General features: G+C 43.1%; 98 protein-coding genes and 2 pseudogenes (1 of these 100 running past the window's edge). 61 read left to right on the top strand and 39 right to left on the bottom strand.

Annotation, left to right across the window (positions count from 1 at the left end):
• From CEX98_RS02660 to CEX98_RS02580, 17 genes are all read right to left on the bottom strand, one after another.
• Positions 1-878 (bottom strand): aminoglycoside phosphotransferase family protein (locus tag CEX98_RS02660; RefSeq protein WP_143484310.1); only part of this gene is annotated, 878 nt, incomplete at its 3' end.
• Positions 866-1459 (bottom strand): class I SAM-dependent methyltransferase, encoded by a 594-nt coding sequence (locus CEX98_RS02655; RefSeq protein WP_197707192.1) that lies wholly within the window; start codon positions 1457-1459, stop codon positions 866-868. The genes CEX98_RS02660 and CEX98_RS02655, both read right to left, overlap by 13 nt.
• An 82-nt stretch (positions 1460-1541) precedes the next feature.
• Positions 1542-2702: a sulfotransferase gene (locus CEX98_RS02650; protein ID WP_099640584.1), complete on the bottom strand. Its 1161-nt coding sequence runs from the start codon at positions 2700-2702 to the stop codon at positions 1542-1544.
• A 1-nt stretch (position 2703) separates the two neighbouring features.
• On the bottom strand, positions 2704-3987 hold the full coding sequence (locus CEX98_RS02645; RefSeq protein WP_099640583.1) for a hypothetical protein: 1284 nt from the start codon (positions 3985-3987) through the stop codon (positions 2704-2706).
• A 2-nt stretch (positions 3988-3989) separates the two neighbouring features.
• Positions 3990-4748, bottom strand: a complete 759-nt coding sequence (locus CEX98_RS02640) for a phosphocholine cytidylyltransferase family protein (protein WP_099640582.1) — start codon at positions 4746-4748, stop codon at positions 3990-3992.
• A complete protein-coding gene (locus tag CEX98_RS02635) occupies positions 4745-5344 on the bottom strand; it encodes a gamma-glutamyl-gamma-aminobutyrate hydrolase family protein (protein WP_099640581.1) in 600 nt (199 codons plus the stop codon). Before CEX98_RS02635 ends, CEX98_RS02640 begins: the two co-directional genes overlap by 4 nt.
• Positions 5341-7662, bottom strand: a complete 2322-nt coding sequence (locus CEX98_RS02630; RefSeq protein ID WP_099640580.1) for a PEP/pyruvate-binding domain-containing protein — start codon at positions 7660-7662, stop codon at positions 5341-5343. Before CEX98_RS02630 ends, CEX98_RS02635 begins: the two co-directional genes overlap by 4 nt.
• Positions 7663-7664: 2 nt before the next feature.
• A complete protein-coding gene (locus CEX98_RS02625) occupies positions 7665-8438 on the bottom strand; it encodes a class I SAM-dependent methyltransferase (protein ID WP_099640579.1) in 774 nt (257 codons plus the stop codon).
• Positions 8435-8935, bottom strand: coding sequence for an adenylyl-sulfate kinase (locus CEX98_RS02620; protein WP_099640578.1), 501 nt, complete (start codon positions 8933-8935; stop codon positions 8435-8437). Before CEX98_RS02620 ends, CEX98_RS02625 begins: the two co-directional genes overlap by 4 nt.
• The gene (locus CEX98_RS02615) at positions 8935-9552 is read right to left on the bottom strand and encodes a hypothetical protein (RefSeq protein ID WP_099640577.1); all 618 of its coding nucleotides are present in this window, start codon (positions 9550-9552) and stop codon (positions 8935-8937) included. The genes CEX98_RS02620 and CEX98_RS02615 overlap by 1 nt, the downstream gene beginning before the upstream one ends.
• The gene (locus tag CEX98_RS02610; RefSeq protein WP_099640576.1) at positions 9549-10472 is read right to left on the bottom strand and encodes a transketolase family protein; all 924 of its coding nucleotides are present in this window, start codon (positions 10470-10472) and stop codon (positions 9549-9551) included. Before CEX98_RS02610 ends, CEX98_RS02615 begins: the two co-directional genes overlap by 4 nt.
• On the bottom strand, positions 10469-11272 hold the full coding sequence (locus tag CEX98_RS02605; RefSeq protein WP_099640575.1) for a transketolase: 804 nt from the start codon (positions 11270-11272) through the stop codon (positions 10469-10471). The genes CEX98_RS02610 and CEX98_RS02605 overlap by 4 nt, the downstream gene beginning before the upstream one ends.
• 7 nt (positions 11273-11279) lie before the next feature.
• Positions 11280-11942, bottom strand: coding sequence for a class I SAM-dependent methyltransferase (locus CEX98_RS02600; RefSeq protein ID WP_099640574.1), 663 nt, complete (start codon positions 11940-11942; stop codon positions 11280-11282).
• A gap of 7 nt (positions 11943-11949) precedes the next feature.
• A complete protein-coding gene (locus CEX98_RS02595; protein ID WP_099640573.1) occupies positions 11950-12939 on the bottom strand; it encodes a GDP-mannose 4,6-dehydratase in 990 nt (329 codons plus the stop codon).
• Positions 12932-13543, bottom strand: a complete 612-nt coding sequence (locus CEX98_RS02590) for an SIS domain-containing protein (RefSeq protein ID WP_099640572.1) — start codon at positions 13541-13543, stop codon at positions 12932-12934. The genes CEX98_RS02595 and CEX98_RS02590 overlap by 8 nt, the downstream gene beginning before the upstream one ends.
• Positions 13540-14487, bottom strand: a complete 948-nt coding sequence (locus CEX98_RS02585) for an NAD-dependent epimerase/dehydratase family protein (protein ID WP_099640571.1) — start codon at positions 14485-14487, stop codon at positions 13540-13542. Before CEX98_RS02585 ends, CEX98_RS02590 begins: the two co-directional genes overlap by 4 nt.
• 84 nt (positions 14488-14571) lie before the next feature.
• Positions 14572-15297, bottom strand: coding sequence for a cytidylyltransferase domain-containing protein (locus tag CEX98_RS02580; protein ID WP_099640570.1), 726 nt, complete (start codon positions 15295-15297; stop codon positions 14572-14574).
• A 182-nt stretch (positions 15298-15479) separates the two neighbouring features.
• Here CEX98_RS02580 and pseI point away from each other — a divergent pair, with 182 nt between their 5' ends.
• From pseI to CEX98_RS02560, 4 genes are read left to right on the top strand one after another with little or no spacing between them, the layout of a single operon-like run.
• Positions 15480-16520 (top strand): pseudaminic acid synthase, encoded by a 1041-nt coding sequence (gene pseI, locus CEX98_RS02575; RefSeq protein WP_099640569.1) that lies wholly within the window; start codon positions 15480-15482, stop codon positions 16518-16520.
• Positions 16517-16786, top strand: a complete 270-nt coding sequence (locus CEX98_RS02570; RefSeq protein ID WP_099640568.1) for a hypothetical protein — start codon at positions 16517-16519, stop codon at positions 16784-16786. Before pseI ends, CEX98_RS02570 begins: the two co-directional genes overlap by 4 nt.
• The gene (pseG, locus tag CEX98_RS02565) at positions 16767-18329 is read left to right on the top strand and encodes a UDP-2,4-diacetamido-2,4,6-trideoxy-beta-L-altropyranose hydrolase (RefSeq protein ID WP_099640567.1); all 1563 of its coding nucleotides are present in this window, start codon (positions 16767-16769) and stop codon (positions 18327-18329) included. Before CEX98_RS02570 ends, pseG begins: the two co-directional genes overlap by 20 nt.
• Positions 18326-19831 carry a class I adenylate-forming enzyme family protein gene (locus CEX98_RS02560; RefSeq protein WP_099640566.1) on the top strand — a complete coding sequence of 502 codons (1506 nt, stop codon included), beginning with the start codon at positions 18326-18328 and terminating at the stop codon, positions 19829-19831. Before pseG ends, CEX98_RS02560 begins: the two co-directional genes overlap by 4 nt.
• 31 nt (positions 19832-19862) lie before the next feature.
• Here CEX98_RS02560 and CEX98_RS02555 read toward each other — a convergent pair whose 3' ends face one another.
• The 3 genes from CEX98_RS02555 to pseB are packed head-to-tail and all read right to left on the bottom strand — an operon-like array spanning position 19863 to position 23186.
• Positions 19863-20996, bottom strand: a complete 1134-nt coding sequence (locus CEX98_RS02555) for a Gfo/Idh/MocA family protein (RefSeq protein ID WP_099640565.1) — start codon at positions 20994-20996, stop codon at positions 19863-19865.
• Positions 20989-22188, bottom strand: coding sequence for a UDP-4-amino-4,6-dideoxy-N-acetyl-beta-L-altrosamine transaminase (gene pseC, locus CEX98_RS02550; RefSeq protein WP_099640564.1), 1200 nt, complete (start codon positions 22186-22188; stop codon positions 20989-20991). Before pseC ends, CEX98_RS02555 begins: the two co-directional genes overlap by 8 nt.
• Positions 22185-23186, bottom strand: coding sequence for a UDP-N-acetylglucosamine 4,6-dehydratase (inverting) (gene pseB / locus CEX98_RS02545; RefSeq protein ID WP_099640563.1), 1002 nt, complete (start codon positions 23184-23186; stop codon positions 22185-22187). The genes pseC and pseB overlap by 4 nt, the downstream gene beginning before the upstream one ends.
• Before the next feature lie 223 nt (positions 23187-23409).
• On the opposite strand from pseB, the gene CEX98_RS02540 reads away from it, so the two are divergent.
• Both CEX98_RS02540 and CEX98_RS02535 read left to right on the top strand, forming a co-directional pair.
• The gene (locus CEX98_RS02540) at positions 23410-24195 is read left to right on the top strand and encodes a flagellin (protein WP_099640562.1); all 786 of its coding nucleotides are present in this window, start codon (positions 23410-23412) and stop codon (positions 24193-24195) included.
• A gap of 145 nt (positions 24196-24340) precedes the next feature.
• Positions 24341-25780 carry a sigma-54 dependent transcriptional regulator gene (locus tag CEX98_RS02535; RefSeq protein ID WP_099640561.1) on the top strand — a complete coding sequence of 480 codons (1440 nt, stop codon included), beginning with the start codon at positions 24341-24343 and terminating at the stop codon, positions 25778-25780.
• A 79-nt stretch (positions 25781-25859) separates the two neighbouring features.
• On the opposite strand, the gene CEX98_RS02530 is transcribed toward CEX98_RS02535, so the two are convergent.
• Complete coding sequence (locus CEX98_RS02530) at positions 25860-26459, bottom strand: DNA-3-methyladenine glycosylase I (protein WP_099640560.1); 600 nt, start codon at positions 26457-26459, stop codon at positions 25860-25862.
• A gap of 195 nt (positions 26460-26654) precedes the next feature.
• On the opposite strand from CEX98_RS02530, the gene CEX98_RS02525 reads away from it, so the two are divergent.
• The 31 genes and pseudogenes from CEX98_RS02525 to CEX98_RS02385 all read left to right on the top strand — a co-directional run bounded on the left by CEX98_RS02525 (position 26655) and on the right by CEX98_RS02385 (position 55540).
• Entirely contained in the window at positions 26655-27755 is a 1101-nt protein-coding gene (locus CEX98_RS02525; RefSeq protein WP_099640559.1) for a sensor histidine kinase, read from the top strand.
• Entirely contained in the window at positions 27752-29122 is a 1371-nt protein-coding gene (locus tag CEX98_RS02520) for a sigma-54-dependent transcriptional regulator (protein WP_099640558.1), read from the top strand. Before CEX98_RS02525 ends, CEX98_RS02520 begins: the two co-directional genes overlap by 4 nt.
• Positions 29123-29310: 188 nt before the next feature.
• The gene (gene fliE / locus CEX98_RS02515; RefSeq protein ID WP_099640557.1) at positions 29311-29643 is read left to right on the top strand and encodes a flagellar hook-basal body complex protein FliE; all 333 of its coding nucleotides are present in this window, start codon (positions 29311-29313) and stop codon (positions 29641-29643) included.
• A 20-nt stretch (positions 29644-29663) separates the two neighbouring features.
• Positions 29664-31382 carry a flagellar basal-body MS-ring/collar protein FliF gene (gene fliF, locus CEX98_RS02510; RefSeq protein ID WP_099640556.1) on the top strand — a complete coding sequence of 573 codons (1719 nt, stop codon included), beginning with the start codon at positions 29664-29666 and terminating at the stop codon, positions 31380-31382.
• On the top strand, positions 31375-32415 hold the full coding sequence (gene fliG, locus CEX98_RS02505; RefSeq protein ID WP_099640555.1) for a flagellar motor switch protein FliG: 1041 nt from the start codon (positions 31375-31377) through the stop codon (positions 32413-32415). The genes fliF and fliG overlap by 8 nt, the downstream gene beginning before the upstream one ends.
• 3 nt (positions 32416-32418) lie before the next feature.
• Entirely contained in the window at positions 32419-33234 is an 816-nt protein-coding gene (fliH, locus tag CEX98_RS02500; protein WP_099640554.1) for a flagellar assembly protein FliH, read from the top strand.
• A gap of 73 nt (positions 33235-33307) precedes the next feature.
• On the top strand, positions 33308-34639 hold the full coding sequence (fliI, locus tag CEX98_RS02495; RefSeq protein WP_099640553.1) for a flagellar protein export ATPase FliI: 1332 nt from the start codon (positions 33308-33310) through the stop codon (positions 34637-34639).
• On the top strand, positions 34639-35085 hold the full coding sequence (gene fliJ / locus CEX98_RS02490; protein ID WP_099640552.1) for a flagellar export protein FliJ: 447 nt from the start codon (positions 34639-34641) through the stop codon (positions 35083-35085). Before fliI ends, fliJ begins: the two co-directional genes overlap by 1 nt.
• 142 nt (positions 35086-35227) lie before the next feature.
• On the top strand, positions 35228-35656 hold the full coding sequence (locus CEX98_RS23175) for a hypothetical protein (protein WP_242441596.1): 429 nt from the start codon (positions 35228-35230) through the stop codon (positions 35654-35656).
• Positions 35653-37419 carry a flagellar hook-length control protein FliK gene (locus CEX98_RS02485; RefSeq protein ID WP_242441595.1) on the top strand — a complete coding sequence of 589 codons (1767 nt, stop codon included), beginning with the start codon at positions 35653-35655 and terminating at the stop codon, positions 37417-37419. Before CEX98_RS23175 ends, CEX98_RS02485 begins: the two co-directional genes overlap by 4 nt.
• Before the next feature lie 43 nt (positions 37420-37462).
• Entirely contained in the window at positions 37463-37987 is a 525-nt protein-coding gene (gene fliL, locus CEX98_RS02480) for a flagellar basal body-associated protein FliL (protein WP_099640551.1), read from the top strand.
• Positions 37988-37997: 10 nt separating this feature from the next.
• On the top strand, positions 37998-39092 hold the full coding sequence (gene fliM, locus CEX98_RS02475; protein ID WP_099640550.1) for a flagellar motor switch protein FliM: 1095 nt from the start codon (positions 37998-38000) through the stop codon (positions 39090-39092).
• Between the two features lie 74 nt (positions 39093-39166).
• Positions 39167-39565 (top strand): flagellar motor switch protein FliN, encoded by a 399-nt coding sequence (fliN, locus tag CEX98_RS02470; protein ID WP_099640549.1) that lies wholly within the window; start codon positions 39167-39169, stop codon positions 39563-39565.
• 23 nt (positions 39566-39588) lie between these two features.
• Positions 39589-40020, top strand: a complete 432-nt coding sequence (gene fliO / locus CEX98_RS02465) for a flagellar biosynthetic protein FliO (RefSeq protein WP_431520151.1) — start codon at positions 39589-39591, stop codon at positions 40018-40020.
• On the top strand, positions 40017-40754 hold the full coding sequence (gene fliP / locus CEX98_RS02460) for a flagellar type III secretion system pore protein FliP (protein WP_099640547.1): 738 nt from the start codon (positions 40017-40019) through the stop codon (positions 40752-40754). The genes fliO and fliP overlap by 4 nt, the downstream gene beginning before the upstream one ends.
• 1 nt (position 40755) lies before the next feature.
• Positions 40756-41025, top strand: coding sequence for a flagellar biosynthesis protein FliQ (fliQ, locus tag CEX98_RS02455; RefSeq protein WP_099640546.1), 270 nt, complete (start codon positions 40756-40758; stop codon positions 41023-41025).
• 2 nt (positions 41026-41027) lie between these two features.
• Positions 41028-41807: a flagellar biosynthetic protein FliR gene (gene fliR / locus CEX98_RS02450; protein WP_099640545.1), complete on the top strand. Its 780-nt coding sequence runs from the start codon at positions 41028-41030 to the stop codon at positions 41805-41807.
• A gap of 10 nt (positions 41808-41817) precedes the next feature.
• Positions 41818-42948, top strand: a complete 1131-nt coding sequence (gene flhB, locus CEX98_RS02445; protein WP_099640544.1) for a flagellar biosynthesis protein FlhB — start codon at positions 41818-41820, stop codon at positions 42946-42948.
• Between the two features lie 119 nt (positions 42949-43067).
• Positions 43068-45170 carry a flagellar biosynthesis protein FlhA gene (gene flhA / locus CEX98_RS02440; RefSeq protein ID WP_099640543.1) on the top strand — a complete coding sequence of 701 codons (2103 nt, stop codon included), beginning with the start codon at positions 43068-43070 and terminating at the stop codon, positions 45168-45170.
• Positions 45171-45189: 19 nt separating this feature from the next.
• The gene (flhF, locus tag CEX98_RS02435; RefSeq protein WP_099640542.1) at positions 45190-46671 is read left to right on the top strand and encodes a flagellar biosynthesis protein FlhF; all 1482 of its coding nucleotides are present in this window, start codon (positions 45190-45192) and stop codon (positions 46669-46671) included.
• Positions 46664-47524: a MinD/ParA family protein gene (locus tag CEX98_RS02430; RefSeq protein WP_099640541.1), complete on the top strand. Its 861-nt coding sequence runs from the start codon at positions 46664-46666 to the stop codon at positions 47522-47524. Before flhF ends, CEX98_RS02430 begins: the two co-directional genes overlap by 8 nt.
• A 2-nt stretch (positions 47525-47526) precedes the next feature.
• Positions 47527-48261 carry an RNA polymerase sigma factor FliA gene (locus tag CEX98_RS02425; protein ID WP_099640540.1) on the top strand — a complete coding sequence of 245 codons (735 nt, stop codon included), beginning with the start codon at positions 47527-47529 and terminating at the stop codon, positions 48259-48261.
• A 41-nt stretch (positions 48262-48302) separates the two neighbouring features.
• Positions 48303-48686 (top strand): chemotaxis response regulator CheY, encoded by a 384-nt coding sequence (gene cheY, locus CEX98_RS02420; RefSeq protein ID WP_010369104.1) that lies wholly within the window; start codon positions 48303-48305, stop codon positions 48684-48686.
• A gap of 19 nt (positions 48687-48705) precedes the next feature.
• The gene (locus CEX98_RS02415) at positions 48706-49479 is read left to right on the top strand and encodes a protein phosphatase CheZ (RefSeq protein WP_099640539.1); all 774 of its coding nucleotides are present in this window, start codon (positions 48706-48708) and stop codon (positions 49477-49479) included.
• A 13-nt stretch (positions 49480-49492) separates the two neighbouring features.
• Complete coding sequence (locus CEX98_RS02410) at positions 49493-51271, top strand: Hpt domain-containing protein (protein ID WP_431520150.1); 1779 nt, start codon at positions 49493-49495, stop codon at positions 51269-51271.
• A 41-nt stretch (positions 51272-51312) separates the two neighbouring features.
• Positions 51313-51705, top strand: coding sequence for a chemotaxis protein CheW (locus CEX98_RS23575; RefSeq protein WP_431520149.1), 393 nt, complete (start codon positions 51313-51315; stop codon positions 51703-51705).
• A gap of 74 nt (positions 51706-51779) precedes the next feature.
• Positions 51780-52924, top strand: a pseudogene (locus CEX98_RS02405) (protein-glutamate methylesterase/protein-glutamine glutaminase).
• Positions 52925-53046: 122 nt separating this feature from the next.
• Positions 53047-53816, top strand: a pseudogene (locus CEX98_RS02400) (ParA family protein).
• Positions 53817-53824: 8 nt separating this feature from the next.
• The gene (locus tag CEX98_RS02395; RefSeq protein ID WP_099640538.1) at positions 53825-54586 is read left to right on the top strand and encodes a chemotaxis protein CheW; all 762 of its coding nucleotides are present in this window, start codon (positions 53825-53827) and stop codon (positions 54584-54586) included.
• Positions 54587-54610: 24 nt separating this feature from the next.
• The gene (locus CEX98_RS02390; RefSeq protein WP_010369098.1) at positions 54611-55108 is read left to right on the top strand and encodes a chemotaxis protein CheW; all 498 of its coding nucleotides are present in this window, start codon (positions 54611-54613) and stop codon (positions 55106-55108) included.
• Complete coding sequence (locus tag CEX98_RS02385; protein WP_099640537.1) at positions 55109-55540, top strand: DUF2802 domain-containing protein; 432 nt, start codon at positions 55109-55111, stop codon at positions 55538-55540. It abuts the gene before it with no gap.
• Between the two features lie 28 nt (positions 55541-55568).
• Here CEX98_RS02385 and CEX98_RS02380 read toward each other — a convergent pair whose 3' ends face one another.
• Positions 55569-55865, bottom strand: coding sequence for an EscU/YscU/HrcU family type III secretion system export apparatus switch protein (locus tag CEX98_RS02380; RefSeq protein ID WP_088531003.1), 297 nt, complete (start codon positions 55863-55865; stop codon positions 55569-55571).
• A gap of 6 nt (positions 55866-55871) precedes the next feature.
• Positions 55872-58424, bottom strand: coding sequence for a flagellar hook-length control protein FliK (locus CEX98_RS02375; RefSeq protein ID WP_099640536.1), 2553 nt, complete (start codon positions 58422-58424; stop codon positions 55872-55874).
• A gap of 103 nt (positions 58425-58527) precedes the next feature.
• Here CEX98_RS02375 and ccmA point away from each other — a divergent pair, with 103 nt between their 5' ends.
• From ccmA to CEX98_RS02325, 10 genes are read left to right on the top strand one after another with little or no spacing between them, the layout of a single operon-like run.
• Entirely contained in the window at positions 58528-59151 is a 624-nt protein-coding gene (ccmA, locus tag CEX98_RS02370; RefSeq protein ID WP_099640535.1) for a cytochrome c biogenesis heme-transporting ATPase CcmA, read from the top strand.
• On the top strand, positions 59151-59837 hold the full coding sequence (ccmB, locus tag CEX98_RS02365; RefSeq protein ID WP_099640534.1) for a heme exporter protein CcmB: 687 nt from the start codon (positions 59151-59153) through the stop codon (positions 59835-59837). Before ccmA ends, ccmB begins: the two co-directional genes overlap by 1 nt.
• A gap of 1 nt (position 59838) precedes the next feature.
• Positions 59839-60576, top strand: coding sequence for a heme ABC transporter permease (locus CEX98_RS02360; protein WP_099640533.1), 738 nt, complete (start codon positions 59839-59841; stop codon positions 60574-60576).
• A gap of 2 nt (positions 60577-60578) precedes the next feature.
• Positions 60579-60782 (top strand): heme exporter protein CcmD, encoded by a 204-nt coding sequence (gene ccmD, locus CEX98_RS02355; RefSeq protein ID WP_099640532.1) that lies wholly within the window; start codon positions 60579-60581, stop codon positions 60780-60782.
• A complete protein-coding gene (gene ccmE, locus CEX98_RS02350; protein ID WP_099640531.1) occupies positions 60779-61258 on the top strand; it encodes a cytochrome c maturation protein CcmE in 480 nt (159 codons plus the stop codon). The genes ccmD and ccmE overlap by 4 nt, the downstream gene beginning before the upstream one ends.
• A gap of 1 nt (position 61259) precedes the next feature.
• Positions 61260-63218, top strand: coding sequence for a heme lyase CcmF/NrfE family subunit (locus tag CEX98_RS02345; RefSeq protein ID WP_099640530.1), 1959 nt, complete (start codon positions 61260-61262; stop codon positions 63216-63218).
• A 1-nt stretch (position 63219) separates the two neighbouring features.
• Positions 63220-63792, top strand: a complete 573-nt coding sequence (locus CEX98_RS02340) for a DsbE family thiol:disulfide interchange protein (protein WP_099640529.1) — start codon at positions 63220-63222, stop codon at positions 63790-63792.
• Positions 63789-64253 (top strand): cytochrome c-type biogenesis protein, encoded by a 465-nt coding sequence (locus CEX98_RS02335; protein WP_099640528.1) that lies wholly within the window; start codon positions 63789-63791, stop codon positions 64251-64253. Before CEX98_RS02340 ends, CEX98_RS02335 begins: the two co-directional genes overlap by 4 nt.
• A 26-nt stretch (positions 64254-64279) precedes the next feature.
• Complete coding sequence (ccmI, locus tag CEX98_RS02330; RefSeq protein WP_172439711.1) at positions 64280-65533, top strand: c-type cytochrome biogenesis protein CcmI; 1254 nt, start codon at positions 64280-64282, stop codon at positions 65531-65533.
• On the top strand, positions 65534-66265 hold the full coding sequence (locus CEX98_RS02325; protein ID WP_099640526.1) for an MlaA family lipoprotein: 732 nt from the start codon (positions 65534-65536) through the stop codon (positions 66263-66265). It abuts the gene before it with no gap.
• A 120-nt stretch (positions 66266-66385) separates the two neighbouring features.
• On the opposite strand, the gene CEX98_RS02320 is transcribed toward CEX98_RS02325, so the two are convergent.
• Both CEX98_RS02320 and CEX98_RS02315 read right to left on the bottom strand, forming a co-directional pair.
• Positions 66386-68404, bottom strand: a complete 2019-nt coding sequence (locus CEX98_RS02320; RefSeq protein WP_099640525.1) for a TonB-dependent copper receptor — start codon at positions 68402-68404, stop codon at positions 66386-66388.
• A gap of 87 nt (positions 68405-68491) precedes the next feature.
• Complete coding sequence (locus CEX98_RS02315; protein ID WP_099640524.1) at positions 68492-69712, bottom strand: EAL and HDOD domain-containing protein; 1221 nt, start codon at positions 69710-69712, stop codon at positions 68492-68494.
• 307 nt (positions 69713-70019) lie between these two features.
• Here CEX98_RS02315 and putP point away from each other — a divergent pair, with 307 nt between their 5' ends.
• On the top strand, positions 70020-71501 hold the full coding sequence (putP, locus tag CEX98_RS02310; protein ID WP_099640523.1) for a sodium/proline symporter PutP: 1482 nt from the start codon (positions 70020-70022) through the stop codon (positions 71499-71501).
• Between the two features lie 92 nt (positions 71502-71593).
• On the opposite strand, the gene mnmC is transcribed toward putP, so the two are convergent.
• On the bottom strand, positions 71594-73579 hold the full coding sequence (gene mnmC, locus CEX98_RS02305; RefSeq protein WP_099640522.1) for a bifunctional tRNA (5-methylaminomethyl-2-thiouridine)(34)-methyltransferase MnmD/FAD-dependent 5-carboxymethylaminomethyl-2-thiouridine(34) oxidoreductase MnmC: 1986 nt from the start codon (positions 73577-73579) through the stop codon (positions 71594-71596).
• 176 nt (positions 73580-73755) lie between these two features.
• On the opposite strand from mnmC, the gene fabB reads away from it, so the two are divergent.
• Complete coding sequence (gene fabB / locus CEX98_RS02300) at positions 73756-74970, top strand: beta-ketoacyl-ACP synthase I (RefSeq protein WP_099640521.1); 1215 nt, start codon at positions 73756-73758, stop codon at positions 74968-74970.
• Positions 74971-75041: 71 nt separating this feature from the next.
• On the opposite strand, the gene smpB is transcribed toward fabB, so the two are convergent.
• Complete coding sequence (smpB, locus tag CEX98_RS02295) at positions 75042-75524, bottom strand: SsrA-binding protein SmpB (protein WP_099640520.1); 483 nt, start codon at positions 75522-75524, stop codon at positions 75042-75044.
• Positions 75525-75665: 141 nt separating this feature from the next.
• Between smpB and CEX98_RS02290 the strand changes: the two genes are divergently transcribed.
• Positions 75666-76100 (top strand): type II toxin-antitoxin system RatA family toxin, encoded by a 435-nt coding sequence (locus tag CEX98_RS02290; RefSeq protein ID WP_099640519.1) that lies wholly within the window; start codon positions 75666-75668, stop codon positions 76098-76100.
• Positions 76100-76438 (top strand): RnfH family protein, encoded by a 339-nt coding sequence (locus CEX98_RS02285; RefSeq protein WP_099640518.1) that lies wholly within the window; start codon positions 76100-76102, stop codon positions 76436-76438. Before CEX98_RS02290 ends, CEX98_RS02285 begins: the two co-directional genes overlap by 1 nt.
• A gap of 70 nt (positions 76439-76508) precedes the next feature.
• Here CEX98_RS02285 and CEX98_RS02280 read toward each other — a convergent pair whose 3' ends face one another.
• Positions 76509-76868: an outer membrane protein assembly factor BamE gene (locus CEX98_RS02280; RefSeq protein ID WP_099640517.1), complete on the bottom strand. Its 360-nt coding sequence runs from the start codon at positions 76866-76868 to the stop codon at positions 76509-76511.
• A gap of 163 nt (positions 76869-77031) precedes the next feature.
• Here CEX98_RS02280 and CEX98_RS02275 point away from each other — a divergent pair, with 163 nt between their 5' ends.
• Entirely contained in the window at positions 77032-77376 is a 345-nt protein-coding gene (locus CEX98_RS02275; protein WP_099640516.1) for a GIY-YIG nuclease family protein, read from the top strand.
• Here CEX98_RS02275 and CEX98_RS02270 read toward each other — a convergent pair.
• The 4 genes from CEX98_RS02270 to ilvC all read right to left on the bottom strand — a co-directional run bounded on the left by CEX98_RS02270 (position 77304) and on the right by ilvC (position 83254).
• Entirely contained in the window at positions 77304-78227 is a 924-nt protein-coding gene (locus CEX98_RS02270; RefSeq protein WP_099640515.1) for a M20/M25/M40 family metallo-hydrolase, read from the bottom strand. The genes CEX98_RS02275 and CEX98_RS02270 overlap by 73 nt on opposite strands.
• Before the next feature lie 8 nt (positions 78228-78235).
• The gene (locus CEX98_RS02265) at positions 78236-79426 is read right to left on the bottom strand and encodes a tetratricopeptide repeat protein (RefSeq protein ID WP_099640514.1); all 1191 of its coding nucleotides are present in this window, start codon (positions 79424-79426) and stop codon (positions 78236-78238) included.
• Positions 79427-79610: 184 nt separating this feature from the next.
• Positions 79611-81512 carry a methyl-accepting chemotaxis protein gene (locus tag CEX98_RS02260; RefSeq protein WP_099640513.1) on the bottom strand — a complete coding sequence of 634 codons (1902 nt, stop codon included), beginning with the start codon at positions 81510-81512 and terminating at the stop codon, positions 79611-79613.
• 269 nt (positions 81513-81781) lie between these two features.
• A complete protein-coding gene (gene ilvC / locus CEX98_RS02255) occupies positions 81782-83254 on the bottom strand; it encodes a ketol-acid reductoisomerase (RefSeq protein ID WP_099640512.1) in 1473 nt (490 codons plus the stop codon).
• Positions 83255-83368: 114 nt separating this feature from the next.
• On the opposite strand from ilvC, the gene ilvY reads away from it, so the two are divergent.
• The 6 genes from ilvY to CEX98_RS02225 all read left to right on the top strand — a co-directional run bounded on the left by ilvY (position 83369) and on the right by CEX98_RS02225 (position 91756).
• The gene (ilvY, locus tag CEX98_RS02250; protein ID WP_099640587.1) at positions 83369-84262 is read left to right on the top strand and encodes an HTH-type transcriptional activator IlvY; all 894 of its coding nucleotides are present in this window, start codon (positions 83369-83371) and stop codon (positions 84260-84262) included.
• Between the two features lie 63 nt (positions 84263-84325).
• Positions 84326-85021: a response regulator transcription factor gene (locus CEX98_RS02245; protein ID WP_099640511.1), complete on the top strand. Its 696-nt coding sequence runs from the start codon at positions 84326-84328 to the stop codon at positions 85019-85021.
• Between the two features lie 310 nt (positions 85022-85331).
• Complete coding sequence (locus CEX98_RS02240; protein ID WP_099640510.1) at positions 85332-87149, top strand: DUF4856 domain-containing protein; 1818 nt, start codon at positions 85332-85334, stop codon at positions 87147-87149.
• Between the two features lie 82 nt (positions 87150-87231).
• On the top strand, positions 87232-88503 hold the full coding sequence (locus CEX98_RS02235) for an imelysin family protein (protein WP_099640509.1): 1272 nt from the start codon (positions 87232-87234) through the stop codon (positions 88501-88503).
• Entirely contained in the window at positions 88496-90700 is a 2205-nt protein-coding gene (locus tag CEX98_RS02230; RefSeq protein WP_099640508.1) for a TonB-dependent receptor family protein, read from the top strand. Before CEX98_RS02235 ends, CEX98_RS02230 begins: the two co-directional genes overlap by 8 nt.
• 75 nt (positions 90701-90775) lie before the next feature.
• A complete protein-coding gene (locus CEX98_RS02225) occupies positions 90776-91756 on the top strand; it encodes a sterol desaturase family protein (RefSeq protein WP_099640507.1) in 981 nt (326 codons plus the stop codon).
• A gap of 187 nt (positions 91757-91943) precedes the next feature.
• On the opposite strand, the gene CEX98_RS02220 is transcribed toward CEX98_RS02225, so the two are convergent.
• A complete protein-coding gene (locus tag CEX98_RS02220; protein ID WP_099640506.1) occupies positions 91944-92234 on the bottom strand; it encodes a hypothetical protein in 291 nt (96 codons plus the stop codon).
• A gap of 277 nt (positions 92235-92511) precedes the next feature.
• Entirely contained in the window at positions 92512-94083 is a 1572-nt protein-coding gene (locus tag CEX98_RS02215) for a cation:proton antiporter family protein (RefSeq protein WP_099640505.1), read from the bottom strand.
• A gap of 131 nt (positions 94084-94214) precedes the next feature.
• Between CEX98_RS02215 and CEX98_RS02210 the strand changes: the two genes are divergently transcribed.
• Both CEX98_RS02210 and CEX98_RS02205 read left to right on the top strand, forming a co-directional pair.
• Positions 94215-94958 carry a sporulation protein gene (locus CEX98_RS02210; protein WP_099640504.1) on the top strand — a complete coding sequence of 248 codons (744 nt, stop codon included), beginning with the start codon at positions 94215-94217 and terminating at the stop codon, positions 94956-94958.
• A 93-nt stretch (positions 94959-95051) separates the two neighbouring features.
• Positions 95052-95519: a GNAT family N-acetyltransferase gene (locus tag CEX98_RS02205; protein WP_099640503.1), complete on the top strand. Its 468-nt coding sequence runs from the start codon at positions 95052-95054 to the stop codon at positions 95517-95519.
• Between the two features lie 51 nt (positions 95520-95570).
• On the opposite strand, the gene CEX98_RS02200 is transcribed toward CEX98_RS02205, so the two are convergent.
• The 4 genes from CEX98_RS02200 to CEX98_RS02185 all read right to left on the bottom strand — a co-directional run bounded on the left by CEX98_RS02200 (position 95571) and on the right by CEX98_RS02185 (position 100059).
• Positions 95571-96917, bottom strand: a complete 1347-nt coding sequence (locus CEX98_RS02200; protein ID WP_099640502.1) for a sodium-dependent transporter — start codon at positions 96915-96917, stop codon at positions 95571-95573.
• A 223-nt stretch (positions 96918-97140) separates the two neighbouring features.
• Positions 97141-98427 (bottom strand): sensor histidine kinase, encoded by a 1287-nt coding sequence (locus CEX98_RS02195; RefSeq protein WP_099640501.1) that lies wholly within the window; start codon positions 98425-98427, stop codon positions 97141-97143.
• Positions 98428-98445: 18 nt separating this feature from the next.
• Complete coding sequence (locus tag CEX98_RS02190; RefSeq protein ID WP_099640500.1) at positions 98446-99153, bottom strand: response regulator; 708 nt, start codon at positions 99151-99153, stop codon at positions 98446-98448.
• A gap of 102 nt (positions 99154-99255) precedes the next feature.
• Positions 99256-100059, bottom strand: a complete 804-nt coding sequence (locus tag CEX98_RS02185; protein WP_099640499.1) for a hypothetical protein — start codon at positions 100057-100059, stop codon at positions 99256-99258.
• A 98-nt stretch (positions 100060-100157) separates the two neighbouring features.
• Here CEX98_RS02185 and CEX98_RS02180 point away from each other — a divergent pair, with 98 nt between their 5' ends.
• The gene (locus CEX98_RS02180; RefSeq protein ID WP_099640498.1) at positions 100158-101405 is read left to right on the top strand and encodes a serine hydrolase domain-containing protein; all 1248 of its coding nucleotides are present in this window, start codon (positions 100158-100160) and stop codon (positions 101403-101405) included.
• On the opposite strand, the gene yhbY is transcribed toward CEX98_RS02180, so the two are convergent.
• On the bottom strand, positions 101402-101446 hold the final stretch of the coding sequence (gene yhbY / locus CEX98_RS02175; protein ID WP_099640497.1) for a ribosome assembly RNA-binding protein YhbY. It continues 252 nt past the right edge of the window; the window shows 45 of its 297 coding nt (coding positions 253-297); its start codon lies beyond the right edge, outside the window; its stop codon occupies positions 101402-101404. The two genes, CEX98_RS02180 and yhbY, sit on opposite strands and share 4 nt — an antisense overlap.

The raw sequence follows: 101446 nt of genomic DNA, 5'->3' as shown, positions 1-101446 counted from the left end.
GAGTTTGCAAACTCTTTACGCTTACGAACTTGATGTAGGAAGTTTCCACCGATAATAAAGCACCACTTCAATCGAGTTAAGTTAAAAGCAATATTGAACTCATTGGGGTTTTCAATTATTGAGCTGCAGATGGGCATATCGATAAGTATCGAAAAGTGCTCAATTGGTACTTCTATTTGTGGCTGTGAAAAGAAATCTGCCACTAATTTCCATACAGAGTCGTAACCCGCATATTCAAAATCATAGAAAAAGATCTTTTTATCAGTAAGAAGCATATTATGAAAACCAAAGTCTGATGGAGATATGACTTTAGATCCCAATGGGGTATTCCAGTTAATTTCTTTATTTTCATTTAGTAGGCGTTTAAACTCAACTTCTACTCGATCTTGTATAAATTTTTTATAGTTGGGATAAAGCTGTTCTTCGTTCGCCAACATAATTAAACGTTGATTAACTAGATTAGCGAAATCAGAGAGTGTACTAACTGCATCTTTAGCAGGCCCTAAATGAACCTCCTGTGTGGCCTTATTTATGTTCTCGATAAACATAAAAGCATCTCTAGTATCTTTTGATTTCGGTTGAATAACATGTTCTCCCGGAATATAAGTCATAAGAAGAAGTTTGCTTTTTAAACAGTGGGCCATATGACTAGGTACTTGTGTGCACCCTATACTGGATAAGTACAATAGAAATGACAGCTCTCGCTTAAGTTTATGATCTGAGTCGATAGAAGTAGGTAAATAGTGCTTTAGGACATAGCAAGCGTTCGATGTAGTAATAAGAAAAACTTGGCTGTTTGCTCCATGAGTAATCTCAGAGGTACTATAGTCCTCTGAGATATGTTTATCTAGAAATGATTTGAAACTTATTTTACACATAATGCAAGTAAGTAATGTGCCATTGGATAATACCCAGTGTGAACGACTTCATCATTCATCGAAAATAGAAAAACATGACTAAAATGTCGTTCACATGCAGATTTCAAATCAGCACCAGTTTTACAGTTAATGTGTCCTGCTTTGCTCGCTGGTGAGGCATAGCGTTGTGACTCAAGTGATGGCATACCGATTATCACTACGCCTTTCTCTTTGACTGTGTCTTTAATGTTGGTAAGAAAAGTATCTTCTTCTGAAACGTCTATATGCTCCAAGACATCTAGAGAATAGGCCGAATCAAACTCAACATCAGATCTAACAGGGCCTTCGAGTATATTATGCAAAACTGCATTCAAAGGCCATCGTGTAGAATTTCTGTTATCAATATCCGCTATAAATTTCGGTTCAATATCTACGACAGTTAGATTTGGTACTTCTTGTTGTACAATTCGACTAGCGAATGCATCACCACAACCAATTTCTATAGTATTTTGATGGCCAGAAAGCATCTTAGATACGAATTTGTATCGTGATAACATGATGGCCAAGCGTCTTGGATCTAGCTCCCAGGTACCTTTACTCATCAGGCCCAAGGTTGTGGCGGGAACCGTGTCTAGAAAGTTATAATAATCAGCTAGGTATTGTTCTTCAGTTTTTTTCATAGGTTCACTTAATATCAGCTATCGGTGAATAAGGAGCACTTTGTTCTGGCATGTAATTTATGGTTTTGAGTATTGCACGATGTAAGTCTCCACGGTTACCCTTTATTTTAGCATCATAGGCGCTTTTTATATTTTGCTTAATTGTATCGTTATCAATATATGGGAGAAGCTCGAAATCATAAGGCGCTTCGAAGTCTAGTGCACTTTTAACATGTTCGAAATACAATGGATATTGCCACTTAATTAATCTCTGTCTTGCTATCTTTTCAAGTCGAATTAAATCGAACTCAGATATGCTATTTCGATATTTTGCATTATTAGCTAAGGTTTTCTCGAGATCAAACCCGGTAGTATCTCCAATGATCCCCTCCCAATTTTGACCATGATTTACTGTTTCAATTAATAATATATCGTCCCAATCAACTTCTAGAAATTGACATACTGCACTTAAACTGCCTTTTGGGTTTTCATGGAGCTGCTCAAGCTTAATTGCCAAGCTATCGGAATTAGTGTCATCAATTAGATCACAACCAGCGTACAGAAAATGTCGGAAGCACGACTCCATTTGGTTCCTAATCTGATCAACTTGGTAGTTTTCTGTGCTTTTAGCATCGTTATTATGTGCGACACACATTCTTACAAATGTTGCGATTGGATCTCTAACAGAGTGGCATACCCATAAGTGTCCCATTTCTTCACGAAGCAAACGCATTAACACATAATTAGGAGTGTGAAGCTGAAAGAATATTACCTCCTTGTTAGCCGTAGGAATGCCCAATAATTCGTATACTGCTAAGTGAACTCCAATAAATCGTGACTTAAAACTGTGGTTACTATCGGCAAGAAAGTGAAGTAACTTCTCTTTAAAGCTATCTACATTAAGGCGAAGTAAGCCAGTTTGAGTTCTAGCCATATTATTGTTTACATTTACATATTTATTACTAGCACAATCTTCAAGGTTTCTCGCAAATAGGTTTTTAAAGTCGTTAACAAACTGTTCTAAGAAAGCCTCATTCGTCATTTCAAGCGTATCTGAAATTTGCTGGGCTAAATTCATCATATATGGCGGCAAACTCATTATTTGTGGATGACCATCAAGTAATGAATGGAGAAAAAAAGACCCACTTCTTCCATAACATACTCCAATAGCGATTTTTAAATCCATACTAGTCTCCTTTGAGAGCTTCTATTTTAGCTACAAGCGCGTTGAATGTTTTTAATAACCATGGAGCATTATCTTTTTCCCAGATAGTCATTTGTAAATCACTATCGTTAAAAAAGAAATCTTTCCCAATCTCTAATCCTGAACGAATGGCGGTTAATGAGGAGTTTGCTGGGTTATCCTCATCTGTCATTTGAAAGATTATTGACTTCGCTCCCTTAATAAAGCTGATACCGTAATTTGGACCACATGAAACGCCCATATTAATGTAGGCCTGCTCATAAAGCGCAAGTCTTATCGTAAAGTCGATAGATGCATGAGGGAAGTGAATAAAGTTTTTTAGTCGTTCATCAGGTTGTTGTGAACTAAGATAGGTATCTCTTACGATAATCGGACAGTACTTATTATGGTCGATATTATTTAAAAATTGTGCCCATTGAGCTATATCGCTATTTCGCTTAGGTTGCGAATCGTACTCTCTTAACGTAATGACAACAGGTTTTAAACTGGGCTCTATGCTCTGCAAAAACTGATTGACTATTTTTTTAGCATTTATTGGGGCCTGTAATACACTGAGATCAACATTCTCAGCTACATTCTTCAAAGACCTTGTGTTAATTGCTGGTGAAAAGCCATTGGTTTTGATCTCTGAAGGGAAAATGTTTTCTTTATTCTTCAGGTATTCAATTGCATCATCACGAAATGGAAACTCGGAGATAGCTATATGGCTTGGTATACAACTTAAAACAGCTTTGACGACTTTATCTATACGCCAAGCAAAATCATGCGGCTCGTGGAACAACATTGGACTTTGGCTTATGGTGTCTTTCGATTCACGGTTATGCAAAATAATAAAGTGGATATGCTGCATTGATAATCTTTGCCGTTCGATTTCTGCAAGTACTGCAAAGTTGAAGACATCAAAGCATGGTAAATGGGTCGAAAGATCATAGACTGCGTATAAGATGTTTTCGTACCGGACCTCAGAACTAATGACTTGATCGTACGATAGGAGGCGACTGCGGGTGTGGTCGAAAAAAAATACTTTCTCTAGAGGTATATTATGTTCATCAAATGACTTACAGATCTCAGAAAAAAAATTGGAGCAGATTACAATTCTTTCTATCTGGTTATCTGGTATCTGGGCTAAATCAATTAAGCTTATGGACTGCTGCCCTTCAAATTGCTCTTGTCCAGATGTGCAAGCAAATACGTTATTTCCTGAGTTGTGCTTTGAATTTATAAATGCCTTGGCGGGGGAGTTTAACCCATACACTACAGTTAACATGTTTAATCCAGTCCAAAGTGCTGAGCTGTATGCTTGTTATATAGGTTGTAGTCATCAATAGTATCTAGCTCTATCCATTGACCTCTTGCGAGTTCTACACTGACATTCTCTTCTATGCACATAGCTTGAAGCAAATCGGTCATATAAAGGTTAGGGTCCGACTTTCCTGCTTGAAGGTCTAAGCTATACTGCTTTAGTTGCTCAACTAGAAAATTAGCCCGCATTTTCAACATGCCCATAAATTGACCTTCCAGTTCGGATAGACTTTTTGGGGGTTGACCAATCTCTTCTAGCAACATCGCATCGTTAAACTTAAAAGTTTCAACGTCTTCGATAGGGTTGTTCATACGCTGTTTCCACAGTTCTAACCACTTTGTATTTCCTAGTACTACAGCGTTATTTGATACGGCGCTATTTTTAAGTGAATTAAGCACGTTGGTACTAAATGCAATATCTCCATATAAAATCAATACTTGTTCGTTTTCTAGTCCATTGAGCCAATTTAAAGTTAGGCTCAAGCTGTACACCATATTAGAGTTATTGAAATTTTTATTTACAATAGTAGTATTCCAAAGCTCAGAAATTTTATTAGCACAATGACCAGAGACAACGACAACGTCTGTAATGCCTATGCTTTCCAGTTGCCTAAGTTGTCTGTGTAAAAGGCTCTCTCCCCAAAGCTCAATTAAGCACTTTGGTTGATGTTTTGTTAAATTTCCGAGCCTAGATCCCATACCTGCAGCTAGAATTATTGCTTTCACGATAAAAATAAACCTCTAAAAAAATTTAAGTCACAAGAGCTAAAAGGCTGTGTTCTCTCCGGATGCCACATAATTCCATATAGAGGGTATTTTTCATGGCGGATAGCCTTTATAACTCCATCATCACTGCAAGCCTCGACTGACCATGGAGGATTACATACATACGTTCCTAAGGTATGGAAGGAGTTTGTTTCATAAGGTACCCCTTTAAGCGTTATTATTTGAGAGGAAGTGATGTGCCCATCAATTTTTACAAGTTTCTCACCGTTTATCATCTGTAACATTTGCATCCCTCTACAGACTCCAACTAAAGGGATCTTTTTGGTAATTGAATGTTCAACTAGAAACAGCTCTAACTCATCCCTTTCTGGAGCATTACCTCCATAAGCTACGGGTGAGTTACCACCAGTTAAAATTATTCCTTTAAGATCAAGCGATGAAAGTAGTGCTTTACACACATTGATATCGTTAGGTAATAGTACTGGAGTGACTCCGCATGCTTGGCAAAACGAATACCATTTTTGATCTATAGCATCACGTCGCTCTCCATGAGGGACCGATATATCTACCCGCTGAGTTAACCCAACCAAATTCATTTGATCACCGTAACTTTTTTATTGCAAGCATCAATTTCAAGGACAGTGCCTTTCAACCATTTGTTGTAAAGCACTTCTCCTGCTCCGATAACTGAGGGGATATTTAGCTCTCCTGCGCGGATTGCCATATGACTATTGCACCCGCCATATTTCGTGATTAGGCCTGCTATCTGGTGAGAAAATAGCCAATCAAACCCTGGGTCTGCGGAAGGGACAAAGATTATCTTTCCACTCAGGTCGATAGAGTCACTAGGGTTTATCAATATATGAGCTGATACCTTTTGCTGTGTAATGAAATTGGGTTCACCTTCTGGCATCGTGAAAGAAAAAACATCCTCGGGTTTAGAAATTAGAGGAGGAAGGCTGATTTGCAAAGTATTTTGATAAGCCGTCTTTCCAGAAAGTATACTAGTTTCTAATCTTGGCTTAAGCTCCTCTGTGCTTGAGTATGCATCTAGTATTGTAGAGATGTCCGTATATGACATGTCTTCGGCAGAGAAATTATATTCCTCACCTAACTCTCTCAATAACTCTAAAATATCACTAAGGCTTTGTGTAAAAATGAACTTTGCAAATTCTCTTCCTTCAATTGCTCCTTTAATGAAAGAAAATATTGAAATTACATCATGCTCAATTCCATTACTTTCTAATAATGACTTTAACTTAGTTAATTGTTCGAGACTGAGAGAAAAAGAAGCTACATCATTCTCAATTGTTAAGTTTTGCTGTGAGCTATCAAAATATTTCTCAGGAGCTCTGTCGTATCTTGGCGACAAAATATCATATGTGCCAGGTCTTAAATGACCATATTTTTTTAAAAAGCCAGTAAGTGAGAGGGTGGCAAAGTCATCTTTCAAGTTTGAACTTACAGTTGCGATTGAAGAGAGGAATGTATGGTAGTCCTTCTCACTAATTATGTCAGTCGATACCATTGAACGCAAAAGTTGTACAGCAATAAACCCAGCTCTCGCTAATCCAGCGAATGGAAGCGTCCCATATCTTTTGCAGTCTTCTAAAAGCCAGTAAATTTTGTCCTTTATTAATAAATCACTTTCTAGTATTTTCTTGCGTCGATGAGGTAAAGCCGAAACTTTGTCTATGTCTTTTGACCATAAACCATCTGATTTAATGATGTTATTTGTTAAAGTGCCAAGAGAGTCCAGAAGGTTATCTACTTCTGCTCTCGTGAAGCCTTGTTTGACTAATCTTTTGGCCCTTTCTTTAATATCGAGGGTATAACACGAGAAAATAATATCAAACTCGACTTTGTCGTGTTTTTCTGGTGCTTGCTCCAACTCGTCAATATAATAATCTACTAACTTTTCGGCTAATTGGTTTGGAATATCTTTAGGGATAAAAGAATTAAAGCTTACACGGACATCAATATATGGAAGTCCATGTAACGAGAGTAATAATGGAAAGCTTCGTAATTGCTTGTAACCGTAATTATTGCGCTGATAAGCCCAAGTGGAATCTGTAATTAGCTCCTTGTATAGAGACAGTGCCAACGGTCGCGGGCGCACTCCAATTATTTCCGCAGGATTCCAATCTGGCATGATTCCGAGAATCGACCGCTTGCCGTTTAGGTAGGGGTGGGGCCTTAGAAAACGCTCTACACTGACGCTGAGTTTTTTTAGTATTTTTAGGTGCGACTCAGATGAAAGGCCTGTATATCCATAATTTAGGATCAAAGGGCGTACTTGAAGTAAATAGAGCTTGTCATCTGAATCGATAGCAAATTCAATGTCTAGGGCTTCATGTTCAAAGAGAGCTTCTAACTCTTGAGATAGAGAAACTAGCCGCTTTTTCCACGGCTCAGTGACGTGATTAAACGTTTTCGCAATATAACAAACTTGATCGTTAGAACAACCACTTGTGATTGCATCAGTCATATTGGAATGACTAAAGTTAATGACGTAGTAAGGCGCGTTATTAGAGGGGTCTTTACTAAACAGTACACCACTCATTTTAACTTTTTCGAGCATCGGTTGAATAAAAAGCTCGCTACTATCGTCTAATTCAGAATAAGAGTTAAAGACGGCATCTATGGCATCAAGTAGTTTACGTTTTCCGTTGACATTTAGAACAGATAAAAAATGCCCCGCCAGAGAGTGTTTGGATGAATCTTCATTGCAAGAGCTACTTCTAACAATCAAGTTCCCGCTGCTCCAATCAGCAAAGCTGTAGATATAGTTTATGACACTCTCTGGATTTGTACGCCAACTTCGATACGTAATCCGGCATTGAGGTAAAATAATCGCGTTAGTTAGCTTTCCCTCCAATGCTAGCAGATTGTTTGATTTAGTTGAAAACATCATTGCTACTTAACTCTGGCTGCCCAAGCTTTTGTTTTATATGTTGTCTCTATAAAATCTAATCCCTTAACTCGCTGTTCTACATAATCCATAAATTGATTAAACTTTTCTTCACCAGCCTGAGCGCGGATATCATTCACAGACCACCAGACGCCGATATATTCTTCTGGCGATTGCTTTATTGTATGTGTTCCTTCTAGATATATAACATCGCTAAAGGCATCTGTTTTTATCAATCTATCCATTAATGTTTGTGTAAACTCTGAATTGCCTGATGAGACTCGTTTGATATTCGGCGCTATTTGGTTCAACATTGCTTCGATCTCTACAAGGAGAGGATTACTCTCAATATGGCGTGGATTCCATAATGCCGAGAAGATCCCACCAGACCGTAAAACGCGCGTAAATTCTTGGATACCACGTTCAAAGTCGACCCAATGGAATGATGAGGCCATTGTCAGAATGTCAGCACTATTACTAGGTAACTTTGTGTCTTCTCCATTTCCCGCTGCCCATGCAATACCGGTACCTGCAGAATCTTTGATCCCATGTTCTCTCATATCGTTATTTGGTTCTATAGCAGTAACTGAATTCACACCTAGATCGCATATGATCCGCGTCCAAATTCCCGTTCCAGCTCCAACATCGACGAAATCAATTTCAGACCTTCTCTTTTCTACTAGACCCAACAGCGCTTGCCCGACCATTGATGCATACCCAGGCCTGAATTGTGAGTAATTTTTTGCTAACCCAGTGAAGTCACCTAGTTTTTTTTTCATAAATTTAGTTCCGATATGATTAGTTCTACTAAAGAATCCGGCTCTTCCACTCCATTATTATCGATAATTATAGAGGGGGCCGTAGGTTCCTCGATTTTAATATCAAAGCCATGTACGTACTTGGCATTCCCCGATGATGCTTTTGAATACAACTCTTTTTGGTTTCTTTGACGCAGGACCTTCTCTGAAGCTCTAATGTACACTTCTACATACGAAGAATTATTATCGGCATTCCATTCTCTAACCTTGTGAAACATAGATACCGTCGCACAAATAACGATAAACCCCTGTTGAGAAAGCATGTGAGAGAGCCTCGCATAGGTCATGCCCAGCTCAAGCCTTGACTTATGATCGTAATTGAAGTTACTAAATACAGTCCTTAAAACATCACCATCAAGCAAGATAATATTATTCAGTTTATCCTTTAGTTTTTTATGCAAAGTATGAGCCAAGGTTGTTTTCCCTGCGCCCGGTAACCCAGTAATCCAAATTACCATCACATAATTCCTTCTGATACATTTCGATTGATTAGGTCGATGATGCTGGTCCAATTGTTTACTTGTCCAAATGTTTGGAGTTGTGCTTGTGGATTGAATAAAACTTTTTGAGTGGTTTCTGGGAAGCGTTCATGGTTTAGGACCCGCTCCAAATCATCGATAAAAACATCACATTTTTGTGCGGAAATAGTCATTACCTTTTGGTCAAGTGTTTGATTGAAAAATACATTACGCTCAGCTATCGGTCCAAGTTTGGAGCTTATGAATTGATTTTCCATAAGCCACCTTGTTGCCGCATGATGGATATCTACTTTCTCACCTATTATCGGATATTTGGTCTTGTGAGATATGAGCTTTATTTCATGACCATCGTCATGAAGTGCTTGCAATGTTGCTAAACAACCATCATAAGGATTGGCTCGCATTATTTCTTTACCGTAAACGATACCCTGTAGTTCAGTCCACTTTGGTTCTTTACCGTGATTGATAAAGTAGGATTTCACTGCTTCTTTTGTAACACCTACTGAACTGGGTATCCAACCTAAATTCAAGGCGATATCATAAAAAACGCCAGTATAATCAGCTATGGTATTATCGAAATCAACGCCTATAATCACACCACACCTCGCTTTGATAGGGTACTCAGCATGTCCTCAACAGTAAGACCTGCTTTAGTTCTGGCATCAGCAGTAGAGTGCACCTGATCGATAAACCGGTCTGGGATCCCAAAGCGATGAACGCGAGTACTGTCACCTCCTTGTTCGCTAAAATACTCCAAAACGGCACTGCCAAAACCACCATTAACATTGTGCTCTTCGAGTGTAATGACATGAGCAAAGCGGGTCATTGCATCGTTTAAGTAGTTTGTATCGAGTGGTTTTATGGTATGAAAACTCACCAGTTCCGGTGATAACCCACGCTCGCTTAATACGCTCACTAATTGCTGTGCAAGAGGCAAAATAGTGCCAGTGCTGAGTACGGCAATACGTTCACCTGGACGCATAACATGCACTTTACCGTAAGTAAGAGTTGGTTTGCCCTCATGGACTGCTGGCTCATTCTTTTTACCAATTCTAAAGTAACAAGGTGCGTTAAGTTCTATCAGTTGCGGCATTAGTTGTTCTAACTCATAAGCGTCGGCTGGGCAAACGATATGCATGTTTGGTAGCGCACGCATCAGAGCAAGATCTTCGAATGAATGATGGGTTGGGCCTAAGTTCGCATATGATAATCCAGAACCGGTTCCTACGATGATAACTGGTTGATTCTGATAGGCAATATCAATCTTTATTTGCTCAAAGTTTCGCGCGGTAGTAAACGGGGTGATAGTGTAGATGAAAGGCTTGTGTCCCATCATTGCACTGCCAGCCGCCATGGATGCCATGTTTGCCTCGGCGATCCCAGCATTGATTGTACGGTCTTCGGCAAACTCTTTTAGCGGGTTGAATAATCGATTGCCGATATCAGCATAAAATAGTAAGAGAGACTCATCGTGCTTGGCAAGTTCAGTCAATACTCGTGCAAAAGCGTTTCTCATGATATTCCCAGTTCCTCTTTCGCAGCGGCTACTTCTTCTTCAGTTGGAATACGGTAATGCCAGTTGTTGTCATTTTCCATAAAGGAGATCCCTTTACCTTTTACGGTATCAGCGATGATACATAGCGGCTTATCAACAGTACCTGCAAGTGCGAGTGCATTATTAAGAGCGTCTAGGTCATGACCATTGACTCTAACAGTATGCCAGCCAAAAGACTGCCACTTTGCTTCTAGCGGCTCTAAATGCATGATATTGCAGCTTTCTCCAGTGCCTTGCAGCTTGTTGAAATCGACAATAGTGGTTAAGTTGGAGAGCTTTTTACCTGCAGCAAACATGGCTGCTTCCCACACAGTACCTTCATTTATCTCGCCATCACCCATCAGTACGTAAAACCGATTAGTTCTATTTTGTAATCTGCAGCTCACGGCCATTCCTGTAGCCAGTGATAAGGCGTGGCCAAGCGACCCTGATACAGTTTCAACGCCGTTTGGCGCGTTTACCCCTGGGTGCTCTTCAAACTGACTTCCAGTTTGACCGTGCTGATAGAGTGATTCAACTGAAAAGTACCCTCGGTAGGCCAAGGTAGTGTAAAGCGCGCTTGCGGCATGGCCTTTACCTAACAAAAAGTAGTCACGTTCAGATTTTTTTGGTTCCGAAGGATCTATATTCATCACGCCAAAGTAAAGTGCCGTAAGAATATCAACACAAGACAAGCAGCTACCTAAGTGAGGGGTTTTTGTTTGGCTTGAAATGTCACAAAGCGTGTATCGGATATGTGCGGCTGTGGTTCTTTGATTCATAAATTACCTATGGAATAAACCAATAAAAATCGCCAGTGTAACCGTTATCTTTGAAGAATTGTTTCCAATCATCCACATGCATAATGGTTTTGGCTGTTAATGCCCACTCCATCATGCGCTCTTTTTCTTCTTCGTTGCGGTAGGCATCCACGGTGATAAAAGCTTTTCCTCGGCTGACGCGTTCAATTTCGCCTAGCGCCATTGCGCACTCACCTTCCTCAAGGTTGTGGATAGTATTAATAGACATCACAACATCAAAGGAATTATCTTCAAACGGTAAGGATTTAGCGTCACCTAATGTCAGTAAATCTTTCACTTCTTCTTTTGCATGTTCAAGTGCGTACTCTGATACATCCAAGCCACGTAATTTAATTCCAGGTATCAACTGTTGTAGGTCATAAAGCATAAAGCCTTTTGCACAGCCAACATCCAATAGACTAGAAGCTTTTGTGAGGCCAAAGTGTGATTGTAAATCAGGCACTACAGGCTGCCAAAAGCGAGGGAAATAATGAAAACCACCGTAACCATAGGTTCTATCACCATCAAAAAAGTCCTTGCCGTACTGCCTTGCGATCTCTCTGTCGGCATCCGTAATAACTTGTGCTCTACCTTTGGTGTCGCGCTTTGATTTAGGGTAGTTTCTAAGTAAATCTATTTCTTGTCCTAACATGGGGTTCTCACGCCTTATGAATATAGTCATGGGGGAGGGTACTTAAAATGTCTTTGTAGTTTTTCACCCAAGCAATGGTTCGCTCTAGTCCGTTTTCAAGTGTTACTTGGTCTTGCCAAGAGAGCTCTGAGCGGATCTTTTGCGTATCTAAGAGATAAGCCGCATCTTTGCCAAGTCTATCTTCTGTGACTTCGCAGACTTGCTCAAAAGGAACATGCAACATATCGCAAATTAACTCAACTAATGCTCTGATAGTGATCATTCTTTCGGTTGATATATGATAAATTTCCCCGAGTTTTCCATTGTCACCAATAAGCTGTGTCGCGCTAGAAACATCATCAATGTGAATAAATGAGCGAGTAGAATGACCACCGCCGTGCAGTGGTAACACTTTACCAAGCAATGCAAAGAGTATCGTACGTGGTATGATCCGATATAGCTGTTGACCTTCACCATACACATTTGCTGCACGTGTAAACACCACAGGAAACTGATATACATCGGCAAAAGTATGTAAACTCATATCTGCAGCTGCACGTGACACCGCGTAAGGGGTGCTTGGGTGATAGTTTTTATTTTCAGGCACTAAGCCTTCGCAGCTACCGTACACTTCGGGCGTTGAAATATGAATATAACGGTCTAATGAGTCGAGTTTGTTAAGCTCGTTGTGAAGTTTAATCGTTGAAACCGCATTAGTCATAAACCAATGCTCGGGATATTGCCAACTTTGTCCAACCATGCTTTGCGCCGCAAAGTTGTAGACTTGTTTTATATTGTGCTTTTTGATCAGTGCAATAATTTCATCAAGGTGATGATTTAAATCTAGTTGGTGAAACACAGGTTGATTGGGTTGCCAGCGATAGGGCAACAAAGCGTCATTCGGTTCCTCTGAGCGGCTGACAGCGATTACCTGCTGGTCTTGATTAAGCATGTGCGCGCAGAATGATGCACCAGAAAATGAATTACTGCCAAGTACTAAAATAGGGGAGCTAGTCATCTTTTAACTCCTGATATAAAGCTTTCATAAGAATGTGCCCAATAACAACTTGGGTGTCTTCGGAAATTTGCATATCTTGAATATCAAAGTGAAACACTTGATCAAGCAAAGGTTTCGCCTTGCCGCCATCAAATCCTAAGATCCCAACAGTCGTCATACCGAGGCTCTGGGCTTGCTCAATTGCATTGATTATATTTCCGGAGTTTCCGCTGCCAGAAAGTACTAACAAAATGTCGAGATGATTGGCTTTTACCTTCAGCTGATGAGCAAAAATATTGTCGTAACCAATATCATTGCCTAAACAGGTCAATACTGAGCTATTTGCAGCCAATGCTTCTACCTTAAGTGCATTGCCTTGCGGACTGATGCCAAAGGTAAAGTCATTTGCGAGGTGGATAGCATTTGCGGCTGAGCCGCCATTTCCACACAGATACAAAGTACCTCCGTTGTTTTTCATCGTGATTAAGGTATTGACTAAGCACTTCACTTTAACCCCGTCAAGCTTGCTCAATACTCTGTGCAAAGTCTCGACGTAGCTTTCAGTTAACGACACGATGGGGTCAATTGATGGTAACGGAGTGATGATACTTTGTTGCTTAGTCATAATACTTCTCGCTGCATCCACTTAAGGTTGTAGAAGCGATCTTCATTTTTTAACTGGCCCGCACGATAGGCGGTAATCAGTTCTTCAATCGCAGTGGCCACATTTTTAGTGGGTTTAAATCCAGTCGCCAATAGTTTGTCTGAATTGATGCGGTAACATCTTGGATCGTTTGATGGCGTCACTTCTATTTCACAATCGATCTGAGCTTTTACCATGTTGGCAATGTCCATAATGGAGATATTTTCAAACCCGGCATTGAACACACCACTGGTTTTTTCGGGATGTTCCAACATATAAATATACAGGTCAGTAATATCATCGATATGAATATTTGGCCGTACTTGTGCCCCGCCAAACACCGTAATTTTTCCATTCTCAAGTGCTTGCATCGTCAACATATTGACGGATACGTCCAAACGCTGGCGAGGAGATAAGCCACAAACCGTGGCGGGTCGGACAATTTGAACTGTCATCTCATCTGCGTAGCTAAGTAATACCCGTTCTGCGACCATTTTTGTCTTGTTGTATTCGGAAATAGGTTCTAACGTTAACTCTTCAGTAACTTGATCTTCGTCTTTCACGCCATAAACACTTCCAGAAGAAGCATAGATAAACTGTTTGATACCGGCACGTTTCGCTTTGTCAGCGAGCTGCATTGTAGCAAGCGCACTGACTTCCCAAGTTAACTTAGGGTTTAAATCGCCACACGGATCGTTAGCAATAGAAGCCAGATGAATGATGCTGTCAACAATAGAGAGATCGATATCTTCAGTTTGTCTAACATCGCCTTTAATTACAGTGAGGTTTTCATGTGGAGCCAAGAAATTTCCAAACCATTGGGTGTCAAGAGCAATAACTCGGTATCCTTTAGCCAGCAACTTAGGAACAAGCACAGTTCCTTTATAGCCGGTAGCACCAGTAACTAATACGGTTTTTTTATTCATTTTTATCTCTACTATCTATTGTCAATTCGTGCACTTATTTTAATTTCAGCAAAAATTAAGCCAGAGCGGCACGTAGTGGACGAATTAAACGGTTTTTTGTTCTACATGTTTGTTAATATCGGCAAGGTGGGGGAACTTCTTTAATGTCAGTAATAACTCAGCGAAACTAAAGATTATTTGACCATGCATTTTTTCATAAATCGCTATAATTGCAGTGTAGTCATCCGGCTCATCAAGCGTTAGCCGGTAATGGCTAAGATCTTCCATAGCACTGATTACATAGCTAGAATAAGAACTGAACTTTGACATGCCCAAAGTGACGTGTTCACGATCTGGCGTTGAAGTTGCTTTTTCATGCGTGGTTTGCAGCAGCTTATATGAAAATACCGCGGTGTCTAAGCCTCGAGGAAAGCCGCTGTGTGGACCCAAACTCACTGCATCAAAATCATTATTGAGATATGTGTTTATTGCCTGACTTACTAAATCACAATCAATTAGTGGGCAGTCACTCGTTAGACGCACAATTGCAGTATCTTCTTTAGCACCAAACTTTGTAGCCGCAAGGTAATAGCGGCCAAGTACATCTTCAGTACTACCTTGAAAATAAGCAATGCCTAGAGATTTACAGAGGTCAACGATAGGGGCTTCCGAGCCGTCATTGGTGGTGGCGACGATAACGTTGCTGTGCCAACGCTCCAGTCGCTCAAGCATGACTTGTAGTACAGGTTTACCGCAAAGTGGCAACATCACTTTTCCAGGTAACCGAGTTGAGGTCATTCTCGCTTGAATGATTATTTGAACCTTGTCCATTGGCACCGTTGTTCTCATTTAATTTGAGTTCAATATAGCAAAGGATTACACTCAAAGACAAAGGCTAACATCGATAAGCTCAAATAACTGGCTTGATTTTATTCAATATTTACCAGAAAAGGTAAAATAGGTGTTATTTTTGCTTCATCCAAATCATATTTATCTTATTTTTCGGGGACAACATGGGTTTCAAAAAGGTGTTGAATATCGCTGGTCGTTCTGTAGGTCACGAACACCCTTGTTACATTATTGCTGAAATGTCAGCAAATCATGGGCAGTGTATCAACAAAGCAAGGGAGTTAGTACATGCAGCATATGAATCTGGTGCTGATGCTATTAAATTGCAAACCTATACTGCAGACACGTTAACAATGGACTGCAAGTTGCCGCATTTTGAAGCTACAGGACCTTGGAAAGGTCAGTATCTTCATGATTTATACAAAACAGCTTACATGCCGTGGGACTTTCATTTTGAGTTATTTGAGTTGGCCGCTAAGCTTGGCTTAACATGTTTCTCGTCGCCATTCGATAAAACGGCGGTGGACTTATTAAGTCAGCTAGATGCGCCAGCCTATAAAATTGCTTCGCCAGAATTGATCGATCACCAGCTTATCCGAGATGTTGCCGCAACAGGCAAGCCTATGATTATGTCTACCGGAGGCGCGACGCTACCAGAAATAGCTGAGGCTGTGAGAGTAGCTGAAGAGGCGGGTGTAACTGAGCTTGGGCTGATGAAGTGTACGAGTACCTATCCAGCCCCTGCTGAGACGATAAACTTGCGCACAATTCCACATATGAGAGAAGCGTTTAAGTGCCCTGTAGGGCTATCCGATCATACACTTGGTAATGATGTACCTCTGGCATCAGTTGCGGTAGGGGCATGCATGATTGAAAAGCACTTTGTGCTGGATAAGAGTGATGACACTGCTGATAGTTTTTTCTCCATGACTCCGGATGAATTAAAGGCGCTAGTCCATGGTGTCAGACAGATTGAAAAAGCGATGGGAGAGGTTAACTACCCTACTGAAGCGTCAAAAGCTCGTCGCTGTGTCTATATTATAAAAGATATTAAATCAGGCGAGCGCTTGACTACCGAGCATCTAAGGCAGATGCGACCTGGTGGTGGCGAAATCATGCCAAAAGAGTTACCAAGACTAGTTGGCCGTACTGTGAACAGAGATCTGCGCTGTGGTGAGCAGTTAGCATGGAGTGATTTATCGTGAACGCAAACAAAGAAATGCTAACCCAAACTATTCAGCAGTTTTTGCTAGAAAGAGGCGTAATAGTCGCCGACAATAACATTGATAGCTATAACTTTGTCAAGGAAGGGACACTAGATTCGTTTGAAATACTAACGTTAATTATGCAGTTAGAAAGTGATTATCGTGTTTCGGTACCGCCAGAATTACTACTGGATCCAGAAAACGCAAATGTAGGCACTTTGGTAAATTCACTGGCTAAGCTTGTCAATGATCGCGATAAGAGTTGATACCTTATGTGGCCTTGGCCACTTCATGCGTTGTAAGTGGTTAGCGTTAGCGCTTCACGAGTATGGCAAAGAAGTGGTGTTTCTAGTCGATAAGGCCGTTCCTGAGCATTTATCACTTGAATGCATGAACGAAATAAAAATTTTACCTTACGCGCAAACTCATAAAGAAGATGCTCATAATACCTTGAAGGCGCTTTCTGAGATACAAAAGCAGGTTGAAAGCGTTATCGTAGACAGCTACCGTTTTGATTCAGAGTGGGAAGTAGAAGTTGCGAAACAGATCCCTTCCATCATCGTAGTGGACGATTTAGAAAGAGCGCATAGTGCTAAGTTACTTATTGATAGTAAGTGGTGTGGTGACAAAACTGGTGAGCGCTACGCAAGCTTGGACAACAAACTTTTAGGCCCCGACTTTGCTATGTTGTCGCCAGAATACCACGACTGCTCACGTAGAAAAAGAGAGCAAAATCGTGTGATGTTCTCTCTTGGCGGCGGAGGGGATTGGTGTATAGCTGCTGATCTGATAGCACTGTTGCTAAGCACAGCACCAGAAGTTGAAGTTGACGTGATTATAGGACCAATGGCTGAAGGAGTAGAATCGCTAACTCAGCTAGCTAATACAACTTGTAGATTGCAGCTAGTTCAGCAACCAGCTACTCTTGCGCCTTATTATCAAAGTTGTAGTCTATTTGTGGGAGCGCTTGGCACTTCCCTTTACGAGTTGGCCGCAACAAATACGCCGGCATTAACGTTTTCGATTGCCCCAAATCAAGCCAATCAACAAGGTGCGCTAGATGACTTAGGCCATTATTTTCATGTGCCAGATCTTCTGACGCGAAAGGCTAGTGAGGTTGTCGCGTTAATATTGACGCTAGTGAAACAGTCCAAACGAATAATAAAAGCGCGAGAAACTGCACCGATTAAGGTAGATGGCCGAGGTGCAATTCGAGTTGCAGAGATGATTTTAGCGAACGATATTAAATCTTCTGTGACACAAAGAACTCTACATAGCCAACAGACAAATATTTGGCAGTTAACCGAATCGGTGCAGATCCGTCAATGTAACGACTCAGACATAAATAGATATCTTGCAGCGCGGAATTTACCAAATAACACTTGGCGTATGACAATTACTTCAGACATTGACGTGCTGGCGCATTATCAGTGGTGGTTTTCCAATAGCAGAGAGTCATTTGTAATGGAAGCTAATGGCAAACCATTGTTATACGTTTGGCATCAGATTTATAACATTGAATCGCAAGACTATCTGATTGGTGGGTGGTTTGCTGCATCTGGTGAGGTGAACTTTGCCCACGCACAAATGGTTTTGGAGTGGCAGCTAGGTGAAACCGCGGCTAAATACCCTAAAGCCATTTGGCTTGCGGTAATAAATAAAGAAAATAAGTTTGTGAATCTACTTAACCAACGTGCGGGCTTTGTTTCCATTGAGCAAGACGAAAAGAAAATGCGTGCAACGCAACAGTTGTTTCCAAAAGCATCGCTTACCGAGTTTAATTATGTTGGCAAAGAGGTAAATACATGAGGCCGAGTATTTACAAGTTATTCGAAAAAAACGTACAGAAAACCCCTAAAAAAGCAGCTGTTATCTACCTAGAACAGCAGGTGAGCTATGAGGAGTTGAACCGACAAGTATTAAAGTTAAGTACACACTTTGTAAGATCTGGCCTTACCCCTGGTCAGCGGGTAGGGGTTTTTGCCCCCAACGGTATCGAATTTGTCGTAACACTACTTGCTATTGCCAAGCTTGGAATTGCGGCTGTCCCGTTACCTATCAGCCTCAAAGGCAATGCATTAATAACAGCGTTGAAGAAAACGCCTGTTGCTATGGTTGTTGCGTGGCCGACGATAGGCAAAGTGCTACTTGATGCCAACTTAATAGAGCCTGATAATCTGGTGACACTTGGAAAACCTGTGGGTGAAGAGCCAAGTTGGGAAGCTGTTCAATCCGGCGAGGTAATAGATGACTTACAACATGATGTTGACCTTGATGCCCCTTTTATTTTGACAATGACTTCAGGGTCAACGGGGCAACCAAAGCCTATAGTGTTGAGTCAGGCTTGTAAAATAAACCGCGCCACGGATGCGACGATCCATTATTACGGTTTGTCAGAGCAGGATGTGGTGTTGGTAGCAACGCCCATGTATCACTCACTTGCTCAAAGAGGCGTATTGATGCCACTTATTCTTGGTGCCACTACGGTGGTCCTGCCTAAGTTTAACCTTACGCAATGGTTGAGCGCGATAGAAACACATAAGGTGAGCTTTTTGTTCGCTGTAGCGGCTCAATTAGAGAGTTTGGTAGTGAAAGGAGCTGCTGGAAGTGACTTAAGTTCTCTCAGGTGTCTTGTATCGTCATCAGCAGTATTGGAAGGGGCAACTAAAAAACGCCTGCTCGATATGCTTAGTTGTCGCTTTCATGAGTGTTACGGCGCTTCAGAAGTGGGAGTGGTCACTGATTTTGCGGTTTCAGAGAATCCTGAGCAAAGTGGCAGTGTGGGCAAAGCGTTGCCATTTGTGTCTTTGAAAATCACAGATGATCAAGGGTGTGAAGTTGCTACGGGCCAAGTAGGGGAAATATGCTGTAATACCTCTACCATTTTTGGTGGTTACTTAAAAATGCCTGAACAAACCCGAGCAGCTTTTTATGTGGGGGATTTTTTTAAAACGGGAGACCTTGGTTATGTGGATGAACAAGGATATCTTTACTATGTCGGCCGCAAAAAAGAGGTAATTTCTAGTGGTGGGATCAATGTGTTCCCTCAAGATATAGAAACCATTGTTAAATCAGTTGATGGAGTGGAAGATTGCGTGGCATTTGGCGTTAAGGATGCCTTACTCGGAGAAGTAATCAAATTAGTGGTGGAGCAAAACCAAGATAAGGAGCTAACCGCTGCGATTCGAAAAGTTTGTTTACAGGAGCTGACTGACTATCAGCAGCCGAGATTTATAGAGTTGGTGGATGCTTTACCACGCAATCAAATGGGCAAAGTACTTCGCAATGATGTTAAAACACAGTTCAGCTGAGAGTACCACCTACCTAAGCAGGTGAAATAAGTTATTCCACCTGCTGCCATATCCCACTCTCTGCAGAACGCTTTGCGGCTTCGAATAGTGCTAATCCGTGTTTGGCTTGCTCGAACCCAAAGACATACTCAGAGCTGCTAGATTGTTTGTTTAAATGATATTGCAGTGCTTCAGCAATATCAGTATATAAGTTGGCAAATGCTTCGACAAAGCCGGTGGGGTGACCTGGCTTCATGCGGTTATAGCGAAACTGGTTGGCATACTGGCACTGTCCAGCTCTATCTAGCACCTCTCGGCGACCATCATTGTAGTTAAGCTCCAATTCGTCGGGATTTAATTGAAACCAACGAGCACTCCCTTTTGTGCCATAAACCCGGACTGATAGTCCATTTCTATGGCCGATAGCTGTTTTAGACATCCACATTGAGCCAGTGATACCGTTTGGATATTTTAGTAGCATATTGACGTCATCAACCAAGCCTCTGAAGTCAGAGTGATTAGCAAATTGTGCGCAGGTTGATTCTGGTTCTATCTCTAGTAAATAGCTTGATAAGTGGTGTAAATGGACACCGAGATCAAGACAAATCGTCGGCACATCGTAGTCCTTTAAGCGCCAAGATTGAGGTTGACTGGGTTTGCCTGCAATATCCGGTGGGCGTTTAAACCCTTCCTGTGGCATTTCAAGGTGTATTTTTTGTATCTCACCCAGTGTTTTATTCGCAATAATATGTTTCAGCTCTCTTACCATGGCATAGCCACTGTAGTTGAAAGTCACTGCTAAAAAGTGTTTGCTGGGGTCGTAGTATGATTCGATATCTTTTGTTTCAGCTAATCCGCAGGTCAGTGACTTTTCACAGATAATAGGCAAGTCTTGTTTTAGCAGCGCTTTGAGCACTTCAGTGTGATGAGGGGTAGGGGTTAAAATAACAAAGGCGTCGACATTATCTTGCTCTGCCTTTATCATTTTTTTCCAACAATCGTAGGTACGTTCAGCGCTAATGTTCCATTGTGTCGCCGTGCTGTGATTGACAGCGGAGTCTCTACTAAAAGCCCCAGCGACTACCTGAAATTTGTTATCCAAATGTGCCGCAGAAAAGTGTACGTATCCGACCGCTGAGTTGCTCCCGCCACCGATAAAAGCTAGCTGTAATGGCTTATTATTCATAATTTTTTCCGTTGCTTTCATAAGTGTCTACACTCTCGCTATAGAGATTACTTAAAGTCCTTACAATGTACTCTTGTTGAGCTAGAGTGAGCTCAGGGTACAATGGTAGAGTAACTGCACCGTGATAGTATGCTTCAGCGTTTTTGCAGCTGCCCACTTTGAACCCTATGTTTTGATAGTAAGGCTGTAGGTAAATTGGAATATAATGGACATGTGCATAAATGCCTTTTTCTCTAAGTGCATTGACGACAAATTGGTGCTGTTCAGCGGTACACTTCTCAAGCCGAACAACATACAAGTGGTAAGCTGATATTACTTTATTGCTGCAGGTTAACGGTGTTATTAATGGATAGTCTGAAAATAACTTATCATAAACCTTGGCGAGGTCATTCCGCACTTTAACGAAGGTATCTACTTTGGCTAGCTGGGCGACGCCTAGACTAGCGTGAAGATCTGTCATCCGGTAGTTAAAACCCAACGCTTGTTGTTGATAGTACCAAACGCCATGGCTTGGCTCAGTAAACTCGTCGGTATTGCCAGTGATACCATGGCTACGGAGTTTTGCCATTCTGTTGGCCAACTCTGGGTTATTTGTAAGTGCAGCACCTCCCTCAGCCGAAGTAATTATTTTGACAGGGTGAAAACTAAATACACAGATGTCAGAGTATTCACAGGAGCCTATCTTTTTTTCGTCAAAGGAACCGCCGATGGCATGAGAGGCATCCTCAATGATTGTAAAGCCATATTGCTGAGAGAGCTGGTGAATCGCTTTCATGTCGCACGACTGCCCTGCAAAATGTACCGGTATTACTACTTTAGGAAGCTGGTTTTGTTGTTCGGCTTGCATTAGTTTGCAAGTGAGCGCTTGAATACTCATATTGCCGGTATCGAGATCAATATCGACAAAGTCGACGCTCGCTCCACAGTACAAGGCGCAATTAGATGAAGCAACAAATGAATTTGGTGATGTCCAAACTATATCACCCTGACCAACATCTAGGGCGAGGCAAGCAATATGCAGTGCAGACGTCGCACTGTTTACCGCAACGGCACGATCTGCGCCGGTATACTCACAAAGTTTTTGCTCAAATTCTGGCACCTTGGGGCCTTGAGTTAACCAGTCAGATTGCAGTACATCGATCACTGCGTCAATATCCGCTTGGTCTATTGATTGCTTTCCGTATGGGATCATAATAGTGCTTGTATGTTAAATGCTTTGATTTCTTCAACGCTCATATAAACAGGGTTGGTTAAAGAGTTGTATTCAAACCCAGGTTGAACGGCTGCGCCTTGTTCACCTAGTGCATTAAGATCAAATGAATTGCTCCTACTGCTGAACTTAATTCCTGGGGCAATAACAAAGTGGTCTGCAAATTCAAAGGTATCAAAACTTAAATCCTGAGGACACATGACTTCATGCAGCTTTTCACCCGGACGAATACCTATGACTTTTTGTGGTAAGTTTGGAGCCATCGCTGTCGCTAAATCAACGATACGAATTGAAGGAATTTTTGGCACAAAGATTTCACCGCCAAGCATACGTTCAAAGTTTTTGAGTACAAAGTCAACGCCCTGTTGCAGGCTTATCCAAAACCGTGTCATATCTTCATGGGTAATAGGAATGTGCCCTTTGTTTTCATCAATAAAACGTTGAAATACGGGGACGACGGAGCCACGAGAGCAGACCACATTGCCATACCTTACAACAGAAAACTTGGTTTTATGGCCACCAGCCATATTATTTGCAGCAACAAAAAGTTTATCAGAGGCTAATTTTGTCGCACCGTAAAGATTAATAGGATTTGCCGCTTTATCGGTAGAAAGCGCAATCACCTTTTCTACATCATTATCTAGAGCTGCTTCAATCACATTTTCAGCACCATTGATGTTAGTTTTGATGCACTCCATCGGGTTATATTCAGCAGCAGGGACCTGCTTTAATGCTGCTGCATGGATCACGTAATCGACGCCTTGCATGGCTCTACGCAGCCTGTCTTTATCTCGAACGTCTCCGATGAAGTAGCGCATGCATCGCTGGTTAAACTCTTGTTGCATCTCGAACTGCTTTAGCTCATCGCGAGAAAAGATAATGATTTTCTTTGGTTTGTATCTTTCTAGCAGGGTTTTAACATACTTTTTGCCAAAAGAGCCTGTGCCACCGGTTATTAAAATGGTTTTATTATTAAACATAGGATGCCCACCTACAGGTGCAATCAAAACTTTACAGTATCGAGTATTGAAACTGACCTAGATTTTATACTCATACTATAAATTATCTACTACTCAATACTTTATATCACTTCTCTGTAATTTGCAGTATTTATGCCAGTCATTGCGAGAAATTTCACAGCTATGGTGACTTTTTATCCAAAATAGAGTAGTTTTAAACTAATGATAGTGAATGGGGGTATATATGAAAATCCAGTCACAAAGTACTGCTTTTTTTAATCGAACAGAGCAGACGGCAAACAAGTTAAACGAACAGTTGTCCTCGGGTAAGCGTGTTAATTCAGCTGCTGACGATGCTGCTGCGTTGCAAATCATCAATCGGTTAACCTCTCAGCAAGATGGCTACAGTCAATCGATCCGCAATGCTTACGATGGTATCTCTTATTCGCAAACGGCTGATTCTGCGTTGTCTGGTGTGAATGATGCAGTATCGAGGATTAGAGAGCTGTCTATTCAAGCTGGGAATGGTGCACTGACAGACAGTGACCGCCAAGCTTTGCAGGAAGAAGTGTCGCAGCTGCAAACACAAATTAGCGAAACATTTGAGAATACCTCTTTTGGTGGTGCTCAATTATTTGACGGCGAATCACGCAGCTTTCAAGTTGGTCCTGATGCCAATACCACGCAATCGCTAGAGCAAACGGATGGCAGCTTTGCAAGTGCTATCTTAAGTGTGGATATTTCTACTCAAGCAGGTGCTCAATCGGCAATTGACGCGGCAGACACCGTATCGGAAGAATTAAATAGTCAGCGAGCACAGCTAGGTGCTTTTGAAAATGCAGTGTCGAGTACGATACGTTCAGCGAGCAACCAACGAGAAAATATCGCAGCAAGCCAAAGCCGAATTCAAGATACTGACTATGCACAGGCTGTCAGTGACCAAGTGTCTAATGATATTTTGTCGCGGGCTTCCATCGCGTTAAGAGGTCAAGCTAATCAGTCGGCATCATCGGTACTAGGTTTACTATAAATTAATACCAAAGTATTGATATAGAACAGTGCGAGTGGCGATTTTTTGGCGTTTATGTCAAAAAGTTGCCACTTAGGTATTGCATCCCCTTTATTCTCTCTTACAATCTAACTATTGGAAATTTTAGTAGATTGGTTCTCAAGCAATGGTCTTGATCTTAGATAACAACAATAAAAGAGCGATCGGATTAGGCGCAGCACTTAGCTTTGTCGGTCAGGCAAATGATGTGCTAGCCGAAGAGCAGTACGATCCAAGTATTATTGATAAAAACCAAGAACCGATCTTTGTGTTGGGCGCACTGCAAACTCTTTCCCATGAAGTGTTGATAAAGTCTCACCCTGCTGTACCTTTTTTATTGATTGGGGAAACCCTCAGACCCTTACTTTCACTCCCCAATGTTATCGGGCTTATCACTGAGCCTTTTAGCCAAGAAGTAACTATGCAGTTGCTGCATGACTGCCAACAGTACTTACGGATGCTTCCGAATAAAGAAAATAAGCTGCAAAATAAAAGCTTTGACGGTTTAGTCGGTGAAACTGAGGCGGTTAAAAATGTACGCTTTTTAATTTCTCAAGTGGCAAAAACAGATGCAAACGTACTGATTTTAGGTGAGTCTGGCACAGGTAAAGAAGTGGTTGCACGAAATGTACACTTATTATCCAAACGTGCCCAAGGTCCGTTTGTGCCAGTAAACTGTGGTGCAATTCCAGGAGAATTGTTGGAAAGTGAGCTCTTTGGTCATGAAAAGGGCGCGTTTACTGGTGCAATATCGGCTCGAAAAGGGCGCTTTGAACTTGCACAAGGCGGCACGCTTTTTCTTGATGAAATAGGCGACATGCCACTGCAAATGCAAGTGAAGCTACTGCGAGTGCTTCAAGAGCGAACTTATGAGCGTGTAGGGGGAACAAAGCCAATTCAAGCAGATGTTCGTGTGATTGCCGCAACTCACCGCAATCTAGAAACCATGATTGAAGAAGGTAAGTTTCGAGAAGATTTATTTTACCGACTCAATGTTTTTCCAATTGAGAACCCGTCACTTAATGAGCGAGCAGAAGATATCGCATTGCTACTGAAAGAGCTAACGCGTCGAGTGAACGAGCAAACGGGGAATTCGGTTAAGTTTACCGATAGAGCCGTGGAAAGTCTTAAAGCGCATGCATGGCCTGGAAATATTCGAGAGCTTGCTAATCTTGTTGAGCGCATGGTGATCATGTTCCCCGATAAAGTGGTCGATGTTACCGATTTACCGCAAAAATATCGCTATATAGAAGTCGAGGCATTTGAGCCTGAATATCCAGAAGAATTGTTAGAAAAAGATGCTTTCAATGAACTGTTTAGTGAAGGTTTTAGTGACGATGAAGATGATTTGATAGCGGACGATTTTGCGCCGCAAACGGCCAATGTTGGTTTGCTACCAGATGAAGGCATTGAGCTCAAAGAATACTTGGCTGAGCTTGAGATAGACCTGATCACGCAAGCGCTTGAGCGTTATGACTATGTCGTTGCCCGTGCTGCAGAAATCCTAGGTGTTCGACGCACTACACTGGTAGAAAAAATGAAGAAATATAACCTTAATAGAGATTAATTTAGGATATCGAAGTTAGCGAGTTTTGCGCTTAACTTCGATAGTTTCTTCAGGTTTTAGGCTTTGTAACCGAGCGCTACTATATGCTCGAAAAATCCAAATTTGTATAGCCATCAATAATGGCTTGTTTGCAAAAGCAATCGTCTGCATGGTCATTGACCATACCACAGGCTTGCATGTGCGCATATACCGTTGTCGAGCCAAGAAACTTAAACCCTCGCTTTTTTAAGTCTTTAGCAAACTTGTCGCTAATTTCGCTGGTGGCAACGGCGTCCTGTTTATCACGCATTTGATTCACAATAGGTTGATAATCAACAAACTGCCACTGATAACGGGCAAAACTGCCAAAGGCTTGTTGGATCTCAATAAAACGCTTTGCGTTATTGATTGTAGCAGTGATTTTTGCTCGATTTCTAATAATACCGTCAAATGTTAACAGCCTTTCAATATCTTGCTCTGTCATCTGACTGACATTTTGCACATCAAAATGATGAAAGGCTTGTCGGTAACCCTCACGTTTTTTAAGTATGGTGTACCAGCTCAAACCGGCCTGCGCAGATTCTAACGTGATAAACTCGAACAAGCTTTGGTCATCAAGGACCGGTTTTCCCCATTCTTTATCATGGTACTCAATATAATCGGGTTTGCTTTCATCAACCCAGCTGCATCTTCTATTCATTGAAGTGTTCTCCAACTTACTTGTTGTTTATTTGTCGTTCGATTTTTTAAAGACTCTAGCATGGAGCTGTACATAAATACAGTGTCAATAAATTGTTCTTGAAATCTTAGTTATAACCTTATGTTTTTAAAGAAATATAAAGTTGGTTCGTTTTTTGCTTTTATCAATTGAGTTTATTTTTTAGAGAGCGGAAAAATGGCATTAGCACATGTTATTAATCCTCAGTTTGTGCCAGCGACTAATCGCTATAATCCATGTCTACTTCAAGAGGCATATGTGGGTGAGCTAAGCGATCTGAGACAGCAAGCAAGTTGGTTGAGCCATTTGGTAGATACGATGCCCGCAGGGGTGGTGGTACTCGATGGTCAAGGTATGATTGCCAAAGCGAATCAAATTGCGATGGATATGTTAGGCGAGCCTCTCGAAGGAGAGAAGTGGTTTAGCGTTATTCAGCGTTCATTCCGACCACAGCAAGATGATGGTCATGAAGTCTCTCTAAAAGATGGTAGACGTATTAAGTTGGATATTACAGCGCTCACGCCAGAGCCGGGTCAGCTTATTTTAATGACAGATCTCACCGAAACTCGTAGATTACAAAGCCGAGTTGCACATATGCAAAGGTTGAGTGCATTAGGAAAAATGGTGGCTTCTTTGGCGCACCAAGTTCGCACACCTTTGTCTGCTGCAATGTTATATGGCGCAAATTTGGGTGCAGCAAACTTACCAGCCGCTTCTCGAGAGAAGTTCCACGATAAGTTAATGTCAAGATTAAAAGACTTGGAAAATCAGGTGAATGACATGCTGCTTTTTGCGAAAAGTGGTGAGCAACAAGTGGTAGAACGAGTTTCTATGCAACAATTATTAAGCGAAGTTAAAGCGGGTGCTGACGCTATGGTTGAGCTTAATCAGGCAAGTTTGGAAGCCTGCTTGCCCGAGCCAGATATTGAAATCTTAGGGAACCGAACTGCATTAGCAAGCGCTATTCAAAACTTAATTCACAACAGTATTCAAATAATTGGCAGTGCAGCCCATATCGAGCTCAAAGCTGAACGTGAGCCATGTGGCGAATACGTTCGCATTTCGGTTACTGACAATGGTCCAGGTATTGATGAAAACTTGGTTGAAAAGTTGTTTGAACCTTTCTTCACCACTAAATCACAGGGTACTGGATTAGGTCTCGCCGTTGTTAACTCGGTTGCAAATGCGCATAAAGGGTTCGCTCAGGCTGAGAATGTAGCTGATAAAGGCGCTAGGTTCAGCCTAGTACTACCACTAATTGAAGCGGAGGAGCTATGAGTAATAAAGTATTAGTTGTCGAAGACGATGCCGGCCTAAGAGAAGCACTCATTGACACATTACAGCTTTCAAATATTGAGTGCGTAGAAGCGAATAGCGCAGAACAGGCTGTGGTATTACTGAAACAAGAGTCCTTTTCGCTAGTGGTCAGTGATGTACAGATGGGCACAATGAGTGGGTTAGACTTGCTTAAAACAATTAAGCTCAACTACCCAGACTTGCCCGTTTTGATGATGACCGCTTACGCCACCATTGATGATGCGGTTGAAGCTATGCGATTGGGCGCCATTGACTATATGGCTAAGCCCTTTGCGCCAGAAGTATTGCTGAACATGGTGGGCCGTTATTTACCTGAGAAGGAAAAAGAAACAGAAGGTCCAATTGTAGCCGATCCTAAGAGTATAAAATTACTAGAATTGGCCGCAAAAGTAGCGAAGTCCGATGCAAGCGTGATGGTGCTTGGGCCAAGTGGCTCGGGTAAAGAAGTGTTAGCACGCTACATTCACGATAAGTCAGACAGAGCCGAAGAGCCATTTATTGCGATAAATTGTGCTGCAATTCCTGAAAATATGCTGGAGGCGACGCTCTTTGGCTATGAAAAAGGAGCATTTACAGGGGCAATCCAAGCATGTCCAGGTAAGTTTGAGCAGGCTCAAAAAGGCACGATTCTACTTGATGAAATCACTGAGATGGATCTAGGACTACAGGCTAAACTACTTCGCGTATTGCAAGAGCGAGAAGTTGAGCGCTTGGGTAGCAGGAAAACCATCGCGTTAGATGTCAGAGTTTTGGCGACCAGTAACCGAGATCTTAAAGAAGCGGTGGAGGATGGTGTATTTAGAGAAGATTTATACTATCGACTCAACGTGTTTCCGCTGGAATGGCTACCGCTTAAAGATAGAGCGGGAGATATAACGGTATTGGCTGAACACTTGTTATCAAGACATATGCAAAAAGCAGGTAAATCAACACCAACACTGAGCAACAGCGCTAAGCAAAAGTTAAACTCTCACAGTTGGCCGGGTAACGTGCGTGAGCTTGATAATGTTATCCAACGTGCCTTGATATTATTTCAGGGGAATGAGATCCAAGAAGATGATATCTTCATTGAGAACTTTTCACCGATGTCACTAGTGGAGCCTTCAGCGCCAATAGCGCCTACTATGTTTGAGACAGCGCCAAATGAAAGTGAAATCATAAGTTACAAAGATGAATTACAGGACAAAGAGCACCAAATCATCTTGGATACGCTCGCTAAATTCAACGGTAAGCGTAAAGAAGTCGCTGAGGTATTGGGCATGAGCCCAAGAACGTTACGCTATAAGCTAGCAAAAATGCGAGACTTAGGGATTGCATTACCCGCTTAAGTTAGCAGTATCATATTAACCTACCAGTCATTTAGGTGCCTTAAATTGGCACCTAAATTTCGTTTATTATAAACTGCCAATTTTTCGACGCCCAAAAATACAGATTAACCTATTGTATTTAAAGGGTTTTAAGTTGGCACACTTTCTGCTTTACTACTATCAACAAGAACTATTTTGAGTAAAGCATCATGAAAGTACAATCATCAGCGTTATTCCAAGAAATGCAGGCAATGGCCGCTGAGGCGACCAGAAATACGCAGCCTACAATACAACCAGTAAAAACAGCTGCGTCTTCGTCAGCTCAATTTGGCGATTTACTCTCAGACGCAATCAATTCCGTTCACGGTCTTCAACAAGATGCAAAGAAAAAAGTCACCGCAGTAGAGATGGGTGATCGCAGTGTTTCTCTTGCTGAGGCGATGATCGCTAAACAAAAATCTTCGGTAGCTTTTGAGGCAACAGTGCAAGTGCGTAATAAGCTTGTTGAATCCTATAAAGAAATTATGAGCATGCCAGTTTAATAGAATGACTGTGGAGAGTAATCGTGGCTACTAATCAATCAACAGATCTTACACTTTCCGATGCTGCGCTGAATAACGACAGCGGCTCGGATGAGCAACAAGAGCAAAAGTCTGGCTACTTCAGTGCGCTAAGCGGTGTCGATATGTTGCGCCAGGTTACTCTGGTCATTGCCCTTGCTATTTGTTTAGCAATTGCAATCTTCATCATTATTTGGGCACGTCAACCAGATATGCGTCCATTGGGTAAATATCCAACGGAAGAGCTGGTTGAAACGCTAGATTTTCTAGATCAACAAAAAATTGAGTATCAATTAGACGGTAATACGATTTTAGTTGCTGAGTCAGATTATCAAGATATTAAATTGAGCATGGCGCGCGATGGGTTTAGCCAATCACCTAGCTCAGGTACTGATATTTTAATGCAGGATATGGGCTTTGGCGTAAGTCAGCGTCTTGAAAGAGAGCGTCTAAAGCATAGCCGTGAGCAACAGCTGGCTCGAACGATTGAAGAGCTACAGGATGTAAACCGCGCAAAAGTGCTACTGGCTATTCCAAAAGAAAACGTATTTGCACGTCGTGAGAAAAAGCCATCTGCAACTGTGGTGATCACGTTAAAACGTGGCAGAACCCTAGGAGGTGAAGAGGTTGATTCTATCGTAGACATCGTGGCGTCAGCGGTCCAAGGACTTGAGCCATCGCGTGTAACGGTTACCGATCAAAACGGACGCCTACTTAATTCGGGTTCTCAAGACTCTCTCGCTGCTCGCTCTAGAAAAGAATACGATATCGAGCGTAAGCGTGAGCAAGAGTACCTAGAAAAAATTGACAGTATTCTTATCCCAACGGTTGGTTTAGGTAATTTTACCGCGCAAGTCGATTTAACGATGGACTTCAGCGCAGTTGAAGAAACTCAAAAACGCTATAATCCAGATTTACCAGCGGTACGCAGTGAAACTACCTATGAAGAAAATAATATTGGTGGTCTTGCCGTAGGGATCCCTGGTGCATTAACAAATCAGCCTCCGGTTAATTCGAATATTCCAGAAGTGGCCGGTCAAGGTGGTAATGGTAAAGGCACAACGCCAAGTAGCAATCAAAAAGAAGCAACACGTAACTATGAGTTAGATACAACGATTAGTCATAAACGTCAACAAACCGGTGTGATCCGTCGGATCAGCGTGAGTGTTGCGGTAGATTACCTGTCCAAGCCAGATGCTGAAGGTAATATGACTATGGTGCCGCGTACGCAAGAAGAGTTAAACAATATTCGCCGGTTACTGCAAGGTGGTGTTGGATTTGATATGCAGCGAGGCGATGCGCTAGAAGTTGTTACCGTTCCATTTGTTCGTGAAGACCTAATGGAAATGGAAGAGCTACCATTATGGCAGCAGGATTGGTTCCAAAAAACAATTCGCCTTGCAGCGGGTACGCTCGTTATCATTGTGCTAATCTTAGCGGTAGTGAAACCTATGCTTAAACGTCTAATTTACCCAGATGATACGCTAGAAGAGTTTGATGAAGATGCGTTAACCAGTGGTGTAGATTTAGGCGATAGCACACTAGATATGCTAAATAACGATTTCGATGAGTCTGCGGTTGGCTTCTCATCAGACGGTAGATTACAATTGCCTGACCTACATGGTGACGAGGACCTACTTAAAGCTGTACGCGCCCTTGTTGCTAATGAACCTGAACTCTCATCACAAGTTGTGAAAGCGTGGTTGACAGAAGATGACTGATGAAGAACAAAAACAATTACCAGCTTCCTTTGACGTTGATAAGTTAGATGGCGTTGATAAAGCCGCCATCTTACTGCTTAGCTTAACTGAGGAGGATGCAGCTCAAATTTTAAAGCACCTAGAGCCTAAGCAAGTACAAAAGGTGGGTATGGCGATGGCGTCTATGGATGACTTATCGCAAGCCAAAATTGCAGCTGTACACAACTTGTTTATCGAGCAAATACAAAGCTTCAGTACCATTGGTTTCCAATCTGAAGACTTTATCAAAAAAGCCCTGACGGCAGCGTTAGGTGAGGACAAAGCTGCAAGCTTAATCGACCAAATAGTGATGGGCTCGGGCGCTAAAGGCCTAGATTCATTAAAATGGATGGACTCCAAGCAGGTTGCAAATATCATTCGCAATGAACACCCGCAGATCCAAACCATTGTTTTGTCTTACCTTGAACCGGAGCAGTCTGCAGAAATACTGTCTCAATTTCCTGAGAAAGTGCGCCTAGATTTAACCATGCGTATTGCTAACTTAGAAGAAGTTCAGCCTGCAGCATTGCAAGAATTGAACGAGATCATGGAAAAACAATTTGCAGGTCAAGCTGGTGCACAAGCGGCGAAGATGGGTGGCTTGAAAGCCGCAGCGGATATCATGAACTACCTAGACACCAATATTGAAGGTCAGTTAATGGATTCTATACGTGAACATGACGAAGAAATGTCGCAACAGATCCAAGACTTGATGTTCGTCTTTGAAAACTTGATGGATGTGGAAGATAGAGGCATTCAGGCAATTTTGCGTGAAGTTCAGCAAGATGTATTGATGAAAGCCATCAAAGGGGCTGATGATTCGTTAAAAGACAAGATCATGAAGAACATGTCTAAACGGGCCGCTGAAATGATGATGGATGACTTAGAAGCAATGCCTCCGGTACGGATCAGTGAAGTTGAAGCTGCACAAAAAGAAATTCTGGCAACGGCAAGACGGTTAGCTGATTCAGGCGAAATTATGCTTGGTGGCGGTGGTGGTGAGGAGTTCCTATAAACCATGGTCGATAAAAAGCTGTATAAAGGTCGCCCAGTGAGCACCGAAGCCGTAGATGAATTGCTAGAAAACTGGCCAATTCCAGATGTTACTGATAAACCCGAGAAGTACCGTGGTCGCTCGACGGCCTTCGGTACGCCGCTAGAAGAGCTATATACTAAAAAAGAGGTTAGTGCCGAACCAGAGCCGCAAGAGCCTGAGTTTCCAACACTTACACTCGAAGAATTAGAGCAGATCCGTCAAGACGCCTACGACGAAGGGATCAAACAAGGCCATGAACAGGGCTACATTGAAGGCTTTGATAAAGGTGTTTCCGAAGGTAAAGAAGCAGGCTATAAAGAAGGCGTTGAAATAGGAAAAGAAAAGGGCCTTGAAGAAGCGCAGCCAATTATTGAAGAACGAATGAAGGCACTATCGAGTATCTTAGATGGCATGCAAACACCACTCAAAAAAGTAGACGATGAGTGTGAGAAACAGCTTATTTTACTCGTCAATTTATTGGCAGAGCAGGTTATCTTTAAAGAATTAAAGACCAGCCCAGAACTGATCTTGAATGCGTTGAAGAAGGCTATGGACGCCTTGCCTGTAAAAGAACAAACCATCCGAATTCATCTACACCCAGAAGATCTAGAACTCGTGCAAGCTATGTATGGCGAGGAACACATCCAAGCACAGCACTGGCAACTCGTCCCCGAACCCACTCTAGACCGAGGTGGCTGTGAGGTAAAAACACCGCAGTCTTCTATCGATATGACACTGAAAAATCGCATCAGCGAAGTGTTGGAATCATTTTTGCAAGATGGTGGTATAAACCAGTAAATACAGGTGAAGCGCTCTTAAAACTCTACGAACGACTAGATAAGGAGCGCGCCTAAAGAAGGTAACTGCAAAAATGTCTACATCTGCTGCCATGAGTGAGCGAATCAGTAAATATAAAAAGTTTGTAAAACCTTATGGAGTTGCCGTGGCGGGCAGTCTTACTCGTGTCGTTGGTCTGACGCTTGAAGCCCGAGGACTCAATGCTCCGGTTGGTAGCCAATGCAAAATTGAGACTTTAGGCGGTTTTATTGATGCAGAAGTTATCGGATTTAACCAAGAAACCCTCTACTTGATGCCCAACGACCACATTACTGGCGTGCTTCCCGGAGCACGAGTTATTCCTAAAGTGAAAGACGCAGGGTTACCTGTGGGCATGGAGCTACTTGGTCGTGTCGTTGACGGCCTAGGTCGTCCTCTTGATGGACTCGGTGCCATTGACGCCGAACAGCATTTAAAGTTTGCTGCAGCCCCGATTAATCCACTTGCGAGACGGCCAATAAATGCACCGATGGATGTCGGTGTACGAGCTATAAACTCCATCGTCACTGTTGGGCAAGGCCAGCGTATGGGCTTGTTTGCAGGTAGTGGCGTTGGTAAATCTGTTTTGCTTGGCATGATGACGCGAGGCAGTGAGGCTGACGTGATTGTAGTTGGACTGGTGGGTGAACGTGGTCGTGAGGTTAAAGAGTTTATTGACGAGATTTTAGGTGCGGAGGGACGTCGACGCTCAGTGGTTGTTGCTGCGCCTGCGGATGCTTCGCCGTTGATGAGACTTAAAGGCTGTGAGAGTGCAGTGACCATTGCGGAATACTTCCGTGACCAAGGTTTGAATGTACTGCTGTTGCTCGATTCAGTTACACGCTATGCAATGGCACAACGTGAAATAGCGTTAGCGGTTGGTGAGCCGCCTGCTACAAAGGGCTATCCGCCCTCTGTGTTTGCTAAGTTACCGGCGCTGGTTGAACGAGCGGGTAATGGCGGTGAAGGGCAAGGATCTATTACCGCGTTCTTTACTGTGTTGAGCGAAGGGGATGATATGCAAGACCCAATTGCTGATGCTGCTCGAGCAATTCTAGACGGCCATATTGTATTGTCGCGAGAGCTTGCCGACAGTGGTCATTATCCCGCAATTGACATTGAAAAATCCATCAGTCGAGTGATGCCTCAAGTGGTTTCTGAAGCGCATATGCAGCAGGCCAGAGTATTAAAGCAAGTGTACTCTATGTATCAACAAAACAAAGATATGATCACGCTTGGTGCATACCAAAAAGGCACTGATCAAATGCTAGATCAGGCAATTAATATGATGCCTGCGGTGAATAGCTTCTTGCAGCAAGGCATGAAGGACGTTATTAACTACGACGAATGTCTGCAAAGCCTTGCTAGACTACTAGGACAAGCATAATGGCAAATAACAAACTGACGCTACTACTAAAGCTTGAAAAAGACAAAGAAGATAATCTGCGGATGAACTTTATTCAAGCACAGCAACACCTTGCCACAAATGAACAGCGCTTGCTTGGACTTAACGATTTTCGTTTGGAGTACAGTACTCAGCTTCATAGCAAGGCGCAAGCAGGTCTTTCGAGTGGTGGTTTTAATCAATACCATAACTTTATCAATAAGATTGAGCAGGCCATTGAACAGCAATCAAAGACTGTAAATACCGCTAAACAGGTAGTTGAGCAACGCCGTAAATTGTGGCTAGCGCAACAGGCTAAAACCAAGGCTATCGAAAAGCTAATTGAGAAACAAGCACTAGCAAAGCAACAAAAGCTTGCTAAAGCTGAGCAAAAAATGTTGGACGAGTTTGCCACTAACCAATTTGTTCGCAGAGAACACGCTTGGTAGATTGGCGCGAAATATGCAGTAATTGGTTTAGTAAGTTTTTATTTGTGTAGCCTTTTCGAGAAAGTTTCAATATTTCAATATATTAACTTTTTCAGTTGGACTATAGCGGCAGCACATTGCCACTGATAGAGGTAGTTTCAAGATGAATTTAATGCTTGCATCCATGCTGCAACGTGGCAGCAATGAGGTTGAGGTTAAAGAAAAAGCCCAAGAGATGGACGCTGAGGGTAAAGAAAGCGGGACTGGGTTTAGTGCTCTTATGGCCGAACTTGCTCAGCAAGAGCATGATGCAAAGCACAAAGACGTCGCTGCAAAAGAGACTGGTACTGCTGAAAATCAACTTATTACTGAGCATAGTGAGGGCGATAGCCCTGAGTTGAATGGAGCTGAGTCGGAAACGGACGGTTCTCCCCAAAACCCAAAACAAGCGGAGCCTTTACCTGCAGGTCATAATGGGAACACTTTAGTGACTATGGATGGGCCGATCCTGATACCCCAGATAACGATCTTTATGCCCAAATCACAGCCTCGAAGAAGCAAGACACTTCTCTATCTCAAGGCCCCAGTGTGATAGCGCAGTCGGTAAAAGAGGCGCTAGTTGATGCTGCTGAAGCGGAAGTTGGTCCTGCGCTCGCCAAAGGAGAGCAAGCTGAAGATCAAAACCTGTCAGAAACAGGTTTAAAAACGGGAAAATCTGATCAATTAAGTAAGGAAGCGGAAAACACCGTAACGGTTAAGTTATCTTCGGCTGAGGAAGAAAAGGTTAAACAAACTCCTTCTAAATCAGGTACTGAAGTTGAGCAACCCGTAAAATCGTTTGATCAACAAGGTGTAACATCAGAAAAACAAGACGTAAAGTCTAAGCTTGGCAATGCGCAAACGGTGCCGTCGCCTCCATTGGATAACAAATCGGAAGGCGATGCAGACCAGATTGTGATGGACATGAAGCAACGTCAAACCGCGGAGCAGAGTAATAAAACTACAGAGCAAGTAGCGAAGACGGCTACGACAGAGCCTAAAACCATTTCAGATCAGCCAAGTAAGGCAAGAGAGGCTGATAAAATAGCGGTGGCAGAGCACCAAGACGCTAAGTTAACAGCGAAGCCACAACCTGAAATAGCTGTCGCTAACCAAAGCAAAGCTGCTCAGCAGGTCAAAGCTGAAGGTCCAGCCAATACACCGGTTGACGCCAAAATGAATCCTGACAAACAGCCATCTACAGTTAAAAATGTCACTGATGTACAAACGGTTGTTGAAAAATTAACGGTTCCCCAACAACAGGAGCTAAAAGCGGTGATGGCTGGTAAGTTGGATATCTTTGATGCATCACCTAGTGTGCAAAAAGCAGTAGCGCAACTCATTGGCAAAGGCATGGATATGACGAGTTTGAGTCAATTCAAGATGACGACTCAGGCTGAGGCAGTGGTCGGCACTGATGAGTCAGAGTCGATGACTTCCGAGGTTAAATCCGATGTGAAAACGGTCAATTTATCCAATGTACCGGCTAATGCTGAGCCCAAAGAAGCACCCGCTAAGTCAACACCAACGTCAACGGTCGAAATGAAGGAAAAAAAGGTAGAGCAACCTCCTTCAGATAACGAACAAAAGGCGCTAGCGGAAAAAGCCAATATTGAGAAACAAGCTAGTGAAGAGCTAACAGACAAAGAGCTTGGCAAATTAGCGCAAGCAGAAGCGAGTATGGCAAAAGAAACCGTGAAAGTGGAGCGCCAACAATCTGCTGTTGTAACACCGAATACCGCCAAGCCTGAAGTTAGTACGCTTAATGCTGTACAGCAGGATGACACGTCACTAAATCAAACTCTGAAAGAAGTACAGCAAGTACAGCAGTCACAATCAACAACTAATACAGCAGCGCAGGCAAAACAAGCTGTGGATCCTCATCTCCAGCAAGCGATTAATATTGCTCGTCAAGATGCTGCAAAAGAGCTGCACCAACGAGTTGGTATGATGTTGAACTTAAATAATAAAGAGGCGGAAATACGGTTAGATCCACCAGAGCTTGGTGCAATGCAGATCCGCATAAAAAGCGATGCTGAGCAAGCCCAAGTGAACATTGTCGTACAGAATCAGCAGGCTAAAGAGTTGTTAGAACAATCTATGCCTCGATTAAGAGAAATGTTAGCTGAGCAGGGGATCGAGCTAGGTGACAGTCAAATATCGCATCAGCAACAAAGTGATGCTGAATCTGACTCTCAAGGGGGAGCTGGAAACCAAGGCGGACAGCTAGCTCAAGGGGATGAAGAAGAGATTTCTAATGGTTCTAGTACAACGCAAAAGAGAAATACTGATTCTGCAATAGATTACTATGCCTAACACCTGCTATTATTGTAGATAATAAAGAATATAAGGGCTTGCTATGGCTGAAGAAACCGACTTAGAAATAGAAGAAACAGGTGGCTCTAAGAAAAAGCTGATAATAATTATCGCTGCTGTTGTCATAGTGTTAGGTGGCGTAGCTGGATTTTTCTTGTTTTCAGGTTCAGATGCACCAGAAGAGTCGCTGGCAGAAGAAACCACTGCAAGTGAGGTAAGAGCTGAGCAGGGGAATTCAGCGCAAATTGGCAGTGCGCTGTATGTCGCGATGCCAAGACCGTTCGTATTTAATGTCCCAGGCGCTAGTAGAGACAGAATTGTGCAAATTAAAGTACAGCTATTAGTGCGAGGTGACGTTAATGAGGAAATTGCAAAGAAACATATACCTTTAATCGAAGGCACCTTACTAAGCGTGTTTTCGACAACAACTGCAGATGAGCTAAGTACCAGTGCAGGAAAAGAAACCCTAAGGTTAACTGCACTTGATAAAGTTCAAGCTGCTATGGAAGGGGTTGAAGGTAGTAAAGTAATCGAGCGAGTGCTGTTTACTGGCTTCGTGATGCAATAAGGTAGTATTTGTGAGCGACTTATTATCCCAAGACGAAATTGACGCGCTACTCCATGGTGTAGATGAAGTCGAAGAAGACGAAATTGCCGATGGTGAAGAGGGGGAGGGCACTGGTGCCCTGCAATATGATTTCTCTTCACAAGACCGCATCGTTCGTGGGCGAATGCCAACGCTTGAGATCGTTAATGAGCGTTTCGCCCGACATATGCGGATCAGTCTGTTCAATATGATGCGTCGTACAGCTGAAGTGTCGATCAACGGCGTACAAATGCTTAAATTTGGTGAATATATTCACACTTTGTTTGTGCCAACCAGCTTAAACATGGTGCGATTTAGACCGCTTAAAGGCACGGGGCTTATTACCATGGAAGCACGCCTCGTATTTATTCTTGTGGACAACTTCTTTGGTGGTGATGGCCGTTATCACGCTAAAATTGAGGGGCGAGAGTTTACACCTACTGAGCGTCGAATTGTGCAAATGCTACTTAAAATAATCTTTGAAGATTATAAAGAAGCTTGGGCGCCGGTAATGGATGTATCGTTTGAATATCTGGACTCCGAAGTGAACCCTGCAATGGCGAATATTGTGTCGCCAACCGAAGTGGTAGTAATAAGCTCTTTCCATATTGAATTAGATGGTGGTGGCGGTGATTTCCACATTTCACTACCTTACTCAATGCTAGAACCTATTCGAGAATTACTCGATGCAGGTGTTCAATCCGATACAGAAGATACTGATTTGCGCTGGAGTAAAGCGCTGCGCGATGAAATTATGGATGTAGAAGTGGAGATTTCATCACAGCTGCTCGAAGTGGACTTATCTCTTGAGCAGGTTATGAAGTTGCAAGCTGGAGATGTGATCCCCGTCGAAATGCCAGAGCATGTGACGGTTTTTGTCGAAGAGTTGCCGACCTTTAGAGCGAAAATGGGGCGCTCTCGTGACAATGTTGCCTTGCAGATCAGTGAAAAGATTAAACGTCCAGAATCAGTTAAGTCTGAACTTCATGTGTTTACCAAAGGTGGTAAGAAGCTCGATTCAGATGCTGAGTTGGCGGAATTAGAGGAAGATCTTCACCTGTCAGAGGGTGTGGATTTAGATTGGTAGTGACGAAATGATATTTTATTATGATAGTAACGCCAATTGTGGACAACAAATTAACTTAATCAGGTAGTAATCCAATGAGCGATGATCAAGATACTATGGACGAATGGGCGGCAGCATTAGCTGAGGCCGAGGGTTCAGAAAATGGCGGAGAGCCAGAAGTTGCAGAGTTAGATGAACTCAAAGATTCAGCGCCTGCATTATCGTCCGATGAAAAGCGAAAACTCGATACTATTTTAGACATTCCGGTTACGATTTCGATGGAAGTGGGCCGCTCTAAAATCAATATTCGTAACTTACTTCAGCTAAACCAAGGCTCTGTTGTTGAACTTGACCGCGTTGCGGGTGAACCACTCGATGTGTTAGTCAATGGCACACTGATTGCGCACGGGGAAGTCGTTGTAGTTAACGATAAGTTTGGTATCCGCTTAACAGACGTGATCAGTCAAGTTGAGCGTATTAAAAAGTTACGTTAATGCAACGGGGTTGGTACTTAGCGATGTGCGCAATGGCAGCCTTATCGATGCCTGCTTTTGCGACGCCTGCAGGCTCAATGACGAAATCGTCAGTGGGGGCTGGCACGGCAGGGTTAAGCTCAGAGCTCCTTTCTATGGGGCTCTCATTGGTTTTAGTTATCCTATTGATCCTAGGGCTGGCATTTGTACTGAAGCGATTAAATCCAAGCATAGTTAATCAAAAAGATTTTAAAGTGATCCGCAGTATTTCACTTGGGACAAAAGAGCGTCTGCTCGTGATTGAACTGGATAACAAGCACCACCTTCTTGGGGTAACGCCAAATAATATCAATTATTTATATCAACTAGAGACGCCGCTTGCCAATGTGGATCAGAGTCCGTTTGCTAATGAACTACAAAAGTTTTTAGCGGGTAAAGGGCGAGCAGTCGATAACAACAAAAAAGAAAAGCCATGATTAGATTGCTGACACTCTGTTTATTACTATTTTCAGGTATAGCTTCTGCTGAGGGCATTGAAGCTATTAATGTCACTACCAATCCAGACGGCTCACAGGAATATTCGGTAACACTCCAAGTCTTAGCCATCATGACGGCGCTGAGTTTTATTCCAGCGGCGGTGATAATGATGACTTCGTTTACGCGTATTATCGTTGTTCTAGCAATCTTAAGACAAGCAATAGGGTTGCAGCAGTCACCATCAAATCAAATTCTACTTGGCTTATCGTTATTTTTAACTTTATTCATTATGGCGCCAATCTTTTCCCAAATTAACGATCAAGCTGTACAACCTTATATTAAAGAGGAACTGACCTCCATTCAGGCGCTGGAGCGTGCAAAAGAGCCGATGAAAGCATTTATGCTGTCACAAACTCGGATTAAAGACCTAGAAACATTTGCCAAAATCGCCGGGTATGACAAGTTGGATAGTCCAGAGGACACTCCTTTTATTGTCATTATTCCTGCATTTGTAACTTCAGAGCTTCAAACCGCTTTTATTATTGGCTTTATGTTCTTTATTCCATTTTTGATAGTTGATTTGGTGGTTGCCAGTGTCTTAATGGCGATGGGTATGATGATGCTATCGCCCATGATTGTGTCTCTACCGTTTAAGATAATGTTATTCGTTCTCGTCGATGGCTGGGGGCTCGTCATGGGGACGCTTGCCAGAAGCTTTGGGTTGGGAGTGTGATGTGGAACCAGAAGTTTTTGTCGATATACTAAGTGATGCACTTTTTTTAGTCATTAAGCTAGTAGCTGCTATTGTGGTTCCAGGGCTTCTTATTGGCCTTGTTGTGGCCGTGTTTCAAGCCGCGACCTCCATCAATGAACAAACGTTAAGCTTTCTGCCACGTTTAATTATTACGATTTTAGCGCTGATTGTTGGTGGGCATTGGCTAACTCAAGAGCTGATGGACTATTTCACTTCGATAGTGATGCGTATTCCTGAAATTGCAGGTTAACCATGGAATTCACCTTTGCGGTAATCATACAATGGCTCAGTGACTTTTTATTGCCATTGGTGAGGATTAGTTCGATGATAATGGTGATGGCGGGGTTAGGTGCTCAGAGCGTGCCTGCACGTATTAAGTTCGCACTGGCTGTTGTTGTCACATTTGCTGTCGTCCCAGTTTTGCCAAAGTCACAATTTACCGACCTGTTTTCGTTTTCTATGATACTAGTCGTAATTCAAGAGCTGATAATCGGCGTGTCGATTGGTTTAGCCTCTCAGCTTCTGTTAAATACTTTTATAATCGCCGGCCAAATACTTGCAATGCAAACTGGACTTGGTTTCGCCTCGGTTGTTGACCCCGCCAATGGGTTAAGTGTCCCTGCGGTAGGTCAGTTTTATTTGATTTTGGCAACGTTACTATTTTTTGTGTTTAATGGTCATCTGATGATGATCCAAATGGTGGTGTATAGCTTTAAGAGCTTTCCTATTGCGGGAGATTGGTGGGCAGTCGATAACTTTTGGCGTATCGTAAACTGGGGGGGGTGGATGTTTTCAACAGCGTTAGCGCTCGCCCTAGCACCATTAACTGCTATGCTAGTGATCAATATTTCATTCGGTATTATGACTCGAGCCGCGCCGCAAATGAATATATTTTCGGTGGGGTTTGCATTCACTCTAGTTGCGGGACTTACTATTATTTGGGCGACGCTTGGGAACTTCTTAGCACAATTTGAGTTTCAATGGCTCAAGATGACTGAGTTAATGTGTGACCTAATTGGTTGCACGTTGTAGGAGTGATTGAATGGCAGAAGATTCAGGTCAAGAACGCACGGAAGAACCCACGAGTAAAAAGATCAGTGATGCCAGGAAAAAGGGGCAGGTGGCCCGATCAAAAGAATTAGGTACAACTTTCGTATTGTTATTCTCGGCGATCGCTTTGTTGATGTATGGTCCAGGCATAGGTAAAGCGCTTTATAATGTGATGGGCAGAATGCTGACGCTTAATCGTAATGAGACCTACGACACAACAAAAATGTTTGCGGTGTGGGGGGATGTGGCGACGGAATTAATCTTTCCATTGGCAATGTTTGTTTTTATCATCGCAATAGCTGGTATCGTTGGTAACACTTTGCTTGGTGGTTTTAATTTTTCTTGGCAAGCAGCAGCGCCGAAGGCCAGTAAAATGTCGCCAATGAAAGGTGTTAAGCGTATGCTTGGCCCACAAGCTGCCATTGAGCTTTTGAAATCCATTCTTAAATTTGTATTGGTGGCTGGATTTGCCATCCTGCTTATTAATATCTATTTCTATGAAATATTGCACCTGAGTATAGAGCAGATCCCCGCAAGCATTGAGCATGCGTTAGAAATTATTGCTTGGATGTTTTTGGCATTAAGCTGCACCATGATAATCATCTCTGCAATTGATGCTCCTTATCAAAGCTATAATCACCACAAACAGTTGAAGATGACGCTACAAGAGGTGAAAGACGAGTATAAAAACTCTGAAGGTGATCCGCAAATCAAAGCACGGATCCGTCGTACTCAAAGAGAGATGTCTCAGCGGCGGATGATGCAGGATGTACCAGATGCCGATGTCGTGGTAACTAACCCAACTCACTACTCTGTTGCATTAAAGTATGATACCGAGCGAGCCGGTGCGCCAATAGTGCTTGCTAAAGGGGTTGATGAACTTGCGATGCAGATTAGGAAAATTGCCAAAGGCAGAGATGTACCCATTGTTGAATCTCCAGTACTCACACGCTCTCTTTATCATACAACAGAGGTGGGTGACCAAATACCTGAGCAACTCTTTACGGCAGTAGCTCAAGTACTGGCCTATGTATTTCAACTTAATCGTTTCCAAAAAGGCAAGGGTAAAAGGCCAACGGCATTAAGCCGAGACTTACCTATTCCGGATGATCTGAAACACTAGCGCGTGCAACATCACCTACTAACATCACCACTGGCCTTAGTACAAATCATACCTTCTCACCTTTTTGGAATGCATATTGCAATAGTATAGCTGTGTCAATTTTCTGCCAGTGTTAAGTTATGGAATTTAAAGCGGTTTTACAGCAACTCAATCGAGATAAAAAAGAATATGCCAAAGGGGTGGGAACGCCTTTATTGGTATTAGCGGCCTTAGGCATGGTTATTCTCCCTTTGCCACCGTTCTTACTCGACATTTTGTTTTCCTTTAATATTGCACTGGCACTTGTTGTGCTTCTGGTTACCGTTTACACCATGAAGCCACTAGAATTCGGAATGTTCCCTGCTGTACTACTCATTGCAACTATCATGCGACTGGCGCTAAACGTGGCGAGTACTCGGGTCGTTTTGCTTGAGGGGCATAATGGTGGAGATGCCGCCGGTAAAGTAATTGAGGCTTTTGGTAGCGTGGTGATCGGAGGAAACTATGCTGTTGGTCTCGTAGTCTTCTTGATCCTTATTATCATCAACTTTGTGGTAATCACCAAAGGTGCTGGCCGTATTTCTGAAGTATCGGCACGTTTTACTCTCGATGCGATGCCGGGTAAACAAATGGCGATAGATGCAGACTTGAATGCCGGTTTTATTTCAGCAGATGAAGCAAGAAACCGCCGCGACGAAGTAACCCGAGAAGCTGACTTTTATGGTTCGATGGATGGTGCTAGTAAATTCGTTAAAGGTGATGCAATTGCGGGTATCGTTATTCTTGCAATTAATATCATCGGTGGCCTATTTGTTGGTATGATTCAGCACGACTTGAGCTTTGGTCGCGCTATGGAAGTATATACCATGCTGACAATAGGTGATGGCCTTGTGGCTCAAATCCCATCATTGCTGCTTTCAATCGGCACTGCAATTGTCGTCACACGCCAAAATGAATCGCACAACATGGGCGATCAGTTCAAGAATCAACTTGGTAACGAGAAGTCGCTGTCTATTGCGTCAGGCATTCTTATTACCATGGGGTTAGTACCAGGTATGCCACATGTTGCCTTTTTGGGGCTAGGTACATTGATGGGTTATATCGCATATTACACCAGCCAACAAAAGAAAAAGGCAGAAATAGAAAAAGCCGAGCAGGCCGCAAACGGACCTTCAGCAAAAGGCGGACAACAACAAGAGCAAAAAGAGCTGGGCTGGGATGACGTACAACCTGTTGATGTCATTGGCCTAGAAGTGGGTTATCGCTTAATCCCATTGGTTGATCAGGCGCAGGGCGGTGAATTGCTGAGCCGTATCAAAGGCGTGCGTAAAAAACTTTCACAAGAACTGGGTTTCCTCGTACCACCAGTACACATTCGCGATAATCTAGAATTAGACCCTAATGCTTATAATATTACGCTAATGGGCGTTGCTTCTGGTACTGGTGAGCTAAAACATGGTGATGAATTGGCTATTAACCCTGGTCAGGTGTTTGGACCGATTAAGGGAGTGGAAACTAAGGATCCAGCATTTGGTTTAGATGCCGTATGGATTAAGCCAGATCAAAAAGATGAAGCCCATTCACTAGGTTACACTGTCGTTGATGCTGCTACTGTCGTTGCGACTCATATTAGTCAGCTATTAACTAACAATGCCTCACTATTACTGGGTCATGAAGAAGTACAAAACTTATTAGATATGCTAGCTAAGAGCCATCCAAGACTAGTTGAAGGGTTAGTGCCCGATATTCTACCACTGACAACGGTTGTTAAAGTACTACAAAACTTATTAAACGAAGGGGTCGCAATTCGAGATATGCGCTCGATTGTACAGACTTTAGTTGAGTATGGTCCACGTAGCCAAGACCCTGATGTACTAACGGCTGCAGTGCGAATTTCATTGCGTAGATTGATAGTTCAAGACGCGGTTGGAGGTGAAGAAGAAATCCCTGTCATAACATTGGCGCCTGAGTTGGAACAGATGTTGCATCAGTCACTTCAGAACGCAGGTGACGAAGGGGCAGGCATTGAACCTGGCTTAGCTGAGAGGCTTCAAGAATCATTAAGAGAAGCTCATCACAATCAAGAAATGCTAGGCGAGCCGTCCATTTTGTTAACCTCAGGTATGTTGAGAAGTGTACTGTCGAGATTTGTTAAACATACTATCCCAGGTCTTCGAGTGATGTCATATCAAGAAGTCCCAGAGGAAAGACAAATTAAGATAGTAAGCTCGGTTGGACAATAGAGGATAAAGGGGCTGTAACATGAAAATTAAACGTTTCTTCGCAAAAGATATGCGTACGGCTTTAAACGAAGTAAAAGAAGAGTTGGGCGCTGATGCTGTCATTATGTCTAACAAGAAGTTGGCAGATGGCGTTGAAATCGTCGCTGCTGTGGACAATGACCGTGCTGCTGCACCGCAGCAACAACAAGCGCCAGCAAGCCGAGCTACTACAGAACATGAAGCTGCACCAACACGCTTTGTTCGCCCTGAGCCTCGTACAGCGCAGCCAGCTAAGCAGGCACAAGTGGCAGACAGCTTAGCTGCATTACTTGAACGTCAAGCGCCACGTCCTCGCTCTCCTGAGCTGGCCTCTATGTTTTCGCAGTCTGGTATTGACACTGAGCAGGTGTTAAATAACCAACGTAAAGCGCCTGCCGAACCAAAACCAACATACCAATCAAAAGCGCAACCGCGTCGCCAATCTTTTGACTTTGACGATGATGCATTTGAGCAGCCGCAACAATGGGGAGAGTCTGATGAGCTAGACAATGGCTTTGGAGACGACTTACCTCAAACGCATGCCAAAACTGATGAAATGAGTGCAATGCGTGAAGAAATGAACGCTATTCGCCAACTGCTTGAGCACCAAGTTTCGGGATTGATGAAACAAGAAATGGCGCGTCGCGATCCAACCCGAGCATGCCTTGTTGACCGTCTAGAAGGCATGGGAATAGACAAAGATGTTGCAGAGCAGATGGCTTGTTTCATTCCTGATGACGTATCTCGTAAAGAAGCATGGAATGCATTATTAAATATGGTAATAAACCAAATGCACACCACTAACAATGATATTTTACGTCAAGGTGGGGTGTTTGCCATGGTGGGACCAACAGGCGTGGGTAAAACAACGACTGTTGCAAAGTTGGCTGCCCTGGGTGCACAAAAGTATGGTGCTGATAAAGTAGCGTTAATTACTACCGATACCTATAGAATTGGTGCTTACGAGCAACTAGCAACCTATGGTAGAATCATAGGCTGTCCTGTTAAACAAGTAAAAGATGCAAATGAACTTGCAGAAGTGCTTTATCATTTACGTAATAAGCGTCTAGTATTAATAGATACAGCAGGAATGAGCCAAAGAGATTTGCGCTTAACTGAACAGTTAAATACACTTATGCGTAGCGCAAGGGTCGATATTCGTAGTTACTTAGTATTGAGTGCGACTGCGCAAATGAATGTGTTGCAAGAAACCGTGAGACACTTCAAAAAAGTAAATTTAAGTGGCTGTATTTTCACAAAACTTGATGAAAGTCTAAGTTTAGGTGAGATAATTAGCATAGCGATTCAAAATCGCTTGCCAATAGGGTATCTTACTAACGGTCAGCGAGTGCCAGAAGACATTCGCGTCGCAAATGCTCAAAAGCTAGTAAAAAAGGCTGAGCAATTGTATTTAAAAAGAATAAAAGCACAGCACTCTCGACGTGTACCTGTAGCGTCAGAGTCAGTAGGAATGTATGATTAACACAGTTTTAGATCAAGCAAGTGGCCTGCGTAGAATGAGTCAAACTAGCAACCAGGGTGTAAAAGTAATAGCCGTGACCGGCGGAAAAGGTGGGGTAGGTAAAACCAACGTCTCACTGAATACCGCTATTGCTATGGGCCAACAAGGACAGCGTGTCCTCGTGTTAGATGCGGACTTGGGCTTGGCAAACTGTGATGTGATGCTAGGACTTCGAGTCGAAAAGAATTTATCCCATGTTTTGTCAGGTGAGTGCGAATTAGACGAAATTCTCGTCGAAGGGCCCGCAGGTATAAAAATAGTACCCGCCACATCAGGCTCACAAAATATGGTTGAACTGACCCCCGCGGAGCATGCTGGCCTTATTCGTGCATTCAGTGAGCTTAATACCCAATTTGATGTTTTAATCGTTGATACCGCAGCGGGTATCTCAGATATGGTTTTGAGCTTTTCTCGCGCCGCACAAGACGTGTTGGTGGTGGTTTGTGATGAACCCACTTCAATTACCGATGCTTACGCACTGATAAAAGTATTGAGTAGAGAACATGGTGTTTACCGCTTTAAAATAGTTGCCAATATGGTGCGTAGTTTGCGTGAAGGACAGGAATTATTTGCTAAACTTTCAAAGGTTACGGATCGTTTTCTTGATGTGGCGTTGGAGTTAGTGGCGACGGTACCGTTTGACGAGAACATGCGAAAGTCCTCTCGTAGACAAAGAGCTATTGTTGATTTATTCCCAAGCTCGCCAGCCGCGGTTGCAATTAAAGGGTTGGCTGCCAAGGCGGTAAAATGGCCTATTCCTCATCAACCTTCCGGTCATCTAGAATTTTTCATTGAACAACTTGTAAACGGGTGATTATGGCTTCTCCGGTCAATAGAGCTGCGGGATATCAAACTTCCGACCACATACACAAGGTGGTCGAGAGGCATGCGTCACTTGTCAAAAAAGTGGCGTGTCACCTAATCGCACGACTTCCGGCGAGCGTGCAACTCGATGATTTAATCCAATCAGGCATGATTGGATTAATCGAGGCGACAAAAAACTTTGACGCTACTAAAGGTGCAAGTTTTGAAACTTTTGCTGGGATCCGTATCCGTGGCGCCATGTTAGATGAAATTCGCCGTGGTGACTGGGCCCCCCGCTCAGTACATAAAAATAGCAGAATGGTTGCAGAAGCTATTTCTGAGCTAGAATCTTTCCTTGGTCGAGAACCAAAAGACACTGAAATCGCTGAAAAACTTGATATATCTCTAGATGAGTACCATCATATTTTACATGATGTAAATGCAAGTAAAGTTATTGGCATTGAGGACCTTGGGGTCGATGAAGATGTGATAACCCCTGCAAACAGCGATTTTGCGCTAGACAAACCGTTTAATAACGTTAAAAATGAACGTTTTAACGAGTCATTAGTGGAAGCGATAAAATCGTTACCAGAGAGAGACGCTTTGGTATTGTCGCTTTACTATAACGACGAAATGAATTTAAAAGAGATCGGTGCCATCTTAGATGTGAGCGAGTCTCGAGTAAGTCAAATTCACGGTCAGGCAATGATAAAGCTAAAAGCTAAAATCAATGACTGGATAAATTAGAGTATATAAATAGTTGGGTTCGAACCTCACTGGAGGAAGTTTTGGATAAGAACATGAAGATTCTCGTGGTTGATGATTTCTCTACTATGAGAAGAATAATCAAAAACCTATTAAGAGATTTAGGCTTTACCAATGTTCAAGAAGCTGATGATGGTAGTACAGCACTTCCGATGCTACAAAATCAGGAGTTTGACTTTGTAGTAACCGATTGGAATATGCCAGGGATGCAGGGTATTGATCTGCTTCGTGCAATACGCGCAGATGAAAAGCTCAAGCACATTCCGGTATTGATGGTTACAGCTGAAGCGAAGAAAGAACAAATTGTTGCGGCTGCACAAGCAGGGGTGAATGGCTATATTGTTAAACCATTTACCGCAGGCACACTTAAAACCAAGCTTGAAAAAGTATTTGAGCGATTAGGCTAACAGCAAGGGGAAATGGCCTATGTCTGTAAACGCTGCGCCTCAAATTACACTTGAACAAGCCAAACAATTGGTAGAGCTTCTAGAGCAAGGTGAACAAGAAAAAGCGGACCAGCTGATTTTAGAAGCTGCTAACAAAGAGCAATCTGAGTTATTTGCAGAAGTTGGAAAGCTCACTCGGCAACTACACGAGTCTTTGAAAAACTTTGAACTGGACACTCGTCTAGCAGACCTCACGACAGAGGCTATTCCTGATGCTAAACAGCGCCTCAACTATGTTATGGAAATGACTGAGAGCGCCGCCAATAAAACAATGGACGCAGTCGAAGAAAGTCTGCCTTTAGCTCAAAATCTGGCCGATGAATTGGCACAGATAAAGCCTACTTGGGATCGATTAATGAGCCGAGACATTCAGCTCGGTGAATTTAAATCGCTGTGTCATGATCTCGATAGCTTTATGCAGACTTCAAAAACACGTACAGACGAATTGCAAGGTTTGATGACCAATGTATTGATGGCGCAAGACTATCAAGATTTAACTGGTCAAGTTATCCGTCGTGTTATCGAACTTGTTAGGGAAGTAGAAGATAGTCTCATTCATCTCCTTACTGTATTTGGTGCTTCTGATGAAGTGCAGGCAGCGAGTAAAACGAATGAAAACGAAACAAAAACAACAGAGACTATCAGTGAAGAATTGTCTGGACCTGAAGGTCCAATTATTGACGCTGAATCACGTGATGACGTGGTTTCTGGTCAAGATGAAGTCGATGACTTGCTATCTAGTTTAGGCTTCTAATTGGAGAGTGTGTATGAGCTTTGAAGTCGATGAAGATATCTTGCAGGACTTTCTTGTTGAAGCAGGCGAAATATTAGAGCTTTTATCTGAGCAGCTTGTTGAGCTAGAAAATAACCCTGAGGATAAAGAGCTTCTTAACGCGATTTTCCGAGGGTTCCATACCGTTAAGGGTGGAGCTGGGTTTTTAGGCATGACAGAGCTTGTAGATGCCTGTCATGGTGCGGAAAACGTATTTGATGTGTTACGACAAGGGCAGCGGAAGGTAACATCTGAATTAATGGATGTTATTTTACAGTCTTTGGATACGATAAACGAAATGTTTGCTTGTATTCAGAACCGTGAAGAGCCGGAAGCCGCAGATCCGGTGTTGCTCGAAACACTGCACAAACTCAGTCAGCCAGCCTCCGAAGACGAGGAAGCCGTCGTCGAAGCTCCTCCCGTTATTGAAGAAACAGAATCTAGTGTTCCAGATATTAGCGCTGATGATATTTTATTTGACGCTGATAGCGATGCCGGTGATGGCAGCGACTCTGGCATTGATGAAATTACCGAAGAAGAGTTTGAGAACTTATTAGATGAATTGCATGGCTCAGGCAATGGCCCAGCTGTAGCCCCAGCACCGAAAACTGATAGCGCACCTGCAAGCAGTGATGACGGTGATATTACCGACGACGAATTTGACAACCTGTTAGATGAACTGCACGGTGTTGGGAAGTTTGGGGGAGCACCTAATAGTGCTGATGCAGCAGCGCCCGAACCAGAGCAACCAGCAACTCCGCCTAAAAAGAGTGAGCCTAGCAGTTCAGCAGGTGATGAAGAGATCACTGATGATGAATTCGAAGCCTTGTTGGATGAGCTGCATGGCAAGGGGGGCGCACCAAAGACATTAGAAGAATCGTCAGAGCCCGCTCCTGCAACTAAGCCTGAAAACGTAGTGAAGCCTACACCGACGCCTAAACCTGAACCTAAGGTTGAAGCAAAACCGGTAACACCGCCCCCACAAAAAGCGCCTGAACCCGCTAAAGCGGCTGCAGCGCCAGCAGCTGCTAAGAAGCCGGCGGCACAGGCTGAAACAACGGTTCGAGTTGATACCAAGCGTCTTGATGAAATTATGAACATGGTTGGCGAGCTCGTTTTAGTTCGAAACCGCTTGGTGAGTCTTGCGAATAACACTAACAGTGAAAGCATGGGTAAAGCCATCTCCAACCTTGATGTCGTGACAGCAGATCTGCAAGGCGCAGTAATGAAGACGCGGATGCAGCCGATCAAAAAAGTATTTGGTCGTTTCCCGCGAGTTGTACGAGATTTGGCCCGCAGTCTGAAAAAAGAAATTAACCTTGTATTACAAGGGGAAGATACAGATTTAGATAAAAACCTCGTTGAGGCACTGGCCGATCCGCTGGTTCACTTAGTGAGAAACTCGGTGGATCATGGTATTGAAATGCCTGACGCACGTGAAGCATCAGGTAAGCCAAGAACAGGTACAGTTACGCTATCGGCTTCTCAAGAAGGTGATCATATTCTACTAACCATTCGTGACGATGGTGCAGGTATGGATCCTGAGAAGCTCAAGAAGATTGCGATAAGCAAAGGCGTCATTGATTCTGACCAAGCTAGTCGTCTGTCTGATACCGAAGCGTACAATCTAATTTTTGCGCCTGGTTTCTCTACCAAAGAGCAGATCTCTGATATATCTGGTCGTGGTGTGGGCATGGACGTTGTTAAAACTAAAATTACTCAGCTCAACGGCTCTGTGAACATCCAGTCCGAGCTCGTGTTGGTACTGTTTTAGAAATCAAAGTACCTCTTACGTTAGCGATTCTGCCAACCCTAATGGTTGTGGTTGGAGAGCAGACGTTTGCGCTGCCACTTGCAGGGGTGAGTGAAATCTTCCACCTTGATTTAACTAAGACCAATGTAGTTGACGGTCAGCTGACCATTATTGTCCGTGAGAAAGCGATACCTTTGTTTTATTTGGAGCATTGGTTGGTCAAAGGTGCAGACCGAAGCATGAAAAAAGCAGAAGGCCATGTTGTTATTGCTCAAATAGGCACTAAACAAGTCGGCTTTGTTGTGGATTCATTGATTGGTCAAGAAGAAGTCGTGATTAAACCGCTGGATGCGTTATTGCAGGGGACACCTGGGATGGCAGGCGCAACCATTACCTCAGATGGTGGTATTGCGTTGATTCTTGATGTACCAAACTTATTAAAACACTACGCCTAGTTTTATAGGGCGTAGTTTGAATTCTAGAGCAGCTACAGCTGCTCTGCTGTAGAGCAAATAAAAGAGCGTTGCCAATGGCCGTTAAAGTGTTAGTCGTAGACGACTCGAGTTTTTTCCGTCGTCGAGTTAGTGAAATTTTAGAAAAAGACAGTGAAATCAAAGTAATAGATTTTGCAGTCAATGGTAAAGAAGCGGTGGAAAAAGCCGCTTCATTGCGTCCAGATGTGATCACCATGGATGTCGAGATGCCTGTGCTTGATGGTATTAGTGCTGTAAAGCAGATCATGCAGGCAACCCCCACACCAATTTTAATGTTCTCGTCACTTACCCGAGAGGGAGCAAGTGCTACGCTAGATGCACTTGATGCTGGTGCTGTCGACTTCTTACCGAAGAAGTTTGAAGATATTGCTCGTAATAGTGAAGATGCGATCAAGTCGTTACAGAATAAGGTAAAAGAAATTGGCCGCCGTCGTGTCAGTCGGTTTACCAGACCAAGCATTGCGACGCCAACGAGAAGACCAGAGGCTAAGCCCACCCGATCAGAGTCTGGTAGGCCCGCTATTTCTCAGCCAGATAGAAGCTTTCAACGCCCGACGACTGGTACTACAACCAGTGCATCAGCAGCGAGAGCATCGGGTAAAAAGTATGGGTTAGTGGCGATTGGTACTTCTACGGGAGGGCCGGTTGCTCTGCAGACCATATTGACGCAGATACCAGCGAATTTCCCACATCCTATACTCCTTATTCAACATATGCCCGCAGCCTTCACGCCAGCTTTTGCTGCACGTTTACATAGCTTGTGCCAGATAAAAGTTAAAGAGGCGGAACAAGGGGATAGTTGATGCCTGGAGTGGCTTATTTGGCCCCAGGTGGGAAGCAAATGATGGTCGAAAACCGAGGCGGTAGCAAAACCTTAAAGGTGTTTGAAGACGACAGTCCAAGAATAACCTACAAGCCTAGCGTTGACGTTACCTTTGCCAGTGTTGCCAAGGCTTATGGTGGTGATACATTAGCCATAGTGCTTACCGGAATGGGAGCTGATGGTAGAGATGGTGCGCGTATGTTAAAGCAAGCTGGTGCAACGATATGGGCTCAAGATGAAGCAACTTGTGTGGTATACGGTATGCCGCAAGCGGTTGCCAGTTCTGGTCTGGCGTCAGACAGTATCGCTTTAAATGACTTTGCTGCAAGAATAAATAAAGAAGCGGGTAATCAATAAACACAAAATAAAAGGTTGCTTTGCTGGAAGCTTATAGATCAGACTTCTACAACAATAAATAATACTGAGTTTGTATAGTGGCAATTGGATGTAAACAATAGCCATAAGCGAAGGAATATATAGTGAAAATTTGGACGGTAGCAAATCAAAAAGGTGGGGTAGGAAAAACCACAACTACGGTTAGCCTAGGTGGGATCCTTGCTGAACAGGGGCACCGTGTGTTACTGATTGATACCGATCCGCATGCATCACTAACCTATTACTTTGGAATTGACTCCGAAGAGCTAGAGGTGAGTGTATACGATATTTTTGCACGCGGTAATAGTATGACGAGTGAGGAGATATTGCAGTCTCTTTGCCCGTCAACTATTGATAACCTAGATATATTACCTGCTACGATGGCAATAGCGACACTAGACAGGAGTATGGGAAATAAGACTGGTATGGGTCTTATCTTAAAAAAATCTCTAGAAAAAATAGCGGATCAGTATGACTATGCTATTTTAGATTGTCCCCCTGTTTTAGGTGTGTTGATGGTCAATGCGTTAGCCGCTAGCGAGCGAATTTTAGTGCCAGTTCAGACTGAGTTTTAGCGCTAAAAGGCCTAGATAGAATGATGCGTACGATGGAGTTGATGCAATCTTCGCAACAGAAGCAGTATCAATATACCATTATTCCGACCATGTACGATAAACGGACAAAAGCATCATTAGAAGCCTATAAGACGCTATTAGCCACTTATAAAGAGGCTGTTTGGCCTGGTGTTGTACCGGTTGACACTAAATTCAGAGACGCAAGTTTGGCACAGCAAGTTCCTGTGCAGTTTTGTCCGAAGTCGCGAGGGGTATTTGCCTATCGTGCACTATTGGATTATTTGAAGCAGTTAAACTAGAGAACATAATGAGTAAGCATTTATTTGCAAATGAAAAGGTGATGAAACAGTATCTTGGTGCTTTGTTACAAGAAGAGCCTGAGATGGAACACTGTGAATTATCGCCAGTTGCAAAGCTACTTGAACAAGTTAAAGAGCCCGACTCTGAGCAAGGATCGGGTGAAGCTGTTGTTGAAGTTGTTCAACCTGCGCCAGAGGTGACGGTCGAAGCTCCTGAGCCGACAACAGTTAAATTGGCTCAAGATCTTGAAGTCACTGAAAATACATCTATTATCAAAGAACAGGCAACGATTGAGGTTGTGTCTGCACGAGAAGCCTATCAGGAAGGTGAATTTCAGGCATTGTTTTTTGAAGTTGCAGGATTGACGTTAGCGGTTCCACTTAAATCTCTTGGTGGAATACATCAACTAGGTGAAGTTAACCAGTTGTTTGGTAAACCAAAGTGGTTTAAAGGAGTCATGCTAAACCGCGAAGAAAAGCTCAATGTGGTTGACACGGCGCGGTGGGTAATGCCAGAAAAGCTAACACCAGAATTGGAGCAGAGCCTAGATTATCAATATCTAATTATGCTTGGGGATAGTAGTTGGGGGCTGTTAGCTGAGAAGCTAGTCAATAACTTGACACTCAAGCCTGAAGACATCAAGTGGCGTACAAATGACAGCAAGAGACCATGGTTGGCCGGCGTCATTAAAGAGAAAATGTGTGCGCTAATTGATGTAGAGAATTTAAACCGTTTGCTAGAACAAGGCCTCGATAGTCGAGAGCAGTAACTAGTATGTTGATGGAGTGAAACCATGAGCCAAGATAGACTACTTTCTGCAGACAAAAATGCTGATAGTAATGATGAAGTATTGCAGTGGGTTACTTACAAGCTAGAAGAGGAAACGTACGGCATTAACGTAATGCAAGTGCAAGAAGTACTGCGTTATACCGAAATTGCACCGGTCCCGGGAGCGCCAAGCTACGTACTTGGTATTATCAACCTACGTGGTAACGTAGTGACCGTAATTGATACTCGAGCAAGATTTGGTCTGCAAAGTGCAGAGGTAACAGACAACTCCAGAATTGTGATCATTGAAGCTGAAAAACAAGTAATTGGTATTTTGGTGGATAGCGTTGCAGAGGTTGTTTATCTGCGCAGCTCTGAGATCGACAGTGCGCCAAACATTGGAACTGAAGAAAGTGCTAAGTTTATCCAAGGGGTATCAAACCGTGAAGGTGAGCTATTGATCTTGGTTGACCTTAACAAGTTACTAAGTGACGACGAATGGGATGAGCTGAGCCATATTTAGATGCTGGAAGTAGTAAACGCAAAAATCGTTTTACTCGTCATATCAATAACCTCAAGCGTACTGGCATTAGTGTGCTTGAGGTTTGTTTTTGTGCTGGGTAAAAAATTACAACAACAACAAGCTAAAGTTGTGCAGCTGTCAGAAGCGTCGCAAGGCTCTGAGCAGCAGATTGCTATATTGCGTAGTGAAGTTGCTGAGCTTCGTGCGAGTATCATGAGCATTGGAAAGCGTGTAGTGACAACTGAGCAAGATCTGCACGAACTTGCTAATCAGCAAGCTGCACAGAAATATGATGACCCAGATGCAAAAATTTATTCCCGAGCGGTGAAAATGGTTGAGCTCGGTGCTGATATTGAAGAGGTCATGCGCGAGTGCGAATTGCCTCGAGCAGAAGCGGAATTGTTAATGTCTTTGCATAACAAATCAAAATAGTGCAGCCGTCGCAAGTTAGGGATTAAGGTTATGCCTTAATATCCAACTTGCCACGGAACCCTTCCCAACCCGGTGGAAACTTACCACGCATAATGTAAGAAAAAGCAATAAGCTCGGCGATAACATAATAGAGCTCCTTCGGGATCTCTTGATGTAATTCAAGGGCGCTTAAGGTTTGAACCAAAGATTCATCTTCATGGATCATGATGTTTTTCTCTTTCGCAAGCGCAATGATCTCTTCCGCTAATTCTCCGTATCCCTTGAAGGTTACCTGAGGTGCGCTACCAGCTTCGTAAAGTAATCCAATGGCTGATTTTTGTGTCATAGCTACTTATACCTTAATATTGATAATGGCGTGTTCAGAAAAGAACTTGTCTTGAAAGCTTGCTTCTTCACTTAGCCCGATCTCCGCCACTTGTAACCCGTGCGACGCAAGCTTATGTCTTAATGTTGCCAAGTGCGGTTCAGCCAGTTGTTTTACCTGATTGGAAGTTGCGACTAAGGCACACTCAAGCGCTTTGTCCATGAGTTCGGCTTGGGCATGGATCTGACCTTTTTCGGCAAAATCGAAACATAGGCGAATAAACCACACAGACTTTTCTGGCATGCCTGGTTTTGTAGCCTTTTTGTATTCACCGATTTGCAATTGTGTTTGTTGCTGCTGTTGATTAACTTTAGTGGGAAATAACAAGTTTATCAGTAGTTGAGCTTCACTATCTTGTTTTGCGATGTTAGCACTCGACGTTTGCTGCTGTTGCGGTTGTAATTGATTATGAAGTTGGCCAAGCTCGTTAAGTAGCTCTCTTGCTTGCGGCTGTTGCATTGCTTCAGCAGCTTGCTTAGGGGAGAGTGTTTTCAATTGAGGTAAGAGTGTATCTAGTAACGCTTGTACCTTATGCGCCGTTTGCTCGCCTGCTGTATTACTGCTAGTAGCTTGGCCACCGAGCAGAGAAACTATCAGTCTTTCTAGCATTTGAGAAAAGCTAGATTGGTTTAAGTTTGTTGGTGCGTTAGTAAAAGGAATTGCACCAAGCTGGCTCTCTAGTTGGTTTTTTACCGATAATGCATTGATAGTGCGCTCATCGAGCAGTCTAGAGAACGCTTGATTCACCAATTTCTGAAGCGCAGGATTGGATGGCTGCGACTCCGTTTTACTGAGTGCTTGTATTATTTTAGACACTTGCTCTACTGATGTTGTGGTAGTTGCGCTTTCTGTCGGTTTAGGCGGCGCGGCATTGAGCAAAGTTTCAATGAGGCCTTTGTGTGTTACCTGCGCTAGTTTTTCACTAGTTAGGGGGAGTGCGGGCAACGTATTGGGGTTTGCAGGAACGCTCGATGCTGGTGTATTGGTTTGCTTGGCTTGGCTACCTACATCTACAATCGGCTGAGAGAGTTTTGCGGCATCAATATTGGTTTGTGCCTTGAGGTAAGTAGGTTTTGCTGCTGTTTGCGCTATCAATTGTGCAACTTGTTCTGCTTTATAATAGAGAGGTTTTTGTAGTACTTGCGCCAATTGCGCAACCTGCTGGGTGTTGAGCGGCGGACGATGAGCCGTCACTGAGTCTAGCAGCAACGAGATTGCTTTTAGTTTGCTTGTAAAATCCACAGGTGGTGCTGAGTATTTTGCTACGGTATTGCTTTGATTTTGCAGATAATGCGCTATTGAACTGGCCAACTTTGCTTGTGTAGCTGGCTGTGCGCCTTTTTCTGTAAGGTATGTCGGTTTATCTATCAATGTGTTGACACTGTGTTTGAGGTTACTAACCAGCTGCTGCAGGGGTGATTGTAGTTGGTTTCTATTATGAGCGCTCACTTTTTCAGTTTGTAAGGGCTGCAACATGGTGTTGTTATTTGGCTTTGCACTTTGTGCAATTGAAGCTGCGGGTATTGCAGGTGTTGTCTGTTGTGATGCTTGAGCTTGACCAAAAGGTCTACTTAGAAGCACCTGTAAGGCTTTGACAACCTGTGACTTTATTTGCTGCAAGCTGACCTCTAATAAGGGCTTTTCATACGCGAGAGTATGAACAGAAGTCATACTCTGGGGCAACAATTGCCTTGCTTTACTCGATATCGGTGTTACCTGTTGCAATAAACTTGAAATGGGCTTAATGGTTTCGACTTTAGTTAGCTGCGCGGCTTTGGTGATATCCAGCCCATTGAATGCAGTTTTTACTTCCCCTTTTTGCCACGCTGAAGAGACAGGCCAATTGCTTGCCACGGGCTTTAATGCAATTGGGCGGTCATTCACATTTAAAGTGATAGCTTGTGCTTGTTGCTTGAATTCAACTTGACTCAGCTGGGTTGAAATAAGCTTTGCAACCATTGACTTAGGTAATACAGTGTTAAACAAAGGGTCGTTAAACTGGTTCACTATCTGCAATGCGAAGTCGCCTTGACGTGGACTAAGCTGCGCAAATAACTTGCCCTCATTGGTGAGCATTTGCGTCATGGCTTGTGGGATAGGTACTTTTAAGTCAAGCGATTTGATGTGTAGCATAGAGTCAGGGGAGGTCGTTGCCGGAACGTTCAGCACAGGGCCCTGTGTGTGTACTTTCAGTGTACTTAAAATATCAAAAAGCTGCTTTGTCAGGGTGACTTGCGCCTGTAGTTTTGGGGTCTGAAAGGTCACCACTTTACCGGTTTCATCAATACTAACTTGGGCTTCAGCAATTTGCTTTGGCTGTGTTGGTGGTTTGAGCGCAAGTTGGATAGTTTGCCAGCGGCCGTCAATTGCCACATCCATCTTCAGTTTATCATTGCTGATCTGAATGTGTTTTGCTGCGAACGGTTGGTTACCAGCTAAGTCTAATTTTGATACTTCGCTATTATCTGTGCTTATCACAGATGCCGTCGTAGTATTTGATGTAATTGGCAGCTTATTCATTATTTTAAATCAAATTTTCGCTAATCGGTCGCATCGGATTATTCGTATTACCATACCATTATGTTAGACTAACGCCCAATTTTAGGTAAAGAGAAGCCCAAGTTTGCTAGAGATAGACGCCGTCACTTGTACCAAACAAGACAGATGCTTGTTTGACTCATTAAGTTTCACTCTCCACTCGGGGCAGATCATGCAAATTGAAGGCCCAAATGGTGCCGGAAAGACCTCCCTGCTTAGAATTATCGCAGGGTTTGCGAGAGCCGACGAAGGGCAGATCCGTTACAACAACACAGATATTCGTGATGATTACGATTCGTTCGCAGCAGATCTATTGTTTATCGGTCACAAAACCGGTGTGAATCAGCAGCTCAGTGCCTACGAAAACGTACAACATTGGCTGCAAGTACACGGTGCCACTGCAGATGAAGATGAAGTGTATGCTTGGTTGGCAAAATTAGGCTTGATTGGGTTAGAAGACGTGCCTGTACGCACGTTATCTGCAGGGCAGCAGCGCCGAGTTGCACTAGTTCGGTTATGGCTAAATCATGCCAAGTTGTGGGTATTAGATGAACCCTTTACGGCACTTGATAAGAAAGGGGTTGCCATGCTACAGACCCAGTTCCAAAATCATTTGGACAAAGGGGGGGCGATTTTATTGACCACACACCAAGATCTGACCGCACACTTTACACAGTTACAAACTTTGACGTTGGAGTACCGTTTGTAATGCAGACTCAACATTCTTATTGGTTAGCATTTAAATCTGTTTATGCAAAAGACGTAACGTTAGCGTTTAGGCAGCGTGCGGAAATCGTCAATCCCTTGTTGTTTTTTCTTATTGTGATCACGTTATTTCCCCTCGCGATTGGACCAGAGCCTGCATTATTGACCAGAATGGCACCCGGTATAATTTGGGTGGCAGCACTGTTATCGACTATGTTAGGGCTAGATAAATTATTTCGTGATGATTACAACGATGGTTCTTTGGAGCAATTGATAGCTTCACCTTATCCATTATCCCTATCGGTATTAGCAAAAGTGGCAGCCCATTGGACTGTTAGCGGTCTACCTATGGTGTTGTTAGCACCTTTGTTTGCACTGCTAATGAATCTAGAATCGCAGTCACTTAATGCGACTGTATTAACGTTACTGATAGGAACACCGTTATTGAGTTTTATTGGGGCTATTGGCGCAGGACTCACCGTTGCACTGCAAAAGGGTGGCATTTTAATGAGTCTGCTTGTCCTTCCGCTTTATATCCCTGTATTAATTTTTGCAACTTCCGCCATAGATACAAGCAGCATGTCTTTAGCTTATGGTGGTCAGCTTGCAATCCTTGGTGCGATGCTTGCCGTTGCCATTGTCGCCGCACCAATCGCCATATCGTCAGCTTTAAGAGTGAGTGTAAGTTAAAATGTGGAAGTGGTTACATCCTTATGCCAAAGCGGAGCGTGCTTACCAACTGTGTAACACCTTGCTTCCTTACTTTGCCGTGATAGCGGTAGTGGGTTTAATTGTTGGATGGGTTTGGGGGTTAGCCTATGCGCCTGCCGACTATCAACAAAAAGACAGCTATCGAATTATCTTTATACATGTACCTTCGGCCATTTGGTCTATGGGGGCATACTCTTCTATGGCTATTGCAGCCATCATTGCTTTAGTGTGGCAAATTCGTAACGCCGAACTCGCCGTAATTGCCATTGCACCAATTGGAGCTGCCATGACGGCCATTGCCTTGATCACCGGTGCCGCTTGGGGTAAGCCAATGTGGGGCGCTTGGTGGGTCTGGGATGCAAGACTGACGTCTGAGCTTATCCTGTTGTTTTTATACTTTGGTGTATTGTCGCTGTATCATGCCTTTGAAGATAAAAAATCGGGCGGTAGAGCTGCCTGTATTTTAGCCATTGTTGGCGTTGTGAACCTGCCTATTATTCACTTTTCTGTTGAATGGTGGAACACATTACATCAAGGTTCGACTATCACTAAATTTGATACCTCAGCCATTGACCCCTCTATGCTGTGGCCATTGCTCATCAATATTGTAGCGTTTGCAGGTGTGCTTGGTGTGGTAACGCTAATTCGCTTGAAGAATGAAATCTTGCGTAGTGAGCAGCACCGTCCTTGGGTCCGTCAGTTAGTCAATAGGGGTTAATTATGCAGTTTGAATCCTTCAGTGAATTTTTAGCAATGGGCGGCTATGGCTTCTATGTGTGGCTATCATTTGGTTCTTGTGCGCTCATCTTAGTGGGAATTTTAGTAAGCTCCATGCTTGATGGTAAAAAACTAAAGCTAGCGGTTAAAGCGCAAATGGCACGAGAAGCGCGCATTAAAAAAGCAAAAGAGGAGTCGCAAGTATGAATCCTAGACGCAAAAAAAGACTATTTACCGTTGTTGCCGTCATTTTTGGTATTGGGGCAGCAGTGGGCTTGACGCTGTATGCATTGCAAGAAAACATCAACTTGTTTTATACCCCAAGTGAGCTTGTCGAGGGTAAAGGCGAGCTGAAAGAAAAGCCACAAATCGGACAGAAGTTACGTATTGGTGGCATGGTTGTGCCGGGTTCTGTGGTCCGTGACGAGTCGTCATTGGATGTCTCGTTCAAGCTAATCGATACGGGCCCTATGGTCACGATCCGCTATAAAGGTATACTGCCGGATCTCTTTCGTGAAGGGCAAGGTATTGTTGCGCAAGGAACTTTAGTGGAGCCTAATGTGGTTGAGGCATTTGAAGTCCTTGCTAAGCATGATGAAGAATACATGCCGTCAGAGGTGGCTGAGGCGGTTAAAGGCATTAAACACGAAAAACCTAAATACAACCTAAACAGCGAGAATTAAGATGGTCCCAGAAATAGGTTATTTCGCCTTAGTTCTGGCGATGGCATTAAGCTTGTTACTGTGTATTTTCCCGTTATGGGGAGCATACACAGGTAACTTGAGACTAATGAAAGCTGCGCCTTCACTGGCTGTAGGTCAGTGTATTTTAGTCGTGTTTTCATTTATGGTATTGATTTATATTACCTTAATGGATGACTTCACAGTTGCCTATGTGGCGCATCACTCAAGTAGCACGTTACCATGGTACTATAAAGTGACGTCAACGTGGGGAGGCCATGAGGGTGCAATTCTACTTTGGTTGGTGATGCAATCGATGTGGACCATGTTGGTGGCACTCATGTCTAAATCACTCCCTTGGGTTCTCAGAGCCAGAGTGTTAGGCGTATTGGGCTTTTTAGGTGTGGGCTTTATGCTCTACACATTATGGATGTCGAGTCCATTTGAACGTTTGCTGCCTTATTTCCCTGTCGAGGGGCGAGATCTAAATCCCCTACTACAAGACCCAGGTATGATCATTCACCCACCACTTTTATATATGGGTTATGTGGGTCTGTCAGTGTCTTTCTCGTTTGCCATCGCGGCACTTTTAACTGGAAAGTTGGATAATACTTGGGCTAAATGGTCACGCCCTTGGACAATGGCTGCATGGGGCTTTTTAACGCTTGGGATCACCATTGGTAGTTGGTGGGCCTATTCAGAACTGGGCTGGGGTGGCTGGTGGTTCTGGGACCCCGTCGAAAATGCATCCTTGATGCCTTGGCTGGTGGCAACGGCGTTACTACATTCTTTATCGGTTACTGAAAAGCGTGGTGTATTTAAATCATGGACGGTTTTACTGGCAATTACGGCATTCAGCTTATGTTTGCTAGGCACCTTTATCGTCCGCTCAGGGATCATTGTGTCGGTGCATGCTTTTGCAACGGACCCTGATCGTGGTTTATATATTTTATCATTCTTAGCGGTTGTAGTGGGCGGAAGCTTGGCGTTGTATGCAACACGGGTAGCGCAGGTCTATAGCGAAGGGCGATATCAATTTATTTCCCGTGAAGTTGCACTGTGGATCAACAATATATTCTTAGTGGTCGCGACGTTAATTGTATTATTGGGTACTTTATTACCTATGATCCACAAAGAGCTAGGCTTAGGCTCTATCTCTATTGGTGTACCGTTCTTCAATCAAATGTTTGCTATTTTGATCGTACCTTTTGCAATATTGCTAGGCCTTGCGCCGATGTTGCGTTGGAAGCAAAACAAGATGCCGCCATTGGTGAAAAAGTGGGCGCTGCTTATCGCGGTAAGCTTAGTGATCACTGCAGCTTGGTTGTACTCTAGCTTTGAAGTGGTTGCACCATTGACTTTCGTCGCCACCGCACTTGCTGTTTGGATTAGTGTAGCGACAGCAACAGATATATTTAATAAAGTCACTGTTCAGTCAAACTTGGTCACAGGATTTAAGAAGTTGGGTCTAAGTTACTGGGCCATGGTACTTGGACATGTTGGTATCGCTTTTGTCATTGCTTCGGTGACCTTGACTTCGGCTTATTCTGTTGAGCGCTCAGTCAGTATGAAGCCGGGTGAATCAGCGATGTTAAACGAATATGAGTACCGATTTGATGGTGTTAAAGAGATCCGCGGTCCTAACTATGGCGGTCACGCGGGTGTAGTCACTGTGTTCAAAAATGGCAAAGAAGTGACCGAGCTACATGCTGAAAAGCGCCGCTATGATGTGGGTATGCAATTTATGACCGAGGCTGCGATAGATGATGGCTTCTTCCGCGATTTATATTTGGCACTGGGTGAGCCACTGTCAGCTGGCGCTTGGTCACTTAGAATTTATCATAAGCCATATGTACGTTGGATGTGGTTAGGTGGTCTGCTTATTTCTTTTGCTGGCTTTATTGTACTGGCAGACAAACGCTACCGTGGCCGTGTCAAAAAATCACCCCAAGTGGAGGCTTAGAATGAACCGTAAATTACTGGGTTTAGTGCCTTTTTTAATTTTTATTTTTCTTTGTGTATTTTTATACCAAGGTCTTTTTGGCAATCCAAGAGAGATTCAAACGGGCCGACTAGGGCAAACCATGCCTGAATTCACATTGCCTGATTTAATGGATAGTAATAAAACTTGGACGGCAGACTCCTTAAAAGGAGAGGTGTACTTAATGAACGTATGGGGCACTTGGTGCCCAACGTGTATTGCGGAGCTTGGGTATCTGACGCAACTCAGAGAGCGCGGCGTAAGAATTATTGGTTTGTATTATGAACAAGCCTATGATCCTGATTTCGGAGATCAATTTGATATCAATGCGCTGCGAGAAGAGGTGAATTCTATGCTGAGTCGCGCAGGTAACCCTTATCAGTTTAATATTCTTGATTTAGAACGCTCTTTGGCACTAGATCTGGGTGTATCGGGCGCACCTGAAACCTTTTTGGTTGATAAACAGGGTAAAATTCTATTACACCACACTGGTGATATTAATGAACGTGTGTGGCGTAGTAAGTTTGCTCCCATCTACCAGGAGTTAATACAATGAAATACATAATCGCTATGATCTTGTTGTGGGTGTCTGCCTCTGTTCAAGCCACTGAGGATAAATATGACTTTGCAAATGCGGAACGGGCGCAGACTTTTCGTGAGTTAACGCACGAGCTGCGCTGTCCTAAATGTCAAAACCAGAATATCGCAGACTCTGATGCTGTTGTGGCAAAAGACCTACGCGACAAGGTAATAACGCTTGTTAATGAAGGCAAATCAAAACAAGACGTTATCGACTATATGATAGACAGATATGGCTACTTTGTTCATTATCAGCCTCCGGTGACGCCCGCCACAATTGTGCTATGGGTGTTACCTGTCGTTATTATTGTGCTTGGTTTTGGGTTTATTGTATTTCGTCAAAAGCGGGCAGCCAGAAAACAAGACTGGAATGCAGCGGATGAACAAAAGCTGGCCGAACTGATTAATCAATATCAACGTCAGGAGCGTGTGCAGTGAGCGAGTTTTCGACCGATTTAACACAAATGTGGTTTTTGTTTCTGCTCCTCGCTGTGTTTGCAGGTTTGTTTGTCGTTTTTCCATTCATCCAAAAAGAAAAGCGACTTACAGTTGATCATGACGCAAACGCTGAGCGTATTGATATTTTTCATCAGCGCCTAGAAGAGTTGGAAGATGAGCTAAGTAACCAGCGGATTGAAAAAGACAGTTATAATGAGTCTGTCATTGAACTGAAGCGTCGTTTATTAAACGAATTGTCTCCAGAGCAGTCTTTAACCAGCCGCGGCGACAACAGAGTGCTAGCCCTAACAGGTATTGCTTTTATGGTTCTGGTCACTGGTATTTTTTACTATTACACTGGCAGCCATAGGCAAATATCAAGTTGGAACGAAGCGATTGAAAAGCTCCCTGAGTACGGTGAGCGTGCGGTAATGCAAACAGGTGAGCCACTCAACGCTAATGAATTGCAAGCATTTGCATTGGGTTTACGAACCAAGCTGGCGACAGCTGGGGACGATGCGGTAGCTTGGATGTTACTTGGTCGTGTGGCAATGTCGCTCAGCGACTTCGAAATGGCGATGCAAGCTTTTGATAAAGCGCTAGCGATGCAACCGGATAACAACAATGTGCTGGTGAACTATAGCCAAGCCTTATTGATTGAAGGATCGGAGCCGAGTATGAATCGGGCCGCAAGAATGTTGTCGAAGGTATTAAACACCGATCCGACTAACATTGATGCGATTAGCTTGTTGGCGTTGATCGCTTATGAACGTCAAGACTGGAAAGAGTCTAAAGCGGCATTTGAGGTATTGTTATCTCAACTGACCAAAGACGATCCGCGTTATGAGATGATTGCGGGGCGGATAGCAGAGATAGAGCAGAAGCTTGGAGAGCAAAGTGAAGAACCTGCTGCAATCAAAGCGAGCATTACGGCAACAGTAAGCATTGCAGGCTCGCTACAAGATGAGATCCCAGCCGATGGTACGCTGTTCGTTTTTGCAAAGGCGGCACAAGGACCAGCTATGCCTTTGGCGGTTGCGAAAATTACAAACTTTAACTTGCCAATGACGGTGAGCCTAAATGATAGTATGGCAATGATGCCTGAATTAACCTTGTCTAGTTTTTCTCAAGTTACGATCACCGCTCGGATTTCTAATGACGGCTCTGTGATGCCTTCAGATGGAGAACTTGAGGGCGTTTCGAGTATTGTAACGCTAAAACAAGGTGACAATCAGGTCAATGTCGAGATTAGTCGTGTCTTAACAAATACAGGGAAATAAATGCTTAAAGCTGTACTTACAGGTTTACTTGCGCTAACCGTGGTTGGTTGTGCGCAAGTCCCGGAAGAGAAAAAGGATCCTCGTGATCCGCTGCAATCAATCAACCGTCCTTTATATGATTTCAATATGGATGTGTTAGATGCTTATATTTTGCGACCAGTAGCTAAGGGCTATGTTGCCGTTACGCCCGCGCCAGTTCGTAGTAGTATTGTCAACTTTACCACCAATATTGCAGCTCCGACGGACGCTGTAAACGCTGCACTACAGGGTAAACCGGATCATATGGCTATTAATGTCGCACGTTTTTTAGTGAATTCGACGGTCGGGATCTTCGGTCTATTTGATGTGGCAACAACGCTAGGTCTTGAATTAAAAGATGAAGACTTTGGACAAACGTTAGGCGTTTGGGGCGTGGGTGATGGTGCCTATTTAATGATCCCTGCAATGGGGCCCACAACAGCCAGAAATTTAACCGGAGACATCGTAGACAATGTGGTGTTGCCTGAGATTGCATTAACGACGCCACAAACGGTGTTGGTATTTGCATTACGAGCGGTTGAAGCAAGAGCTGCGTTAATGTCGCAAGAGAAACTACTTAACGAGTCATTGGACCCTTATACCTTCTTAAAGGATGTTTATTATCAACGGCAATTGTATGAACTATACGATGGAAATCCGCCAATGGAAGAAGAGCCGGATGACTTTGATGAAGACTTCCTAGAAAATCTGTAATATTAAAAGGTCGGCAGCAGCCGACCTTTTTGATGGATATTATTCCAATTGCATTAATTCTCTAATCAATTTGAAGGACGAAATAGCTTCAAATAGCGTATTTACTTATTACATTTGGTATTAGAAACGCCAGTTTAAATTTGCCCAAACAGTTCTGCCCGGTTCATTGATACGAGCAATTTGCTCAAAACCACTGACTGCAGAACCTGAGCGGCTTAAATGCTCTGCATAGGTCTTATCTAGTAAGTTATCAATCCCCGCGCTTAGTTGTACGGAGTCGCTGTATTGGTAGTTAGTGTTCAATGCTAGCGTGCCAAAGCCTGCCGTTGTAGCTATGTCTTGACCTGCAATATTGCCTTGGCCTATTGCTACTCTATGCTGTTTTTGCACTAACCTTAGCAACCCGCCCAATTGCCAATTATCGTTGACTTGATAATTTGTAGCGAAGCGAAGTTGCAGGGGGGGCTGTTGTGCCAGCGCACGGTGATCTGTGAGATTATTGCCCTTCACATAACTAATACTGCTGGTTAATTGTAGTTTTTTGTTGGCTTGCCATGTTAGCTCGCCCTCAAAACCCAAGGTTTCCGCATCGACATTTCTTGTGACTTTTGCTGGCATTGCCATTTTTGGGAAACGATTGTCGATCAGCAAGTAATCATCAATTTGATTATAAAACGCTGACAGGCTGATATTCAGGTTTTTGTATTGGCGCAGTAGACCTGCATCTAACTGTGTGGTTTTTTCGTGGTTGACATTGAACGCAGAAATAGTGGTTTCACTACCTCGATTACTGCCAATTAACTCCCAATAGTCAGGAAAACGCTCAGTAATACCAACGCCGATAAAGTAGCTGCTATTTTCTGATTGCGCTTGGTAGCGGGTGAAGCCGCTGTATAAGGTATCATCTCGAGTTTGATCGGCAGTTGGGTTGGGCTTAGTCGACATCATAGCAGTGAGCGTAGCGCGCTTATCTTCAGCACGCCAATCATCAATACGCAAGCCACTTACCCATTGGCTGGCATTGCTCAGTTCATATTCAAACTCAGCAAATACACCAAGTTGTCTAAATTTACCATCACTGTGACGTAACATGCCCTCAACTGGTGCATTGAGTTGATCTCGACTCACTCGGTTTCTATGTTCATTGTTTTGATAGTCAACACCATATGTCAACGTATGTCGAGTGTTCACGGTGGTGATTAGGCTGAGGTTTGCGCCATATGTTTTACGGTCTGGATTCGATGCCGTTGGCGCTTTCATCATCATATTTGCAACAAAAGGGCGCAAACTATAGTTATCCATGATGTGATCGACATAATTGTAGTAGGCGTTGAATTTCAACTCATCGACGGCTTGGCTAAGCGAGGCAAGCTTTATATTCAGACCTATATTCTCTCGGTCGAATAAGCTGCCATCCATCATGCGATCAGCATAGGCAACTTCACCGTCACTTACCCCGTAAGTAAGAGAATAAAATGCATCATCATCAGGGGTGTAAGCGAATTCTGTGTCTACATTCCAGCGCTCGTATGCTGAGTGTACTTTTATGCCACTGCCGTCTTCGTAATCATCCGCGTCACTATAGTTGGCAGCTATTCGTGCGTAGCCGTATTCATTGCCTGCTTTAATATCGGTATTGATACTATGGCGACCCTGACTGGACAACACGGCATTAGCAAAGCCTTCGAGCGCTTGGCTAGATAACCGCTCGGTGTCTCGCTCAAATACAACGGTCGCCGCACTATTGCCAGGTCCATACAACACCGTTTGAGGGCCTTTAATGACCTTTAGTGTATCGTAAGATTGTGGAGTGATATAGGCGGTGGGAGGGTCCATTCGACTACCGCAGCCGCCAAGCGTCTGCCCATTATTGGCAATGATGGCGATACGAGAGCCTGCCATGCCTCTAAACACTGGATCTGCACTTGCACCTCCTTTTTTAACCAGTGAAAACCCAGCGATTGATGAAAGTAAATCTGCACCGTCTTGAGCTGGCAAAGGTTGGCGTACCGCCTTAGTATCTGTTGAGAGTGAAATCGGAGTCTGCATCGGAGCAATAATCACTATCCGTTCAATCTCATCGGCTTGAGCATGGGAAAATAAAGAAAGAATACTAAGAGAGAGGAGTGTGCGTTTCATAAGTTCACTTCATTGTTGTTTCAGTGAACTTATTTTAGCTGTTTCATGAAGTTAGCGGGATGCGACAGATTGTCGCAGCCACGTGCGTCACTCTATGGCTTTAATTTGTGTATCACTCCAAACTTGCGAGGTCTGGTATAATTCAGCGACCGTTTGGGGAGACACACCAATAGATGCCGAGAGGGTTTCAACACGTTCCCAATCGGCTTTTTCCATGGATTCAGCAAGGTCCAAATAAATACTAAATGGACTCGGCTTTCTAAGCAAAGCGGCTTTTATCTCCTGAGAGAGCGGGAGTTTTGTTAGTAGCTCTGCCATATCATCATCTAAAATGGCATCCATAAGGGACATCATGCCAATTAAGAAAGTACTGCCAGTATCTGAAATTTTGTTGGCTTCGGTTGCAGCCGCTTCCATAAAGTGAGCTCGCAAAAGCGATAGAGAAAGTAACTCTTTTGGTTTTTCTGTGCTGAGTTGTGAGGCAAAAAGCAACGAGATAAGACGTTTAAGTTCAGTACTACCTAGCACCACTAAAGCCTGTTTTATCGTTGATATTTCTGCTCGGCGTTTAAATACAGCACTATTTGCATAGCGCAGCAATTTGTAGCTTAGGTTTACATCACGTTCAAAAACTTGAGTGATCCTTGCAAGGTCTGGTTCAATGCTGGAGGTTTCGTATAATAACTCGGCCATGGCAAGTTCAGACGGTGCTAATGCTTTGGTTTTAACCATCTCAGGCTTGGCGAAGAAAAAGCCCTGAAAGTATTTGAAGCCAAGCGATTTTGCGAGCTCAAACTGCTCGTAATTTTCCACCTTTTCTGCGACCAGAGCAATTTGCGGAAACTCTTGTATCGCGGACTTTATCACTTCAATTTGTGCCGCATTGGTTGCCAGCAAATCAATTTTGATCTGATCGATATAAGGAAAGAAATGGCGCCATACATTTTGGTGCTGATAGTCATCTAACGCTAGAGTATAGCCTTGCTCCTTCAGCTCTTTCACGCAGGCCAGCAGCCTTTTGCCAGGCTGCACAGTTTCCAGTATTTCAACCACAACTTGCTCTGGAGACAACATTTGCACATAGCCTTTGGATAGCGTTTCTAGGGTGAAGTTAATGTAGGCTGGGTGTTGATTGGTGAGATCATCAAGGCCAAAGGTAAACTGACTGCCTTCGACCAGACGGCTCGTGGCCTCATCGCCATCGATCTCTGGAAACACATTATTTAGGCTGTCTCGGAATAAAAGTTCGTAGCCAATCAACTCTCTATTAACATCAAATATGGGCTGACGAGCTGTGTAAAAGTACATAGATACTACCGTCTAAACTAAAAGCTATTGAGTTTAATATAAGGTAAAAGTGCCATAAGGTCACGTTGGCTTTACACCATTTGGATGGTGAGTGAACAAATAGTGTGTAAATCCCCAGCAATTAACATAAAAACATTAAAAATTTGATTTTAGTCAGTGGTCGCAGGAGGTTGGGTGTACAGATTCTGCGTGTTATAGTGAGGTCTTTATGTTTTGGCTTTTATTCAAAGTGAGTTAGAAATCAATAAGTAAATTTTAGTAAAGCTCACATTTGGAGAAGGGCCCAACTTACTTTTAGGAGGCTAGTTTGGAGATAGGTACGATAATCTCTCTCGCACTGTACTTTATTGCGATGTTGGGAATAGGGTTATATGCATATAAGAAGTCGACCAGTGATGTGTCAGGCTATATGTTGGGTGGACGTAGTTTGCCGCCAAGCGTAGCAGCCTTATCTGCTGGCGCGTCAGATATGAGTGGCTGGATCTTAATGGGTCTTCCCGGTGCCATGTTTTTAACTGGATTCAGCAGTACATGGATTGCAATTGGCTTAGTAATTGGTGCTTGGTTAAACTACCTATTTGTTGCACCGCGTTTACGTGTTTATACCGAATATGCAAATGACGCAATTACCATTCCTGATTATTTCGCAAATCGCTTTGAAGATAAAGGCAATGCACTTAGGATTGTTTCAGCGTTAGTTATTATTGTTTTCTTTACCCTATACACTTCGTCAGGCGTAGTGGCCGGTGGTAAATTATTCGAAAGCTCATTTGGATTAAGCTATGAAAGTGGGCTTTATATCACTACCAGTGTGGTTGTCCTATATACCTTGTTTGGTGGCTTTTTGGCTGTGAGCCTGACCGACTTTGTGCAAGGTTGCATCATGTTTATTGCCTTAATCTTAGTGCCGTTAGTGACATTCTCGTTGCTAGACAATCCGCTTTCGCAAACGTTAAACGAACTTAACCCATCAATGCTTACCTGGGTTGGATCAGCAGGTGCAGTTGGTATTGTTTCAGCGATGTCTTGGGGTCTTGGTTACTTTGGTCAACCTCATATTATTGTAAGATTCATGTCTGTTCGTAGTGTAAAGGACATGCCAACAGCTCGCCGCATTGGGATGACTTGGATGATTGTGGCTGCGTTGGGTGCGGTTGGTACTGGTTTGTTCGGTGCAGCCTATGCTCATGAAAAAGGAATAGTAGTAGATGATGCTGAAACTATCTTTTTAATTCTATCTCAGTTGTTATTCCATCCACTGATAGCAGGCTTTTTATTAGCGGCTATTCTTGCGGCTATTATGAGTACGATTTCATCTCAGCTACTTGTAAGCTCAAGCTCGTTAACAGAAGACTTTTACAAGATTTTTGTGCACAGAGAAGCCACTGATAAAGAGCTGGTGCTAGTAGGACGTATTAGCGTGTTGGTCGTAGCACTTGCCGCAATTTATCTTGCCTATGACAGAGATAGCTCTATCTTAGACTTAGTTAGTAATGCATGGGCTGGTTTTGGTGCGGCTTTTGGTCCACTGGTACTTATTAGTCTGTTCTGGTCGCGTATGAACTTTGCGGGTGCACTGGCTGGTATGATCTCAGGTGCAGTGACTGTACTAGTGTGGATTTATGGGCCATTTACCTACAATGGTGCGCCGCTGAGTGCAACATTATATGAAATCGTACCGGGATTCATTGTCGCAACAATCGCAATTTTTGCGGTGAGCTTGGCGACGAAGGAACCTAGTAAAGAAATTACCACACTATTTAATAAAGTGGAAAAGTCACTTAATTAAAATGAACCAGTAGTGCAATCATATATTGCACTAAATCAATTGTTTGAAGGTATCCGAAAGAGGTGTTTTCTCGGATACCTTATCTTCCACTATTACACTTTGTTCCTAATTAAGTCTCGAACTAAAAACCTATTAGGATGAATTGCTTGATGCACACGTTCGCTTAGTGGTCTTGCCTCACCCAATAAACTCGCAACTAAATGTTCTGTAGCAAGTGGAGCGCTACACAACCCTCTTGCGCCAAACCCAGTAACAATATGTAGCCCCAGATAAGGTTGAGCGAGAGTATCAAAGCCATAATGTTTGCCTTTTCTTAAATTAGTGAAGGCTGAGCAGAATTCATCGTGGTGTGGCACTTGTCCAAGCATGGGTAAATGGTCGTTAAAGCAACAACGCACCGCTGCTTTTTCAGACACTATGTTTCCTAGGCTGGTCGCTAAGTCCGTGCCTTGGTAAAAACGGTCTAGTTGTGCGCGGTTAGTTATGTTGTCTTCACTCTTTATCGCACGACTTTTGCTGTTTTTATCAAACGTTGCTCCCATGCAATGGAGTCCGTCCATCGCAGGAGTAAAATAACCTTTGTGACACAGTACAGTGTTCAGCCGATTGGATGATTCTCCAGCTTCGATATGAGAAACTTGACCACGGACACCATGCAGTGGCACGTGCTGAGTCTGCTCGAAGCGATCGGAATGCTCACCACCGCACACAAATATATCTGAATAAGGCCCAAACGTATCTTCTTTACTATGAAGCAGCCAACCTTGAGCGGTTTTTTCTAGCTTGTTGATGTCGGTGTTGAAAAACGTTGAAATTGGGTTTAGCGCGTGAGCTGCGTCAAATACCGCTTGTGTTGCTTCTGCAGGGTTTAACCAGCCAGCTTCAGGAATAAATAGCCCGCCGTAGGGTAACGTGGTGTTGGCAATAGCCGATGCTTGTTCACTGTTAACTGGGTATATTAAAGCCTGTGGCCAGGCAGATTTATCTACCAAATTTTGGTGCTGTGCTTGTTTAGCGTCGGTTACCGATTGCAGTAGTACACCACACCAGCCGTGAGCAAATTGATAGCCACTGCTCGCTACCTGTTGGTATAGACGTTTAGCGTATAAAAAACTATGGGCATAGAATTCACTCGGTGGCGTATTATCGGCTTGCAAGTTTGGATAGACCGCGCCTTGGCGATTGTGTGATGCACCTTTGGCTAGCGCATCATCTTGGCAAAATAGTGTTGCATTTATATTGCGCTTGCTAAGGTGATAGAGCAAACAACTTGAGGCAATACCACCGCCAATAATCGCGATATTCTCTAAATTACGTGGTGAGACATTATAATAATCAGGGGTATTATGGCGGTGATTAGCTTGCTTGAGTATACCTACGACCATTTCCCGTTTGCGGCCAAACCCTTTTACTTTCTTGCACTCGAATCCGGCTTCTTGTAGTCCGCGACGGACAAAGCCTGCGGCTGTAAAAGTGGCAAAAGTTGCATTGCTGCGGCTCATATTCGCCATTGCATCAAATAGACTTTGTTGCCACATATCTGGGTTTTTGCTAGGCGCAAAGCCATCTAAAAACCAAGCATCAATAAATCCAGTTTGTTCGAAACTTATTTGCGGTAGATTATCGTGAATGTCACCAAACCATAAATCTAGCGTCACTGCGCCATGATCAAATTCAAGTCTGTGGCACCCTTCGAGGGCCATTGGATATTGCTGGCAGAGCTTTTCGGCAAGAGGGGCCAGGGTAGGCCAAGCTTGTAGTGCTCTAACTAAGTCGTCGATATGAATGGGAAACTTTTCAAAAGACACAAAGTGGAGTTGGTTAACATTCGCGTCTTTGCTACGCTGATTAAACTGATACCAAGCATTGAGAAAGTTTAGGCCGGTGCCAAAACCTGTCTCTGCGATGACAAATCGGTCTTTGCCATGATTTTGTAACCGCTCGTCGATATGGTTTTGGGTATAAAAGACGTAATGTGATTCTGCTAACCCGTCATCATTGGAAAAATAGACATCGTCAAAACTATCGGCAACAGGTGTACCAGCATCGTTGAAGTGTATTTGAGCGTTTTTTATCATGAAAGACTCTGTATTCGACTATTTGGGAACTATTTTACTGTCTTTCGACTCAATAGTCTGGTTGCATTTTTAGTTATTTAGGTTCAGAGTACATGTGTACGCTGGAAAGCTGACCACTTGGCACTAAAATTCAGCGTATACTACGCATAATTTGTAATATCGAAGGGAATAAACCCATGAGAAGAGCCGTTATTACGGGGATCGGTGTTGTTTCGAGCATCGGCAACAACAAGCAAGAAGTTTTAGAGTCATTAAAAGCAGGTAAGAGCGGTATTGCTTTTAACCAAGAATTTGCAGACTACAACCTACGTAGCCAAGTATCTGGTAAAATAGATATCGACGTAAAATCTCTCGTTGACCGTAAGGCACATCGCTTTATGGGGGATGCAGCTGCGTTTTCTTATATCTCGATGGCGCAAGCAATTGAAGATTCAGGTTTATCAGAAGATCAGGTATCCAATGAACGTACTGGCCTCATTGTAGGTTCTGGTGGTGGTTCGTCTAAATACCAAGTTGAAGCTGCTGACATTCTGCGTGAAAAAGGCGTAAAGCGTGTAGGGCCTTATATGGTTCCACGTACCATGGCAAGCACGACTTCTGCATGTTTGGCAACACCATTTAAAATCAAAGGTGTGAACTATTCAATTAGCTCTGCATGTGCAACCTCAGCGCACTGTATAGGTAACGCGGTTGAGCAAATTCAGCTTGGCAAACAAGACGTGATTTTCGCAGGTGGTGGTGAAGAGTTACACTGGACACTAGCGATGGAATTTGACGCGATGGGTGCCTTGTCGACTAAGTATAACGACACACCAGAACGTGCATCACGTACTTATGATGCCAATCGTGATGGTTTCGTTATCTCAGGCGGTGGCGGTATCGTTGTTGTTGAAGAACTTGAGCATGCGCTTGCGCGCGGTGCACACATTTACGCTGAAATCGTTGGCTATGGCGCAACTTCAGACGGTTACGACATGGTTGCACCCTCTGGTGAAGGCGCAGTACGTTGTATGAAACAAGCGATGCAAGATCTTAATGCACCAATTGACTATCTAAACACTCACGGTACGTCTACTCCGGTTGGCGACGTAAAAGAGCTAGGTGCAATTCAAGAGTTATTTGGTGATAACTCACCAGCCATCAGCGCAACTAAAGCAATGACAGGCCATGCACTCGGTGCTGCAGGCGTGCATGAAGCGATTTATTCTTTGCTAATGCTAGACAATGATTTTATCGCACCATCGATCAACATTGATGAACTAGATGAGCAAGCTCAAGGCCTAGACATTGTAACCGAGCGCCGTGATGGGCCGCTTAACACAGTGATGTCAAACAGCTTCGGTTTTGGCGGTACAAACGCCACACTTGTGATGCAAAAGTACAAAAGTTAAGCTTTAAGGCTTAACTTTAGGTCAAACACAAAAAAGCAGGCTAGGCCTGCTTTTTTAGTACTATGTACGTATTAACGCACTTTATGTTTCATCAAACGTTCTTTGTCACGTGACCAATCACGGTCTTTTATATCTGCACGCTTATCGTGTTGTTTTTTACCTTTCGCAAGGTAGAACTCTAGCTTCACCCAGCACTTTTTCCAGTACATTGCGGTGGCAATTAAAGAGTAACCATCACGCTCAGTCGCTCCGATAAGACGTGAAATCTCACGTTTATTGAGTAGCAGTTTACGATAACGAAGCGGGTCGCATATCACGTGCGTTGAAGCGCTATTAAGCGGTTGGATCTGACTGGCCAACAAATAGGCTTCACCGTCTTTGATATGGATGTAAGTATCTGAGATATTGACCTTTCCGGCCCGGATGCTTTTTACTTCCCAGCCTTGTAACTCGATACCTGCTTCGAACTTTTCATGTAGTGAATACTCATGACGCGCTTTTTTGTTCAGCGCTATGGTATTGCTATTTGATTTACTTGAATTTTTCTTTGCCATAATGGCTTAGTCTACCTATAAATCCTGTTTTAAGACAGCGCTTTTTCATTAATGTGACGTATTTTTACTTAGTCGGTGGCTGCAAACAAGATAAATCTGCAAAACCTTGGTAAAATCCTCGTATTAAGAGTTGGAGTGTCTATGCCACAGATAGAAAAAAGTGCTTTGGTGATGTATAGCACCGAAGAAATGTTTGAATTGGTCAATGATGTTGATGCGTATCCTGCTTTTTTACCTCACTGCTCGAATGCAAAGGTGATCAACAGCGATGATGAGGGAATGACGGCGAGCCTTGAAATTTCAAAAGCCGGGCTCAAAAAGTGGTTTACAACAAAAAACGAGTTTGACGGCAATCGCGTAAAAATGTGTTTAGTTGATGGGCCGTTTAAATCTTTACATGGATATTGGGAGTTTACCGCGCTGGATGAGCAGGCATGCAAAGTGAGCCTAAAGCTCGAATTTGAATTTGCCAGTAAATTGATAGAAATGGCGTTTGGTAAATTGTTTAATGAAGTTGCGAAGAATATGGTATCAGCATTTACCCAACGCGCTAAAGTGGTTTATGGAGCAAGATAATGATAAAGGTTGAAGTTGTTTTTGCCTTACCAGACAAAGCAACGTCTCTATCGGTTGATGTACCCGAAGGTACTTCTGCAGAGCAAGCTGTGTTGCAGTCTGGGATATTAGAGAAGTGTCCAGAAATTAACGCCAATGACTTAACGCTAGGTATTTGGAATCGGACGGTAAAACTTCACCAAGTGGTAAGCGATGGGGACCGAATAGAAATATATCGTCCATTGATTGCAGACCCCAAAGAGGCGCGCAGACGCCGCGCAGAAAAGGCCAAAGAAGAAGGTCGTGCGAGTAAGGTCACAGGTGGCCGCCCAGTATCTCTTGGAGACGATAAAGACTAGCTGACCAAGTTTAATTTTCGTGATTTTTACGCATAAAAAAGGGGAATCCAATTCCCCTTTGACTACGAAATTATGAATCAAGCGGCGTATTGAACTCTTCAGGCGCTTCAAAGTCGCCACTAACGCGAACCAGTTTGTCATTTTCGAAATACACACTAAATGACTTTCTCACTTCTGATTCTCTGTCAATGTTAAATACATATTGGTAATGCCAGATATCGTTGTTGAAAGCATCTTTTGCAAGTGGTGTTCCGAGCACGTATAACACCTGTTCTCTGGTCATTTGTACACGAAGTTTATCTACATCTGACTGCTCTAAGAAATTACCTTGTGGCACGTTGATGCGATAAATCCAACTAGAACAGCCGGACATAAACACCGTCATAACTACAGCACTGAGCCAAACAGAAAGGGTTTTATTAGACAGCATGAAATTGTGTATCCTTATTATCAGTTGTTTGCATGATACCGATTGCACAGAGAACGTAAAGCCTCTTAGCGGAATTGGACTGCGTTAAGTGTAAAAAGTTCGCACATAAGTTGCAATAGTCACGGGGTCGCGCTGTGTATTCAGGTAGTTGGAGAAAATAAAGTTGCTCGGACAAGTCTTACTTAGCAAGAATGAAAAATCAAAACAACAGACTTTGTGGAGTTTATATATTGTAGAAACTCGCTTGGGTCATTGGTATACGGGCATAACCACAGACGTTGAGCGGCGCTTTCAGCAGCATCAAGCAGGAAAGGGCGCTAAAAACCTTAGAGGAAAAGCCCCTCTGGTGCTCAAGTACCAATGTATTGTTGGTAGTAAATCACAAGCTGCAAAACTAGAGTGGCAAGTTAAGCAGCTTAGCAAAGCGCAAAAAATTCAGCTTGTTGAATCTAATGGGGAGCGCGTTAATGACAAAATAAAGTCGTTAATGAGCGCCACACTTGCCTGATATTTTCCCATGTCCATATTTTCAGGCGTGTCTTTTGTGGTGTGATGATGTTTGTCTTCACCCATCCCGAAGTAAATATACGGGATCCCTTGGCGATAAAACGCATAGTGGTCGCTGGCCTTATGCCAGTTTATTCGGGGATTTTTAGTGTAGCGTTCAAGCTGCCTCCCAGAAGAAATAAGCGTGAGTTTTATTGGGTCACGAGTGAGCGCTTTTAATTGTGCTTTGTACTCTTTAAAACCAGGCGAAAACAGGGCAAACAACCGGTTGCTTCTATTGACGCCTAACATATCTAAGTTAATGTTGAATTTAACTGTTTGAGTCAAGTGTTTGGCATAGTATTTTGCACCATGCAGACCACGCTCTTCGGCATCGGTTGCTACAAACAGAATATCTCTTGAACGGCTGGTCTTGGCCAATTGTCTCGCTATGTACAACATTGCAGCAGTGCCAGACGCGTTATCATTTGCACCAGGGTAATGCTTTTGCCCAGTCGTGCCTAAATGGTCATAGTGTGCGCTGATCACAATTGGTTTATCACATCGAGCTTGAGAACAAGGTAAAGATGCAGTGACATTGTGCCCTGCATCTTTACTAAAAATACCAGCTCTAAATGTAAAGTGTTGATACTCCGGGTTAGCGCCTAGCTTTGCAAATGTATTAAAGATGTACTGTGCACTGAGGTTTGGTGTTTTTGCGCCACTTTTTCTGCCTTGATGGCGGGCGCTAGAAAGCGTTTGCAAATCAACTAAAAGCTCGCTGTCAACTAGCTGCTCGTTTAGCTTAGCTTGAGGCGCAGTGCTAATAAGTAGTAGCGCTGCGCAAGCTATTTTAAAAAGGTGACTGGCCATTATTGTTATTATCTCTCATCGTAGTTTTTTTGGTTACTAGCAATTCCTTTAAGCAGTGCTAATTTGCTTTCGTAACGAACTCTGTCGTGTTCAAAGATAGAGGTTTTATGTGCTTTCTTTAAATAGTATTCTGCTTTTTTGACGTTGCCTTTTTCAAAAGCAACTTTTGCTAGCCCAAAGAAACTGCCGTGGATGCTGCTATCAAGATCATGCGCTTTATGGTAGTAGTGCTCAGCTTTATCTAGGTTCCCTGTTTTAAATGCCTCATTGCCCAGAACCAACATATAATATGGATTTTTTTTCCGTAAGTTATGAATGTTGTTCTCAATAATTTTTGCTTTATCATCTCGATCAGTTAAGTAATAAAGTTTGGCTAAATTCCCTAAAGCATTACGGTTACTCTGATTGATAGCAATAGCCTGATTGTAGGCGCGTTCAGCGAGTTGATATTGATTGGTGATGCGATAAAGAATACCGAGGTTACCCCATGCACCATCATGATATGGATCACGCTCTACCGCTGCTTTATAGTAGCTATAAGCTAAGTCAAGGTCACCATTTATCATTGCCATGGCGCCTTTGTTGTTATAAAACATTGATAGAATAGTATCGGTGGTAATTGAACTCGTGCTGAAATTTCTTGCGCGACTATTTGGATCGAAATCAACTGTGACAGAGGCTTTTTTCACATAAAACTTTTTTACCGCATTTTGCTTTTCATCTTGCTCATAAATTTTGATGTTCACATGACCCGTAAGTAAGCTATAACCTTGGCTTTCATCCCAATATTCAGGGATGTGTACGCGCTGAAATTGCGTTCCTAACCCTGCTTCCTTGGCGATAGCATGGGTAAGAATAGATAACGATAAACAGTTCGCGTTCATGTTACGGAAAGTTTGGTTGGCGGTGAGGTTAGCCCCGGATAAGTAAGAAAGTGAGTTGTCTCCGCTGTCCACTAAAAACTTCATCAACATTTTAGCGCGCTTAATCCCTTCGTCATCATTTTGAAAAAACTTTGCTAGCTTAGTTCGTATTTCGTGATTTAAATGAAAGACATCAGAATATGACTCCACTTCTTGTACATTAAATTGGTGTTCCGAGTTGAGTATAGATTGGTCTATGGTCTCGTTGGTTGTACTTTTACATGCGCTGAGTAGGATTATAAATCCGATCATCAAAACCTGAGTAAATACTTTCATACCACCTCCAAACAGGGTTTGCGAACTTTGGCTTTGCTGTATTGCCAGTATTACCTATTATATAAATTTAGATCAAAAGCGATGTTTTTGCGCGGGGGTATTTGTTACTGCATGTAACAGTAAAGGTGGTCAAAGAAAGAAAAGCCCACACGCTGAGGTGCAGGCTTGAGTATGTTAGCTGGAGCTAAAAGCTCGCTACTAGGTCATCGAGTGTTTTTGCGGATGCTGCTAGACGTTGAATGGCTTGTTCGGTATCTAGCTGTTCGTTCATTACGGCGTCGCTAATTTCACTGATTTGCTCGATATTACGGCCAACATCAGCCACCACATTGCTTTGCTCTTCCGTTGCGGTTGCGATAAGTGCGGTCATATCATTAATTTGATTCGCAGTTTCTGAGATCTCCAACATCAACTCTACAGAAGATTGCATGGTTTGCACGCTTTGCTCTGCTTGCGTGCTTGATTGCTGGATCTGATTAACAACCGTATCTGAAACCTGAGTTAATTCAGAGATCGTAGCCTGAATTTCATCCGTAGACTGCGACGTTCTACTTGCCAAGGCTCTAACTTCGTCAGCAACAACCGCAAACCCTCGACCATGCTCACCAGCGCGAGCAGATTCGATAGCAGCATTGAGCGCGAGTAAATTGGTTTGTTCAGAAATGCCCCTGATCACATCGACGATGTTAGCGATCGACTGGGTTTTTTGGGCAAGCGTAGCGATTTGCTCCGCCATGCTATCGATATCTCCGGCGAGTAAATGCAGCGTTTCTTGGCTTTCTTGGACACCTTGTCTGCTGCGTTTGGTGGAGGCTTTGCTCTCTTCCGTTAATTTGGCGGTGTTGGTTGCACTGCTTGCAATTTCGTGAACGGTCGCGCCCATTTCGTTAATTGCTGCTGCGACGGACATGGTTTGAGACTTTTGCTCATCCAGTGACTGAGAATTTTGCTGGCTTTGCTTAAATACTGCTTCACTGGTTACACGAATGGAGCGGCTCTCTTCCGCAACCATACGGATCGCGGTTTCAATCTTGGTTATAAATTGATTAAATCCACCGGCAAGTGCTTGTAGTTCAGGCTGGCCTGAGTCGGGTAAACGATAGTTAAGCTTAGCGTCACCGCTACCAAGCTGCTCAAATAGGTCGGCCATTTTTTTAAGTGGTGCGCTGAGGTTTCTTGCAAGTAACATACTGCAAAAACTTGCCACTAAAGCAATGAGCAACGCAAAGCCAATAATTTGCCATTGCAGTGTTGTGATCCCGCTATTTATTTCGCTTGTAGGTACTTGAGCGATAACCAATAAATCAGTGTTAGGAATGGGGCTAGCCGCCACTAAGTTGGTTTCGCCATTCACTTCCAGCTCTTTTACCACGAAACGGCGTGCTGATGAGAAATCTTGACTGTGTTGACCGTAAAAGTCGCTAATAGAAGAGCGGGCGACTTTACTGGCGTCTGGGTGTAATTGCACAGTACCTTGGCGGTTAATGACAAAGACAAACCCGGTTTGCTCGATTTTCATATTGGCAAGCATGGCTTGCATGTCGTCAATACTTTTCGCCAGTCCTGCTAAACCAACACCATGTAACTGCTGGTGGTTAACAAACATCTTCACATCGCCAGGCGCTTCTTGATAGATACTAATCGAGTAGGCAGAACCACTATTAGTAAAGCCAAAGAACCAGCCATCCTGCTCTTTATTTAGCACTCGCAAAAAGCCATTTTGATTCCAGTACTGGTTGGTTTTGCGGTTTGCCCACGAAGCAGTGACGAGATCATACTGGTTGGCTATTCGTTTCAGCTCATTAACCAGTAGTTGTTCATCTAGTGTATTTTGTTCAGCACTTTGTGTCAGCATCAAGTTACTAGAGAGCTGTTGTGCTGCATTCTTGAGCGTGTCAATCTGCTTGCTTAATGATTGGTTGATGTTCTCTATTTTACTAGGTAATTCAGATTGCATCATGCGTTCATTAATCAGTGTTTTGGCGCTGTAAAGCGAGGTAAACCCGATTAAACAAGCGACAGCTATCGCAATGATACTACCCAAAAGGGTAATTCTTTGTGTAATTGTTAAGCCTGTGTTTTGCATTAGATATGTGTGTGTAATCCCGTGGAACCGACTATTCTAGCATAGTAAATAACCAGCTCGGAACAAGTAACAATACCCGTAATGAAAAAATAATTTTTGATTATAAGAAAAAGTTAATATCAGAATTTAGTGTTAACTTGAGATGAGTGGAGTGAGTATTAATGTTGAGAAAATGGGGATAAAAGGCCACGTTCTCAGGGAGCGAAGGTGGCCTTGGTTACTAACAAGCGAACTTTTATATTTTTGTCGACTGCAAACTTACAATCGACTTAAACAATCTTTTTCATGTCTGACATATAGCCGCGTAATGTTTCACCGATTTTTTCTACCGGGTGATTGCGGATCGCACGGTTAACAGCAATCAGCTTTTGGTTATCTACGTAGTTGTCGTTATTTGATAAGCCTTGACCAATTTCACTTTTAGTGATCGATGTCATAAATGGCTTTAATAACGGTAAGCACGCATGATTATATAAATAGCAGCCATATTCAGCGGTATCAGAAATAGTACGGTTCATTTCGAACAACTTCTTACGCGCTATGGTATTTGCTATAAGTGGCGTTTCATGAAGCGACTCATAGTAGGCCGACTCATCGATAATGCCTGCCGCAGTCATGGTCTCAAATGCAAGCTCGACCCCAGCTTTAACCATAGCAACCATGAGGATCCCTTGATCAAAGAAGGTTTGTTCTGAGATCTCTTCATCAGTATTCGCTTGCTTTTCAAATGCTGTTTGTGCGGTTTCGGCACGCCAAGTAAGTAGCTTATCGTCATTTTCTGCCCAGTCGGCCATCATGCCCTCAGAAAACGCTCCGCTGATGATATCATCCATATGCTTATTATAGAGCGGACGCATAATGTCTTTAAGCTGCTCACTTAGTTCAAATGCTCGCACTTTTGCAGGGTTAGACAGTCTATCCATCATGTTGGTGATACCACCGTGCTTTAATGCTTCGGTGATGATTTCCCAGCCATATTGAACCAACTTTGAGGCATATCCAGGTTCGATGCCTTCTTCTACCATTTTATCAAAACACAACAGTGAACCAGTTTGTAGCATGCCACACAAGATGGTTTGTTCGCCCATTAAGTCTGACTTTACTTCTGCAATAAATGAAGAGTTAAGTACACCTGCACGATGACCACCTGTGCCAGCAGCATAAGCTTTGGCTTGTGCTAGACCTTTACCTTCAGGGTCGTTTTCAGGATGTACCGCTATTAATGTTGGTACACCAAAGCCGCGCTTGTATTCTTCCCGAACTTCGGTGCCTGGACATTTTGGCGCAACCATAATCACGGTAATATCTTCACGCACTTGCATGCCTTCTTCGACGATATTAAATCCGTGAGAGTAGGCAAGGGTGGCGCCTTTTTTCATTAGTGGCATTACCGCATTAACAACCGAGCTATGTTGTTTGTCTGGAGTGAGGTTCAGGACCAGATCTGCATCTGGAATAAGTTCTTCGTAAGTGCCAACAATAAAGCCATTTTCTGATGCATTCAAAAATGACTGGCGCTTTTCTTCGATTGCCGAAGCGCGTAGAGCGTAACTTACGTTTAGGCCTGAGTCGCGTAAATTTAAACCTTGATTCAAGCCCTGTGCTCCACAGCCAACAATAACGAGCTTTTTACCAATCAGAACGTCGACACCTTGTTCGAATTCTTTTGGGTCCATGAATTCACATTGAGAAAGTTGAGCCAATTGCTCACGTAAAGATAAAGTATTAAAGTAATTCGACATGATATTTCCTGATCCAAGTAGAAATAGATTGATGTCAGAGTAGGGCGAACTTTTGATTGCGTAAAATGATATATTTGCACTATAGTATTTCAAAAGATGAAACGTTATGAGTCTATGAATCATAAACAACTGAAATATTTTTTGGCGCTTGCTGATACATTACATTTTTCTCGGGCAAGTGAGCGCTGTTATGTTAGCCCCCCAACGCTGAGCCGTCAGATCAAGCAATTAGAAGAAGAAGTTGGCGCAGCATTGTTTCTTCGCGACAACCGAACAGTTGAGCTCACTCAGCAGGGAAAGGCGTTTGTCCACTATGCCCAATCGACGTTGGCTAACTGGCGGCAATTTAAAACGGAATGTTTAGACGACGATAAGCCCCTGACTGGTGAGTTAAGTTTATTTTGTTCAGTTACGGCAACGTATAGCTTTATCTATGATCTGTTTGCTAAGTTTCGTCATCAGTACCCTCAAGTTGAATTGAATTTAATCACAGGAGACCCTGCACACTCTATAGCTGAAGTGGCCAGTAGTAAGGAAGATGTTGCGGTTGCGGTGAAACCCAAGCACCTCCCCAGTGGCATAGAATATTTACCGATTGGGCGTTCTAGATTGGTTTTTATCGGGCCGACCATGGACTGTCCACTGAAAACGGTTATTGATGAACACAGTCAGGGTGAAATGCCTTGGCAAAGCCTTTCGTTTATTATGCCAGAACAAGGTGTGTTAAAAGATCGTATTGATTATTTTTGCAAAAAACACAACTTTTCACCTAAAGTTTATGCCCATGTTTCTGGCCATGAAGCTATGGTTGCGCTCGCGAGTTTAGGGTTTGGCATTGCATGTGTGCCTGAAATTGTTATCAGTCAAAGTCCGTTTAAAAACCAAGTACAGCTTCTACAGTTGCGATCAGATGAAATTGAGATCGGACTTGTAACTAAGAATAAACGATTATATGACCCAGTTGTTAAAGCACTTTGGGATACGGCAAAAGGATTATTTAAGTTGTAAAGCATCCATTCAGGTTGCGTGACTACACTGTGTCCATCCACGTTGAATGAATGAGGTGCGTCCGTGTCCACTATCTTGGTTGCACAAAGCAATAACAATATATTGACATCGCAACAGAAAATGCTTGAAGAGCAAGGTTATACTGTTGAGTTGTTGAGAGAATTAGGTCAATTGAACGGTTTTTCTGGAAAATCTATTAACGGTATCGTGTTGGATCAAGCCATCGCATCGGTGCCTACCTGTGATTCAATCAGCCAATTCAGACAAAGATTTAAGGCCCCTGTGATCGTTAGCCTAGACAGCGATGACGAAGATGTTCACAGCTTATTTTTAGAGCTTGGCGCTGATGAAGTTATCTCTAAAGATGCCAAGCCTAGACTGTGGCGAGCGAGGCTTGATGCTTTATTGAGAAGGCAAGCTGCTAATTCTCAGTTTGATGAAGAGCCTGATCAACTCACGTTTGGTCAACTTCATATTGATAAAAACACTAGGCGTGTCAGTTACGGGCAAGAGCGTATCGACCTGACTACCCATGAGTTTGAATTACTATGGTTACTTGCCAGTAACGGTGGCAAAGTAGTGAAACGAGAGTTTGTTTATGAGCAAATTCTTGGTAAATACTACCGACCAGATACCCGTACAATAGATGTACGTATTTCACGTCTTAGGAAAAAGCTCCACGACAATCCAAGTCGTCCCGAAAAGATTAAAACAATTTGGCGTCAAGGTTATTTGTTTGTAACAGATGTTTGGAATTAACAAATAATCATTTGATTTAGCGCAAAAGATGCTTCGAATTTATCGAATGTTCGATTCGGTTAAATTTGTTGCAAGCTCGTTTTTATTATAGACATAAACTCAAGTGTATGAGTTTATGTCTTTGTTTTAAAATGGTTATTTAAAGTTCACCTGTCCATCGTTCCTATCTTGTACCTCGTCTTTTAGGTAGCATTTTTATAAAAATTGTTATTTATACAATGCAAATAATATTGATTGCTATTTAGGTGTGTGTATACTTTACGCCTAGTTATGAAAATATAAACATAATTAGTCTCAAAGGAACAATTCAATGGCACTTAAAAAGTCTCTGTTAACGACTGCTATTCTTGCTGCAACGCTAGGTCTCACTGCATGTGGTGGCTCAGGTGGTAGCTCAAACGACAACGATGATAATAACACTACAACTCCTGCTGCTAACGTAGCACCAACTATCACTGCAGAGGGCGCTGCTGTCTCTGAAGATACGCTTGGTGCTACGGTTGCAAATATCTCTTTCTCAGACGATAGCGATGAAGTAGGTGCACTGACACTGACAATCTCAGATGAGCGTTTTGAGATAGTTGATGGTGCGGTAAAGCTTAAAGGTGCAAACGCACTAAACTTCGAACAAATCGAAGGCGGAAAAATTGCGGTAACCATTACTGCGACAGACAGCCAAGGTGAAAAAACTGAAGTTGAAACTAACATCACAGTACAGCCAATTGCTGAAGAAAACAAAGCGGGTGTAAACCGTTATGCTTTCAACAATACGCAAGGTGAACCCTCTGTGTCTTATTCGGGCCAAATCGCGCGTCACGCAGCGATGGTTCATGTAAAAGGACTAATGGGTCAGCTCAAAGGTGAGCTGCAAAATACACCAGAAGAAACAATCGCTGAAATTAAAGCGTTTTTAATGCCAACAGATGCGGTTGTACTTGATGAAAAGCTCGCTTTTGCAGACCAAGCTGGTGCTAAGCAAACCACTCTAGGTGAGATTTCTAATACCCTGAAAAAAGTGATGGGTGAAGGCGGTAAAATCGCCGGTCGTGATACTTCTCATATGCATAAAGCGTGGGAAGAAGAGGGGGTTATGGTTGGGTGGACTGACTTTGGCACTCAAGCAAAGACCCCAGAAGGCTTAGTATTACATTATTTAGATTTGCTTGAGGGTCAACTTAAGCAGATTGAAAGTGGTGCTACAATTAAAGCTGAGCATAATGGCACATCAGTAACCCTGAACAACTTCTATGTCACTCCTGAAGGCCTAGATCTTGTTCAGCTAGTACAAAAGCACTTAAACGGTGCGGTATCATTGTCGCAGGCTGCGGATGATTATCTTGATGATAAAATGCTGTTTGGTGTTAATGATGAAGGCAAGCCTTATGCAGATAACACAAATTCAGGCGGCAGCTATACCGATTTAGAACATAAATTTGACGAAGGCTATGGCTACTTTGGTGCCGCAGTTGATTATCTAGATTACACGGATCAAGAGATTGCAGGTAAAGGTGGACGTGAGGCGTATGCTGAGGGATACCATGATTTAGATGGCGATGGCAAAATTGACCTACTGTCTGAATTTAACTTTGGCAACTCAACCAATGCAGCAAAACGTGACCTTGGCACAGTGTCTAGCGCTAACCCAACAGATTTTACAGCTCAAGCACAATTGGCATTTATTGAAGCGCGAAAACTTATTCAAGCGAATATTGGCAGCTATGGTGCTCAGTGGTCTGATGAAGACAAAGCGCGTTTAGAAGCGTTACGTAATCAAGCTTTGCTGGCTTGGGAAAAATCAATAGCAGCGACAGTGGTTCACTACATCAATGATACAATCTCTGATGATGCTGGAGATTTAGACGATATCGCATCAGGTGACTTTACTGCTGAGCAATTTTATACCGTAGCTAAACATTGGTCTGAGATGAAAGGCTTCGCGTTAAACTTCCAGTTTAATCCGCATTCTCCAGTAGAAGAAGCTGACTTCGCTGAAATCCATAATCTAATGGGTGATAAGCCTGAGCTTGCAGCTGACAAAGTAGCAGATTATAAGGCTGATTTGTTGAAAGCACGTGAGATCATTGCTGGTGCCTATGGTTTTGATGCTGAGAATGTTGCCAACTGGTAATCTAAATTTTCATTTATAACGTTAAAAGGTTAGCCGAGATATCCGCTAACCTTTTGTTGTATAAAGAACATAGAGAATTCTAATGAAAGTATCTAAACGTTTAAGTGCTGCAGCCGTTGCAGTTGCCTTAGTGTTGTCGGGCTGCGGAGAGAGTACGTCAAGCAGTCAAGGGCCGGGTGTAAAAGACAACGATAATTCTGGAACTGATAACCCAACTATCCCTACGCAATTTGATGAGGCAGCATTAGTTGCCAACTTAGTGAATAACGTGCTGACGCCAGCAATTACTCAGTTTAATGAGTTAGCTATGACGCAGCAGTTGGAAATCACTACTTATTGTGACGGCGAAAAGGCCGCAGCTGAAAATGCTTCATCCTTAAAGCAAAACGCACAAGCCAGCTGGCGCGCTGCCATGATGGGGTGGCAGTATGTAGAGCTGATGCAAATGGGGCCGCTCACGGCGAACAGCAAAGAGCTAAAAAACAATATATATATGTGGCCTGCAACTGGCTCTCTGTGTGATATTGACTTGGATGTTGTGTATTTTGAGGACGGTGTGATCAATGGTAATGCTAGTAATCCATATGATATTACCCAGCGTACGGCAAATCGTAAGGGCTTAACAGCGCTGGAGCATTTGCTGTTTAGCACCAACCTAGACCACAACTGTTCATCGGTAAATGACGCACTGGCACCTTGGAACAGTCGTCCTACCCAAGAAAGAGTTATCGCTCGTTGTGAGTTTGCAGTAGAGGTAGCAAAAGACATTGAAGCACACAGCAACACATTGCTAACCCAATGGAGTGGTAGCGATGGTTATGCGGCAAAACTTGTAAATGCCGGTCAGCCGGGCTCAGTGTTTGACACACCTCACCTCGCGTTAAACGAAATATCAAAAGCTTTATTCTATATGACTGAAGAGCTGAAAGATGGCAAAGTTGCAACGCCACTTGGCTTAGGTTTTCCCAATGCTTGTGGTTTAGATGCTTGTCCTGAAGCGGTTGAATCACCAATAGCTGAACATTCAAAAGAAAACCTACTAGCAAACATCCGTGCGTTTAGAAATATCTTCACCGGTACTGGTCAAGATACCGACAATACGCTTGGCTTTGATGATTTTCTTGATGCTGAAGAAGGTGCTGAGGTAAAAGCGAGAATGCTTGCAGGGCTTGCAGAGGCTGAAGCGACCTTATTAGCGATGAATGGCAGCTTGCAGGCTGAACTTGCAGCTTCACCTGAGAACGTTACTCAACTGCATACTGATGTTAAAAAAGTGACGGATGATTTGAAAACCGAATTTATCGAAAAATTGGCACTAGAACTTCCACAAACTTCGGCAGGTGACAATGACTAAGCCCATGATTATGAAAAAATCCTTATTAGCGGCGGCAGTGATAGTGGCGATGCCATACGCACATGCTGCGGATAGCGACCAAGATATTGAACATATCTCCATCATTAGCCATCACGATAAGCTAAGAAAAGAAGCCGGCTCGGCGACTTTGTTGTCTGAAGCGCAATTAGCTGAATATGAATACGATGATATTCATCGTATTCTTGCAAATGTACCGGGCGTTAATATTCGTGAGGAAGACGGTTATGGCTTAAGGCCAAACATCGGTTTTCGTGGTGTAACGCCAGAGCGCAGTAAAAAAATCACCATAATGGAAGACGGGGTGCTAATTGGTCCTGCACCTTATTCAGCGCCGGCTGCTTATTATTTTCCTGTTACGACTCGTATGACTGCGGTTGAGGTGTTTAAAGGTCCATCTGCTATTAAACATGGCCCGCAAACTGTTGCTGGCGCACTTAACTTAGTGACTCGCCAAGTCCCAGAATTTACAGAAGGCGGTATTGATGTTGCGGCTGGCAGCGATGGTTATTCAAAAGCGCACGGTTACTACGGTTCAGTAGTAAATAATATCGGCTTTCTATTCGAGGCGGTTAATCTACAAGCCGATGGCTTTAAAGAGCTTGATGGCGGTGGCGATACGGGGTTTGAGAAGAACGATATACTAGCCAAGTTTAATTATAAACTTTCTCAAGGTGATCTAAACCATACCTTTGGGTTAAAGCTTAGCTATGCCGACGAGTTGTCTGATGAAACCTACCTTGGTTTAACCGATGCAGATTTTGCTGAGAACCCATATCGTCGTTATGCTGCCTCTCAACCTGCAGAAATGGACACCAAGCATACGCAAGTGATGCTATCGCATGTGCTTGATGGCAATAACTTTAACGTTACCACTCGGCTCTATCGTAATGATTATGAACGCGCCTGGTTAAAGCTCAATGGTGTTGGTACAAAGGGTAGTGCTTCTTTGTCAAAAATCATGGCAAATCCCGAAGAATTTGAAAATGAATATGCTGTGATCACAGGGGCTAGAGACTCAGTAGTAGCAGGCTCAAACATTTTCTTAAATATGGGTACTAACGACCGAGAATACTTCTCTCAAGGCTTACAAATTGATGCTAACAGCAGCTTCGATTTATTTAACCTCACTCATGAGGTGGCAGCTGGGATCCGTTTTCATGAAGACGAAATTGAGCGTAAACATTTCGAGCAAGCATATGCGATGGAAAATGGTACACCGGTTCTGTTAGAAGGCTCGAAACAATTTACTTCACTGAATACTGAAAACACCAAGGCATGGTCAGTTTACCTTGAAGATAAGGTACAACTTGACGCGCTGACGCTAGGGGTCGGGATCCGCGGTGAATTGATGGACATGTCATATCAGGACAATAAAAACGCCGACGTTTGGATTGATAAGACAACTCGGATCTGGCTCCCGAGCTTGAGCGGCTTTTATCAGCTCTCTGATGACGCCGGCCTATTGTTCGGTGTACACCAAGGGTTCGTTCCTTCGTCGCCACAGCAAGATCCAGACTTTGAGCTAGAAAAAAGCGTTAACTATGAATTCGGTGGCCGTTTTAATGATGGCGTGACGCAATTTGAGGTTGTAAGCTTCTTCAATGACTACGAAAACTTAAATGAAAGTTGTGGTCAATCTAACTGTGGCACTGCGCAGCAAGATCTACAATTTAGTGGTGGTGAAGTTGATGTGTATGGGTTGGAAATGCAATTTGCCCAACGTTATCCTCTCAATTTGCAGCTGGATATCCCGTACAGCTTAACGTACACCTACACCAAAGGTGAGTTCCAAAACGAGCGTGCAACCCAGTTTGTGCAATGGGGTTATATTGAAAGCGGTGACGAGTTGCCTTACCTACCGACTCATCAAGCCACATTCAATATTGGGTTAGCGGCAAGTGATTGGAAGATCAATCTTGCAATAAAGTACATCAGCGATATGTCAGAAGCGGCAGGACGCAGTTCGGAAGACTTTGAACTTGTGCTTGAAGGCGCAAAAGTACCTAGCTCAACGATTGTCGACCTGTCTGCAAGCTATGAACTAGGCCAATACGGCCAAGTTTACGCTAAAGTTGACAACCTATTTGATGAAGCTGAAATTGTTAGTCGTCGCCCTTATGGTGCACGTCCTGGCAAACCAAGACAGTTTAGTCTCGGGTACAAATATCAGTTCTAATGAATGGTTCTGCGGCTCTGCTATCAGAGCCGCAAATCTATACATCTAGTAATATCGACATTTTTGGAAATAACTATGTTAGAGCAATTATGGCAAAGCATTATCGAGCTTCCAGGCTATCTATTTGATGCCAATAAGAGAGTGTATTTGCCATACTTGTTTAGTGCCGTTTTAATGGCAATTCCGGTGTACTTTGCTACCGAACAAGTTCGTACGGGTAGAGGGTTCTTTAAGTTTCTATTTCCAAAGCACGTGTGGTGGTGCCAAAGTGCTAAGCTAGACTATTGTTTATTAATTACCAACAGATTGATAAAAGCAGCCACGTTTACGCCTATAGTACTTACTATGGTGCCAGTAGCCCTAGGGCTATCTAATGGCTTGGAAGCGGTTTTTGGTCCAGCGCTGCACTTGTCTGCCCCTCAGTGGTTGGTGATTACCTTGTTTACGCTTTTTTTGTTCTTGGTGGATGACTTAACCCGTTTTCTATTACATTTGATGCTCCATAAAATTCCCTTTCTATGGGAGTTCCATAAGGTGCATCATTCTGCAAAAGTACTCACGCCATTTACGATTTATCGCTCTCACCCGATTGAGAGTTATTTATATGCTTGTCGAATGGCGTTAACGCAGGGAATTGTCGTAGGAATTGGCTATTATGTATTTGGCAGCAGCCTAAGTATGTACGATATTTTTGGCGCTAATGCATTTGTCTTTTTGTTCAATATCTTTGGTTCAAACCTGCGTCACTCGCATATTTGGCTAAGTTGGGGAGATAAGCTTGAAAGCTGGTTTATTAGTCCTGCGCAACATCAAGTACATCATAGTGATAACCCTATTCACTTTGATACTAACTTAGGGTCTGCGCTGGCAATTTGGGATCGTATGTATGGCTCGTTAATCAAAGCTTCTAGTGCTGGCAAAATCACCATTGGTGTTGGTCAATATGATGCGGGTCATGACTCATTAACCGCGATTTATTTGAAGCCGTTTAAACAGGCCTATAGAGCCATATTACCTAAAAAGAACAAGGGCAACCCACCGCTAAAACCGCAGTAAAGTGACTAAATATGCAATTTAGTTCTTAATATTCAAGGTTGAGGTTAAATACCAGTTGAATTCATTCTCTAATCAATTTGAAGGATGAAATAGCTTATTTACTTAATGCATTTGGTATAAAAGGGGAAAATAGGCTGACGACGGGCATTGTCAGCCTATGTGGGAGAGTAGGCTCCCTAAATCTTTGCTAGTGTAGTCGCGAAGATGATTTACTTCGAACAAAGCCTAATTCATTCAGCTTTTCTACCAGCTTCTGAGGGTCTTCAAAAGCACATGGTGTTTCTTCATCTCGCAAGAAGTGATCTCGTGGTACGGCATGTAAATCCAGCATTTTATGAAATAAAATATTCCGAATTGCCAGCGCTGTCATGCCATTGTCCTGAATTGCATCTAGTCTATCTTGGAGGTCCGAAAAAGGCGCAGCCTTGACATCATCCACTACTGCAGAAAATTGACCATTTGATTTATTCTTAATCATAAAACCCCCAAAGGTATAGCGTGTTCACAATCCAGTGACAAAAAGTTCTTGCGCCGTTAGTTATCAATTTATGTTCATAAAATAGATACTTACGACTTATCCGATGTGGTCAGTTTACTCTGAAGTAGATGCAAATTACCATCTTGGATGTAAAGCTTTGTAAATCGACTAATGAGAGGAGTAAAACAATAGAATAGACGTCTAGACGTAACATGATGATCTGAATATGAAAATAGTTCTCAGTACCAATAATGGTACTGAGAAGCCATTATCTAATTTAAGTAAATAATTTTTCTTTCACATGCTCTGCAAAACCACTACCTGCTTCTAAGTAGAAGTTATAGGTTGAATTTACGCCCATTTCTTCTAATTCTTTTTGCTGATCGGGGTAATTTGCAATCGCAGTTACTTGTCCCTCATATCCTGACGCTTTAAGCTGTTCAAGTGCATAAATATTCTGCATATGTTTGGGCATTGCTAACATCACCATCTCTACTTCAGAGTGGTTAACACGTTGCCAGAAATCAGGGTCAGTGGCATCGGCAGTAAGTACTCTGCGACCACGAGAAACATGCTTCTCGACGACTTCGGGTTTAATATCTACACCAGCAACCGTATTTGGATAACTAGCTTGAATGGTTTCATAGGCACCTGTACCAATTCTCCCCATACCAAAAATAACAATTTTAGTGTCAGTGAGATTCACCGGTAACTCTTCTTCTAAGCGGTCCTGACTCTCAAATTTAAGCAGCCACGGCTCCAATTTTACGTAAATCTCGTTTGAGCGTTTGTTCAGTGGTGATGCGATTACAAAAGTGATGGAAACCGCTATCGCAACCACAGCTAACCAATCTGCCGCGACAGCACCTGAAGCAGATGCAACAGCGCACACGATAAGGCCGAACTCACTGTAATTAGTGAGAGTAAAGGCACTTAAGAGAGATGTTCGAGCACGGAGTTTAAACATGTTGGTAAACACATAGTAAAGCGCTACTTTGATTGGTAGTACAAACAATAGCAGGAATGCGATCAATAGGGCATCCAATGTGATTGTTGCGTTCAAACCAATGTTTAAAAAGAACCCAACCAATAGGATGTCTTTAACATTAAGTAGAGATTTGGATAATTCACCTGCTTTTTTGTGAGGCGCAAAGATCATACCCATTATCAGTGCGCCTAAGTCTCCTTTGAGGCCCGCAAATTCAAAGGCATGGTATCCTGCCACCAAAGCGAAGAAAAACCCAAATAAAGGCAGTAATTCCCCGTGCTTGGAGCGGCTTAAGATCCAAAACATAACAGGGCGAACCAAAGGCAAAATAGCCAACAGTGCCAATGCCCAGATATTTGGCGCTTTACCTGTGCTAACAGCCAAGAAGATCACGGCAAAAATATCCTGCATAACTAAAATACCAATCGATATTTTGCCGTGTAAGCTCGCCATTTCACCTCGTTCTTCCAGTACTTTAACCGCAAATACTGTGCTGGAGAAGCTAAATGCAAACCCCACTAGTAATGCACTTTGCCAGTCTAAGTCGGTGAATAAAGGCAGGCTCATGGCTCCTAGCATTAATAGTAGGCCAGCAAAAAAAGCTGTGCTGGTAACTATATGCATGCTTGCAGGGGCCCAAACTTGTGGTTTGATTAGGTTACCAACACGTAGTTTTAAACCAATACTAAATAGTAGTAGCGTAACGCCAAGGTCTGCGAGTTGAGTAAGTAGATCTGTTGTTTTATGGCCAAGTAGGTTCAACACGAAACCCGCCATTAAAAAACCAATTAAAGGTGGCAGTTTTAATTGATAAACGGAAAATCCGCATGCAAACGCGACAGCAAAATAGAGCAGTTCCATAACTTCAAATTTTAATCCAAGATAACAGCAGTGTATCAAAACCTCCTGATATATAAATTATAAATTTTCGCTGACAAGTTGGAAAAAATATGGTTATGATGCAGATAAGGACATACCGGACAGGAGACGTAATGTTTAAAAAGATCCTAGCATCAGTCGGTATCGGTGCGGCAAAAGTAGATACTGTATTAGAGACAGAACATTTGCACCCGGGACAAAAGTTTCAAGCGCAAATAGTCGTAAAGGGTGGCGATGTTAGCCAAGAGGTGAGTGGGCTTGAGCTTGCGCTCATGACTAGAGTTAAAGTTGAAGGAGAAGACGGCGAATATTTTACTAATCACGTTATTGACCGCTGGCGTGTCGGTGGCACTTTCACAATTGCGCCTGGCGAACAAAAAGTGATCCCTTTCGAAGCCAGACTTCACTCTGAAACACCTATTACAGAGATAAACGCAGGGTTTAATCGTTGTCATGTATGGATTGAAACCGGGCTAGATATAGACTTAGCACTCGATCCATCTGATAAAGACGCGTTACACATTTACCCAAATGAAGCGGTAAAAGCATGCATGACGGCGATGGAGCGATTAGGTTTTCATTTAGTAAAAGCTGATGTAGAAAAGGGCTACTTACGGGCATCTGAATTTCAATCAGTTTCTGGTTGTTATCAAGAGCTAGAATACCGACCCAATACTCGTGCGTTGTTTGGTCTTCAGGAAATCGAGCTTTCTTTCGTACCGGAGGCGCACCGAACGCATGTATTAATTGAGCTGGATAGAGCATTTCGAGGAGATGGGTACGTTGATCTGACGATAGAACACGATCACGTTAACATTTCTCAGCTTTGTGATCAGCTGGAGCGGCTATTCTCATAACTCACTTGAGATGTGGAAAATGCCCAGCTTAGCCTGGGCATTTTTGTTTAACACACCAGCTAGGTTTATTATCTACAACAAATAGAGAAGACTATGAATTGGCAACTAAAAGACTACGATGCGCTCAGTAAAGATGAACTGTTCGCAATCCTCAAGTTAAGAGTGGATGTTTTTGTGGTAGAGCAGGCCTGTCCTTACCCTGAGGTTGATGATATCGACCGTGCAGAAGACACGCAGCATCTGTTTTTGCAACAAGATACAGAGATAGTAGCTTATGCGCGCTGTTACCGTAAATCTGATGATGTCGCGTCAATAGGGCGAGTTATTGTATCACCAAAACTTCGTGGAAAAGGGATTGCGCACGAGTTGATGACACGAGCAATCACTTGTTGTGAATCCAAAATACCTCACCAACGTTTGATTATTTCCGCGCAGTGTTATCTTGATAAGTTTTATTCAAGCCTTGGTTTTATTAAGCAAGGAGAAGAATATCTGGAAGATGGGATCCCCCATCAGGATATGTTGTTAGCAAAGAGCAATACCACTTTACCTCAAATTTAATTAAGTAAATTGGTATAAAGGAGGCAAGTTACTTGCCTCTATTATAGCGTGTTAAAGCGAGTTGAGAAATACAGCGGCAATCGCAATTGGACACACAAAGCGGATATACCAAGGCCAGACTTTCCAGAAAAAGCTTCCTGCCACATCAGGGCAGCCAGATTCAATTTCTTTAAGTAACTTCGCTCGATGCCAAATCCAACCAACGAACACACAGCACAACATACCAAGTAGCGGCTGACCAAACTTAGTAGTAAGGCTCACGGTAAAACCAAATAGTGTCTCGATATTGACTAGAATAGTTAAACTTACGGCAGTAATTAGGGCGCCGATGATCCAAGTAGCTTGCACGCGACCTAACGCAAATCGCTCAACCGCATAAGATACCGGTGCTTCTAACATTGAAATAGAAGAAGTGAGTGCGGCAATACTCATCAGCGCGAAAAATGCAAAGCTTACCAGCAAACCAATGCTGCCCATGCTATCGAAAAGCGCAGGCAAGACTTGAAAAACAAGCGTATCTTCATTTAACAGCGAACCGTCAGCAGCAAAAATTTCAACCCCTTGAGCTTGTGCTACATACATCGCTGGGATGATCAGCAATCCAGCAACAAATGCGATAAATACATCAATCAGGGTAACCATAGCACCAAGGGACACCAAGTTTTCTCTTTTACTGATATACGAGCCATAAATAATCATGACACTGGTGCCAAGCGAGAGAGAGAAAAATGCTTGTCCTAACGCATCAACAAGTAGTTGTGGGTTGAGTAGTGAAGAAAAATCGGGGACTAAATAAACTTTTAATCCTGCCACTGCACCGTCTTGCGTCAACACATACGCTATCAAGGAAAATAAAATACCGATAAGAGCTGGCATTAAACGCTTTGACCACTTTTCAATACCGTTTTCAACACCTTTGCTAATGATAAGCACAGTTAGTGCAATAAAGGCTGCCGTAAAGGCGATATTGCGAGACATTGAAGAGTCTGCGAGCCAAGTTTGTGTCTGCGTTAGGCTTGCAACCTCTGCAATAGGTTCAAGGGTTGCACTAAACATCCACCCAGCAACAATAGCATAAAAGCTTAAAATAAGACCTGCGCAAATTATTCCGCCAAAACCAACGACAAACGCCAGTTTACTCTGCCACGCGGTATTGGTTAACTTACGTAGTGAAGACACCGCATTCGCTTGACCATGGCGGCCAATAACCAGCTCAGCCATCAAAGCAGGATACGCTAAGCAAAAGGCCAAGGCGAGATACACGAAAACAAACGCAGCACCGCCATTTGAAGCGGTTTGTGTTGGGAACCCCCAAATGTTTCCTAGTCCGACCGCCGAACCTGCGGCAGCCATAATAAAACCAAAGCGAGAGCTGAACTCTCCTCGGACATTGCTCATAATTATTATACTTCTCTAAAAAATTGCTAACGGCGCTGACAATCTACTGTAATTAAAAAGAAATAAAAAGAGTAAATTACCTTGATTTAACGCAAGGTTTAGCCTGATATTTCAGCGTAATTAAGATGTTGCAGCCAAAATGCTAAGCTTAGCTTATAAGCCAATGTTTTCACGATTATTTCTGTACAGAGATTGTGGACGTGTAGCGACATATTTACAAAGATTATTTTTCTTTACAGGGGAGTGATAGAGCAAATTTTGCGCCTCCTAATCGCTCTGATTGGCTCACTGAGGCCTTACCATGATGCCAATCCATCACTTTGGCAACAATTGCTAAGCCCAGTCCGTAGCTCTTTCCTGCTCTGTTTCGGTGGGTTTGCTCTTGGAAAAATGGACTAAATACTTTGTCCCAGTTTTGTCTGGCGATACCTGGGCCATCGTCTTCCACCGTAATAATCAACCAATGCTCTGTACGGTGAGCGCTTAGTAACACAGTGCCATTTGCAAAATCACAGGCATTGCTGATTAAGTTGCTAATTGCTCGTGCAAGCCAGTGTAAATCACCATGGATCATTAGGCTCTCAGGGATCTCGACACGACCTGATAGTTGATGCTTTTGCAGTTTAGGTTGCATCTGAGTCATCAGGTCTTGGCCATAACGTGCCAGCATTGTGCTTTCATGTTTAAGGAGGTGAGACTTCTGCTCTAGTGTGGCAAAAGAAAGATAGCTAGATAACATATCTTCCATTTGGTCTAAGTCTTTTTCCATTCGTGCTAAATAGTCGTGAATAGCACCGATGTCACTCTCATCTAACGCTGCATCGAGGCCAAATCTAAGGCAGGCAACCGGTGTGCGAATGTCATGAGACAGGCTGGAAGCCATCAATTTATTCTCCGCCATCAACTTCTCGATTTGGCTAGCCATCCGATTGAATGTATTTTCCAAGTCGCGAATATAGGTAAAGTGATTTGGTGCAATGCGAGCGCTCAGATTACCACTGGCAAAATGTTTTGCAGCGGTATTGAGGACGATGAGGCGCTTCACAAGCGGAGATAGAATAAACCATAAAATGGCGCATATTCCGCCGTAAAAGAATAGTGTCAGTAAGACGTCATAATCTGCTTGTTCTACCTCTGGTTGCCATTCAAGCTCAATGTAGTCAGGGGCCATTTCATGGGTGGTTTTTAGTAAATATACATTTTCGTTTTCAATTACTAGGCCATCTGGCTGTACCATCTTTTGCTTAAGCTCTGGAGGCATTGCCAAAGTATCACCATCTTTATAGGTGATATTGATGTTAAATTGCGTAGAAAGTAATTCGGTAAACTCAGCACGTTTGTTAGGGTCAATATCACTGACTTGTTGAGCAAGCCCAGTCATAAGTTTACTTTGCCACTCAAAACTGTTTTCAAGCGGAGCGGTTTGTTGATTGTATGTGTCGATAACCCAGCCGAGTGCGAAGATAGAAATCAACGCACCGGCGAGTAAATAGATATAGAGTTTTTTCACGATAGATTTGCGTTAGGGTTACCAAGCGGAAGGGACCAAAAGGTAGCCTTTACCCCATACCGTTTTTATTTTTTCAGGATTCTGTGGGTCGTCATTAAATTTTTTGCGTAGTGCAGAAATTAGCACATCCACACTTCTATCTAGGCCATCATACTCGCGGCCTTTGGTGGCTTTAAATACAGCGTCGCGAGAAACGACTTCGCCGGCATGACTGGCTAAAAACTGCAGTAATAAATATTCTGCGCTAGATACAATGACTTCTTGGCTACTCACACTGACTTTGCGAGCTTGCGTATCAATAGAAAGTTGACCAACTACGAGTTCATGATTAGCAGTTTTATGATCGAGAGGCTTTTCCTGTGCTGCTCTGACGTTTGCTTTGATCCTTGCTAAAAGGGCTCGAGGACGGACGGGTTTAATAACATAATCGCTCGCGCCAACCTCAAGTCCGATCACCTCATCCATTTCTTCATCTTTAGCGGTGAGCATGATCACCGGTTTATTATAAAACTGGCGTAAATCTCGACACACACTGATACCATCTTTCCCTGGCAGCATAAGGTCAAGCAATACAAGGTCTGGATCTAGAGACTTTACACGTTCAACTACTTCGTCACCACGATAGCAACAATGTGTTTTATAACCCTGATTATCCAGATATTCCGCTACCCACTGCGCAAGAGACGTATCATCTTCAACCAATAATATAGTACCGTATTGCTCCATGTCTTAACTCCGAACTTTTATTTTTCCTTGCCGAGTATAATCCCAGAAGCGCTATTGTCTGTAAATAAGTGTAGTGTCGGCACTCAAGCCGACCTCAACGCGTTATTTTACATTTAGCTTCTCTATTAAACTCTCGGCCAAGTGTTTTTGCATATCAGCAGTGAGTGCCGAAACTTCCGTTTGTGTACAGGCACCAGCTGTTTTCTCAAGGGGTGATACTGTCTTAGTTATTTTATACGGCGGTATGTCTACCGGTTTTTCGCCACGTTGACGACGAGCTTCCTCAGTATTTTGAGCTACAATGAAGGATAGCACCTCGTGCTCATTGGCTATCTTTTCTACCTCTGAAAAGGTAAATTGCAGTGGGATCCCTTGGAAGCCCGCACTATCTACTGACGATTTTGCAAACCACACCACGTCAGAAGACTGTTGATGGGCCAATCGCATACTGACCGAAGCGACAATGTTAGTACATTGAAATGCTGGTGAATTCTGTGCAAGTTCCGCAATATGTGGATGCGGGTTTCTTGGTCTATCAAGGGCATACGTTTTGTTCGCTGCAAATTCTAAATCTAACTGATGAATAGTCAGAACGTAATTCGCCCCTTTTGTGGCAACTACTTTTAGGCCCTTTTTCTCTAGTAGCGCATTGATTTGCTTTCTGAGTGTATCAGTTAGACTGACTTTATCTGCGCTGATGAATACCGTGTCACCTTTGGTGAGTGGGTGAGCTGGTAACTGCACAGATTTAATTCGTGCAGAATTAAGTTCAGTACTGTAGCTAATTTGATAGACAGATTTTTTTAGTAATGGCTTTTTAGGTACATCTAACTTTGGCGCTAATGGCGCTGTGGTGACACATCCAAAAAGTAGACTTGTACATAGAGCTGCTAGCACTAAACGCATTAAAATACCTCAAATAAACAGTTATTTTCTTATATTTAGTGAGTTCCGCCGATTCATCATGTTAGTATGGCGGGCGAGTGTTAATGAAATGAGTCATTATGAAGTCGCTAATTCTCACATTAGTTTGTTTGGTTTGCATTAGTTATTCAAAAATAACGTTTGCTAAAACTCCAAACCAGCAATGGTCACAATTTTTAAAGAGCTATTCTAAGCAAGTCGAACGCAAACTAAAAGAAAAATCGGTTCCCGGCGCTGCTTTATCCATCGTGCATGTCGAACATGGTAGCTATGCCGAAGGATTTGGGCGAACAAAAAGCCGCAAGGGGACAAGTATTGATGAGCGCACACGCTTTCGTTTAGCTTCGGTGTCGAAAACTTTCGCGGGTAGCTTAACCGCAAAACTCGCGAGTGAAGGGTACTTTAATATTGACGATAATGTCAGTACTTATTTACCACGAGTGGCTGAAGGGGATTACAGTCAGCTCAAGCTTTATCACTTATTAAGCCATTCTAGCGGCTTAGTTCCCAATGCCTATGATAATTTAATTGAATCGAGAATGGATTATCCGCAAATCGTCGAGCGGCTGTTACAAGTCAAAGCGTTGTGCGCACCCGGTGAATGCTACGGTTATCAAAATGTGATGTTTAGTTTGATCGGTGATGTTATCGAGCAGGCAACTAAAATACCTTATCAAACATGGATGGAAGAGTTTGTTTTTGCGCCACTCAATATGCGAGATTCGGGTCTTGGCTACGAGCAGATGACGCAAGACAGCAACTTTGCTTGGCCACACGTTAGAGGTCGAAAGCGTTGGCATACGGCAAAATTAAAACAACACTATTATAAAGTACTACCCGCAGCGGGTGTAAATGCCAGTGCCGCAGATATGGCACAGTGGTTAAAGGCACAACTAGGGCTTTATCCTAGCGTGTTGTCTCCCGATGCGTTAAGTAAACAATCGGTGCCTTACACCTTGACTAAACGGGAACTGCGTAGACGAATTTGGCGAGGCCATGTAGAAGAGGCCTATTATGGACTCGGATGGCGAATTTATCGCTATGATGGCCGACTACTTTATTACCACAGTGGTTGGGTCCAAGGCTATCGTACTGACGTTGTTATTATGCCGGAGCAGGGTATCGGTTTTAGTCTGTTGCTCAATGCAGAAAGTGGCATTATTAATAAACTGACCAATGACTTTATTGTGGATGCAATCGCATTAGAGAAGCAGTTGATGCCGGTATTGAGTGAGCAGGAAATTCAGAAGATAAGGCAAGAAGAGGCGAATTTATTAAAAGCAATTGCGACGCCTTCTGATGAAAACGTCGCAAACAATGAAGATTAATTACGTGGTAATTGAATCTTTTTGTCTTCGCTTTGACGATA

Origin of the sequence: Pseudoalteromonas piscicida (assembly GCF_002744175.1) — a bacterium.
Taxonomy (GTDB): domain Bacteria; phylum Pseudomonadota; class Gammaproteobacteria; order Enterobacterales; family Alteromonadaceae; genus Pseudoalteromonas; species Pseudoalteromonas piscicida_B.
This window is presented reverse-complemented; position numbering and strand designations above follow the sequence as displayed.

Coding starts and splice junctions, on each gene's coding strand:
- CEX98_RS02655 (WP_197707192.1), bottom strand. CDS start 1,459: ATGAGTAAAGGTACCTGGGAGCTAGATCCAAGACGCTTGGCCATCATG.
- CEX98_RS02650 (WP_099640584.1), bottom strand. CDS start 2,702: ATGGATTTAAAAATCGCTATTGGAGTATGTTATGGAAGAAGTGGGTCT.
- CEX98_RS02645 (WP_099640583.1), bottom strand. CDS start 3,987: ATGTTAACTGTAGTGTATGGGTTAAACTCCCCCGCCAAGGCATTTATA.
- CEX98_RS02635 (WP_099640581.1), bottom strand. CDS start 5,344: ATGAATTTGGTTGGGTTAACTCAGCGGGTAGATATATCGGTCCCTCAT.
- CEX98_RS02630 (WP_099640580.1), bottom strand. CDS start 7,662: ATGATGTTTTCAACTAAATCAAACAATCTGCTAGCATTGGAGGGAAAG.
- CEX98_RS02625 (WP_099640579.1), bottom strand. CDS start 8,438: ATGAAAAAAAAACTAGGTGACTTCACTGGGTTAGCAAAAAATTACTCA.
- CEX98_RS02620 (WP_099640578.1), bottom strand. CDS start 8,935: ATGGTAATTTGGATTACTGGGTTACCGGGCGCAGGGAAAACAACCTTG.
- CEX98_RS02610 (WP_099640576.1), bottom strand. CDS start 10,472: ATGAGAAACGCTTTTGCACGAGTATTGACTGAACTTGCCAAGCACGAT.
- CEX98_RS02605 (WP_099640575.1), bottom strand. CDS start 11,272: ATGAATCAAAGAACCACAGCCGCACATATCCGATACACGCTTTGTGAC.
- CEX98_RS02600 (WP_099640574.1), bottom strand. CDS start 11,942: ATGTTAGGACAAGAAATAGATTTACTTAGAAACTACCCTAAATCAAAG.
- CEX98_RS02595 (WP_099640573.1), bottom strand. CDS start 12,939: ATGACTAGCTCCCCTATTTTAGTACTTGGCAGTAATTCATTTTCTGGT.
- CEX98_RS02590 (WP_099640572.1), bottom strand. CDS start 13,543: ATGACTAAGCAACAAAGTATCATCACTCCGTTACCATCAATTGACCCC.
- CEX98_RS02585 (WP_099640571.1), bottom strand. CDS start 14,487: ATGAATAAAAAAACCGTATTAGTTACTGGTGCTACCGGCTATAAAGGA.
- CEX98_RS02580 (WP_099640570.1), bottom strand. CDS start 15,297: ATGGACAAGGTTCAAATAATCATTCAAGCGAGAATGACCTCAACTCGG.
- pseI (WP_099640569.1), top strand. CDS start 15,480: ATGGGTTTCAAAAAGGTGTTGAATATCGCTGGTCGTTCTGTAGGTCAC.
- pseG (WP_099640567.1), top strand. CDS start 16,767: ATGATCGCGATAAGAGTTGATACCTTATGTGGCCTTGGCCACTTCATG.
- CEX98_RS02560 (WP_099640566.1), top strand. CDS start 18,326: ATGAGGCCGAGTATTTACAAGTTATTCGAAAAAAACGTACAGAAAACC.
- CEX98_RS02555 (WP_099640565.1), bottom strand. CDS start 20,996: ATGAATAATAAGCCATTACAGCTAGCTTTTATCGGTGGCGGGAGCAAC.
- pseC (WP_099640564.1), bottom strand. CDS start 22,188: ATGATCCCATACGGAAAGCAATCAATAGACCAAGCGGATATTGACGCA.
- pseB (WP_099640563.1), bottom strand. CDS start 23,186: ATGTTTAATAATAAAACCATTTTAATAACCGGTGGCACAGGCTCTTTT.
- CEX98_RS02540 (WP_099640562.1), top strand. CDS start 23,410: ATGAAAATCCAGTCACAAAGTACTGCTTTTTTTAATCGAACAGAGCAG.
- CEX98_RS02535 (WP_099640561.1), top strand. CDS start 24,341: ATGGTCTTGATCTTAGATAACAACAATAAAAGAGCGATCGGATTAGGC.
- CEX98_RS02530 (WP_099640560.1), bottom strand. CDS start 26,459: ATGAATAGAAGATGCAGCTGGGTTGATGAAAGCAAACCCGATTATATT.
- CEX98_RS02525 (WP_099640559.1), top strand. CDS start 26,655: ATGGCATTAGCACATGTTATTAATCCTCAGTTTGTGCCAGCGACTAAT.
- CEX98_RS02520 (WP_099640558.1), top strand. CDS start 27,752: ATGAGTAATAAAGTATTAGTTGTCGAAGACGATGCCGGCCTAAGAGAA.
- fliE (WP_099640557.1), top strand. CDS start 29,311: ATGAAAGTACAATCATCAGCGTTATTCCAAGAAATGCAGGCAATGGCC.
- fliG (WP_099640555.1), top strand. CDS start 31,375: ATGACTGATGAAGAACAAAAACAATTACCAGCTTCCTTTGACGTTGAT.
- fliH (WP_099640554.1), top strand. CDS start 32,419: ATGGTCGATAAAAAGCTGTATAAAGGTCGCCCAGTGAGCACCGAAGCC.
- fliI (WP_099640553.1), top strand. CDS start 33,308: ATGTCTACATCTGCTGCCATGAGTGAGCGAATCAGTAAATATAAAAAG.
- fliJ (WP_099640552.1), top strand. CDS start 34,639: ATGGCAAATAACAAACTGACGCTACTACTAAAGCTTGAAAAAGACAAA.
- CEX98_RS23175 (WP_242441596.1), top strand. CDS start 35,228: ATGAATTTAATGCTTGCATCCATGCTGCAACGTGGCAGCAATGAGGTT.
- fliL (WP_099640551.1), top strand. CDS start 37,463: ATGGCTGAAGAAACCGACTTAGAAATAGAAGAAACAGGTGGCTCTAAG.
- fliN (WP_099640549.1), top strand. CDS start 39,167: ATGAGCGATGATCAAGATACTATGGACGAATGGGCGGCAGCATTAGCT.
- fliO (WP_431520151.1), top strand. CDS start 39,589: ATGTGCGCAATGGCAGCCTTATCGATGCCTGCTTTTGCGACGCCTGCA.
- fliP (WP_099640547.1), top strand. CDS start 40,017: ATGATTAGATTGCTGACACTCTGTTTATTACTATTTTCAGGTATAGCT.
- fliR (WP_099640545.1), top strand. CDS start 41,028: ATGGAATTCACCTTTGCGGTAATCATACAATGGCTCAGTGACTTTTTA.
- flhB (WP_099640544.1), top strand. CDS start 41,818: ATGGCAGAAGATTCAGGTCAAGAACGCACGGAAGAACCCACGAGTAAA.
- flhA (WP_099640543.1), top strand. CDS start 43,068: ATGGAATTTAAAGCGGTTTTACAGCAACTCAATCGAGATAAAAAAGAA.
- flhF (WP_099640542.1), top strand. CDS start 45,190: ATGAAAATTAAACGTTTCTTCGCAAAAGATATGCGTACGGCTTTAAAC.
- CEX98_RS02430 (WP_099640541.1), top strand. CDS start 46,664: ATGATTAACACAGTTTTAGATCAAGCAAGTGGCCTGCGTAGAATGAGT.
- CEX98_RS02425 (WP_099640540.1), top strand. CDS start 47,527: ATGGCTTCTCCGGTCAATAGAGCTGCGGGATATCAAACTTCCGACCAC.
- CEX98_RS02415 (WP_099640539.1), top strand. CDS start 48,706: ATGTCTGTAAACGCTGCGCCTCAAATTACACTTGAACAAGCCAAACAA.
- CEX98_RS02410 (WP_431520150.1), top strand. CDS start 49,493: ATGAGCTTTGAAGTCGATGAAGATATCTTGCAGGACTTTCTTGTTGAA.
- CEX98_RS23575 (WP_431520149.1), top strand. CDS start 51,313: ATGGTTGTGGTTGGAGAGCAGACGTTTGCGCTGCCACTTGCAGGGGTG.
- CEX98_RS02395 (WP_099640538.1), top strand. CDS start 53,825: ATGAGTAAGCATTTATTTGCAAATGAAAAGGTGATGAAACAGTATCTT.
- CEX98_RS02390 (WP_010369098.1), top strand. CDS start 54,611: ATGAGCCAAGATAGACTACTTTCTGCAGACAAAAATGCTGATAGTAAT.
- CEX98_RS02385 (WP_099640537.1), top strand. CDS start 55,109: ATGCTGGAAGTAGTAAACGCAAAAATCGTTTTACTCGTCATATCAATA.
- CEX98_RS02380 (WP_088531003.1), bottom strand. CDS start 55,865: ATGACACAAAAATCAGCCATTGGATTACTTTACGAAGCTGGTAGCGCA.
- CEX98_RS02375 (WP_099640536.1), bottom strand. CDS start 58,424: ATGAATAAGCTGCCAATTACATCAAATACTACGACGGCATCTGTGATA.
- ccmB (WP_099640534.1), top strand. CDS start 59,151: ATGCAGACTCAACATTCTTATTGGTTAGCATTTAAATCTGTTTATGCA.
- CEX98_RS02360 (WP_099640533.1), top strand. CDS start 59,839: ATGTGGAAGTGGTTACATCCTTATGCCAAAGCGGAGCGTGCTTACCAA.
- ccmD (WP_099640532.1), top strand. CDS start 60,579: ATGCAGTTTGAATCCTTCAGTGAATTTTTAGCAATGGGCGGCTATGGC.
- ccmE (WP_099640531.1), top strand. CDS start 60,779: ATGAATCCTAGACGCAAAAAAAGACTATTTACCGTTGTTGCCGTCATT.
- CEX98_RS02345 (WP_099640530.1), top strand. CDS start 61,260: ATGGTCCCAGAAATAGGTTATTTCGCCTTAGTTCTGGCGATGGCATTA.
- CEX98_RS02340 (WP_099640529.1), top strand. CDS start 63,220: ATGAACCGTAAATTACTGGGTTTAGTGCCTTTTTTAATTTTTATTTTT.
- CEX98_RS02335 (WP_099640528.1), top strand. CDS start 63,789: ATGAAATACATAATCGCTATGATCTTGTTGTGGGTGTCTGCCTCTGTT.
- ccmI (WP_172439711.1), top strand. CDS start 64,280: ATGTGGTTTTTGTTTCTGCTCCTCGCTGTGTTTGCAGGTTTGTTTGTC.
- CEX98_RS02325 (WP_099640526.1), top strand. CDS start 65,534: ATGCTTAAAGCTGTACTTACAGGTTTACTTGCGCTAACCGTGGTTGGT.
- CEX98_RS02320 (WP_099640525.1), bottom strand. CDS start 68,404: ATGAAACGCACACTCCTCTCTCTTAGTATTCTTTCTTTATTTTCCCAT.
- CEX98_RS02315 (WP_099640524.1), bottom strand. CDS start 69,712: ATGTACTTTTACACAGCTCGTCAGCCCATATTTGATGTTAATAGAGAG.
- mnmC (WP_099640522.1), bottom strand. CDS start 73,579: ATGATAAAAAACGCTCAAATACACTTCAACGATGCTGGTACACCTGTT.
- fabB (WP_099640521.1), top strand. CDS start 73,756: ATGAGAAGAGCCGTTATTACGGGGATCGGTGTTGTTTCGAGCATCGGC.
- smpB (WP_099640520.1), bottom strand. CDS start 75,524: ATGGCAAAGAAAAATTCAAGTAAATCAAATAGCAATACCATAGCGCTG.
- CEX98_RS02290 (WP_099640519.1), top strand. CDS start 75,666: ATGCCACAGATAGAAAAAAGTGCTTTGGTGATGTATAGCACCGAAGAA.
- CEX98_RS02285 (WP_099640518.1), top strand. CDS start 76,100: ATGATAAAGGTTGAAGTTGTTTTTGCCTTACCAGACAAAGCAACGTCT.
- CEX98_RS02280 (WP_099640517.1), bottom strand. CDS start 76,868: ATGCTGTCTAATAAAACCCTTTCTGTTTGGCTCAGTGCTGTAGTTATG.
- CEX98_RS02270 (WP_099640515.1), bottom strand. CDS start 78,227: ATGGCCAGTCACCTTTTTAAAATAGCTTGCGCAGCGCTACTACTTATT.
- CEX98_RS02265 (WP_099640514.1), bottom strand. CDS start 79,426: ATGAAAGTATTTACTCAGGTTTTGATGATCGGATTTATAATCCTACTC.
- CEX98_RS02260 (WP_099640513.1), bottom strand. CDS start 81,512: ATGCAAAACACAGGCTTAACAATTACACAAAGAATTACCCTTTTGGGT.
- ilvC (WP_099640512.1), bottom strand. CDS start 83,254: ATGTCGAATTACTTTAATACTTTATCTTTACGTGAGCAATTGGCTCAA.
- ilvY (WP_099640587.1), top strand. CDS start 83,369: ATGAATCATAAACAACTGAAATATTTTTTGGCGCTTGCTGATACATTA.
- CEX98_RS02240 (WP_099640510.1), top strand. CDS start 85,332: ATGGCACTTAAAAAGTCTCTGTTAACGACTGCTATTCTTGCTGCAACG.
- CEX98_RS02235 (WP_099640509.1), top strand. CDS start 87,232: ATGAAAGTATCTAAACGTTTAAGTGCTGCAGCCGTTGCAGTTGCCTTA.
- CEX98_RS02230 (WP_099640508.1), top strand. CDS start 88,496: ATGACTAAGCCCATGATTATGAAAAAATCCTTATTAGCGGCGGCAGTG.
- CEX98_RS02225 (WP_099640507.1), top strand. CDS start 90,776: ATGTTAGAGCAATTATGGCAAAGCATTATCGAGCTTCCAGGCTATCTA.
- CEX98_RS02220 (WP_099640506.1), bottom strand. CDS start 92,234: ATGATTAAGAATAAATCAAATGGTCAATTTTCTGCAGTAGTGGATGAT.
- CEX98_RS02215 (WP_099640505.1), bottom strand. CDS start 94,083: ATGGAACTGCTCTATTTTGCTGTCGCGTTTGCATGCGGATTTTCCGTT.
- CEX98_RS02210 (WP_099640504.1), top strand. CDS start 94,215: ATGTTTAAAAAGATCCTAGCATCAGTCGGTATCGGTGCGGCAAAAGTA.
- CEX98_RS02205 (WP_099640503.1), top strand. CDS start 95,052: ATGAATTGGCAACTAAAAGACTACGATGCGCTCAGTAAAGATGAACTG.
- CEX98_RS02200 (WP_099640502.1), bottom strand. CDS start 96,917: ATGAGCAATGTCCGAGGAGAGTTCAGCTCTCGCTTTGGTTTTATTATG.
- CEX98_RS02190 (WP_099640500.1), bottom strand. CDS start 99,153: ATGGAGCAATACGGTACTATATTATTGGTTGAAGATGATACGTCTCTT.
- CEX98_RS02185 (WP_099640499.1), bottom strand. CDS start 100,059: ATGCGTTTAGTGCTAGCAGCTCTATGTACAAGTCTACTTTTTGGATGT.
- CEX98_RS02180 (WP_099640498.1), top strand. CDS start 100,158: ATGAAGTCGCTAATTCTCACATTAGTTTGTTTGGTTTGCATTAGTTAT.